The organism is Ornithinimicrobium murale, from assembly GCF_003352835.1.
GTDB lineage: Bacteria > Actinomycetota > Actinomycetes > Actinomycetales > Dermatophilaceae > Ornithinicoccus > Ornithinicoccus muralis.
Window position 1 is genome coordinate 1 of sequence record NZ_QLVD01000005.1, and the last position, 94,582, is coordinate 94,582.

Annotated in this window: 81 protein-coding genes, 1 rRNA gene, 2 pseudogenes and 1 riboswitch; of the genes and pseudogenes, 46 read left to right on the forward strand and 38 right to left on the reverse strand. The window is 69.3% G+C overall.

Annotated elements, in window-relative coordinates; translation table 11 throughout:
• The first annotated feature begins 1 nt into the window (after position 1).
• Positions 2-118, forward strand: a 5S ribosomal RNA gene (gene rrf / locus DPQ65_RS02055).
• Positions 119-285: 167 nt separating this feature from the next.
• On the opposite strand, the gene DPQ65_RS16255 is transcribed toward rrf, so the two are convergent.
• Positions 286-408: a hypothetical protein gene (locus DPQ65_RS16255; RefSeq protein ID WP_272947624.1), complete on the reverse strand. Its 123-nt coding sequence runs from the start codon at positions 406-408 to the stop codon at positions 286-288.
• A 23-nt stretch (positions 409-431) separates the two neighbouring features.
• Here DPQ65_RS16255 and dnaE point away from each other — a divergent pair, with 23 nt between their 5' ends.
• Complete coding sequence (dnaE, locus tag DPQ65_RS02065; protein ID WP_238146624.1) at positions 432-5,636, forward strand: DNA polymerase III subunit alpha; 5,205 nt, start codon at positions 432-434, stop codon at positions 5,634-5,636.
• Between the two features lie 254 nt (positions 5,637-5,890).
• On the opposite strand, the gene DPQ65_RS15450 is transcribed toward dnaE, so the two are convergent.
• Positions 5,891-7,258, reverse strand: coding sequence for an alpha/beta fold hydrolase (locus DPQ65_RS15450; RefSeq protein WP_162801966.1), 1,368 nt, complete (start codon positions 7,256-7,258; stop codon positions 5,891-5,893).
• A gap of 132 nt (positions 7,259-7,390) precedes the next feature.
• Here DPQ65_RS15450 and DPQ65_RS02080 point away from each other — a divergent pair, with 132 nt between their 5' ends.
• The 5 genes from DPQ65_RS02080 (at position 7,391) to DPQ65_RS02100 (ending at position 15,156) form a co-directional block, all read left to right on the forward strand.
• Entirely contained in the window at positions 7,391-8,338 is a 948-nt protein-coding gene (locus DPQ65_RS02080) for a DUF808 domain-containing protein (protein WP_114905736.1), read from the forward strand.
• A 61-nt stretch (positions 8,339-8,399) separates the two neighbouring features.
• Positions 8,400-10,508, forward strand: coding sequence for a S9 family peptidase (locus DPQ65_RS02085; protein ID WP_114905798.1), 2,109 nt, complete (start codon positions 8,400-8,402; stop codon positions 10,506-10,508).
• A gap of 96 nt (positions 10,509-10,604) precedes the next feature.
• The gene (locus tag DPQ65_RS02090) at positions 10,605-11,741 is read left to right on the forward strand and encodes a baeRF3 domain-containing protein (RefSeq protein ID WP_114905737.1); all 1,137 of its coding nucleotides are present in this window, start codon (positions 10,605-10,607) and stop codon (positions 11,739-11,741) included.
• Between the two features lie 158 nt (positions 11,742-11,899).
• Positions 11,900-12,988: a class I SAM-dependent methyltransferase gene (locus DPQ65_RS02095; RefSeq protein WP_114905738.1), complete on the forward strand. Its 1,089-nt coding sequence runs from the start codon at positions 11,900-11,902 to the stop codon at positions 12,986-12,988.
• Positions 12,985-15,156 carry an alpha/beta hydrolase gene (locus tag DPQ65_RS02100; protein WP_202862973.1) on the forward strand — a complete coding sequence of 724 codons (2,172 nt, stop codon included), beginning with the start codon at positions 12,985-12,987 and terminating at the stop codon, positions 15,154-15,156. The genes DPQ65_RS02095 and DPQ65_RS02100 overlap by 4 nt, the downstream gene beginning before the upstream one ends.
• 70 nt (positions 15,157-15,226) lie before the next feature.
• Here the strand turns inward: DPQ65_RS02100 and DPQ65_RS02105 are convergent, their stop codons facing one another.
• Positions 15,227-17,953: a helix-turn-helix transcriptional regulator gene (locus tag DPQ65_RS02105; RefSeq protein WP_114905739.1), complete on the reverse strand. Its 2,727-nt coding sequence runs from the start codon at positions 17,951-17,953 to the stop codon at positions 15,227-15,229.
• A gap of 55 nt (positions 17,954-18,008) precedes the next feature.
• On the opposite strand from DPQ65_RS02105, the gene DPQ65_RS02110 reads away from it, so the two are divergent.
• The 3 genes from DPQ65_RS02110 to DPQ65_RS02120 all read left to right on the forward strand — a co-directional run bounded on the left by DPQ65_RS02110 (position 18,009) and on the right by DPQ65_RS02120 (position 20,412).
• Positions 18,009-18,449 carry an HIT family protein gene (locus DPQ65_RS02110; protein WP_114905740.1) on the forward strand — a complete coding sequence of 147 codons (441 nt, stop codon included), beginning with the start codon at positions 18,009-18,011 and terminating at the stop codon, positions 18,447-18,449.
• A complete protein-coding gene (locus DPQ65_RS02115) occupies positions 18,446-19,420 on the forward strand; it encodes an endonuclease/exonuclease/phosphatase family protein (RefSeq protein WP_238146625.1) in 975 nt (324 codons plus the stop codon). The genes DPQ65_RS02110 and DPQ65_RS02115 overlap by 4 nt, the downstream gene beginning before the upstream one ends.
• A 164-nt stretch (positions 19,421-19,584) precedes the next feature.
• Positions 19,585-20,412: a lipoate--protein ligase family protein gene (locus tag DPQ65_RS02120; protein ID WP_202862974.1), complete on the forward strand. Its 828-nt coding sequence runs from the start codon at positions 19,585-19,587 to the stop codon at positions 20,410-20,412.
• Here DPQ65_RS02120 and DPQ65_RS02125 read toward each other — a convergent pair.
• Both DPQ65_RS02125 and DPQ65_RS02130 read right to left on the reverse strand, forming a co-directional pair.
• Positions 20,326-21,780 (reverse strand): P1 family peptidase, encoded by a 1,455-nt coding sequence (locus DPQ65_RS02125; protein ID WP_202862975.1) that lies wholly within the window; start codon positions 21,778-21,780, stop codon positions 20,326-20,328. The two genes, DPQ65_RS02120 and DPQ65_RS02125, sit on opposite strands and share 87 nt — an antisense overlap.
• 188 nt (positions 21,781-21,968) lie before the next feature.
• On the reverse strand, positions 21,969-22,841 hold the full coding sequence (locus DPQ65_RS02130) for a DUF1684 domain-containing protein (protein WP_114905742.1): 873 nt from the start codon (positions 22,839-22,841) through the stop codon (positions 21,969-21,971).
• A gap of 155 nt (positions 22,842-22,996) precedes the next feature.
• Between DPQ65_RS02130 and DPQ65_RS02135 the strand changes: the two genes are divergently transcribed.
• The 3 genes from DPQ65_RS02135 to DPQ65_RS16425 all read left to right on the forward strand — a co-directional run bounded on the left by DPQ65_RS02135 (position 22,997) and on the right by DPQ65_RS16425 (position 26,640).
• Positions 22,997-23,917: a LysR family transcriptional regulator gene (locus DPQ65_RS02135; protein ID WP_114905743.1), complete on the forward strand. Its 921-nt coding sequence runs from the start codon at positions 22,997-22,999 to the stop codon at positions 23,915-23,917.
• Positions 23,918-24,096: 179 nt separating this feature from the next.
• Positions 24,097-25,632 (forward strand): hypothetical protein, encoded by a 1,536-nt coding sequence (locus DPQ65_RS02140; protein ID WP_114905744.1) that lies wholly within the window; start codon positions 24,097-24,099, stop codon positions 25,630-25,632.
• Between the two features lie 93 nt (positions 25,633-25,725).
• Complete coding sequence (locus DPQ65_RS16425) at positions 25,726-26,640, forward strand: Ldh family oxidoreductase (protein WP_420330063.1); 915 nt, start codon at positions 25,726-25,728, stop codon at positions 26,638-26,640.
• Positions 26,641-26,827: 187 nt separating this feature from the next.
• Here the strand turns inward: DPQ65_RS16425 and DPQ65_RS02150 are convergent, their stop codons facing one another.
• Positions 26,828-27,586: a GNAT family N-acetyltransferase gene (locus DPQ65_RS02150; protein WP_114905746.1), complete on the reverse strand. Its 759-nt coding sequence runs from the start codon at positions 27,584-27,586 to the stop codon at positions 26,828-26,830.
• A gap of 90 nt (positions 27,587-27,676) precedes the next feature.
• Between DPQ65_RS02150 and DPQ65_RS02155 the strand changes: the two genes are divergently transcribed.
• On the forward strand, positions 27,677-28,201 hold the full coding sequence (locus DPQ65_RS02155; RefSeq protein WP_114905747.1) for a YbhB/YbcL family Raf kinase inhibitor-like protein: 525 nt from the start codon (positions 27,677-27,679) through the stop codon (positions 28,199-28,201).
• 1 nt (position 28,202) lies between these two features.
• Here DPQ65_RS02155 and DPQ65_RS02160 read toward each other — a convergent pair whose 3' ends face one another.
• Positions 28,203-29,663, reverse strand: coding sequence for a DUF1731 domain-containing protein (locus DPQ65_RS02160; protein ID WP_114905748.1), 1,461 nt, complete (start codon positions 29,661-29,663; stop codon positions 28,203-28,205).
• Between the two features lie 68 nt (positions 29,664-29,731).
• Between DPQ65_RS02160 and DPQ65_RS02165 the strand changes: the two genes are divergently transcribed.
• Positions 29,732-30,004 carry a hypothetical protein gene (locus DPQ65_RS02165; protein ID WP_114905749.1) on the forward strand — a complete coding sequence of 91 codons (273 nt, stop codon included), beginning with the start codon at positions 29,732-29,734 and terminating at the stop codon, positions 30,002-30,004.
• Positions 30,005-30,013: 9 nt separating this feature from the next.
• On the opposite strand, the gene DPQ65_RS02170 is transcribed toward DPQ65_RS02165, so the two are convergent.
• The 4 genes from DPQ65_RS02170 to poxB form a co-directional block, all read right to left on the reverse strand.
• Positions 30,014-30,958: a methylenetetrahydrofolate reductase gene (locus DPQ65_RS02170; RefSeq protein ID WP_238146626.1), complete on the reverse strand. Its 945-nt coding sequence runs from the start codon at positions 30,956-30,958 to the stop codon at positions 30,014-30,016.
• A gap of 17 nt (positions 30,959-30,975) precedes the next feature.
• Positions 30,976-32,172, reverse strand: coding sequence for a cystathionine gamma-synthase (gene metB / locus DPQ65_RS02175; protein ID WP_114905801.1), 1,197 nt, complete (start codon positions 32,170-32,172; stop codon positions 30,976-30,978).
• A 113-nt stretch (positions 32,173-32,285) separates the two neighbouring features.
• Positions 32,286-32,404: riboswitch (SAM riboswitch) on the reverse strand.
• Between the two features lie 103 nt (positions 32,405-32,507).
• Complete coding sequence (locus tag DPQ65_RS02180) at positions 32,508-32,966, reverse strand: hypothetical protein (protein ID WP_114905750.1); 459 nt, start codon at positions 32,964-32,966, stop codon at positions 32,508-32,510.
• A gap of 55 nt (positions 32,967-33,021) precedes the next feature.
• On the reverse strand, positions 33,022-34,749 hold the full coding sequence (gene poxB / locus DPQ65_RS02185; protein ID WP_272947625.1) for a ubiquinone-dependent pyruvate dehydrogenase: 1,728 nt from the start codon (positions 34,747-34,749) through the stop codon (positions 33,022-33,024).
• 162 nt (positions 34,750-34,911) lie between these two features.
• On the opposite strand from poxB, the gene DPQ65_RS02190 reads away from it, so the two are divergent.
• On the forward strand, positions 34,912-35,556 hold the full coding sequence (locus tag DPQ65_RS02190) for an NAD(P)-dependent oxidoreductase (RefSeq protein WP_202862976.1): 645 nt from the start codon (positions 34,912-34,914) through the stop codon (positions 35,554-35,556).
• A gap of 275 nt (positions 35,557-35,831) precedes the next feature.
• Here DPQ65_RS02190 and glnA read toward each other — a convergent pair whose 3' ends face one another.
• On the reverse strand, positions 35,832-37,256 hold the full coding sequence (gene glnA / locus DPQ65_RS02195) for a type I glutamate--ammonia ligase (protein WP_114905752.1): 1,425 nt from the start codon (positions 37,254-37,256) through the stop codon (positions 35,832-35,834).
• Positions 37,257-37,372: 116 nt separating this feature from the next.
• Here glnA and DPQ65_RS02200 point away from each other — a divergent pair, with 116 nt between their 5' ends.
• Together DPQ65_RS02200 and DPQ65_RS02205 are read left to right on the forward strand one after the other, a co-directional pair.
• Positions 37,373-37,807: an RDD family protein gene (locus DPQ65_RS02200; protein ID WP_114905753.1), complete on the forward strand. Its 435-nt coding sequence runs from the start codon at positions 37,373-37,375 to the stop codon at positions 37,805-37,807.
• Between the two features lie 6 nt (positions 37,808-37,813).
• On the forward strand, positions 37,814-39,532 hold the full coding sequence (locus tag DPQ65_RS02205; RefSeq protein ID WP_114905754.1) for an LTA synthase family protein: 1,719 nt from the start codon (positions 37,814-37,816) through the stop codon (positions 39,530-39,532).
• 313 nt (positions 39,533-39,845) lie between these two features.
• On the opposite strand, the gene DPQ65_RS02210 is transcribed toward DPQ65_RS02205, so the two are convergent.
• The 3 genes from DPQ65_RS02210 to DPQ65_RS02220 all read right to left on the reverse strand — a co-directional run bounded on the left by DPQ65_RS02210 (position 39,846) and on the right by DPQ65_RS02220 (position 43,064).
• Positions 39,846-40,631: a DUF4191 domain-containing protein gene (locus tag DPQ65_RS02210; RefSeq protein ID WP_114905755.1), complete on the reverse strand. Its 786-nt coding sequence runs from the start codon at positions 40,629-40,631 to the stop codon at positions 39,846-39,848.
• A gap of 5 nt (positions 40,632-40,636) precedes the next feature.
• Positions 40,637-41,662, reverse strand: coding sequence for a lipoyl synthase (gene lipA / locus DPQ65_RS02215; protein ID WP_114905756.1), 1,026 nt, complete (start codon positions 41,660-41,662; stop codon positions 40,637-40,639).
• 241 nt (positions 41,663-41,903) lie between these two features.
• Positions 41,904-43,064 carry a M14 family zinc carboxypeptidase gene (locus DPQ65_RS02220; RefSeq protein ID WP_114905757.1) on the reverse strand — a complete coding sequence of 387 codons (1,161 nt, stop codon included), beginning with the start codon at positions 43,062-43,064 and terminating at the stop codon, positions 41,904-41,906.
• Positions 43,065-43,256: 192 nt separating this feature from the next.
• Between DPQ65_RS02220 and DPQ65_RS02225 the strand changes: the two genes are divergently transcribed.
• The 3 genes from DPQ65_RS02225 (at position 43,257) to DPQ65_RS02235 (ending at position 45,338) form a co-directional block, all read left to right on the forward strand.
• A complete protein-coding gene (locus DPQ65_RS02225; protein ID WP_114905758.1) occupies positions 43,257-43,607 on the forward strand; it encodes a GntR family transcriptional regulator in 351 nt (116 codons plus the stop codon).
• A complete protein-coding gene (locus DPQ65_RS02230) occupies positions 43,607-44,584 on the forward strand; it encodes a DUF1648 domain-containing protein (protein WP_114905759.1) in 978 nt (325 codons plus the stop codon). The genes DPQ65_RS02225 and DPQ65_RS02230 overlap by 1 nt, the downstream gene beginning before the upstream one ends.
• A 94-nt stretch (positions 44,585-44,678) precedes the next feature.
• On the forward strand, positions 44,679-45,338 hold the full coding sequence (locus DPQ65_RS02235) for an NAD(P)H-binding protein (protein WP_114905760.1): 660 nt from the start codon (positions 44,679-44,681) through the stop codon (positions 45,336-45,338).
• A gap of 27 nt (positions 45,339-45,365) precedes the next feature.
• Here the strand turns inward: DPQ65_RS02235 and DPQ65_RS02240 are convergent, their stop codons facing one another.
• The 4 genes from DPQ65_RS02240 to lipB are packed head-to-tail and all read right to left on the reverse strand — an operon-like array spanning position 45,366 to position 48,714.
• The gene (locus tag DPQ65_RS02240) at positions 45,366-45,974 is read right to left on the reverse strand and encodes an ATP-binding protein (protein WP_114905761.1); all 609 of its coding nucleotides are present in this window, start codon (positions 45,972-45,974) and stop codon (positions 45,366-45,368) included.
• 13 nt (positions 45,975-45,987) lie between these two features.
• Positions 45,988-46,989, reverse strand: coding sequence for an ABC transporter permease subunit (locus DPQ65_RS02245; protein ID WP_114905762.1), 1,002 nt, complete (start codon positions 46,987-46,989; stop codon positions 45,988-45,990).
• A complete protein-coding gene (locus DPQ65_RS02250; protein WP_238146627.1) occupies positions 46,986-48,044 on the reverse strand; it encodes an ABC transporter ATP-binding protein in 1,059 nt (352 codons plus the stop codon). The genes DPQ65_RS02245 and DPQ65_RS02250 overlap by 4 nt, the downstream gene beginning before the upstream one ends.
• A 16-nt stretch (positions 48,045-48,060) precedes the next feature.
• Positions 48,061-48,714: a lipoyl(octanoyl) transferase LipB gene (lipB, locus tag DPQ65_RS02255; protein ID WP_114905763.1), complete on the reverse strand. Its 654-nt coding sequence runs from the start codon at positions 48,712-48,714 to the stop codon at positions 48,061-48,063.
• Positions 48,715-48,865: 151 nt separating this feature from the next.
• On the opposite strand from lipB, the gene DPQ65_RS02260 reads away from it, so the two are divergent.
• Positions 48,866-50,638: a serine/threonine-protein kinase gene (locus DPQ65_RS02260; protein WP_162801967.1), complete on the forward strand. Its 1,773-nt coding sequence runs from the start codon at positions 48,866-48,868 to the stop codon at positions 50,636-50,638.
• On the opposite strand, the gene DPQ65_RS02265 is transcribed toward DPQ65_RS02260, so the two are convergent.
• The 5 genes from DPQ65_RS02265 to lpdA all read right to left on the reverse strand — a co-directional run bounded on the left by DPQ65_RS02265 (position 50,614) and on the right by lpdA (position 57,650).
• The gene (locus DPQ65_RS02265; RefSeq protein WP_114905765.1) at positions 50,614-51,474 is read right to left on the reverse strand and encodes a hypothetical protein; all 861 of its coding nucleotides are present in this window, start codon (positions 51,472-51,474) and stop codon (positions 50,614-50,616) included. The genes DPQ65_RS02260 and DPQ65_RS02265 overlap by 25 nt on opposite strands.
• A 199-nt stretch (positions 51,475-51,673) precedes the next feature.
• Positions 51,674-52,858, reverse strand: a complete 1,185-nt coding sequence (gene tuf, locus DPQ65_RS02270; protein ID WP_114905766.1) for an elongation factor Tu — start codon at positions 52,856-52,858, stop codon at positions 51,674-51,676.
• 359 nt (positions 52,859-53,217) lie between these two features.
• The gene (locus DPQ65_RS02275; protein WP_114905767.1) at positions 53,218-54,156 is read right to left on the reverse strand and encodes a TIGR01777 family oxidoreductase; all 939 of its coding nucleotides are present in this window, start codon (positions 54,154-54,156) and stop codon (positions 53,218-53,220) included.
• A gap of 63 nt (positions 54,157-54,219) precedes the next feature.
• Positions 54,220-56,184, reverse strand: coding sequence for a 2-oxoglutarate dehydrogenase, E2 component, dihydrolipoamide succinyltransferase (sucB, locus tag DPQ65_RS02280; RefSeq protein ID WP_114905768.1), 1,965 nt, complete (start codon positions 56,182-56,184; stop codon positions 54,220-54,222).
• 77 nt (positions 56,185-56,261) lie between these two features.
• Positions 56,262-57,650 carry a dihydrolipoyl dehydrogenase gene (gene lpdA / locus DPQ65_RS02285; protein ID WP_114905769.1) on the reverse strand — a complete coding sequence of 463 codons (1,389 nt, stop codon included), beginning with the start codon at positions 57,648-57,650 and terminating at the stop codon, positions 56,262-56,264.
• A 99-nt stretch (positions 57,651-57,749) separates the two neighbouring features.
• Between lpdA and DPQ65_RS02290 the strand changes: the two genes are divergently transcribed.
• Both DPQ65_RS02290 and DPQ65_RS02295 read left to right on the forward strand, forming a co-directional pair.
• Positions 57,750-58,103 carry a hypothetical protein gene (locus DPQ65_RS02290; protein ID WP_114905770.1) on the forward strand — a complete coding sequence of 118 codons (354 nt, stop codon included), beginning with the start codon at positions 57,750-57,752 and terminating at the stop codon, positions 58,101-58,103.
• A 101-nt stretch (positions 58,104-58,204) separates the two neighbouring features.
• Positions 58,205-58,414: a DUF5302 domain-containing protein gene (locus DPQ65_RS02295; RefSeq protein ID WP_114905771.1), complete on the forward strand. Its 210-nt coding sequence runs from the start codon at positions 58,205-58,207 to the stop codon at positions 58,412-58,414.
• 92 nt (positions 58,415-58,506) lie between these two features.
• On the opposite strand, the gene DPQ65_RS02300 is transcribed toward DPQ65_RS02295, so the two are convergent.
• Positions 58,507-60,006 (reverse strand): leucyl aminopeptidase, encoded by a 1,500-nt coding sequence (locus DPQ65_RS02300; protein WP_114905772.1) that lies wholly within the window; start codon positions 60,004-60,006, stop codon positions 58,507-58,509.
• A 79-nt stretch (positions 60,007-60,085) separates the two neighbouring features.
• Between DPQ65_RS02300 and gcvT the strand changes: the two genes are divergently transcribed.
• Positions 60,086-61,186 carry a glycine cleavage system aminomethyltransferase GcvT gene (gcvT, locus tag DPQ65_RS02305; protein WP_114905773.1) on the forward strand — a complete coding sequence of 367 codons (1,101 nt, stop codon included), beginning with the start codon at positions 60,086-60,088 and terminating at the stop codon, positions 61,184-61,186.
• 6 nt (positions 61,187-61,192) lie between these two features.
• Here the strand turns inward: gcvT and DPQ65_RS02310 are convergent, their stop codons facing one another.
• The 5 genes from DPQ65_RS02310 to DPQ65_RS15830 all read right to left on the reverse strand — a co-directional run bounded on the left by DPQ65_RS02310 (position 61,193) and on the right by DPQ65_RS15830 (position 65,732).
• Positions 61,193-62,344, reverse strand: coding sequence for a glycerate kinase (locus DPQ65_RS02310; protein WP_114905774.1), 1,152 nt, complete (start codon positions 62,342-62,344; stop codon positions 61,193-61,195).
• 28 nt (positions 62,345-62,372) lie between these two features.
• Positions 62,373-63,539, reverse strand: a complete 1,167-nt coding sequence (locus tag DPQ65_RS02315) for a mandelate racemase/muconate lactonizing enzyme family protein (protein ID WP_114905804.1) — start codon at positions 63,537-63,539, stop codon at positions 62,373-62,375.
• A 102-nt stretch (positions 63,540-63,641) separates the two neighbouring features.
• Positions 63,642-64,523: a LysR family transcriptional regulator gene (locus DPQ65_RS02320; RefSeq protein ID WP_114905775.1), complete on the reverse strand. Its 882-nt coding sequence runs from the start codon at positions 64,521-64,523 to the stop codon at positions 63,642-63,644.
• Between the two features lie 16 nt (positions 64,524-64,539).
• The gene (locus DPQ65_RS02325) at positions 64,540-65,475 is read right to left on the reverse strand and encodes an RNA polymerase sigma-70 factor (protein WP_238146628.1); all 936 of its coding nucleotides are present in this window, start codon (positions 65,473-65,475) and stop codon (positions 64,540-64,542) included.
• On the reverse strand, positions 65,472-65,732 hold the full coding sequence (locus tag DPQ65_RS15830; protein ID WP_202862977.1) for a carboxymuconolactone decarboxylase family protein: 261 nt from the start codon (positions 65,730-65,732) through the stop codon (positions 65,472-65,474). Before DPQ65_RS15830 ends, DPQ65_RS02325 begins: the two co-directional genes overlap by 4 nt.
• Before the next feature lie 707 nt (positions 65,733-66,439).
• On the opposite strand from DPQ65_RS15830, the gene DPQ65_RS02335 reads away from it, so the two are divergent.
• The 3 genes from DPQ65_RS02335 to DPQ65_RS02345 are packed head-to-tail and all read left to right on the forward strand — an operon-like array spanning position 66,440 to position 69,691.
• Positions 66,440-66,979 carry a PadR family transcriptional regulator gene (locus DPQ65_RS02335; RefSeq protein WP_114905776.1) on the forward strand — a complete coding sequence of 180 codons (540 nt, stop codon included), beginning with the start codon at positions 66,440-66,442 and terminating at the stop codon, positions 66,977-66,979.
• The gene (locus tag DPQ65_RS02340) at positions 66,976-67,686 is read left to right on the forward strand and encodes an ABC transporter ATP-binding protein (RefSeq protein WP_238146629.1); all 711 of its coding nucleotides are present in this window, start codon (positions 66,976-66,978) and stop codon (positions 67,684-67,686) included. The genes DPQ65_RS02335 and DPQ65_RS02340 overlap by 4 nt, the downstream gene beginning before the upstream one ends.
• 25 nt (positions 67,687-67,711) lie before the next feature.
• On the forward strand, positions 67,712-69,691 hold the full coding sequence (locus tag DPQ65_RS02345) for an FtsX-like permease family protein (protein ID WP_162801968.1): 1,980 nt from the start codon (positions 67,712-67,714) through the stop codon (positions 69,689-69,691).
• Positions 69,692-70,313: 622 nt separating this feature from the next.
• Here DPQ65_RS02345 and DPQ65_RS02350 read toward each other — a convergent pair.
• From DPQ65_RS02350 to DPQ65_RS02360, 3 genes are all read right to left on the reverse strand, one after another.
• Positions 70,314-70,883 carry a bifunctional adenosylcobinamide kinase/adenosylcobinamide-phosphate guanylyltransferase gene (locus DPQ65_RS02350; protein ID WP_114905778.1) on the reverse strand — a complete coding sequence of 190 codons (570 nt, stop codon included), beginning with the start codon at positions 70,881-70,883 and terminating at the stop codon, positions 70,314-70,316.
• Between the two features lie 78 nt (positions 70,884-70,961).
• On the reverse strand, positions 70,962-71,996 hold the full coding sequence (locus DPQ65_RS02355) for an SCO2322 family protein (protein WP_114905779.1): 1,035 nt from the start codon (positions 71,994-71,996) through the stop codon (positions 70,962-70,964).
• A gap of 26 nt (positions 71,997-72,022) precedes the next feature.
• Complete coding sequence (locus DPQ65_RS02360) at positions 72,023-72,610, reverse strand: DUF937 domain-containing protein (protein ID WP_114905807.1); 588 nt, start codon at positions 72,608-72,610, stop codon at positions 72,023-72,025.
• A gap of 91 nt (positions 72,611-72,701) precedes the next feature.
• Between DPQ65_RS02360 and DPQ65_RS02365 the strand changes: the two genes are divergently transcribed.
• On the forward strand, positions 72,702-72,923 hold the full coding sequence (locus tag DPQ65_RS02365; RefSeq protein WP_114905780.1) for a hypothetical protein: 222 nt from the start codon (positions 72,702-72,704) through the stop codon (positions 72,921-72,923).
• 73 nt (positions 72,924-72,996) lie between these two features.
• Here the strand turns inward: DPQ65_RS02365 and DPQ65_RS02370 are convergent, their stop codons facing one another.
• Complete coding sequence (locus tag DPQ65_RS02370; RefSeq protein ID WP_238146630.1) at positions 72,997-73,587, reverse strand: DUF3043 domain-containing protein; 591 nt, start codon at positions 73,585-73,587, stop codon at positions 72,997-72,999.
• 132 nt (positions 73,588-73,719) lie between these two features.
• Here DPQ65_RS02370 and DPQ65_RS02375 point away from each other — a divergent pair, with 132 nt between their 5' ends.
• From DPQ65_RS02375 to DPQ65_RS02385, 3 genes are read left to right on the forward strand one after another with little or no spacing between them, the layout of a single operon-like run.
• Positions 73,720-75,018, forward strand: a complete 1,299-nt coding sequence (locus DPQ65_RS02375) for a dipeptidase (RefSeq protein WP_238146634.1) — start codon at positions 73,720-73,722, stop codon at positions 75,016-75,018.
• Positions 75,011-76,009 (forward strand): glutathione S-transferase family protein, encoded by a 999-nt coding sequence (locus DPQ65_RS02380; protein ID WP_114905781.1) that lies wholly within the window; start codon positions 75,011-75,013, stop codon positions 76,007-76,009. Before DPQ65_RS02375 ends, DPQ65_RS02380 begins: the two co-directional genes overlap by 8 nt.
• Positions 76,006-76,941, forward strand: coding sequence for a DMT family transporter (locus tag DPQ65_RS02385; protein WP_238146631.1), 936 nt, complete (start codon positions 76,006-76,008; stop codon positions 76,939-76,941). Before DPQ65_RS02380 ends, DPQ65_RS02385 begins: the two co-directional genes overlap by 4 nt.
• A 36-nt stretch (positions 76,942-76,977) precedes the next feature.
• Here DPQ65_RS02385 and DPQ65_RS02390 read toward each other — a convergent pair whose 3' ends face one another.
• Complete coding sequence (locus DPQ65_RS02390; RefSeq protein WP_114905782.1) at positions 76,978-78,276, reverse strand: hypothetical protein; 1,299 nt, start codon at positions 78,274-78,276, stop codon at positions 76,978-76,980.
• A gap of 418 nt (positions 78,277-78,694) precedes the next feature.
• On the opposite strand from DPQ65_RS02390, the gene trpS reads away from it, so the two are divergent.
• From trpS to DPQ65_RS02435, 8 genes are all read left to right on the forward strand, one after another.
• Complete coding sequence (gene trpS, locus DPQ65_RS02395; protein WP_238146632.1) at positions 78,695-79,849, forward strand: tryptophan--tRNA ligase; 1,155 nt, start codon at positions 78,695-78,697, stop codon at positions 79,847-79,849.
• A 4-nt stretch (positions 79,850-79,853) separates the two neighbouring features.
• Positions 79,854-80,933 carry a glycerate kinase gene (locus DPQ65_RS02400; protein ID WP_162801969.1) on the forward strand — a complete coding sequence of 360 codons (1,080 nt, stop codon included), beginning with the start codon at positions 79,854-79,856 and terminating at the stop codon, positions 80,931-80,933.
• Between the two features lie 205 nt (positions 80,934-81,138).
• On the forward strand, positions 81,139-81,507 hold the full coding sequence (locus tag DPQ65_RS02405; protein WP_114905784.1) for a HesB/IscA family protein: 369 nt from the start codon (positions 81,139-81,141) through the stop codon (positions 81,505-81,507).
• A gap of 498 nt (positions 81,508-82,005) precedes the next feature.
• Positions 82,006-82,980 carry a carbohydrate kinase family protein gene (locus DPQ65_RS02415; protein WP_114905786.1) on the forward strand — a complete coding sequence of 325 codons (975 nt, stop codon included), beginning with the start codon at positions 82,006-82,008 and terminating at the stop codon, positions 82,978-82,980.
• A 15-nt stretch (positions 82,981-82,995) separates the two neighbouring features.
• The gene (gene aat / locus DPQ65_RS02420; protein WP_114905787.1) at positions 82,996-83,673 is read left to right on the forward strand and encodes a leucyl/phenylalanyl-tRNA--protein transferase; all 678 of its coding nucleotides are present in this window, start codon (positions 82,996-82,998) and stop codon (positions 83,671-83,673) included.
• Between the two features lie 192 nt (positions 83,674-83,865).
• On the forward strand, positions 83,866-84,720 hold the full coding sequence (gene ctaC, locus DPQ65_RS02425; protein ID WP_238146633.1) for an aa3-type cytochrome oxidase subunit II: 855 nt from the start codon (positions 83,866-83,868) through the stop codon (positions 84,718-84,720).
• Positions 84,720-86,522: an aa3-type cytochrome oxidase subunit I gene (ctaD, locus tag DPQ65_RS02430; protein ID WP_114905789.1), complete on the forward strand. Its 1,803-nt coding sequence runs from the start codon at positions 84,720-84,722 to the stop codon at positions 86,520-86,522. The genes ctaC and ctaD overlap by 1 nt, the downstream gene beginning before the upstream one ends.
• Positions 86,519-86,920, forward strand: a complete 402-nt coding sequence (locus tag DPQ65_RS02435) for a cytochrome c oxidase subunit 4 (RefSeq protein ID WP_114905790.1) — start codon at positions 86,519-86,521, stop codon at positions 86,918-86,920. The genes ctaD and DPQ65_RS02435 overlap by 4 nt, the downstream gene beginning before the upstream one ends.
• 157 nt (positions 86,921-87,077) lie before the next feature.
• Here DPQ65_RS02435 and DPQ65_RS15455 read toward each other — a convergent pair whose 3' ends face one another.
• Positions 87,078-87,371, reverse strand: a complete 294-nt coding sequence (locus tag DPQ65_RS15455; protein ID WP_162801970.1) for a hypothetical protein — start codon at positions 87,369-87,371, stop codon at positions 87,078-87,080.
• A gap of 342 nt (positions 87,372-87,713) precedes the next feature.
• On the opposite strand from DPQ65_RS15455, the gene DPQ65_RS15835 reads away from it, so the two are divergent.
• From DPQ65_RS15835 to DPQ65_RS02470, 5 genes are all read left to right on the forward strand, one after another.
• The gene (locus DPQ65_RS15835) at positions 87,714-88,004 is read left to right on the forward strand and encodes a HAMP domain-containing protein (protein WP_202862978.1); all 291 of its coding nucleotides are present in this window, start codon (positions 87,714-87,716) and stop codon (positions 88,002-88,004) included.
• Entirely contained in the window at positions 87,989-89,236 is a 1,248-nt protein-coding gene (locus DPQ65_RS02450) for an ABC transporter ATP-binding protein (RefSeq protein WP_114905791.1), read from the forward strand. The genes DPQ65_RS15835 and DPQ65_RS02450 overlap by 16 nt, the downstream gene beginning before the upstream one ends.
• Entirely contained in the window at positions 89,152-89,529 is a 378-nt protein-coding gene (locus DPQ65_RS15970; RefSeq protein ID WP_114905792.1) for a protein kinase domain-containing protein, read from the forward strand. Before DPQ65_RS02450 ends, DPQ65_RS15970 begins: the two co-directional genes overlap by 85 nt.
• Before the next feature lie 1,548 nt (positions 89,530-91,077).
• Positions 91,078-91,947 carry an ABC transporter ATP-binding protein gene (locus DPQ65_RS02465; RefSeq protein ID WP_272947626.1) on the forward strand — a complete coding sequence of 290 codons (870 nt, stop codon included), beginning with the start codon at positions 91,078-91,080 and terminating at the stop codon, positions 91,945-91,947.
• Positions 91,944-92,822: a hypothetical protein gene (locus DPQ65_RS02470; protein WP_114905794.1), complete on the forward strand. Its 879-nt coding sequence runs from the start codon at positions 91,944-91,946 to the stop codon at positions 92,820-92,822. The genes DPQ65_RS02465 and DPQ65_RS02470 overlap by 4 nt, the downstream gene beginning before the upstream one ends.
• Positions 92,823-92,962: 140 nt before the next feature.
• Here DPQ65_RS02470 and DPQ65_RS02475 read toward each other — a convergent pair.
• Positions 92,963-93,139, reverse strand: a pseudogene (locus tag DPQ65_RS02475) (IS3 family transposase); the annotation flags it as partial.
• A 60-nt stretch (positions 93,140-93,199) separates the two neighbouring features.
• On the opposite strand from DPQ65_RS02475, the gene DPQ65_RS02480 reads away from it, so the two are divergent.
• Positions 93,200-94,393, forward strand: coding sequence for an integrase catalytic domain-containing protein (locus DPQ65_RS02480; RefSeq protein ID WP_114905795.1), 1,194 nt, complete (start codon positions 93,200-93,202; stop codon positions 94,391-94,393).
• Positions 94,394-94,465: 72 nt separating this feature from the next.
• On the opposite strand, the pseudogene DPQ65_RS15975 reads toward DPQ65_RS02480, so the two are convergent.
• A pseudogene (locus tag DPQ65_RS15975) lies at positions 94,466-94,582 on the reverse strand (IS3-like element ISDds1 family transposase); the annotation flags it as partial.

The following is a 94,582-nucleotide window of genomic DNA, read 5'->3' on the forward strand; positions in this document are numbered from 1 at the left end:
TTACGGCGGCCATAGCGAGAGGGAAACGCCCGGACACATACCGAACCCGGAAGCTAAGCCTCTCAGCGCCGATGGTACTGCACTGGAGACGGTGTGGGAGAGTAGGACACCGCCGGACGAACATTCCTAGTAGCCCCGTCCTGACTTCGGTCAGGGCGGGGCTACTGGCATGTCCGGACGAGGCCGTCGACCGCGGCCTGGACCGTCTGCCGCGGTCTGGACGTCGACCACGGCCTGGACCGGCGGCGGTCTGGACCGTCGACCACGGTGACGGACTGGGCTCCGTCAGCTGTCGGCATACCTGATGCAGGTGGGCCCGGAGGGGTCCCTGGGACGCGGGTGACCGCTGTTGTCGCAGGTCATCGAGACGCGTGCGTCGAGCACGGTGAGCCGGGTCAGGACTGTCACCGCGGCGACCTAGAATCAACACGATGTCCACCTCAGCCAGCGCCCCCAGCTTCGTCCACCTGCACAACCACACTGAGTACTCGATGCTCGACGGGGCTGCCCGGATCACCGACATGTTCGATCGGGCGGCGGAGTTGGAGATGCCGGCGATCGCGACCACCGACCACGGCTATATCTTCGGTGCGCACGAGTTCTGGAGCGCGGGGCAGAAGGCCGGTGTGAAGCCGATCATCGGCCTGGAGGCCTACGTCACGCCCGGGACGCACCGCACGGACCGCACGCGCGTGAAGTACGGCGACGGCGGGCGCGACGACGTGTCAGGCTCGGGTGCCTACACGCACATGACGATGTGGGCGCGGAACAACAACGGGCTGCACAACCTGTTCCGGATGGCCTCCCTCGCGTCCCTGGAGGGCTACTACTTCAAGCCACGGATGGACCGCGAGCTGCTGGAGACCTACGGTCAGGGGATCATCGCGACCACGGGTTGCCCCTCGGGTGAGGTGCAGACCCGGCTCCGGTTCGGGCAGTATGCCGAGGCGCGCCAGTATGCCGCCGACATGCAGGACATCTTCGGCAAGGAGAACTACTTCCTGGAGCTGATGGACCACGGGATCGACATCGAGCGGCGCACCCGGCAGGACCTGCTCAAGCTGGCCAAGGACCTTGACCTGCCGCTGGTGGCCACCAACGACCTGCACTACACGAACAAGGAGGATGCCAAGGCGCACAGCGCGCTGCTGTGCATCCAGACCGCAGCGACCCTGCAGGACCCGAACCGGTTCCAGTTCCAGGGTGATGGCTACTACCTGAAGTCCGCCGAGGAGATGCGGGACATCTGGCGCGAGCTCCCGGAGGCGTGCGACAACACCCTGCTGATCGCGGAGCGCTGCGAGGTCTCCTTCACCGAGGGCGAGGGCCGGTTCATGCCGCGCTTCCCGGTCCCGGAGGGTGAGGACGAGACGTCCTGGTTCGTGAAGGAGGTCGAGGCCGGGCTGCACCGGCGGTTCCCCGAGGGTGTGCCGGATTACGCGCGCAAGCAGGCCGAGTACGAGTCAGACATCATTACTGGCAAGGGCTATTGCTTCCCCGGCGACACCCCCGTCCTCATGGCCGATGGGACGTGGAAGGCCATTGAGGATGTCTCCAAGGGTGAGGAGATCACCTCCGTCAGCACCTGGGACTATCGTTCCCAGACCGCAGTCGTCGACAACGTGCTGACGCGCCAGGTCGACGAGGAACTTCACGACATCCACCCGTTTGGACAGTCTTCACCAATCAGTGCCACGGCTGAGCACCCGTTCCTCGTGAGCGGGAAGGGATGGGTGAAGGCAGAGGACGTCCGGGCGGGTGACGAAGTCTTGTTGGCTCAACCCGTGGCGCAGCCCTATCAACCATTCGACATGGGCGTCTTGATGCACGAGGCAGGATGGGAGGTTGTTCCCCAGGAGGGTGGCCGCCTCGCTCGGCTAGGCGGCGGAGAGCACCGTGTTGCTCGGCTGAACGCTGGGACCATGCCGGCGAAGGTCGAGTGGTCCGAGGACTTGATGTGGCTTCTGGGTTTGTGGGTCGCGGAAGGGCACCTCTATGACCCCAATGGCTCCACGAACCCCGGACAGATCGGATGGACTCTCCACAAGGACGAACCAGCAGTCGCTCGACTGTGTGGTCTGATCGACCAGCTTGGACTCGGCTCCTCGCGGGTCTATTCGAAAGCCACCGCGTGTCAGCCTGACCACCAAGGCGTGGTCGTCATGCTCACCAACCACCCCTTGGCCCTCTTCCTGAAGCACGTGTTCGGTTCCGGCGTGCATTCGAAGCGCATCGGACCGTGGGTTCAGTCTGTCCCAGAGAAAGGCGTGCGGGCCTTTATCGCTGGATGGCATGAGGGCGATGGTTACGTGGACACGCGTGGTCACCACATGGTCACGACGGTGAACCCGCAACTCGGGCGGCAACTGCGCGCCATGCTCCTGGCTTTGGGTCAGTGGGCAACCTTGATCAAGAGCCCTAGCCAACGGACGTGGAAGGTGAAGTGGATCCCAGCTCGCACCAAGTCGCCCTACAACGCCCGTTGCGTGGATGGTCGGTGGTGGGTTCGGGTCCGCGCGGTGGGCCGTCGGCCGCATGCCGGGACCGTCTTCAACCTCACAGTCTCCGGTGACCATACCTACGTGGCCGACGGTGTCACTGTGCACAACTGTGGCTACTTCTTGGTCGTCGCCGACTTCATCAACTGGGCCAAGAGCCAGAAGATCCGGGTGGGACCGGGCCGTGGCTCCGGAGCCGGCTCGATGTGCGCCTACGCGATGGGCATCACCGACCTCGACCCCATCCCGCACGGGCTGATCTTCGAGCGGTTCCTCAACCCCGAGCGCATGTCGATGCCCGACTTCGACGTCGACTTCGATGACCGGCGCCGCTCCGAGGTCATCCAGTACGTCACCGAGAAGTATGGCGATGAGCGCGTCGCCATGATCGCGACCTACGGCACCCTGAAGGCGAAGGCAGCGCTCAAGGACGCTTCGCGCGTCATGGGCTTCCCGTTCGCGATGGGGGAGCGGCTCACCAAGGCCATGCCGCCGTCCGTGATGGGCAAGGACATCCCGCTGTCGGGGATCTATGACACCGAGCACCCGCGCTATGGCGAGGCGGGGGAGTTCCGGGAGCTGCTGCAGAACGACCAGGAAGCCGCCCAGGTCTTCGAGACGGCCACCGGTCTCGAGGGCCTGAAGCGCCAGTGGGGTGTGCACGCGGCCGGCGTCATCATGTCCAGCGAGCCGCTGCTCGACGTGATCCCGATCATGCGCCGTGAGCAGGACGGTCAGGTCATCACACAGTTCGACTACCCGACGTGTGAGCGTCTCGGGCTGGTCAAGATGGACTTCCTGGGGCTACGCAACCTGACGATCCTGGACGATGCCATCGCCAACGTGAAGCTGAACCGTGGCGAGGACATCGACCTCGACGCGCTGTCCAAGGACATGACCGACCCGAAGGCTTATGAGCTGCTCGGCCGCGGAGACACCCTGGGCGTCTTCCAGCTCGATGGCTCGGGCATGCGCCAACTGCTGCGGCTGATGCAGCCGGACAACTTCGAGGACATCTCCGCAGCCCTCGCGCTCTATCGTCCCGGCCCGATGGGGGTCAACGCGCACACCAACTTCGCCCTGCGCAAGAACGACAAGCAGGAGGTCGTGCCGCTTGACCCCCAGCTGAAGGGGAAGCTCCAGCCGGAGATGGTGGAGGCGCTCGAACCGATCCTGGGCACGACCTATGGCTTGTGCGTCGCGGGCGACACCCTGATCACCGACGCCGACACCGGCGAGCGGGTGCGGATCGATGAGCTTTCCGAGCGGGTGACTTCCGGCTTCTTCACCTTTGGTGTGGACGCCGAAGGCCAGGTCGTGCGGCGAAGGGTGAGTCACTGGTGGGAGATGCCGGCCAAGCCGGTTCTCACCGTGCGGACCGTCTCCGGTCAAGAGCTCCGGCTCTCTGCTGACCACAAGGTGCTGACCGACCGGGGCTGGATCCCCGCTGGCGACCTCCTGGTTGGTCTCGACCAGATCGCGGCCCCCCAACAGTCGGTGGACGCTGCCCTGCTGGTGCGCGAGCCCGCCATGGCTGGCGGTGCAACGTCGGTGACCTCGCAGGCACACCCGACTGACGGCATACGGCCTCCCCACAGTGCGATGGACTGGACCCAGGTCACCGAGATCACCGTCGGTGCATCCGAGCCGGTCTACGACATCACGGTCGAGGACGTCCACAACTTCATCTCCAGCGGCCTGGTGCTCTCGAACTGCATCTACCAGGAGCAGGTCATGGAGATCGCGCAGAAGCTCGCGGGCTACACGTTGGGCAACGCCGACCTGCTCCGCCGGGCTATGGGCAAGAAGAAGAAGGAGGTGCTCGACGCCGAGTACATCCCCTTCTCCGACGGCATGAAGGCCAATGGTTACAACGAGGCGTCGGTGGCTGCCCTCTGGGGCGTGCTGGTGCCGTTCTCGGACTATGCCTTCAACAAGGCGCACACCGCGGCCTATGGCGTCATCTCCTACTGGACCGCCTACCTGAAGGCCAACTACCCGGCCGAGTACATGGCCGCCCTGCTCACCAGCGTCCGCGACGACAAGGACAAGACCGCCCTCTATCTCAACGAGTGCCGCCGGATGGGCATCGCGGTGCTGCCGCCGGACGTCAACGAGTCGATCGCGAACTTCGCCGCTGTCGGCAAGGACATCCGTTTCGGTCTGGCGGCGATCCGCAACGTCGGCACCAACGTCGTCGACGCGATCGTGGCCACCCGCACGGAGAAGGGCAAGTTCAGCTCGTTCGAGGACTTCCTGCGCAAGTGCCCCGCCGTGGTCTGCCAGAAGCGCACCATCGAGTCCCTCATCAAGGGCGGCGCCTTCGATGACCTGCAGCACCCCCGGCAGGGGCTGGTGACTGTGCACGAGCGCTACGTGGACGCCCTCGCCGAGGAGAAGAAGCAGGAGGCGATCGGGCAGGACAGTCTGTTCGGCGGCTTCGGCGGCGAGGAGCCCGACGTGCAGATCGTCACGTTGCCCCCAGTGCCGGATATCGAGTGGGAGAAGCAGATCAAGCTCGCCTTCGAGCGGGAGTATCTCGGCCTCTACGTCTCCGACCACCCGCTCAACGGCATCGAGCACATCCTGACCGCCAACGCCACGGCCACGATCGGCCAGGTCGTCAGCGAGGACGGACCGCAGGACGGCGAGTTCATCACGGTGGCCGGGCTGATGACGTCGGTGCAGCTCAAGCGCACCAAGAACGGTGACCCGTATGCCCGGGTCCAGCTCGAGGATCTGGTCGGCTCGATCGAGTGCGTCTTCTTCCCGAAGTCCTACATGACGGTCTCCACGATGCTGGCGCCGGACACCGTGGCGGTCATTCGCGGCCGGTTCAAGCGCACCGAGGACACCACCGAGATCCTGGCGCAGGACCTGACGATCCCGGAGATCAAGGAGGGGCCGCGCGGGCCGGTGCTGCTGACCATGCCGCTGACCCGGGCGACGGACGGGCTGGCCAACAAGCTGCGCAATGTGCTCTCCCAACACCCCGGCTCCACCGAGGTGCACGTCAAGCTCACCCAGCCCGGCCGTCAGGTGCTGCTGCGGCTGGACCCGACGTTGCGCGTCACCGCCTCACCGGAGTTCTTCGGAGACATCAAGGCCCTGCTCGGTCCGGCGGCGGTCGGCAGCTGAGGTATGCGGAGTGCTCGCCCCCGCGAAGACCGGTCGGTGAGTGCTCGGGTCCAGCGCCTGTCCCGGTGAGGTCAGGTCCGGTGAGGTCAGGTCCGGTGAGGTCAGGTCCGTCGAGGTCGGGGCCGGTGAGGTCGGGGGACACAGGGCCGAGCGGGCGAAGACATTGGCGTAGGCCAGCGACCGCCGCTCGAGCCCGCGGCCTCACCATGCCGCCCAGCCACGGCTGTCTCCTCCGGCCGGTCTGGTGGCATCCCTCAGGATTTCAACTCGCGGAAGGTGGGGGCGCTCACCAGACTCACCAGCCCGTGCCAGATGGCCAGCGCTTCCTGCTCGTCGGGGACCGCCTCGAGCACCGGACCGAAGAACGCCCGCTGCGTGCCGCTGGGTGCGGTCAGGCGCAGGATCGGGGTGCCGACCTCGGCGTCGACCAGACCCACACCCGCTAGGTGCGAGGCCCGCAGCGCCTCGTCGTGCTCAGCGGAGGTGCCAGCCTCGGCCAGGCTGCCCGGCAGGCCGCACCGCTCCAGTGCGTCGTGGAAGGCGGCGAGCCAGTCGTGCCCCGTGGCCTCCTGCTCAGTCTGCCCCGCCTGCTCGGCAACCTCCTGGTCTGTGTCTTCACTCGAGCGCTCTCTGCCCTCGGGCGTGGTCCACAGGGCGTCGTAGAACGCGCCGAGGGCCGCACTTCCGTGGGTGGTCTGCACGGCTGCGGCGATCCGGGCGGGGATCCACAGATACCCCTCGCTGTCGCCCTCGGGGTCCTCCGCACGGTGCTCGTTCAGCACCGCCAGGCTCATCACGTGCCAGCGGATCTCCAGTGGCACCTGCCGGTCGACCAGGGCGAGCCAGCGGGCCGTGTGTCGGGTGAGTGGGCAGCTCGGGTCGAGCCAGAAGTCGACCTGCCACCTCTGGCGTCCCGTGTCCGAGAGCGCCTCCCGAAGCACCTCGGCCAGCTGTTCCGGGTGCGTCATGGGGAGCAGATGGGTCGCCCGGGGCACCGTGGTGACCCGGGTGTCGTGGCCGGCCTCCACATAGCGCCGCACGTGCACCCGCATCTGGTCGAACTGACCGTTGACCAGGAAGACCGGGCACTCGACCTTCTCCAGCAGGCTGGCCCGGCACTCCTCGAAGACCATCTCCCAGGCGGCCGGGAGCGCGGCGTAGCCTTCGGCCCCGGGCAGAGCCTGGTCTCCGGCCCCGAGTCGGCGCATCACCGCGTTGGAGGCCCGCGCCATCCGCTCGGCCCCGACCCGGGGGAGCAGGTCGGCGAAGCGCCGGTAGACGCCCGCCAGCGGTCCGACCGGTTCGGCACTCGCCCCCACGAGGACCAGGGCGTCCAGAGCGCTCGGGTGCCTGTCGGCATACAGCATGGCCAGATAGCCGCCCAGGCTGTGCCCGGCCAGCACCACCCGCTGACCGGGGGAGCGGCCGTCCACGGCCGCCCGGATCGTCTCCAGCGCGGAGTCGGCGCTGAACTCCTCCGTGTGCCGCGAGCCGTGACCGGGCAGGTCGACCGGCACGAGCTCGGCATCGGGCAGCAGGGCGGGGTAGGCCTGCCACACGGAGGCGTCCATGCGGGTTCCGTGGACCAGCACGAGCCGGGGTGGGATGGCGGCGTCACTCACCCTGTCAGCCTATGTGCCGTGACACGGCCCGTTCGGCGCGGGAAATCTCGACTTGGCCGTAACCTTGGTGCTTGTGTCAACGACAACGCGCCGTGCCGCTGCCCTGTCCGCTCTCGCGACGGCGGCCCGCTGATGGCCGGCGGTCTGGTTGCGCTGCTGGATGACATCGCGGCGATCGCGCGCATCGCCGCCGCCTCGGTCGATGACGTGGCCGCGGCCGCGGGCCGGGCGGGCAGCAAGTCCCTCGGCGTGGTGATCGACGACGCGGCGGTCACTCCGCGCTATGTCACGGGCGCCAAGGCGGCCCGGGAGCTGCCGATCATCAAGAGGATCGCGATCGGCTCGATCCGCAACAAGCTGCTCTTCATCCTCCCGGCGATCATGCTGCTCAGCCAGTTCGTGCCGTGGACGCTGACCCCGATCCTGATGCTCGGGGGGACCTATCTGTCCTTCGAGGGGGCGGAGAAGGTCTATGAGCTGATCACCGGACACCACAAGGGGGACCCGGACACCCCTGCCGTTGAGCAGGGGCCCGAGCAGGAGGACAAGATGGTGCGCGGCGCCATCACGACCGACTTCATCCTGTCCGCGGAGATCATGGTCATCGCGCTCAACGAGGTGACCGACGAGCCATTCGTCAGCCGGTTGATCATCCTGATCGTCGTGGCCCTGGGCATCACGGCACTGGTCTATGGTGCGGTGGCGCTGATCATCAAGATGGACGACATCGGGCTGCGGCTGGCCGAGAACGAGAGCGAGTTCTCCACCAGGGTCGGGACGGGCCTGGTCAAGGCCATGCCGATCGTGCTCAGCGTGCTCTCGAGCGTCGGCATCGTGGCCATGCTCTGGGTCGGTGGCCACATCATCCTGGTGGGCATGAACGACCTGGGCTTCTCGCCGATCTATGACTGGGTCCACCACCTCGAGGAGATCGTCGGCGGCTGGATCCCGGCCATCGGCGGCGCGCTGTCCTGGCTGACCAACACCTTCTTCTCCGCCGTTCTCGGCCTGCTCTGGGGCGCGGTCATCGTGGTCGTGATGCACTTCCTGCCGTTCGGCCGCAAGGACCCCGTCCACTGAGCTGACACCGTGCGCCGGAACCCGTTGGGACCGGAGGCCGGGGACCGATAGCCTCGTGCGGGTGAGTCAACTTCCCACCCCGCCCGTTGCCGCCACGATCGAGCACCTGCGGGAGCACCACGGCGAGACCGTCAACGACCCCTACGAGTGGCTGCGCGACAAGGAGGACCCCAGGGTCATCGCGCACCTGGAGGCGGAGAACGCCTACACGGAGGCGCGGACCAGTCACCTGAGCGGCCTCACCGAGTCGGTCTTCACCGAGATCAAGACCCGCACCCAGCAGACCGACCTGTCGGTGCCGGTGCGGCACGCGGACTGGTGGTACTACTCCCGCACCGTGGAGGGGCAGCAGTATGCGATCCACTCCCGGATCGCGCTGAGCGACAGTCCGCAGCGTCCCGAGCTCAGCGGGGAAGACGCCCCGGCCCACGAGCAGATCCTGCTGGACGGCAACGTCGAGGCCGAGGGGGAGTCCTTCCTGGCCTTCGGTGCGTTCGAGGTCAGCCACGACGGGATGCAGCTGGCCTACTCCACCGACACCTCCGGCGACGAGCGCTTCACGGTCCGGATCAAGGACCTGGCCACCGGTGCGGTCACCGAGCCGGGCATCGAGGGCGTCGGCTACGGCCTGGCCTGGTCGGCCGACGGCAGCCACCTGTTCTACACCCGGGTCGACGACGCCTGGCGGCCGTTCCAGGTGTGGCGCCACGAGATCGGCGGGGGCGAGGACGTCCTGGTCTTCCAGGAGGAAGACGAGCGCTACTGGATGGGCCTGGACACCTCCCGGGACGAGACCCACCTCATCATCGGGCTCGGCACCAAGAACACCTCGGAGTACCGGATCCTGCCCACCACGGACCCCACCGGCGAGTTCCGCGTGGTCTCTCCCCGCGAGGAGGGCGTGGAGTATGCCGTGGAGGTCGCCGGCGAGGATCTCTGGATCGTGCACAACAAGCACCACCGCGACTCCGAGCTCGCCCGGACCCCGCTCACCTCGACCTCCTCCGCGGACTGGACGAGCGTCATACCGGGGCAGGACGGTCAGCGGATCGTCGGGGTCGACGCCTTCGCGACCCACCTGGCCGTCGCGCTGCGCCGGGACGCCCTGAGCCAGGTGCGGGTCCTGCCGCTGGACCCCGGCAGCGAGACCGGTGTCGGGGAGGGCTACCAGGTGCCGGTCGATGAGGTGGTCTACAGCATCGACACCGGCAACAACCCGGACCATGACACCTCGAGCCTGCAGGTGGTCATCGAGTCACTGGTCACGCCCCGCTCGGTCTATGACGTGGAGCTGGCCACCGGTGAGCTGACGCTGCTGAAGCGGCAGCCCGTCCTCGGCGGCTACGACCCCGCCGACTACCAGCAGCACCGGCTCTGGGCGACCGCCTCCGACGGCACCCGCGTGCCGATCTCGCTGGTGGCCCGCAAGGACGTGCTGGCGGACGGCACCGCGCCCGGGCTGCTCTACGGCTACGGCTCCTACGAGATCTCGGTCGACCCCTACTTCTCTGTGGCCCGCCTGTCCTACCTGGACCGCGGCGTCGTCTATGCCATCGCGCACATCCGCGGCGGCGGCGAGATGGGCCGCGGGTGGTACGAGAACGGCCGGATGGAGCACAAGAAGAACACCTTCACCGACTTCGTGGCCTGCGCCGACGAGCTGGTCTCCTCCGGCTGGGTCGCGCCCGACCGGTTGGCGGCAGCGGGCGGATCGGCTGGTGGGCTCCTCATGGGGGCCGTGCTCAACCTGGCTCCCGAGAAGTTCCGCGCGGTGCATGCCGCCGTGCCCTTCGTCGACGCGCTCACCACGATCCTCGACCCGAGCCTGCCGCTGACCGTCGGGGAGTGGGAGGAGTGGGGCAACCCGCTGGAGCACGCCGACGTCTATGAGTACATGCGCGACTACACCCCCTACGAGAACATCCGCGCCGTCGACTACCCGGCGATCCTGGCCACCACCGGCCTCAACGACACCCGGGTCTTCTTCGTCGAGCCGGCCAAGTGGGTCGCGCGCCTGCGGGAGACGGTCACCTCCGACCCGGGGGAGCGGCCGATCCTGCTCAAGACCGAGATGGTGGCCGGGCACGGCGGCAAGACCGGCCGGTATGACGCCTGGCGGGAGACCGCTTTCGAGGTTGCCTTCCTGCTGGACCAGTTGGGCGCCGCCTGAGGCCTTGGTTGGCCGGGGCATCCTCCGGTGAGTGGGTGCGAGAAGGGCGTCCCGCAGCGTAGCCTCGAAGGACGCCGACGCACAGGAGGATCTGCCATGGACCTGATGACCCGGGATGAGTTCGAGGAGCTCGTGGGCGAGGGTGAGGGGCCGCGGGTGTCGGCCTTCATCCCCACCCACCGGGCGAATCACGTCAGAGAGGGTGACGGGGACCGGCTGCGGTGGAAGAACCTGGTCATGGGCCTGGAGAGTGACCTCGTGGGCGGCGGTCACTCTCGGGAGCAGGTCAAGGACCTCCTGGCGCCCGCCTGGGCGTTGCACGAGGACGCGATGGCGTGGAGCTACATGGGCGACGGGCTCGCCATGTTCCTGCAGCCGGGCTGGCACGCGACCTACCGGGTCCCGCTCGACCTTCCCGAGCTGGCCACCGTCGGGTCCGACTTCGTGCTGACGCCGGTGTTGCCGCTGCTCAGCGACCGCAACTACGTCGTGCTCACCGTCAGCCAACGGAACGTGCGGGTGCTGCGCGGGAGCCGCGACCAGATCATGGAGCTCGAGGTGCCCACGGTGCCCAGGGCGTTCGAGGACGTCATGACGAGCGAGGGGCCGCAGTCCGACTCGGTGCCCCGCCCCAACGCCTCAGGACGGATGAGCCAGGGCGGAGCCGTCTACTACGGAGCAAGCTCTCTCGACAACGTGCACAAGGAGGACCTCGTGGAGTTCCTCCGCGAGGTGGCGCGAGGCGTCGAGGACCATCTGGCGGGGCGGACGATCCCGCTGATCCTGGCCGGCCTGCCCGAGTGGATCGCCATCTACCGCGACCTCAACTCCTACCCGCACCTGATCGACCCGGCGATCGAGCGCAATCCCGACGACCTGTCGGCCGAGCAGCTGCGCCAGGAGGCCTGGGGGCTGGTGGAGGATCGGCTCGCCGGGGAGAACGTCGCACTGCTGGACCGGCTCCACGAGCAGTTCGCTCGTGGCAGTGGCGTGGTCGGTGTCGAGGAGACCTGTCGGGCTGCGCTGGAGGGGCGCGTCGACACCCTGCTGCTCCCGCCCGAGACCTCCGCGGCCGCACCCCGCGGTGAACGCCCGGTCGTCGGGCTGGAAGACAGCGCCGACTATGCGCTCGTGGCCACCGCAGTGCGCGCGACGCTGCGCACCGGCGGTGCGATCCGGGTGGTCGAGGAGCTGCCGGGGGACGTCCCCGCCGCTGCCGTGGTGCGCTACTGAGGTCCCCGGAGGGGGCGGTCCGGGTGCCCGGCGGGGGGTCGCCGGGCGAAGACTAGGTGGGGCACCTGATGCGAGGACCGCGCGGCGGGAGGAAATCTGGTGGCACGGGCTGGCGGAGCACCGATCCGCAGGCCACACTGGATGCGAAGGATCCCCTCATGGCCATCACCACCGCCGCACCGGCGACCACCGAGCTCGACCACGACAAGCTGATGAGCTTTGTCTTCCGGGTCGTCGGCGAGGTCGGCGCCTCCCTGAACAGCGCCCTCGTCGTGATGGGTGACCAGCTCGGCTACTACGGGGCGCTGGCCGACCACGGTCCGTTCAACGCCTCACAGCTGGCCCGGGCCACCGACACCGACGAGCACTACGCCCGCGAGTGGCTCAACGCTCAGGCCGCCGGGGACTACCTCGACTACGACCCTGAGACCGAGCTCTTCAGCATCTCGCCCGAGCACGCTGCCGCTCTCACCGACCCCGCCTGTCCCGGCTACGTGCAGGGCCTCTTCCAGATCGCCCACGGCACGGTGCGCGACGCCCCACACATCCTGGCGGCAGCCCGCACCGGCGAGGGCTATGGCTGGGACGAGCACAACACCGACGTCCACCTCGGCTGCGAGCGGTTCTTCCGCCCCAGCTACCTCGCGCACCTCACCGCCGAGTGGCTGCCGGCCCTCGATGGTGTGGTGGCACGGCTCGAGCGTGGTGGTCGCGTCGCCGACATCGGGTGTGGCCACGGTGCCACGGCCGTGCTGCTGGCCCAGTCCTTCCCGCACAGCAGCGTCGTCGGCACCGACTACCACGCCGAGTCGATCGACGTGGCGCGACAGCGTGCCGCGGAGGCCGGGGTGGCGGACCGCGCCAGCTTCCAGGTCGCCAGCGGTGCCGCCCACCCGGGCACCGGCTATGACCTGGTGACGATGTTCGACTGCCTGCACGACATGGGCGACCCCGTGGGAGCGGCCCGGCACGTCAAGGAGATCCTGGCCCCCGACGGCACCTGGATGATCGTCGAGCCGATCGCCGGCGACCGGCCGGAGGAGAACTTCAACCCCGTGGGCCGTGCCTACTACGCCTTCTCCACGCTGCTGTGCACGCCATCATCGCTGGCTCAGGACGTCGGCACCGCCCTCGGCACGCAGGCCGGCCCCGCCCGGATCAAGGACGTCACCGCGGCTGCCGGGTTCACCCGGTTCCGCACGGTCGCCAGCACCCCGTTCAACAACGTCTTCGAAGTGCGGGCGTGAGTGCGGTGGCCGGCTCGAGCGAGACAGACACCGCGGTCGAGCCGGCCACGACAGGGGTCACGGTCCGCGACGGGGTCGAGCTGGCCTGGCGGACCTACGGGTCCGGTTCGCGGACCGTGCTGCTCCTGCCCACCTGGCAGATCATCGACTCCAGGTTCTGGAAGGCCCAGGTGGGCCACCTCTCCCGGCACTTCCGGGTGGTCACCTTCGATGGCCGGGGCACCGGCGCCTCCGGCCACCCGACCGGTGCCACGGCATACTCCAACGACGAGTGCGCCGCCGACGTGACCGCGGTGCTGGACGCCACCGGCACCGAGCGGGCGGTCCTGGTCGCGCTGTCCTGCGCGGCCACGTGGGCGATCCAGACCGCAGCGGACCACCCCGACCGGGTCGACGGGGTCCTCGCGCTCTCGCCCTCGTGCGGGGTCACGGTCAGCCAGCCCGGGCGGGAGGCCCACGCCTTCGACCAGCGGCTCGACGTGACGCACGGCTGGGCGAAGTACAACCAGCACTACTGGACCGAGGGTCACTTCGCCGACTTCCGCGACTTCTTCTTCCACCAGATGTTCTCCGAGCCGCACTCGACCAAGCAGTTGGAAGATGCCTTGCGCTGGTCGGAGCAGACCGATCCGCAGACGCTGGTCGACGCTACCCTCGGCCGGCTCGCCTGCGGGGGCGCGGTCTGCCGGTCCGTCGAGGACGCGTGCCGGCAGGTGACCTGCCCGGTGCTGGTCGTGCACGGCACCGACGACCGGGTCCGTTCTGAGGCCGTCGGGCGTCGCGTCGCCGAGCTGACCGGGGGACGCCTGGTGCTGGTCGAGGGCGGCGGCCACGGGTTGATGTCGCGTTCGCCGGTGAAGATCAACCGGCTGATCCACGAGTTCGTGACCACCGCCTGCGCGCCCGCCGTGCCCACCAGGGAGCAGTCGGGGGAGCCGACCACCTGGACCTTCGCGCCTACCCGGCGCCGACGGGTGCTCTATCTGTCCTCACCCATCGGCCTGGGGCACGCGGCCCGGGACCTGGCCGTCGTCCAGGAGCTGCGCCGGCTCGAGCCAGACGTCGAGGTCGACTGGCTGGCCCAGCACCCGGTCACCACCGTGCTGGAGGCTGCGGGGGAGCGGGTGCACCCGGCCTCCGGGTGGCTGAGCAGCGAGTCCAGCCACGTGGAGCACGAGTGCGGCGAGCACGACCTGCACGCCTTCCAGGCGATCCGGCGGATGGACGCGATCCTGGTGCACAACTTCATGGTCTTCCAGGACCTCGTGGCCGCCGAGCACTACGACCTGGTGGTGGGGGACGAGTCCTGGGACGTGGACTACTTCCTCCACGAGAACCCCGAGCTCAAGGCGTTCAACTTCGCCTGGATGACCGACTTCGTCGGCTGGCTGCCGATGCCGGACGGCGGGCCGGAGGAGGCCGCGCTGACGGCCGACTACAACGCCGAGATGATCGAGCAGCGCGCCCGCTTCGCCCGGGTGCGGGACCGTTCCATCTTCGTCGGCTCGCCCGAGGACGTGGTGCCCGCCTCGTTCGGCGACGGTCTGCCGCAGATCCCCGACTGGGTGGGCAAGAACTTCGACTTCGCCGGCTATGTGACCGGCTTCGACCCGGCGACGCTCCCCGAGCGTGACGAGTTGCGCCAACGACTCGGTATGCCGGAGCGCGAGCGGGTCTGCCTGGTCACCGTGGGCGGGACTGGAGTGGGCAGGCCGCTCCTGGAGCGGGTCCTGGAGACGATCCCGCTGGCCCGGCGCGCCGCCCCCGACCTGCGCTTCCTGGTGGTGACCGGACCGCGGATCGACCCTCGGTCGCTGCCGCGGCGCCGTGGCACGAGCATCCGCGGCTTCCTGCCCGGGTTGTACCAGCACCTCGCCGCCGCGGACCTGGCGCTGGTCCAGGGCGGTCTGACGTCCTGCATGGAGCTGACCGCCGCGCGGCGACCCTTCCTCTATGTGCCGCTGCGGCACCACTTCGAGCAGAACTTCCACGTGCGGCACCGGCTGGAACGCTACGGGGCCGGGCGGCACCTGCCCTACGAGCAGGCCGTCGACCCCGACGCGCTCGCCGCGGCGATCCTGGACGAGCTGGACCGCGAGGTCGACTACCGCCCGGTGGAGACCGATGGTGCGGCCCGGGCGGCCGCGATGCTGGCCGAGCTGTTGTGAGGCGCTGGTGCTCCCGACGACTGCGTCGGCGACGAGACCCTGTCAAGGCCCCCGGAGGGCCGAGACCCTGTCAAGGCCCCCGGAGGGCCTCGCTGAGCTCGCCGCGGGAGCGCACCGCGAGCTTGGTGTAGACGTGTCGTAGGTGGTACTCCACCGTCTTGGGACTCAGGAACAGCGCTGCCGCGGCCTGCCGGGTGGTCGCGCCGTCGCAGAGCAGCTCGGCGATCTGCCGCTCCTGTGCAGTCAGTGTCGTCAACCGGCTCGCTCCCCGCCGCTGCACCGTCTCGCCCGTGGCGGCCAGCTCGACGGCAGCCTGCTCGGCCCGCTGCTCGGCCCCGAGCTCCTCGAAGGCGGCCAGGGCGGCCCGGAGCGGCGCCCGTGCATCCCGGCGGCGTCGTCGCCGTCGCAGGGAGCTCCCGTGCGCCAGCTGGGTGCGGGCGGTCTCGAAGGTGTCGGGGGTGGTGGCATGCAGCTCCAGAGCCACGGCGAAGTGGTGGTCGGCCTCGTCCTCGGTGGCGAGTGCGCCGAGTGCCCGCTCGGCGCGGGCCAGGGCCCAGGCCTGTCCCTTGGCGGTGCTGAGCCGGTGGAACTGCGCGATCGCGTCTCGTGCTTCCTCGGCCCGGCCGAGCCGCAGCAGGCCCTCAGCCCGTTCGGGCGCCGGGTCGAGGTCCATGTCGTGCAGTCCGTGGACCTGCAGCGTGTGGTCCACCTCGTCGAGGTGGACCAGGGCCTGCTCGGGTCGCCCAGCCCCCAGCTCCAGCTCACCGAGGGCTAGCCCGCACCAGATGCGGCCGATGGTGATGTCGTTGGCCCGGCACAGGGCGAGCGACTCCTCGGCGTGCACCCGACAGTCCTGGTCCCGCCCCATCCGGGCCTCCAGCCACGCCAGCCCGGCCAGGGCGAGCGTCAGGTCGTTGGCGTGCCCCGCCGCGCGGGCGAGCTGGATGCTCTCGTGGTACTCGGAGTGCCCGCGTGACCAGTGATCGGTGGCGGCGTCGTCCAGCGCAACCAGGAACAGCAGCCGCGCCAGCTCTCCCAGAGCTGCCGCCTCCCGAGTCTCTGCGAGGGCGGCGCGCACCAGGGTGCGATATCGCCCCTCCTCCCGCAGGTAGAGCGGCCCGAGCACCAGCCACTCGGCGCGTAGGGGGTCGGCGCGCAGCGTGTCACCGGTGGCCAGCTGCTCCACCGCCCGCCTGATCAGGTCCGCCCCCGGCTGACCCACGAGCGTCAGCGCCATCCCACGGGCCAGGTCACCCAGCACCTGCCCCCGAGCGGAGGTCGCCCGTCGAGCCAGGGTGTCCAGGGCGTCCGCCGCCTCGTGCAGGAATCCGGTGTCCCCGCGGAAGAAGGCTGCGTTGACCCCGTCCGCCCACAGCTCCACGGCCGCCTCCGGCAGGGTGCGCTGCACTCGCAGGGCGGCCTCGCGAAAGACCTCCGTGGCCACCTGGATGGACCCGGTCCTGCTGAGGATCGTGCCCCGCAGATGCCCCGCCCGCGCCACGAGGTCGACGTCCACCGCGGGAGCCTCGAGCTGCCCGATCTCCGCGAGCAGGGCGAGGGCCCGCCCGCCCTGGCCACCGAGCCAGGCCGACTCCGCAGCGGCGACCAACCGGGCGGACCGCTCCTGCACCGACCCAGAGAGCCACCCCGCGCGGTGCAGCGCCGTGGCCGCGACGTCGTGGGCCGACCGGGACCGTGCTCGCTGCGCGACCGAGTCCAGAGCGGCCGCGACCGCAGGGTCGGGTCCGACGGCCGCGGCCGCCAGGTGCCAGGCACGTCCGTCCGGGTCGGGCGTGGCCCGCGCCAGGGCCGCGTGCACCTCCCGCAGCCGCTCCGGGGTGGCCGCCCCCAGCACCGCGGCCCGCACCAGGGGGTGCCCGAACCCCATGTCCGGCCCGGGGGTGAGGAGCTCGGCGTCCACGGCCTCGGTCAGGAGGGAGGGGTCGATGTCCAGGACGGCGCACGCGGATCGCACCACGAGCGGGTCTCCTCCGGAGCAGGCCGCCACCAGCAGCGCCGCCCGGGCCGGTGGGCTCAGCCGCTCGGTGCGGGTGAGGAAGGCGCGGGTCACGGCCGGACCCACCGCGATCGGGTCGTGTGGTCCGAGGCTGTGCAGACGGTCCGGGTCAGCGCCCAGCTCGAGCAGGGCCAGAGGGTTGCCGCCGGTGGCTCGCACCAGCCGCTCGACCTGTCCGGCAGGCACGTGCTGGCCGGTTCGTAGGGCCAGCAACTCCTGGGCGGCCAGGGTGTCCAGCCCGGCCAGCTCCCAGATCGGCAGGCCGGCCTGGAGCAACGGGCTGTCCTCACCGGCCCGCACCGCCGCGACCAGGAGCACTGGGTCGGCCAGCAGCCGGCGAGCGGCGAAGGTGATGGCCTCTGCCGAGGAGTGGTCCAGCAGGTGCGCGTCGTCGATCAACACAGCCAGTGCGCCCGACTCCGCGCGGTGGCTGAGCACCCCCAGCGTGCCCGCCCCGACAGCAAACCGGTCCACGTCGCTGCCGACCCGCAGGTTCAGCGCGACTTCCAGCGCCCGTGCCTGGGGCGTGGGCAGGTCGGTGAGGTCCGCGCCCGACCCGACCAGCTGGGAGAGCCCACCGAAACCCAGGTCGCGCTCGGCCTCAGACCCGACCACGCGGCATACCTGCATGTGTTGGAGGCTGCCGGAGGCCGCGTCGAGCAGCGCGCTCTTGCCACTCCCGGCCTCGCCGACCACGACGAGCACGCCGCTCTGCCCGACCCTGGCTCCGGCGGCCAGGGCCGCGATGGCCTGCTGCTCACGGTGGCGCCCGACGAGCATGTCTCCAGACTAGGGGAATCGCCCGCCCCGGTCGCTGCTCTGCCATGCTGGGACCGTGCCGGAGCGCCCTTGCCAGTTCTGCGCGATCGTCCGTGGTGAGCAGACCGCGGAGGTCGTGCTGGACACCCCTGAGGTGATCGCCTTCCTGGACCGGCGGCCGGTCTTCAAGGGGCACGTGCTGGTGTGTCCACGGGAGCACGTCGTCACACTCACCGACCTGCCCGATGAGCTGCTCCAGCCGGTGTTCGCGGGTGCGCGCCTGATGGCGGCGACGGTCAAGCAGGCGCTGGGCAGCACCGGGTCGTTCGTGGCGCTGAACAACACTGTCAGCCAGTCCGTGCCGCACCTGCACGTGCACGTCGTGCCGCGCACCAAGGGTGATGGTCTGCGGGGCTTCTTCTGGCCGCGCAGCACCTACGCAGACGGTGAGATGACCGAGTATGCCGACCGGTTGCGGGCGGCCATCGACCTCTCCAGCGGTGGTGCTGCCGGGTGAGAGACCCGCGACCGCCCGCACCGATGCCGGACCACGTCGCCGCCGACCTCGCCGGACTGCGGGCCGCGCTCGCCGACCAGGTCGTGCCGAAGACCGCGGACAACCTGCTGATCGGCACCTGGAACATCCGCGCGCTCAGCCGCTACACCGACAAGTGGACCTCGCAGGACAGCGACAGCCCGAAGCGCGACTGGCACGCGCTGGCCGCGATCGCCGAGGTCATCCGGTGCTTCGACGTGACGGCGATCCAGGAGACCAGGCGCGACACCTCCGCGCTCTTCGCGCTGTTGTCGCTGCTGGGGGAGGACTACCGCGTGATCGCCTCCGACGTCACCGAGGGTGACCAGGGCAATGACGAGCGCCTGGCCTATCTCTATGACAGCAGCCGGGTGCAGCCCTCCGGCCTGGTCGGCGAGATCGTGCTGCCGCCCCAGGCAGAGGGGGAGGTCAAGCAGTTCGCCCGCACGCCCTACGCGGCCGGCTTCGTGCGCAGCGGCGTCGAGTTCATCCTGACGACGGTGCACGTGCTCTGGGGCAAGAAGCCCGCAGACCGCCTGCCCGAGCTCACCGCCTTCGCCGAGTGGATGCGCAGCTGGGCGGACCGGCCCAAGGACTGGAACCGCAACCTCATGGTGCTCGGCGACTTCAACATCGACCGGCACGACGACCCGCTCTGGCAGGCGTTCTTCTCCACCGGCCTCTATCCGCCCGCCGTCCTGCACGACGTGCCGCGGACGATCTTCGACGACGACCGTGAGCACCACTTCTATGACCAGATCTCCTGGTTCACCCCGACCCTGTCGGACGGCCGGACCATCTCGCGCCTGGAGGGGATAGCGTTCGATCAGGTCGGCGGCAACGTCGACTTCGTGCCGCACGTGCTGACCGACGCTGACCTGACGCGCTCGCAGATGTCGTGGCGGATCAGTGACCACTACCCGCTGTGGTTGGAGTTCCACGTGGGCGGGTGAGCACGGTGCCTGCGGATCAGGTCCTTGCGACGGCGCCAGTGCGGGCAGGCCATCCTCTGTGTCATGCGGTTTTCGGGCTCGAGCCCAAAAACCGCATGACACAGCACCGGGCTCGTGGCACCTGCGGCGGGCGCGGCGTGCAGCGGTGTGGGTAGATTGCTCGCGTGGAACTGATCCGGGGACGGGTGGCCGCGGCTGACCCGGCGCTGGAGATGGCCGGCTCGCAGGCGCTGCTGCGTCGCGCCAGTCGCGGTGGGGCTGAGCACGACGCCCTCCGGATCTTCCGCCCCACGCCGATGGTCGCCTTCGGGCGCAGCGATGCCAACCGACCTGGTTTCGCTGCGGCAGCACAGGCATGCCGTGACGCGGGCTTCACACCCGTCATCCGGTCCGCCGGCGGACGCGCAGTGGCCTGCACGTCCGCCGCGCTGGTCCTGGACCACGTGCAGCACGACCCCAGCGCACAGGCAGGGATGACTGCTCGCTTCGAGGACTACGGCGCCATGCTTGCCGACGTGCTGCGCGACGTGGGCGTCGACGCCCACGTCGGCGAGGTGCCGGGGGAGTTCTGCCCAGGAGCACACTCGGTCAGTGCCCGCGGTGTGGTGAAGCTGGTCGGCACCGCCCAGCGCATCGTGCGCGATGCCTGGTTGTTCAGCTCGGTGCTGATCATCGACGACGCGCCTCTGCTCGCGCCCCTGCTGACCTCTGTGTATGACGCGTTGGGTCTCAGGTTCGACCCGGCATCGGTCGGGGCGGTCAGCGCCGAGGCACCAGAGGTCGCCGTCGACCTGCTGGAGGCGGCGCTGACCGCGGCCTATGACGAGCGCTTCGGTCTCGCGGACGTCGGGTGGGACCCAGCGGTCATCGCCGAGGCCCGCGAGAACGTCGCCGACCACCGCGCATCAGGAGAGCGCCACCGCCTCGGGTCGCCGCCGGCGCAGAGCGGCGAACGCGCCGAGCGCCAGGAGGGCACCGCCCGCGGTCAGTGAGCCGATCGCCAGCGTCGTGGGATCCGGTGACCCGACCAGGCCGCCACGGTCGCCGCCGCCGTCCACGACCGGGGCGGCCGCGGCGCTGTCGGAGGAGTCCTCGGTGTCAGACTCCTGGGCCGAGCGGCTGGCACCGGGACCGGGCACCGGCGTCTGCTTGAGCGCCCGGCTGGCCCGCTCGAACTCGGGGCGGGTCACATCGGGTGCCGCGCCAGCGGTGCGCCACTGCTCCAGCTGCGGCATGTCCGCGCAGGCCGACGGGTAGGTGTCGCAGTAGCTGAGCCGGCCGTCATGGCTCTCGGCCGACAGGACCGCCTTGGCGATCGCCCGGGAGAGCGTCGTGGACCCGGCGTTGAAGATGCTGTTCAGTTGGCGGGAGTCGGCCGGGTCGTTGATCTGCAGGGGCTCGCCCTCGCCGGTGGAGACGGCGAACACCGTGTCACCGTCGGAGAGCGTGTGGATCGGGTAGATCGCCCGCGCCATCCCGTCGTGGGCGTTGCCCGACATACGCTGGGCGGCCGCCTTCTCCAGCGGGGCGTTGGTCACCACGACGGCGATCGTGGTGTTCAGCGACTCCTCCGATGTCTGCTGCGCGGCCGCGGAGTCCTCGCTGTCACACTCCTGCGCCGAGGGGGCCTGATAGCCGTCGAACTCACCGCCGACGCCGTAGCGCACGCCATAGAGCGAGCAGTCGAGCGGGTCCACCGGCGAGCCCGCCGGGTTGACGATGACCATCGCTCCGACCCAGATCCCGTCTCCGAGATAGGTGCTCGCGGTCCCGACGCCGCTGCGCAGGCCGCCACCGCGGGCGCCCGTGCCCCCACCGACACTGCCCTGCCGCACCGGCCCGTCGACCGCTGCCTCGGCCGCCAGGTAGCCCCACTCCGCGGAGGTGCGCGCCTTCGGGTCGCCACCACGGTTGAGGTCATAGATGTCGGCTGCCGGGACGATCGGGGCCACACCGGCCGAGCCCAGTGGCACACCCTCGCCCCGGTCCTCAAGCCACCGGATGATCCCGTTGGTCGCCGACAGCCCATACATGCTGGAGCCGCCCAGCTGGATCGCGTTGACGCCCGGGTTGGAGTTGAGCGGGCTGAGCAGGTCCGTCTCCTTGGTGGCCGGTGCCCCGCCACGCTGGTCGACGCTGGCGACCGACATCTCGGGGGTGTAGATCACGGATGTGCCGGTCAGGAAGGGGGCGGTGTCCGACTGGACCTGACCGACGTGCACGCCGGGCACGTCAGTGATCGCGTTGTGCTCACCGGGCTGACCGACGACCTCCTCCGCAGAGGCGGCTGGGGCCAGCGACACCGCGCACAGGGACGAGGCGATCGCTGCCGTCAGCAGGGCAGGCAGGATGGGTCTCATGAATGGCTCTCCGATCCACGGGGCCGCCGCGGACCGGGGGAGCGCCGCGTGCTGGCCGGGCTGATGAGGTCACGGAGCCGGAAAGGCCGACGCCGTATGCCGTGAACCTACCCTTGGGGGAGGGAGGCGGGACAGGACTTTGACCGACTCCTTAGCCGGCCTTGGGCAGATCATGGAGCCAGGCTGCTTCACCGTGCATACGTCGCCACCCTGGCGACCACCTCAGCAGGTTTCTTCTCGCCTGCTGAGATTTCCACCGGGATGTGGTTCTCTGGCGGAGCGATGGGGCAGGTGACGAAATTGGTGAAAGCACAGGGCAGGGCTGCAAGATAGTTGAAATCGACGTAGTCGATACGGTCACGCGTCCCGCTGACAAACTCCAGATCAACAACCCGACCCGCGCCATATGTGCTCTTGCCGCTGCTCGCGTCTCGGATCTGCAGGACGGGTTGGATCCCCGAGGGGGTCTCCTTGCCGATGACCAGTGGCACAAACTGCTTCCCCTCGAGTTCGAAGCTCAGCCGTCCAATGACGGAGGTCGTCTCGCGGACACCGGTCTCGACCGTCGACGCCTCGACGTCAAGCGTTGCCAGAGGCTCATAGACTGCGGGCACTCTCCAGGCGGGGTCGTAGTCAAATGTGTCCAGAGACGATAAGTCCTTGCGTGCTGCCTCACGAGGGTCTCGGACGCGAACGGCGAAGATCTTGCTCCCGGCGTCGTTGGTGCGCACGACGGTGTCGACTTCGCACTCTCCAAAATAGACAGGCACGCTGTCGCCATTGCTGTAGACCATGTTCCGGCCAGGGACGATCTCGACCGGTGCCACTGGGTAGTGGCCATCCACCGACAGGTTGGCCCCCTCGGACGGCGGTGTGTAGATGACCCTGCTGTCACGAACCGACCACTGGCCAGGAAGACTTTCGAGTTCGACTCCGTCTTCTCCTTCCTCGAGCCAGTGCTGTGCGACCAGCGAAGCCCATCCATAGGGTCGTGTCAGGGTCGCGATCCGCTGGTGGCGCCACTCACGCCAGTGACCCTCAAGATGCTCCTTGGTCGTCATCGCTCAAAGCTCCTCACGGTAGGGATCCATCCGCCCCGGCAGGTGCCCGCGATGCAGGTCGGAGCGATCCGAACCACCATCCTGACAAGACTCCACCCTTGCAACAATGCCCATTGTCCTTGCTTGCCTATAGCGGTTACTTATAGCCTCTGCCAGTGTCCATTGAACTCAAGCATCTCCGGGTCCTCGCAGCGATCGAGCGAACGGGGACCATCTCTGCCGCGGCGAGGGAGCTCGGCTACTCGCAGCCCGCGGTCTCCCAGCAGATCACCCTCGCGGAGCGAAACCTCAAGACGCCACTCCTGCACCGCACGCGTTCTGGCGCAACCCTGACGGAGGCGGGCCAGATCCTCGCGGGGATCAGCACCGCGATCTTGCCGCAGGTCAGCCGGGCCCTGTCCGAGATCGATGCGATCGCGGGGCTGAGGAGTGGAACAGTCCGCATCGCCGCCTTTCCCAGTGCGGCGGCCGTCTTGATCCCGGATGCACTGTCGGCGGTCCGAGCCGAGCATCCCGGCCTGCAGTTCCTGGTCACCGAGCGTGAGCCGCACCAAGCCCTACACGCCCTACGCTCGGGGGACTGCGACATCGCCCTCGTTTACGAGTATGCCTCGAGCCTCACGCAGGAGGAGGCAATCGGCCTGCTGCCTGGTGAGACCAGTTTCGCGATAACCCAAGAGGCGATCAAGGTTGCTCTTCCACTGGGGCATCACCTCTCGTCTGAGCGGGTGATCGATCTGAGGGACCTCGCCAACGAGGCCTGGATCGCCAGTCGCTCCGAGGGCCGATCACATGTGGTCGAGCTGTGTGAAGCGGTCGGTTTCAGTCCGCACATTGCCTTCGAAACGCACAACCACGTTGCCGTCCAAAGGCTCGTCGCTGCGAACCTCGGAGTCGCGCTCCTCCCAGAACTCGTGGCGGTCGCTGGGACCACCACTCAGACGATCAAGCTTCTTCCCTGCTCGCCGTCATCGATTCGTGCCGCGCGAGCAGTCACGACTACAACGCTGTTGGCCGTGCCCGGCGTGCCGGTCACCATCAAGGCGCTGGGTGAGGCGGTCAGCTCACACCTGTGAGCAGGCGCCATGGGGCTCACTCTTGCCAGAGTGCCCTCGGAAGGGTGCCCGCGGAACGCAGCGCAGGCATAGCGTTTGCTTATATCGGGTCAAGGAAGAACGTCGTTGACCGCATATCGGTAGCGCTATACGTTCGACCACTAGCGTCGCTCCGCCGACGAAGTCACCAGGAGGTCACCATGTCCGCAGCGCACTGGGTCTACCTCGCCTGCGTCGTGATCATCATCGTGTTGTTGATCGCTCGTCAGAACATCGTCATTCCGGCCATCGCTGCAACGTTCGTCACCGTCCTCGTGTACACCGGATCCTTCCTTTCCGGCATCTCGTCCATCTTCACTGGAACCTTGACGGCTGGCGTCACGCTATTCGAAGTGTTCATCGTCGTGGCCTTCGTTCGTGCCCTTTATGAGGCTCTCAAGGATGCCCGTGCCCTGAATTCCATGGTGTCACCGTTTGTCTCCCTGATGCGTTCACACGCCACCACCTTTTGGGCGCTGGCGATAGCAGTCGGGATCTTCTCGCTTTTGTTTTGGGCCACAGCGACCGCCGCGCTAGTTGGTGCCGTCCTCGTCCCCGTCGCTCTACGGATGGGGCTTTCGACCAAGACCATCGGTGCCGTCATGCTCGTTGCCGGCGGCATCGGCACCTCCGATTACGTCCTGCAGGCACTGCCGGGCTTCACCTCCAGCGCAGCAGGAGTTCCTGCGCCAGCCATCGCTGAACGCGCCATGATTATTGTGCTGTTCATCGCGGTTCCTGGGCTCATACTTCTGCAACTCTTCGAGCGCCGTCGGACGAGACAGGAGGTCCTGGCGCTTGCGGGTGCGGCAGCGCGTGACTCCGAGCGGGCCTCTTCCGTGTTGCGGGGCAGCCCTGACGAAGCGCAGCATCTCGCTGCACCACAGAGCAACCAGCGTGAGCCCGTTGCCGCCAGTGACGGTCCTGCATCGTCGATCTCAGGGGCGGGGGCAGATGTAGGGCCTCACGGGAACAGTGACCTGACACGAACGGCGTCTCAGGAGCGGCGCAGCCGGGGCCTCGGGGTGCTCGTACTCATGGCGTTTGCGGGCCTAGCCGTCTACATGATTCTGCCGCGATTCACCGATTCCATCGCGATCCAGGCGAGCGGAACCGCCCTGGTGACTGGCTTGGCGCTCGTTCTGCTCGTGGTGGTCACTGCGGTGGATACTCCGCGCAACGTCCTCGAGCGGGCCGCGCAGCAATTTTCTGACGGCCTCACCTTCTCTTTCAAAGCGATGGGGCCAGTCCTGCCCATCGCTGGCTTCTTCCTCCTGGGAAATGCGGACTACTCGGGGCAGATCACGGGCACGGAGGATGCACCCGGGTTCTTCTTGGATGCGCTTGCTGAGTCCAGCAGCTTCATCCCCCAGAGCCCCTTCTTTGCCGCCTTTGCGGTCGTTATCATCGGTCTCATCGCAGGTCTTGACGGCTCTGCGATTGCCAACATCCCGATGGTTGCCTCGCTTGCAGCTGGCCTGGCCGAGGCCACTGGGGCAGATCCGGTGACCATGGCAGCACTGGCGCAGGTGTCCGCGGTGTGGTCCGGCGGTGGCATGCTGGTTCCCTGGTCGTCGTATGTGCTCGTGGTGGCCGCCATTCTGGGAGAAAGCCCAGTCACCCTCGTACGGAGAGTGTTGCTGCCCACGGCGATCGCTTTCGTGTTTGGCACAACAATGGCGATCTTGTTGTTTTAACCACGACCAGTGGAAGTTGACCCAAGGAGATGAAGTGCTGGCTGATGCACCCAAGGCGTCGGCAGACCGCATGGTCGCCAGGAGCGCCAGGTGATGGGGTTGAACGCTGAGGACTGCATCCCCTGGACGCGGCTGTGTGAGCACGTTCGGGCTGCTCTTGACGACGATGGTCCCGACGCCCAGCTGGCAAGTGAGGCACTCGTTGAAGCTGAAGCGCTCGGACAGTCACACTTTGGTATCGGCCTGCTCCAGCGGTGGCGGGCGGCTGAGGGCGAGACTCGCAAGCCGTCAGCGGAAAGCCAATCCGGTCAGCTGCACCACTGGGATGTCGAAGGGTTGTTCGGCCCGCTGGTCCTGGCGCGCGCCTCCCGGGTGGCGGCTCGTGAAGCCCGCGGGTCTGGGATGGCGGCTGTCGTTTTGCACGGGCTGGGTGGGTCTGGGCGGCTCGCGCCATTTGCTCAAGCAATCGCCACACAAGGATTGGTGGGGGCGGTCTTCGCCGCGTCGCCCCCGCTCGTCGCAGCACATGGGGGCAGCAAACCTCTCTGGGGCACGAACCCATTCGCGCTCGCAGTCCCTGGGCACAACACTCCACTGGTCGTGGATGCCAGCACCGCGTCACTCACGGCGGCCGCGCTTGCTGAGGCGCGATCCTCGGGTCATGACCTGCCTGAGGGGGCAGCGGTCACCACACGAGGCGAGCCGACGCGCGACCCCACCGACGTGGCTGCCCTGTTGCCGCGTGGTGGCTTGTTGGGGACGCTTGCGGCAGTCCTGGTGGAGTCTCTGACAAGCGGGTTGGCGGGCCAGAGCGCAACATCCGGCTGGCGCTCAGCAACCGTAATGGCCTGTGAAGCAAGGGCGCCCATCGCGGAAGTTATGCGGGATCGTATCGAGGCAGCCGACGCACGCGAGCCGGGAAGTGGCACGCGGGAGGCACTCATGCACGCACGGCGCCACGGGGTCCCGCTTTCGCCGGCTGTGGGATCGTTCCTGGGCCTCACCTGAGCCTGGACTTCCCAGGTCGCCAGGAACTCGGGGACAACAACGCTCAGGTCGATCCGCGACTCCGGAGGCCCGCAGAGTCCGTTGTGTCATGCAGTGCCAGGGTTCGAGCCCCCGCACTGCATGACATAGCACGCTCACGCGCACCGAAGCTGCACCCGCGCGAGCCAGGGTCGATGTCCTGTGGTGCCTACCCCTCGATGTAGACCGTCGTCTGGCTGCCGACCGGCTCATAGCCCAGCACCTGGGCCAGCCGGGTCGACGCCTCGTTGCCCCAGCGCGCCCGCCACTGCGGGATCAGCCCGGCATCGAGGGCGGCGTTGGTGCCGACAGCCGCAGCGAGCACGCCGTAACCCCGGCCGCGGGCCTGGGGGCTGGTGAGGACACCCATGTGCGCCAGCTTGTCGGCCCACACCACGTAGCCCGAGCCGGCCAGGGGGACCGGCGGCGCCTCCGCGGTGTCGCCGTCCTCGTTGGCAGAGACTTCAGGTTCAGACCCAGCACCAGACCCGGTCCCAGCGCTCCGGGAACGGTCCAGGATGACCCAGCGATGCGGCATACCGCCCAGTCCGACCTCGTCGACGTCGGCGGGGGAGCAGGCCTCCTCGAGGGTCGCGACCGCGTCCTCGTCCTGGGTGGTGGGCAGGTCCGCGTGCTCGACGCGGAGGTCGGTGTAGGAGAGCTCGGCCGCCCCGAGTGGCCGCGCACCGTGGTCGGAGGCCAGACGCATGAGGACCGGCAGCAGAGCCAGCTCGTCGTCCCGGAGGTGGCTGGCACGCTCCAGCGCCCACGACGGGCCGCTCAGCACACCCTGTCCCAGGATCCGCACGAAGGAGACCGTCTCGGCGGCCGGGTTGTGGTGCAGGACACGGTCCCCACCGTCCAGCCGCTCGACGTCGAGCAGGTCGGCCCATGCCTGGCGGATGGTCTGCTCGGTCTCTGGGCGCACGCGTTCAGCCTAGTGGGTCTCAGCGGAGGTGGTCCGGCGGGCCTGTGCCCCCACCCGGTCCCGGCGCAGGATTCTCGATAGCCTCGGAGCATGAGCCTTGATCGACCTGTCACCCCGAATCCCTACGACCTGCTGCCCGCCGTGCCCTCGTTCACGGTGACCAGCACCGACGTGACCGACGGCCAGCCGCTCGGCGACGCCCAGGTGGGCGCCAAGGGCAACAACGTCTCGCCGCAGCTGAGCTGGTCCGGCGCCCCGGAGGGCACGAAGTCCTATGTCGTCACCTGCTTCGACCCGGACGCGCCGACACCGTCCGGCTACTGGCACTGGGTCCTGGTCGACCTGCCCGCCGACGTGACCTCCCTGGACACCGACGCCGCCTCGAAGGCGTTGCCGGGCAAGGCATTCCACGTCCGCAACGACGGTGGGGAGCCGGGCTTCCAGGGCGCCGCGCCGCCGGAGGGGGACCAGGTGCACCGCTACTTCTTCGTGGTGCACGCCGTCGGTGAGGAGACCCTGGGCGTGACCGAGGACGTCAGCCCGGCCGTCGTCTCCTTCAACCTCGCCTTCAAGACCCTCGGCCGGGCCATCCTCACCGGCACCTACCAGCACTGAGTCAGCTGGTCAGGTCGATCAGCGCACCCTCCAGGGTCGGGTGGGCGAACTCGAAGCCCGCCTCCGTCGTCACCTCCGAGGTGACGTGCCGGCCGGTCAGCCCGAGTGCCGGGTCGGTGCGCAGCGCGATGCTGCCCATCCGGACGAGCGTGGACGGCGTCGGGGGAGCGGCGCGGCGGCGGAAGCGCCTCCGCAGGGTGGCCATGAGCTCGTGGTTGCGCACCGGGTGCGGCGCAGCAGCGATCAGTATCCCGTCGGGCAGGTCCACCTGCGGGTCCAGATCGAGGGTGGCTCGGACGAGCGCGAGCCAGTCGTCCTGATGGATCCAGCTGAACCACTGCCGACCCGAGCCGACCCGTCCGCCGAGGCCGGCGCGCGTCAGCTGGGTCAGGCGGTCCAGGGCCGGGGACCCGTTCTGCAGCACGATGCTGGTCCGCAGGATGGTCACGTGCTCGGCGTTGGCGCCCTCGGCGGCCTCCTCCCAGGGCTGCGCCACCCCGGTCATCTGCGGGAGGGCGTTGGGGCCGGCGGGTAGCGGACTGGACTCGGTCAGGCGCAGGTCGCCGGCGTCGGACCAGATCGCCGTCGTGGAGCCCTGGACCCAGCGGGCCAGCGGGGTCTCCAACTGCTGGCTGGCTGCCACGAGTGCCCGCGTCGGGTGGACCCGCGACTCGCGCAGGTCCCTGATGTTGTCCTCGGTCGGGCGCGCGTCGACCAGTTGCCCGGCCAGGTTGATCAGTGCCGTGCGGGCCGGGTCCTGTGCCAGCTCCTCGACCCACGGCCCCAGGCTCGCGCCGTCCCAGACGACCTGGCGGTGGGGGAGGTCCAGGTTGACCTGTCGGGTGAGCAGCGCGACCTCGTGCCCACGGGCGGTCAGGTCGGCCGCGATCGCGCGGCCCAGGCTGCCCGAGCCCCCGGCGATGACGACCTTCAGCAGGTCCGGGTCGGGCTGCGGCCGCAGCATCCGGTGCAGTCGGACGACAGCGAGCGGCCAGTCCGCGATCAGGTCGGCGCCGACGCTGGCGACGATGGCGGCAGTCATCGGTCCGCTGGCGTGGACCGTCTGCTCCAGGGTGGTGCCTCCCTCAGGGTGCTCGTGCAGCGACCACCTCACCCCGGAGCCGCCAAACGGTGCAGGTTGTCCGAAGGCCAGGGTCCGGCCCGGCTCCACCTCGGTGATCCGCAGCGGGCCAGCGGTCCGCCCGTGCAGGGCGGCCGCCCAGCCCCGTGCCGGCAGGTAGTGGCCCTGCTGACCCGGCGCCACCGGCGCGGCCTGCGCCCCGACCACCGCAGCGGCGTGGGAGACGTGCGCCTCGGCATACTCATGCGGCGGTCCCGGCTCCAGGGTGAAGGAGCGGATCGCACCGCTCCACGCCGGCCACCGGGTGGGGTCGCCGACGATCTCCCAGAGCTCGGCGGCGGGGAGGGCGAAGAAGTGGCGGAGCGTCCGCTGCCAGGTCATGGGGCCAGCCAACCACGCGCCGGTCCGATCTCCCCGACCGAGGCGCCGCACCGTGCGATTCTGGGGGCATGACCTTCGACAACGAGCCACAGGGCCCGGAGCAGGGACCGAGCCAGGTGCCGAGCGCGAGAGCGAACCGGGCAGCGCGCAACAAGCGACAGGCCTGGCTCTACATCGTCATCGGTGTGGTGCTGGGTGTCGTCGCGGTGCTCGGGCTCCTCGCCGACGACCGCGGGTTCCTGGACTGGGCCCTGCTGGTGCTGGCGATCGCCAACCTGGTGATGGGTGTCATGGCGGTGCGCAGCCCCGAGCCGCGGGTGCCCGAGCCCACCGACGACTGAGCGGGGCGCTCAGGACTCGAGCAGGTCGCGGATGGCACCGGCCAGACGCACCGAGGCCTCGATCTCGACCCTGCGGTTGGAGACGCTCTCCACGTTGAAGCCGAACGGCACGTCCAGCCGTCGGCAGAAGGTCGCGAGCTCAGCGGCCGCCGCGGCGCACTGCTCATAGGACTCGCTCAGCGGGTCGGGTGCGTGCTGCAGCTGGTTCTGCAGCCAGCGTGGGACGTGCACGCCGAGCCACTGCAGGAACTCCAGGGTCTTCAACGAGCCGCACACCGACAGGGTGAACACCAGGTGGGCCGGTTCGACCCCACGGCCCCGGCAGGCGTAGGCGTAGTCGGAGACCAGGTCCTTGGCCCAGGTCAGGTCATAGACCACCTGGGTGACGAAGAAGGAGGTGCCGGCCTCCTGCTTGCGCAGCATCCGGTCGTGCTCGTTGGTGTGCCGGGCGTGGCGCTCGGGGATGGCGACGCTGCCCAGCGAGAGCAGGCTCCCGGTGTCCTGCCACAGCGACTGCGCCTCAGCCAGCCTGGTCCGGACGGGGGCTGAGCTGGAGGAGGCGCCCACGAGCACGGTGGCGACGCGTTGCGGGTCCTGCTCGCCCAGCCAGGTCTTCAGGTCGGCGGGCTCATACTTGCCGACGGAGCGATAGATGATGACGGACCCACCCCAGCCGCTCAGGTAGTCGGCGTGGAAGGCCCCCGGGTCGAGGGTGCGCACAAAGGGGAACGGCCGCACGTCCGGGTTGCGGTCCGACTCGTCCTCGATGTCGTAGAGCACCAGGGCGTCCAGGCCCAAGGGCCGCAGCCGCTCGATCGTCACCTCGGCGATGCGGCTCAGGTCCTCCTGGGGCGTCGCCTCCCGCGGTGGGGTCAGGCTGAACAGCCGCAGGGGGCGGGCCAGGTCGGTGAGCCGGGTGCCGAACCCGACGGGCTCGGGGGTCTGTGCTGCCACGTGTGCCTCCTCCCGGGTCACGCTACGCCGCGGTATGCCGTGCTCGTCACCCTGTCGGCACGGTCCAGGGCCGCCGACAGGTCGGCGCGCAGGTCATCGACGTGCTCGATCCCGACGGAGACCCGCAACAGACCGTCCCGTATGCCGGCAGTCCGGCGGGCGTCCGCGCTCATCGAGGCGTGGGTCATGGTGGAGGGGTGGGCGATCAGGCTCTCGGTCCCGCCGAGGGACTCGGCGAGACTGAAACATCGGAGCCCGGTGACGAAGGAACGGACCGCCTCCTCACCGCCCTGCAGCTCGACGGAGAGCATCGCGCCGAAGCCGTCCTGCTGGCGGGCCGCGATCTCGTGCCCGGGGTGATCTGGCAGACCGGGATAGTGGACTGCCTCGACGGCGCGGTGGTCCAGGAGGAGGTCGACCAGGACCTCGGCGTTCTCCTGGTGGGCGCGCAGCCGGGTGTGCAGCGTGCGCAACCCGCGCAGGGTGAGATAAGAGTCGAACGGGCTCCCGGTGATCCCGAGCACGTTGGCCCAGTGGTCAAACTCCTCGTGGAGTTCTTGCGTCCGGGCGATCACGGCGCCGCCGACGACGTCGCTGTGGCCGTTGATGAACTTGGTCGTCGAGTGGACCACGGCGTCCACACCGAACTCGAAGGGCCGCTGCAGCACCGGGGAGAGGAAGGTGTTGTCCGCCACGACGAGGGCTCCCGCTGCGTGGGCCGCGTCGGTCACGGCAGCGATGTCGGTGATCCGCAGCAGCGGGTTGGACGGCGTCTCCAGCCAGACGACGCGCGGCGGGTTCGGGCCGGTCAGCGCTGCCTCGAGCGCGTGCGCGTCGGAATAGTCGATGCACTGGTAGTCGAACTGCCCTCGTCCCGCGAGGGAGTCGAACAGCCGCCAGGTGCCGCCGTAGCAGTCGTGCGGGATCAGGATCGTGTCGCCGGGGCGCAGCAGCGTGGAGACGCACAGCGTGATGGCCGCCATGCCGGTGGCGGTGATGGTGCCGGCGTGACCCCCCTCCAGCGTGGCCAGGGCCTCGGCCAGCAGGTCGCGGGTCGGGTTGCCGCTGCGGGTGTAGTCGTAGTCCCGCTTCTCACCGAACTCGGCGAAGCTGAAGTTTGAGGAGAGATACAGCGGCGGGACGATCGCTCCCTGTGCGGGGTCGGTGTCGATGCCGGTGCGCAGGCCGCGGGTCAGAGCGGAGATGTCGGTCATGACGGTGCCTTTCCCAGGTGTCAGGCCGCCAGACGCTGGGTCCGGGTGCCAGACCATGCGGTTGACCGGGAAATGGCTGCACTCCTCAGGCGACGTGCAACGTCGTCCGCGAAGCTCCATCTTCCGGTCTCCCCGAGGGGAACCGCAGGATGTGGCACCTTTTCCGCGGATTGCTCCCCGGAAGGCTGCCCCGGCTTCATCGGGCCTGTCCCTCTGCCGGTCGTGATGGATTTCGTTTGTGAACCTACCCCATGCGCCGAAGGAAGCCAAGGGGCGGGGTGACACTATCGAGGTGTGTCGGCAGAATCTGCGGTTGGGTGCAGGGTGCAGGACAGCTACGGAGTGCGCCGAGCCAGGGCCACGATCTCCTCGTGGCCGGGCTCCGGGATCCCCACCGACAGCAGGACGAAGCGCTGACGGGGATCGGTGGTGCGCCGGATGCGCTCTTCCTCCTGGACGGAGGCCACCACGATCATCGTGCCGGCCAGGGCAGAACGGATCGGCGGGGTGATCGCGCTGGCCGTCGGGCTGATCACCGCCAGGAGCTGTCCACGGCGGGAGACCGGCAGTCCCCACGCCCAGGCCGGCATCGACCGCGCCGCGTAGGCGTCCAACCGGCCGGGCGTGCTGAACATCTCCCGCGTGAGCGGCACCAGGGCCCGGCGACGGTTCCGGGCGCGGAGCACGTTGCGCGCCCGGTCGTAGGCCGCGTGGACGGCCAGCTCCCTGGCGGTCGCTCGCGCGACGGCTGCGTGCGCAGCGTCGACGACCTTGTCCGGGGAGCTCTGGGCCACCAGAGCACTCTGTCAGATGGCACCGACGAGGCCCCCGGACGACTCGCCCGCCGACTCAGAACAACTGCCGGAAGTTCGCTCGCGCCAGGTCGAGCAGTTCGTCGCCGCGCCCGGAGAAGACAGTGCGCAGGGCATATAGCGTGAATCCCTTGACCTGCTCGGCCTGGATCGCCGGCGGGATGGTCAGCTCCTCCCGCTCGGTCACCACGTCGAGCAGGGCCGGGCCGTCGTGGGCCAGAATCTCGCGCATCGCGTCCGGCAGGTCCTTGGACTTCTCGACCCGGAGCCCCTTCAGGCCCAGGGCGTTGGCCACCGCTGCCAGGTCGGGGTTCTCCAGGTCGGTCGCGTAGTTGACGTAGCCGGCCGCCTTCATCTCCAGCTCGACAAAGTTGAGCGAGGAGTTGTTCAGGACCACGATCTTGACGGGCAGCTCGTTCTGGGTGAGTGTGAGCAGTTCGCCCAGCAGCATGGTCACGCCGCCGTCCCCGGAGAGCGTCACGATCTGTCGCTCGGGATAGGCGGACTGGGCGCCGACGGCCTGCGGCACGGCATTGGCCATGCTGCCGTGGAGGAAGGACCCGATGATCCGGCGTCCACCACCGCTGGTGAAATAGCGGGCCGCGTAGACGACCGGTGAGCCGACGTCGGGGATGAGCACCGCGTCCGGGGCGGCGAGCTCGTCCATCAGACGCGCGACATACTGCGGATGGATCGGCCGCCCTCGCTTGCTGGGTGTGGCGAGGTCGTCGAGCTTCTCCCGGGTCTTGCGATAGTGCTTGAGCGAGTCCTGCAGGTGGCGGCGCTTCTTCTTGTGCTGCACCATCGGCTGCAGGGCTCGGACGGTGTCGCCGACATCCCCGACCAGCCCCAGGTCCAGCGGGACGCGGCGTCCCAGCTGCTCGCCGCGCAGATCGACCTGCACGATCTTCGCCTGAGGCGGATAGAACTGCTGGTAGGGGAAGTCCGTCCCGAGCATCAGCAGGACGTCGCTGTCCATCATCGCGCGATAGCCGGAGGCGAAGCCCAGCAGCCCCGTCATGCCGACATCGAAGGGGTTGTCGTGCTCGATGAACTGCTTGCCCCGCATGGCGTGCACGATGGGAGCACCGAGCGCGTCGGCGAGGGCGACGACCTCGTCGTGGGCACCCTCGACGCCTGCACCGGCCAGGATGGTGACCCGCTCGCCACCGTTGAGTAGCTCGGCGGCGGCCCGCAGCTCGTCCTCGGCAGGGGTCACCGTGGGCCGCGCCTGGGTGATGACGCTGACCCGGTCGTCCTCGATCTCCTGCAACGCGACGTCGCCGGGGATCACGATCACGGCCACCCCTCGCTTCTCGATGGCGGTGCGCATCGCGATCTCCATCACGCGCGGCATCTGGGAGGGGTGGGCGACGAGCTCGGTGTAGACGCTGCACTCCGCGAACAGCTGTTGCGGATGGGTCTCCTGGAAGTAGCCGCTGCCGATCTCGCTGCTCGGGATCTGCGCCGCGATCGCCACCACGGGCACCCGGTTGCGGTTGGCATCGAACAGTCCGTTGATCAGGTGCAGGTTGCCGGGGCCGCAACTGCCGACGCAGACCGCGAGCTCGCCCGTGAGCTCTGCGTCCGCTGCCGCGGCGAAGGCAGCGCCCTCCTCATGGCGGACGTGGACCCACCGCATGGTCCCGTCGGCACGCATGGCGTCGGTGAAACCGTTGAGCGAGTCGCCGGAGATGCCGTAGACCCGGCGGACTCCGTTCGCGACCAGTTGGGCAACCATGTTCTCGGCGATGTTCTGGGGCACGACAACCTCCGCAGGAGTAGGGGCTACCCCCACGACGCTACTGCGTGGTCCAGGTCCTGGGCGAGGTGGTCCGCTGGGGCTTCAGTTCGGCCGGACAAGGAATGGGACCGGGGAGTCTTGTGTTGTTGGTACAACTAACCGATTCTCAAGGAGCACACCCTGATGGCACAGATCGTGATTTTCGGCGGCACCGGCTACTCCGGCGGCAACATCGCCCGGGAGGCGGTGGGTCGCGGGCACAACGTCACGTCCTACACCCGCAACGCACCGGCCGAGCCCATCGACGGCGTGGACTACCGCCTCGGATCGATGGCCGACCCGGACGTCGTGAAGGCCGCGGCCCAGGGCGCGGACCAGCTCGTGGTGGCGCTCAAGGCCGAGGACGTTGACGGCGCGCCGATGGCCGCGCGGGTGCCGACGCTGATCGAGGCCGCCCGGACGCATGACGCCCGGCTGTCCTTCGTCGGCGGCGCCGGATCGTCCCTGGTCGCCGAGGGCGGACCCCGGCTGGTGGACGGCCCGGACTTCCACGAGGACTGGAAACCTGAGGCGCTGGCGCACGCCGACGTGCTCGAGCTGATGCAGCAGGCACCCGAGGACCTGGACTGGTTCTATGTCAGCCCGGCGGCTCTCTACGGCTCGTTTGCTCCCGGTGAGACGACCGGGTCCTACCGGACCGGTGGCGACGTGCTCGTGACCAAGGAGGACGGCTCGTCCGAGATCTCAGGCACGGACCTGGCCCGCGCCTATGTCGATGAGATCGAGTCGCGGGCTCACCCACGACAGCGGTTCACCGTCGGGCACTGACCCGACGCCCGCACACCCTGCGCGCGCACCTCAGCTCACCCACTCTGACCCGACGCCGCAGCCCCCAGCCGCGCACACCAACCGGAATCGTCGAGGGGCGCTGCGCATCGTGCCTGGTCACAGGCCTGCGGTGAGCGGGCACCGGTGACGATTCCGGTTGTCCTGCGCGACTAAGTCCCGAATGAGAGGCTCAAGGGCGCCAGAGACCACTGGGGCAGACGCCAACGGGGCGGGAGCGCGTGCAGCGCTCCCGCCCCGTCATGGGTGTCAGAGGATCAGATGTCGAAGTACATCTCGAACTCGTGCGGGTGCGGGCGCAGGCGGATCGGGTCGATCTCGAAGTTGCGCTTGTAGTCGATCCAGGCGGTGATCAGGTCCTCGGTGAAGACGTCGCCCTCGGTGAGGTAGTCGTGGTCCGCCTCGAGCGCCTCCAGCACCTCCGGCAGCGAGGTCGGCAGCTGCGCGATGCCCTCGAGCTCCTCCGGGGGCAGCTCGTAGAGGTCCTTGTCCACCGGCTCCGGCGGCTCGATCCGGTTGCGGATGCCGTCCAGGCCTGCCATGAGCTGGGCCGCGAAGGCCAGGTAGGGGTTGGCCGACGGGTCCGGCACGCGGTACTCCACCCGCTTGGCCTTGGGGGAGCTGCCGGTGATCGGGATCCGCACGCACGCCGAGCGGTTGCGGGCAGAGTAGACCAGGTTGATCGGGGCCTCGAAGCCAGGCACCAGCCGGTGGTAGGAGTTCATCGAGGGGTTGGTGAACGCCAGCAGCGAGGGGCCGTGGGAGAGCAGGCCACCGATGTACCAGCGGGCGATGTCGGACAGGCCGCCGTAGCCGCTCTCGTCGTAGAACAGCGGCTCGCCGTCCTTCCAGAGCGACTGGTGGGTGTGCATGCCCGACCCGTTGTCACCGAACAGCGGCTTGGGCATGAAGGTCGCGGTCTTGCCGGCGGCCCAGGCGCTGTTCTTGATGACGTACTTGAACTTCATCAGGTCATCGCCGGAGTGCAGCAGGGTGTTGAACCGGTAGTTGATCTCCTGCTGGCCGGCGGTGCCGACCTCGTGGTGGGAGCGCTCGACCTCCAGGCCGACCTGTGCCATCTCCAGGCACATCCGGTCGCGCATGTCCGCGAAGTGGTCGACCGGGGGGACGGGGAAGTAGCCGCCCTTGTAGCGCGTCTTGTAGCCGCGGTTGCCACCCTCCTCCGCGCGGCCGGTGTTCCACGCGGCCTCGATGGAGTCGATGTGGTAGTACCCACCGCTCGGCCCGGTCGAGAAGCGCACGTCGTCGAAGACGTAGAACTCGGCCTCGGCGCCGAAGAAGGCGGTGTCGGCGATGCCGGTGGAACGGAGGTACTCCTCGGCCTTCGCGGCGATCTGGCGGGGGTCGCGCTCGTAGGGCTCGTCGGTGAACGGGTCGACGATGGCGAAGTTCATGATGAGCGTCTTCTCGGCCCGGTAGGGGTCGAGGTAGGCGGTCTTCGGGTCCGGGATCAGCTTCATGTCGGACTCGTGGATGGACTTGAAGCCCCGGATGGAGGACCCGTCGAACATCTGCCCCGTCTGGAAGGCCTCCTCGTCGAAGGAGCTGGCCGGCACGTTGAAGTGCTGCATGACCCCGGGGAGGTCACAGAACCTGATGTCGATGAACTTGACGTCCTCGTCCTTGATGAAGGCGAGGACCTCCTCTGCGTTGGTGAACATCCATCCTCCTGATAGCCGCGCGGGTTGCGTCCCGCTCAGGAAAGACAGTAGTTGGCTCCGGTTTCCTGACCGTGACCCCAATGTTTCGCGCGTGTTTCGCGGGTTAACCTGCTGGGGTGACAGCCTCAGCCTATCCGGGTGCCGAGCTGGGCCTCCCGGAGCGCGGGCCCGGTTCGCTCGCCCCGTTCTCCCGTCGCCTCATCGCCGTCTTCATCGACTGGATGGCCTGCACCTTCATCGCCCTGGCCATCCTCGACGTCCCGTGGGGAGGTCTGGCAGGCACCGCCTCCCTGCTGCCACTGGGGGTCTTCGCGCTGGAGAACCTCCTGCTGGTGAGCACGGCCGGCATGACCCTCGGCCACGGGCTGCTGGGCATGCGGGTGCACCGGGTCGATGCACTCAGGCAGGGACGGGCCGGTATGCCGGGGCTCAGGTCAGGCCTGATCCGCGCCGCCCTCCTGTGCCTGCTGATCCCCGCCCTCATCACCGACCGGAACGGGCGGGGACTGCACGACCGGGCAGCCGGCACCCTGCTGCTGCGCAGCAGGTAGACCGCCGTGCGCCCGTTCGCCCTGGTGGCCACCGCCCTGGTGGCCAAGTCGGTCGCGGTCGCCGGCGCCGTCCTGGGCGCGGACCCGCGGATCGCCCTGGTGGTGCTCACGGCCCTCCCGCTGATCGCACTGGTGCTCTGCCCAGGGCTCCTGCTGCGCGGGAGGGGACGCACGGCATACCTGATCGGTGCCGACCTGCTGGTGACCGTCCTGCTCTTCGCCGACGTGCTCTATGCCCGGTCCTCGGGACGTCTGCTCAGCCTGCACCTGCTGAGCCAGCCGAGCGGGTTCGAGGGGATGGGGTCCTCCGTGCTGGCCATGATGCGGTGGTGGGACCTGCTGTTGTTCGTGGACCTGTTGCTCCTGGGGGTGCTCGCGCTCACGGCCCGGCTGCGGGGGTGGCGGCTGCACAACCCGCAGACCAAGGAGCGCGGTGTGCGGTGGCGCATCGGGCGGGTGCGGGTGGTCGCGCTGGTGGTGGCCGGCTCGGTCGTGGCGTTCCTGGTGCAGGTGATGACACTGACCTCTGACCCGGGGTTGCGGGTCTCCACCCTGTCGCCGTTGGGGACCCACGCCTACGAGGCCTACACCGAGCTGGTCGACTCCCACGGGGAGCTCACGCCCTCGGAGCGGGAGCGGGTCAGGGCCTGGTTCGAGGCCAACGCGGGCTTCCAGCAGGCCGCGCCCGAGCACGAGGACCTGGTCGGGATGCTCGAGGGCCGGGACCTCTACATCGTGCAGTTCGAGTCGCTCGAACAGGTGGTGATCGATGCCGCCCCCTACGGCGAGGAGGTGACCCCCACGATCAACAGCTGGCTCGATGAGAGCCTGGTCTTCGACCAGGTGCTGGCGCAGGTGCGCGACGGCAGCAGCTCTGACGGTGAGCTGCTGATGCTGGCCGGGGTCTATCCCGTGCAGTCGGGCGCTGCCTTCATGCGCTTCCCCGACCATGACGGCTACACCACCCTGCCGCGGCTGCTGGCCGACGAGGGGTACCGGTCGATCGCGCTGCACAACGACACCGAGACCTTCTGGAACCGGGACCGCGTCTATCCGCACCTGGGGTTCGAGCGGTTCATCGGTCAGGAGGGGTTCGACTCCGGCACGCCACTCGGCCTCGGGCTGGCCGACACCGACCTGTTCGACCAGGCACTGCGCGAGATCGACGGGCTGCCCGCACCCCGCTTCCTGCACCTGATCACCACGACCTCACACCTGCCGTGGGAGCTGCCCGAGGAGCTGCAGGACCTGGACCTGCCGGGCGAGGACGCGACGAGCGACTACCTGGAGACCGTGCACTACACGGACGCGGCGCTGGGGGAGTTCGCCGCCGGGCTGCAGGAGCGCGGCCTGCTGGAGCAGTCGGCGATCGTCGTGGTCGGCGACCACGAGGGGCCGCACCGCTATGCCCCCGAGGACGAGCGCTGGATGGACGGGAACGCCGGGCGGGTGCCCTTCATCGTCTATGTGCCCGGGATGGACGGGCGACGGATCTCCACCAGTGGGGGCCAGGTCGACGTGCTGCCGACCCTGGCGCAGCTGTTCGGGATCGACCCGGAGCAGTATGCCGAGGGCGTGATGGGGCGCACCCTGCTCGGCCCCGCGTCGGGCTCAGCAGTGACCCCGGACGGCCAGGTGCTGCCCGGGGCCTTTGGCGTCGAGCACCTGCGTGAGGCCTACGGGATCGCCGACCTGGCGATCAGCGGCGACTGGTTCGCAGAATAGGCCGCCCCCGTAGGCCGCCCCCAGGGGGTCGCGGGGGTGACTTCCGTGGTGGCCTTTGCTCGGGGCAGATCGTGGCCCGCGGGCACTGTCGTGCACGGCCGGTCGCCCCTGCCCGATCCTGCACGACACCCTGTCCCGAGGTTCGGCACTGTCGTGCACGGCCGGTCACCCCTGCCCGATCCTGCACGACACCCTGTCCCGAGGTTCGGCACTGTCGTGCACGGCCGGTCACCCCTGCCCGATCCTGCGCTCGGAGTTGTCGTGGGCGTAATTGACGGCGATCTGCCTCGCCAACGCCGCACCGCTGCTCGCGTCAGCGCCCGCGCAGAGCGCGGCGGTCCATCCGGGCCTTGCGCGGGTCGACACCGGCAGGCAGCGGCGGCTTGGCGCTGGCGCTGATCGCCTTGAGCCGCTTGTGCACGACCATGGCCTCCTGCTTGGTGATGCTCTTGTCCAGCTTCTTCATGGTCTTGACGAGTTTGGACAGTCGCACCTCGTCCTCGCCGTGGCCGACCCGCAGCGTGTGGACCGGCACCTCGGGTCCGACGATGCGACCGACCTTGCGGCGCTCGTTCTCGGAGATGCGCTTGGCGGCGGCCTGCGGGCCCTCGTTGATCAGCACCACACCGGGCAGGCCGACGGCACGGAAGACCATCGCCGCGTTGTGCAGGTCGCGCATGCCGCGGACCTTGCCGCCGGCTTCGGCAGCGACCGGCTCCTCGTCGTAGTACCAGGTGCGCTTCAGCGTGCCCAGCACCGCAGCGGTGGCGCCGGGCTGTCCCTCGATCTGGCTGAACGCCGCCTGTTCCGCCCGCCGCGCCAGGATGAAGACGGCGGCCAGGATCGCCAGCGGGAGGCTGATGATCATCACGTAGACGAGCATGTTGAGCCAGAGCCCGATCAGCAGGCCGACCAGCAGCACGGCCAGGGCGGCCAGGAGCATCCACCACATGGCAGCAGGGTCGTGCTTGCGGGTCATGCTCCAGACCTGCTTGAACTGCTGCCACCTCCCTGGGTTGTTGGGGTCCCTGGGCGGCTTGTTCTTGCGGCCGAACCGGCGCTTGCGCTTGGGCTCGGTCGAGTCGTTCGTGGTGGACATAGTGATCAGGATACTTTGGATGTGACCCGGGACAGCAGTGAGGAAGCCTCCTGCCGGGCGGGGTCATCGGCCGCCTCGCCCAGGTGGGACAGGTTCTCCGGGATCGGACGGCCCCAGGTGCGCATCGCCTGGGCGTAGAGACGCCCTGCGCGGTAGGAACTACGGACCAACGGCCCGGCCATGACGCCCTTGAACCCGATCTCCTCGGCCAGGTCGGACCAGTGCACGAACTCCTCGGGCTTGACCCACCGGTCGATCGGGTGGTGCAGCTTGGAGGGCCGCAGATACTGCGTGATCGTCAGGATGTCGCAGCCGGCGTCGTGCAGGTCGTGCAGGGCCGACTCGATCTCGTGGTCCTCCTCGCCCATGCCCAGGATCAGGTTGGACTTGGTGACCAGGTCGGCCTCGCGGGCCATGGTCAGCACCCGCAGCGACTTGTCGTAGGTGAAGGCCGGGCGGATCCGCTTGAAGATCCGCGGGACCGTCTCCAGGTTGTGCGCGAAGACCTCGGGGCGGGCGTCGAAGACCTGGCCGACCAGCTCGGGCACGGCACCGAAGTCGGGAGGGAGGATCTCCACACCGGTGTTGGGGTTGAGCGCGTGGATCTGCCGGATGGTCTCGGCATACAGGCTGGCCGCGCCGTCGGGCTGGTCGTCGCGGGCGACGCCGGTGACGGTGGAGTAGCGCAGACCCATCTGCTGCACGGACTCGGCCACGCGGCGGGGCTCGTCCAGGTCGAGCGCCCGGGGCCGGCCGGTGGCGATGTCGCAGAAGTCGCAGCGGCGGGTGCAGATGTCGCCACCGATGAGGAAGGTCGCCTCGCGGTCCTCCCAACACTCGAAGATGTTGGGGCAGCCGGCCTCCTGACAGACCGTGTGCAGGCCGCCGGACTTCACCATGCTGTGGAGCTCTTGGTACTCCGGCCCCATCTTGGCGGTGGTCCGGATCCACTCGGGCTTGCGCTCGATCGGGGTCTCCGCGTTGCGGGCCTCGACACGGAGCATGCGACGACCCTCGGGTGCGACAGTCACTCGTTCCACTTCCTTGCAGACGAATTGGTCCTGCCAGCCTAATGCCGCAGCCGATCCCGAGCGCGATCGCCCCCCGGCCAGCCGGCGCAACGGGGTGCGGCCCCGCACCCACCGGATTGCTCGAGTGGGTGCGGGGCCGCAGGCCAACTACCAGACCGAGGTATGCCGTGGCTCACCCGGGGTGGGTGGCCGTCGGTCCTCGGTGGCCCGGGAAGGTCAGCCGGTCAGGTGACCGGGACGGTCAGTTGGAGGGGAAGGCGCGGTTGGGGATGTCCTCGTAGGCCTCCGGGTCGAGGGTGTTGATGCTGTCGTCGGCGACCGCGTCAACCAGGCCGTCCAGCCCGATCTCGACCTGCTTGGTCAGCTTGCCGTTGCCCTTCGAGCCGTCGTACTGGGTCTGGCTGGAGGTCTCGAACAGGACGGTGGCGCTGCCGCGCAGGGCGAAGGAGCCCAGGGCGGTGCCCGGCAGGTTGGTGTTCTGCGGGTAGAGGGTCAGGTCGCCGAAGCCGGAGTTGCCCTTGCCCTGGAGCGCGTCGTAGACGGCGACGTTCGCGCGGCGCGAGGCGTCGTAGTCGAACTTCGGCCAGTCACCGAACTCCGTGGGGTCGGCGATGAACCGGCCCGAGATGGACAGCGGCGAGTAGTCGCCGGTGCCCTCGACCACGTAGCAGTTCCACTGGTTGTGCAGGTCCACGAAGTAGTCGACGGTCTCGAACTCGGACTCGAGGTCGCGGTAGATCTCGCGCACGGTCTGGGCCTCGGGCGTGAGGTACCACCCGGTGCCGGCGCTGCTGCCGGGGAAGTCCTCCGGGACGGGCACGTAGTCCAGGTCGGGGTTGAAGTCACGGTTGGTGTCAAAGCCCGGCACCGACGCGCGGTAGTTCCACGCCGGCTCCGCATCGGCCAGCTGGGGGAAGTCCTCGACGACCTCGTCCCAGGACATCGCGTTCTGGCGGTGGTCCGCCTCGCCGCCGTCCACGTTGAGCCGCGGGATCGCCACGATGGTGACCTCCTCGCGCAGCGCCTGGGCCGCGGGGGAGTTCCCGCCCCACTGGGGGAGCAGGTTGAGCAGGGCTTCGGTCCCGTGGTTCTCGTTGCCGTGGATCTGGGACTGGACGAGCAGCACGGTGTCACCGTGGCCGACGCGGGCCTGGTAGATCTCGCGGCCCTGATTGCTGTAGCCAGCGACCTCGACGTCGACGGTGCCGCCGGTGGTCTGCTCGATCTTCTCCAGCTTGTTGGTGAGCTGGGCGTGGTTGACGAAGGCATCGTTGTTGTTGCCGGCCTCGTCGCCGCAGTGCGCGTTGCCGGGGATGGCCTGGGCAGGGGCAGACAGGAGCAGGGAGCCGGCCAGGAGCGCTGCGCCGCCGGCGGCCAGTGTCTTGGTGGGAGACAGGGACATGGGTGATCAACCTCGCTGTTGGGGTCAGGGGCTGTCCACTCTGGCAGTGCCTGCTCGCACCTACCAGGGGTGCGAGGTAAATCCTTCGTCTGCGTTGTCCCAGAGACTGATTGGTAACCCTCAATCACCTCTGGCGGGGGCGAACAAGAGAGGTGAGTTGTTATAGAGCAACTATAACTATATGCTCAAGGTGTGCTGATCCGGATCGACCCCCAGGCCAGTGAGCCGATCTATACCCAGATCGAGCTCGAGGTCCGGCGCGCGATCGCCCGGGGTGAGATCACCACGGGCGACCGGTTGCCGGCCGCCCGGGACCTGGCCGCCTCCCTGGAGGTCAACATGCACACGGTCCTGCGGGCCTACACCGAGCTGCGCGACGCCGGTGTGATCGACCTGCGCCGGGGGCGCGGAGCCGTCGTGCTCGCGCAGGAGCCGACCGCCCCCGAGATGGACCAGGCGGTGGAGCACCTGCTCGAGGTCGCCCGCCGTCACGGCATTCCCCTGTCCCAGCTGCACCAGGCACTTGATGAAGGAGCCACGTGATGACCCATCCGACCCCAGCCGAGCAGCGCGTTCGGCGCGCCCACCTCAGCGCGACGATCCTGGTGACGGCTCTCAGTTGGCTGGCCCTGGTGGCCATCCTCCTTCTCGTCGCCGGGGAGCTGCCGGACCGCGTGGCCACGCACTTCGACCTGTCCGGCACGGCCGATGACGACATGGCTCGCGGCGTGGCGCTGACGATGTTCGGCCTCGTGGCGATCGTGCTCCCGGCCGTGCTCCTCGGCGTCTTCGCGGCCACCCGGTGGTGGCGCGGGGAGTGGGCCCGGACGTTCGCTGGCTTCCTGGCCGGTCTGCCCGTCGGCCTGAGCGCGGTCTTCGCCGTGGTCGTGCTCGCCAACCGCGGCGCGGCCTCCCCCCAGGAGGTGACGCTCAGCCCGTGGCTGATGCTCGTCGGCCTGGGGCTGGCTGCCCTGGTCGGGGTGCTGGTCGCGCTGGTCCTGCCCAGGGGAGTGGCGCGTCCGAGCACCGCGGTGGTGACGCCGGTCGAGCTCGCCCCGAGCGAGCGGGCCTCCTGGTTCGGCCGCGTGGAGACCGGGCGACCGGCGCTGCTGGCGATGGTCGCTGCGGTGCTGGTCCTGGTGCTGGCCACGCTCGCCAGCGGCCTCTGGTGGCTATGGCCGGTCACGGCCCTCGTCGGGCTGTTGCTCGTGGCGGTCACCAGCTTCGTGGTCACCGTCGATGCCTCCGGGGTCACCTGGCGCTCCACGGTCGGGCTGCCCCGCGGTCACATCCCGCTGGAGCAGATCACCGACGCCGGAGTCATCGACGTCTCGCCGGCTGACTTCGGCGGGTTCGGGCTGCGGATGACGCCCGGTGGTCTGGGTCTGGTCTCCCGGCAGGGCAGTGCGCTGCAGGTCAGTCACGGTGGGCGCCGCTTCGTGGCCACGGTGGATGACGCGACGACCGGTGCGGGCCTGCTCCTGGGCTACCTGCGTCACGGCGAGCACGCCCGCCGCTAGCCCGCTGACCAGCACCGGCATGACGTGGGGGAACAGGCCCCGGCGCGATCTGGTTGAGCGCTGTGAACACTCACCGACGTGATGGAGGTTGACCATGAGCAGGATCGCAGTCATCGGAGGCCACGGCAAGGTCGCGCTGCACCTGGCCCAGCAGCTCACCGAACGCGGCGATGAGGTGACCTCGATCATCCGCAATCCCGACCACGGCGCCGACGTCGCACAGACCGGTGCGCGTCCGGTCGTGCTCGACATCGAGCAGACGGACGTCAGCTCCCTGGCGCAGGTGCTCGCGGGGCACGACGCGGTCGTGTGGACGGCCGGTGCCGGCGGCGGCGATCCGGACCGGACGAAAGCCGTCGACCGGGACGCCGCGATCGCCTCGATGGGCGCCGCGGCCGAGGCCGGGGTCTTCCGCTACGTGATGGTGTCCTACCGCGGGGCCGGCAAGGACCAGATCCCGGCAGACAACCCCTTCAGCACGTATGCCGAGGCCAAGGCCGCCGCGGACGCTCACCTGCGCTCCTCCGGGCTGCAGTGGACGATCGTGGCGCCGGGCCGGCTGGACCTGGAGCCCGGTGGCGGCACCATCCACCTGGACCGGGACTACGACCGTGCCCACGATGCGACCAGCGTCTCCCGCCAGGACGTCGCCGCCGTCGTGGCAGCGGTCCTCGCGGACGAGACGACCATCGGCAGCACCTACGAGTTCGTCGGCGGAGACACCCCGATCAGCGAGGCACTCAGCTCGAGCTGACCGCGGCCGGGGCGCCCAGCCACCAACCTACGAGGTGCCCTGGGTCTGCGTGACCGTGAGCCACGGGAAACCTTGGAGATCAGTGTCGGTCAGGTCTGCGGGTCCGCTGAGCTGCGCGGTGAACGTGACGCTGGTGCCGGACGTGGCGCGCGGGTCGATGGCAGCAAGCTCGTCATCGGGTATCCCGTATCGGTAGGTCTGGGACCACGAGCCGCGGTGCCGATGGTTCTGGTGGGTCAGCTCGCGGCTGAGCGCTGCGACCGTGGACATGCCGCGGCGGGGCAGTCCGTCCGGAAGGACAGGCGCCGTTGCCTCATCCCGGAACCGGACGTCCGCCGTGGCCATCACGGGTTTGCGGATCACCCGCCCCTTCGAGTCCGTCCGGGTGTCGGTGCCTCGCCCGTCGTCGGCGACGGTGACGCCTCCGTCCGGGTGATAGGTGACCGTCGTGGTCCCCACGCGGCCCAGGTGCTCGGCCTCCTCGTTGGCATAGGCGAGCACCTCCAGGATGAGGTGGCGCCTGCCGCCGGCAGAGTCACCGTGACTCAGGAGCTCGCGGACGGCGCCGAGGTGCTCCAGGTCAACATCCGTGCCCCAGTCGTGTGTCGTGACCTGCCAGGAGGAGCGCTCGTTCATCGAGCGACCTGGGTCAGGGCACATCGCGGCGCCGGAAGGCCAGCCAGGACACCACGATCACGACCACCGACACCAGCCCGAGCACCAGGGCGCCCTGCTCCAGCGAGACGCGGGTGATGACCTCCCGACACTGGCCGTCGAACCCGTCCTCGCAGACCCAGCTGCGGATCTCGGTGCCGTCATTGACCCAGGCGGTGAGGTTCTCGCTGAGCAGATAGCGGACCCGGTCGGGGAACAGGCCTCGCACCATGTTCTCGACGACCAGCAGGTAGCCGATCGCGACGCCCAGCACGGCGCCGGTGTGCCGCAGCAGCAGCCCGGCGGCCGCGCCGACCATGCCGAGGACGACCGCGAGCAGCGCGACCCGGGCGCTCATCCAGCCCAGGTCCGTCCACTGCGCGGCCGTCACCGCGTCATCGACCCCGCGGATCCGATAGAGCAGCGGGATCCCACCCAGGATCAGTGCGAGGAGGACGGCGGTGATCGGCAGCGCCGCCAGCCCGGAGGCGAGCACCTTGCTGCCGAAGACCCGGTCCCGTCGCGGCTCGAAGGTCAGCCAGGTCCCCATCGTGCGGTGGGCCAGCTCGGCGGCCGTGGCGGTCGAGCCGCCGAGCAGTGCCAGGAAGAAGACCAGGACGCCGGTCTGCAGCAGCTGGGTGCGGTAGAGCTCGACCATCGAGGGCGGTGCATAACCGGCCAGCATCTCCTCCAGGGTCGGCTCGGGCCACTCGCAGCCGAAGTCGATGGTGTCATCGCCCGACCGCTCGCGCTCCAGGGCCTGGTCCTGCAGGCACTGCTCGACGAAGCCCTCGTTCGTGTCCTGCTGCGCCTCCCAGTGGGCGTGCACCTGCTCGAACTGCTGCCGGGCCTCCTCCTCGAAGGCGCTCTGCGGCTGGACGGACTGCCACAGCCCCCAGAAGGTCATCGCCATGACGGCCACGATCGCCAGCACCGACAGGTGGACGATCTTGCGGGAGAAGATGCGACGCAGCTCCACGCGGGTCAACCGGGTCATCGTCCCGCCTCCCCGGTGCTCGGGTCGGCAGGGCCGGCGGTATGCCGTGGGTCGGGTGGACCAGGATCCGCACCTGCCGGTGCGGGCTGGGCTCCGAGCTGGTCGTCCTGGGTGAGCTGCAGGAAGACCGACTCCAGGTCGCGGCGCACCGGGAGCAGCCGACTGACGTAGAGCCCCTGTGCCGCCAGGGCGCGGGTGACGTCGGCTGGGCGGTCCGCCCCGGTGACCCGCAGACCGTCTGCGGTCAGCTCGGCGCTCATGCCGACCCGGCGCAGCACGGTGACCGCGGCCTCGGGGCTGTCGATGCCGACGTCCACGCCGCCCGCACCGGCCTGCTCGTTGATCAGGCCGGCCACCGAGCCCTGCGCCACGACCCGGCCCCGGCCGATGATCGAGACGGTGTCGGCGATCTGCTCGATCTCGGACAGGATGTGGCTGCTGACCAGCACGGTGCGACCGTGCGTGCCCAGGTTGCGCATGGTCTCGCGGATCTCGCGGATGCCCGCCGGGTCCAGACCGTTGGTCGGCTCGTCGAAGATCAGCAGGTCCGGGGACTTCAACAGGGTGGCCGCGATGGCCAGCCGCTGCCGCATGCCGAGGGAGTAGGCCGAGAACCGGTCGCCACCGCGGTCGCGCAGCCCGACCTCCTCGAGCACCTCATCGACCCGTCGCCGCTCGGTGCCGATCGCGTCGGCCAGCAGGCTCAGGCTCTTGCGGCCGCTGAAGCTCGGATAGAACTTCGGGCTCTCCACGATCGCGCCGACCCGGCCGATGACCTGCGGGAGGCGTTGCGGAACCGGTTGTCCGAAGATGTGCATGGTGCCGGAGTCGGCCCGCAGCAGGCCGAGCAGCATCCGGATCGTCGTGGTCTTGCCGGACCCGTTGGGGCCGAGGAACCCGTGCACCCCACCGGCGGGCACGTCCAGGTCCAGGCCGTGGATGGCCACCCGGCGGCCGCGCACCCCGGCGAAGCTCTTGCGCAACCCTCGCGTCGCGACGGCGAGACCCTCATCGGCAACCAGCTCCACGGCATACCCCCACACAGAGCCGGCCACACGGGAACGGGCCGGATCAGGCCATTGTGGTGGCCGGCACCTCTGCCGTGATGCTCGACACGCGGGCCTCGATCAGCGGCACCACGTCCTGGACGGTGACGGGGCGCCCCAGCTCGGCGGTCAGTGAGGTGACGCCCGCGTCGGGGATGCCGCACGGGATGCAGGCGTCGGCCCAGGACAGGTCACAGTCGGCGTTGAACGAGAAGCCGTGCATCGTCACGTCGTGGCTCACCCGGATGCCGATGGCGCCGATCTTGCGGTCCGGGCCGCGCTCGTCGGCCAGCACCCAGACGCCGCTGCGGCCCTCGACGCGGGTGGTCTCCACGCCGAGCTCGGTGCACACATCCATGAGCAGCTGCTCCAGGCGCCGCACATGGGCGACGACGTCGACGGGGGAGGGCAGTCGCAGGATCGGATACCCCACCAGCTGACCGGGACCGTGCCAGGTGATCTTGCCGCCGCGGTCGACGTCGATGACCGGCGTGCCGTCGGTGGGTCGCTCGTGGTCCTCGGTGCGCTTGCCCGCGGTGTAGACCGCCGCGTGCTCCAGCAGCAGCAGCGTGTCCGGCAGCTCGCCGCTGACGACCTGCCCGTGCACCTGCCGCTGGTGGTCCCACGCCTGCTGGTAGTCGACGTAGTCCGGGGCGAAACCGACGTGCTCGATGCGCATGGCGACCACTCTACGCCGGGGGCATCTTCGGGCTGTGCCTGCTCGGGCGCGGCCGGCCGTCCGTCCGCGGGACCTTCCCGCCACGTGCACCGGGCGTCAGGGCTGTGGACAACTTCTGCGCCGGAGGTGGTGGCTGCGGCAGGCTGCCGGGATGGACGTCCCCAGCATCCCCGGCTATGACGTGCTGAGCCGGATCGGCACCGGCGGCAGCGCGCAGGTCTGGCGTGCCCGCCGTGCGGCCGACGATCTGCACGTCGCCCTCAAGGTGGTGCCGACCGGGCCCGACCGGGTCTCGCCGGCGCTGCGGGAGGCGGGCATCCTCGCCCGGGTGCGTCATCAGCACGTCATCCATCTGTATGACGTGGTGCCGGTCCCGGGTCCGGATCGCCGTCCCGCGGGGGTCGCCCTGGCGATGGAGCTGGCGGAGGGCGGCTCGCTGGCCGAGGTGCTGGGTGCCCGGGACCACCTGACACCTGGCGAGCTGGTCACCGTCTGCTCGCCGCTGGCGACTGCCCTGGCGGAGCTGCACCGGGCCGGGGTCGTGCACGGTGACCTCGCGCCGGGCAACGTGCTCTTCCACGCCGACGGCATGCCGCTGCTGGCCGATCTCGGTGTCTCCCGGATCGCCGGCGAGCGCCGGACCGAGCTGCACGGCACCGACGGGATGGTCGCGCCCGAGGTGATCGAGGGGTTTGAGCCCACGTCCGAGTCTGATGTCTATGGGCTGGGCGCACTGTCCTGGCGGTGCCTGGTGGGGGAGCCACCGGGCTGGGTCGGGACCCGGCCCGAGCTGTCCGAGCTGCGACCGGAGCTGCCCACGGAGCTGGTGACGCTGGTGACCTCGTGCCTGTCCGGTGAGCCCGCGGACCGTCCGGAGGCCGAGGAGGTCGCGGTGGCGCTGTTCGCCGCGGCCCGCCCCGAGCCGGTCGCCCTCGCCCCCGGCGCCGACCCGGCGGCCGGACTGACGCAACGCATCCGGGCCGATCTGCGTGGCACGCGGGACGACGAGAGCACCGACGACGCTCCGCAGCGCGTGCGCCCCGGTCGCCGGCTCCGGGTGCCGCACCCGCGGGCCCTGCTGCGCGCCTCGGACCGGCGGCTCCGGGTGCCGCACCCGCGTGCCCTGCTGCGTCGCTCGGACCGGCGCCCGCTGCCCCGCTGGGTCGGTCCACTGGCCGCCGGTGGCGTCGCCGTGGCGGTGATCGCGCTCCTGGTGAGCACCTGGCTCGGGTCCGTGGTGGGTGGCCACCCAGCGGAGGCAGGGGCTGAGGGCGATCGAGCGGCGGCCACCGTCGCCCCCGACTCCCAGGCGGCGCCTCCGCACGCCACGCCGGTGCCCACGTCCGGCTCGGCAGATGCTGCGCCGGAGACCGCGGTGCCCGCGGTGCCCGACCCCAATGACCGGCCGTCAGGTGCCGTCCTGCCACCTGAACCACCAGTTGCTGGGTCACCAACTGCTGGGCCACCTGAATCACCAGGTGCTGAGCCACCAGCTGCTGGGCCGACCGGTGACAGCCGGGCGAGGGACGACCTGCAGGACGCCGCACAGCGCCTGCTCGACGCCCGGGCCGCTGCCTGGCGCTCAGGTGACCCCCGCAACCTGGACGCGGTCCACCAGGCCGGCTCCCCGGCATACGAGCAGGAGCAGAAGTCCCTCACCGCCGCCCACGACCTGGACATCCGCTATGCCGGGCTCGAGTTCACCGTGCGGGAGGTGCAGGTGCTGGCCTCCGGTCCGGAGCGCGCGGTCCTGGAGGTCGAGGTGGAGCGGTCCAGCTATCAGGAGGTGACGCCGACCGGCGAGACGACCCACGAGCAGCGCGAGGACGTGGTCGAGCTGGAGCTGCGGCGCGCCGACGGGACGTGGCGCATCTGGGGCTGGGGCAGCGCGGTCGGGGCTCAGGCAGGTGCTGCGACAGGATAGGGCGGCAGGGCCTCGACCAGGGCGAACATCCGCTGCCAGGTGGCGACGTCGAGCGGGTCCGGCGCCTCGGGCTGGTAGGCAAGGAACCAGGGGCCAGCCACCTCGGCCTCCCACGGCGCGGTGGGGACGGCCAGCAGTGCCTGCACCTGCGGGGTGAGGACGACAGCTGCGACCTCGCCCGCGCCGGGCTGCGTCGGCACCGTTCGCCCACCCCGGAACTCCAGGGGCTGGAGATCTTCGGCTGCCAGCAGCACGGCGAGATACCGGCAGCTGCCGTGATCCTCCGGGAGACCACCATCGGGCGGGTTCCCGGAGTGCCAGGACTCGGTCGCCACGTGGCACGACCGGCCGCCCTGGGTCCAGGCGACCACGTCGTGGCGCACCCGGTTGCCGGCCAGTCCCCGGCCGAAGATCCGGCCCGGCAGATCACCGCCCTCGGCCACCGGTGCGGCGTCGAAACCGTTGTCGTTGGCGAAGGCCATGAGTTGGTAGTGCTCCTCCCAGCCGCTCGCGACGGCCGTGACCCGCCAGCGCAGCACGACCAGCAGCACGACGGCGACGGCGGCAGCGAGGCCGATGGTGACCAGCAGACCGACCCAGCCGCTGTCGTCCCCGGTGAGCAGCATCCCGAGGGCGGTGCCGGCGAAGAGCAGACACAGCAGTGCGGCCCCGATCGCGAGCATGGGGACCCAGACCGGTGCCGCGAGCCGTGGCCCCTCAGAAGCGGGGCCGTGCCGCTCGGCCCACCGGTCCTCCCGGCGCACGCACTCCCGCCACGCGGCGACCGCCCGTGCCGGAGGCGGCTTCACCAGTGAGCTGAAGTTGATGTCCGTCATGGGCACAACCTAACGGCCGACAGGTCACCGGTGACGAGGCCGATCGGGGCCGGAGATGAGGGGGTCGGGGATGAGGCGGACAGGCGGGATGAGGCCGACAGCAAGAAGGCCGTCGTGCACCTGCGACTGGGCGTCTCGCGACAGAGTCAAGACACGCATCCGGCCCGGCACCCGAGGTGCCGGGCCGGAGGGGGACCGTTCAGACCAGGGCGGTCACTGCCCCCGCAGCCACGGTCCGGCCGCCCTCACGGACGGCGAACCCGAGCCCCGGCTCCAGGGCGATCGGCTTGTCCAGGTGGACGGTCACCTCGACGGTGTCACCGGGCAGCACCAGGTCGACCTCGCCGAGGTCCAGCCGACCGGGGACATCCGTGGTGCGGAAGTAGAACTGCGGTCGGTAGTCGCCGGCGAAGGCGGTGTGCCGCCCACCCTCCTCGGCGGACAGCGTGTGTAGCGTCGCGGTGAAGGACTGGTGGGGCTGCACCGACCCGGGCAGGGCCAGCACCTGGCCCCGCCGGACGTCCTCGCGGCGGACACCGCGCAGCAGCACGGCGGCGTTGTCACCGGCCTCGACGGAGTCCAGCGTCTTGCCGAACGTCTCCAAGCCGATCGCCACCGAGGTGACCGTCTCACCCAGCCCGATGACCTGCACGCTGTCACCGACCCGCAGGGAGCCGCGCTCGACGGCACCGGTCACCACGGTGCCCCGGCCACTGATGGTCAGGGCGCCCTCGACCGGCATCAGGAACGGGCCGTCCACCTCACGGACGGGCAGGGGCACGTAGTCGTCGATCGCCTGCAGGAGCGCGGTGACCGACTGGCTCCAGCGCGGGTCGCCCTCGAGGGCACCCAGCGCCGAGACCGGCACGACCGGCACCTCGTCGCCGGGGAAGCCGTAGTCGCTCAGCAGTTCGCGCACCTCGAGCTCGACGAGGTCGAGCAGCTCGGGATCCTGCACCGTGTCGGCCTTGTTCATCGCCACGACCAGGTAGGGCACACCCACGCGCTGCGCGAGCAGCACGTGCTCGCGGGTCTGGGGCATGGCACCGTCCTGGGCGGACACGACGAGGATCGCCGCGTCCACCTGGGCGGCTCCGGTGATCATGTTCTTCACGAAGTCGGCGTGACCCGGCATGTCCACGTGGGCGTAGTGCCGGGTGGCCGTCTCGTACTCCACGTGCGAGATGTTGATGGTGATGCCGCGCTGGGTCTCCTCGGGAGTCCGGTCGATCCCCTCGAAGGCCACGAAGGCGTTGGCCTCCGGAGCGGACTCGGCGAGGACCTTGGTGATCGCCGCGGTGAGCGTGGTCTTGCCGTGGTCGACGTGGCCCATCGTGCCGATGTTGAGGTGGGGCTTGGACCGGATGAACTGGCTCTTGGCCATGGTGGTCTGCTTTCTGTGCTGTGCGTATGCCGGAAGGCTGGCTCGCGCGGGCGGGTGCCGGGGACCGCAAGACCCCTGATCGAGTGGGGATTCCGCGCCAGGACCGCGGGACCCGGGACGCTCAGCTGCCGGATGGCAGGGTTCCCGGGGTAGGTGACCGACCCTCCTCCGTGGGTCCTGCTGGAGCAGGAGGAGGGTCAGACTTCAGCGCCGTCGCGCAGGAAGTCCACGGCCAGGGCGCAGCGCTCATCGCCCGAGCGGCGGATGCCGGTCAGGGGAGCGAAGCCGAAGGCGGTGGACATGTTCATCACAGTAGCCAGGTAACGGCCTCGAACGCCTCCGATATTCCGGAGCCCCGGCTAGGCCTCCGCCGAGGTGACCCAGGCGGCGGCACTCGCGAGGTCGGGGTGGCTGAACTCGAACCCGTGCTCCTGCAGGACAGTCGGCAGCACCCGCTGACTGCCCAGCACCTCCCCAGCCATCTCCCCGAGGGCCAGCCGCAGCGCGATCGTCGGCGCCGGCACGAGCGAGGGTCGGTGCAGCACGGAGGCCAGAGCCTCCACCACGGCACGCTGCCGCTCCGGCTCCGGGGCCGTGAGGTTCACCGGTCCCGTGACGTCAGGGTGGTCCAGCAGCCAGAGCATGGCGGCGACGTGGTCGGGCAGGGAGATCCAGGACCAGAACTGCGTGCCGTCGCCCATCGGACCGGCCAGGCCGAAGCGCACCAGCGGCAGCAGCCGCGCGAGGGCGCCGCCGCTGCGGCTGAGCACGATCCCGGTGCGCAGGTGGGCCACCGGCAGCCCACCCTCCTCCGCGGCCCAGGTGGCGTGCTCCCAGTCGCGGGCGAGGTCAGCGACGAACCCCTCGCCCAGTGAGCTCTGCTCGGTCAGCACGGCGTCACCGCGGCTCCCGTAGACGCCGATCGCCGACCCGGACAACAGCCGCGGTCGGTGGGGGAGGGTGAGCAGTGCCTGGCACAGCATCGTGGTGGTGGTGATCCGGGAGTGGACCAGCATCTCCTTGTAGCGATCGGTCCACCGGCGGTCGCCCAGTCCGGCTCCGGCGAGGTTGACCGCGGCGGTGACTCCCTCGAGGGCTCCCGGGTCGGACAGCCCCTGGGCGGGATCCCACCGGACCTCGCGCACCCCGTCGGGGACGTCCTGGCTGGGGGCACGGCGCACCAGGTGGATGACCTCGTCACCCCGGGCGCGCAGGGCCTGGGACAGCGCAGAGCCGAGCAGTCCGCTCGAGCCGGTGATGGCGACGAGATGGTGCGGACTGCTCGGCTCTGACGTCACTGTCGTGCCTGCCTTTCGGTGGCGTCGTGGTCCGCCCGGGGGCCGGACCACGAAGTTCCCGGCTCAGACCTCGAAGGATCCCTCCTCGAGGCGCTCCTTGACCGTGCCGAGGAAGCGGGCGGCGTCGGCGCCGTCCACGATCCGGTGGTCGTAGGTCAGGGCCAGGTAGACCATCGAGCGGATCGCGATCGTCTCGCCGCCGTCCTCGTCGATCACCACGACCGGTCGCTTCACGACCGAGCCGGTGCCCAGGATGGCCACCTGCGGCTGGTTGATGATCGGCGTGTCGAACAGCGCCCCACGGCTGCCGGTGTTGGTGATCGTGAAGGTGCCACCGCCCAGCTCGTCCGGCATCACCTTGTTGGTGCGTGTCCGCTCCGCCAGGTCGGCGACCTTGCGGGAGATCCCGGCGATGTTGAGGTCGCCGGCGTCCTTGATGACCGGGACGATCAGACCCTTGTCGGTGTCCACCGCGATGCCGACGTTCTCGGTCGGGTGGTAGATGACCTGGTCCTCCTCGACGCTGGCGTTCACGTTGGGGTGCACCTTCAACGCCTCGACCGCAGCCAGGACGAAGAACGGCATGAACGAGAGCTTGACGCCCTCGCGTGCCAGGAAGTCGTCCTTGGTCTTGTTGCGCAGCCTGGCGACCTTGGTGAGGTCCACCTCGATGACCGTGGTGAGCTGCGCGCTGGTCTGCAGCGACTCGACCATCCGGTTGGCGATGAGCTTGCGCAGGCGGGACATCTTCTCGGTGGTGCCGCGCTTGGGCGAGGCGTCCACCGCAGCAGCCGGTGCACCGCTGGAGCGCGGCGCGGCCGGCGCCTGACCCGCAGGGGCCGCGGCCGGGGCCGACGGGGCAGCGGCCGACGGTGCCGACTGTGCGGCCTCCTCGGCCTTGCGGGCGGCATCGAGCACATCCTGCTTACGGATGCGCCCACCCACGCCGGTGCCGCTGAGCGTGTTGAGGTCGACCTTGTGCTGGGCCGCGAGCTTGCGGACCAGGGGGGTCACATACGCGCTGACGTCGCCGCCGGACTGCTCCGGGGTGCCGACACCGCTGGCCCGGCCGGGGGAGTCGCCCGAGGGGGCGGCCGCCTGCTGGCCACCGTCCTGCTCGGACTCCTGGGCCGCCTGCTCGTGCAGCTCGGCGTCCTCGGCCAGGTCCGGAGCCGACTCGGTCGCCTGGGCCTGCTGCTCGTCAGCCTGCTCGGCCGGCTTCTCAGCCGGTGCCTCCTCGGCCTTCGGCTCGTCCGCCTTCGGCTCTTCGGCCTTGGGCTCCTCGGCGGGAGTCTCCTGCGCCGGGGCAGCGCCGCCACCCGAGCCACCCACGATGGCCAGCTCACCGCCCACCTCGACGGTCTCGTCCTCCTGGGCCAGGATCTTGGTCAGCTTGCCAGCGACGGGCGAGGGGATCTCGGTGTCCACCTTGTCGGTGGAGACCTCCAGCAGGGGCTCATCGACCTCGACGTCGTCGCCCTCCGCCTTGAGCCAGCGGGTCACGGTGCCCTCGGTGACCGACTCGCCCAGTGCCGGCATGGTGACGGTCTCTCCGCCCCCACCGCCATCGCCTGACCCACCATCGCCAGAACCACCATCGTCGGAGCCGCCACCGCCGGAACCGCCGCCCTGGGCGGACTCCTCCTGCGCTGCGGGCTCCTCGGCAGGCTCCTCGGCGGGGGCCTCCTGGGCTGCCGGCTCCTCGGCAGGCTCCTCAGCGGGGGCCTCCTGCTCGGCGGGCTCCTCGGCCTGCGCCGCAGTGTCGCCACCGGAGGAGTCGCCGCCCTCGGACCCGTCACCGATCACCGCGAGGTCGCCGCCGACCTCGACGGTGTCGTCCTCCTCGGCCAGGATCTCCTGCAGCACGCCAGCGATCGGGGAGGGGATCTCGGTGTCCACCTTGTCGGTCGACACCTCCAGCAGGGGCTCGTCGACCTCGACGGTGTCACCCACGTTCTTGAGCCAGCGGGTCACGGTGCCCTCGGTGACGGACTCACCCAGGGCCGGCATGGTCACGCGTTCAGACATTCGAGATCTCCTCGTCCGGGGCCTTGCAGTCTACGGATTCTCCTGCCATCTGGCAGGACGTGTGTGGTGGTGTTGGCTCAGGCATGGGCATGCAGCGGCTTGCCGGCGAGCGCCAGGTGGGCCTCGCCCAGTGCCTCGTTCTGCGTGGGGTGCGCGTGGATCAACTGTGCCACCTCATCGGGCAGAGCCTCCCAGTTGTAGATCAGTTGTGCCTCGCCGACCTGCTCACCCATCCTGGCACCCACCATATGGACACCGACGACGGCCCCGCCCTCGGCCCGGACCAGCTTCACGAAGCCGGTGGTGCCGAGAATCTGGGACTTGCCGTTCCCGCCCAGGTTGTACTCGTAGGTGGCGACCTCGCCGTGCTTCTCCCGGGCCTGGGCCTCGGTGAGGCCGACCGAGGCGATCTCGGGGTCGCAGTAGGTCACGCGGGGGATGCCGGCCTCGTCGATCGGGGTCGGGTCCAGGCCGGCGATCTCCTCGGCGACAAAGATGCCCTGCGCAAAGCCGCGGTGCGCCAACTGGAGCCCGGGCACGATGTCTCCCACGGCATACAGGCCATCCACACCCGTCCGGCAGCGCTCATCGGTGGTGACGAACCCGCGGTCCAGCGTGACGCCGGCCTCCTCGTAGCCGAGTCCGTCGGTGACCGGGCCCCGCCCGACCGCCACCAGCAACAGGTCTGCCTCGATCGGGTCGCCGGACTCGAGCGAGACCTGCACCCCGCTCTCGCCCTGGGTGGCGCCGGTGAACTTCACCCCAGTCTTGACGGTGATCTTGCGCTTGCGGAAGGCACGCTCCAGGGTCTTGGACACGGCCTCGTCCTCGGCGGCGACGAGGCGGGGGAGTGCCTCGACCACCGTCACCTCGGAGCCGAACGAGGCGAACACCGAGGCGAACTCGACACCGATCACCCCGCCGCCGAGCACCACGACCCGCTGCGGCAGCTCGGACAGCGACAGCGCCTGGTCGCTGGTCATGATCCGGCCCCCGATCTCCAGACCCGGGATCGAGCGGGCGTAGGAACCCGTGGCCAGCACGACGTTCCGGCCGGTGAGGGTGCGGTCCCCGACCTGCACGGTGGTGGGGGAGGTCAGCTGCCCGTGCCCCTCGACATACTCGATGGTGGCCGAGCTGACCAGGCCCTGCAGGCCCTTGTAGAGCCGGCCGACGACGCCGTCCTTGTAGGAGTGGACCGTGGTGATGTCAATGGAGTCGAGGGTGGCGTTGACACCGAACTTGGCACCCTCCCGCGTGGAGTCGGCCACCTCGGCGGCGTGGAGCAGCGCCTTGGTCGGGATGCAGCCGCGGTGCAGGCAGGTGCCGCCGAGCTTGTCCTTCTCGACCAGCGCGACCCGCAGACCGAGCTGAGCAGCGCGCAGGGCGCACGAGTAGCCACCGCTGCCACCACCCAGAATCACGACGTCGAAAGTGCTCTCATCATCGGGTGGGGTCTGTGCCATGTGAGCATCTTGTCAAACGCCCGGCCGCGCGACCACCGAGGGGGCGCAGTTGACGCCACGACACCGGAATCGGAGGGCACGCGCGGTAATCTCCCACCTATGGCGTGGTGGAGGCGACGGAAGAACAGTGGTGAGTCCGGGGGCTCCTGGACCCCCAGGGGACGCAAGGACGGCCCCGAGATGGCGATCGACCACAAGGCGGTCCGGGCCCACATGGAGGGCTGGGTCGCCAGCCACAAGGGCGTCGAGGCCTATGTCGAGCCGGCCACCAACGTGAGCACCACGACCCTGATCCTGATCGCCACCGACGGGGAGTGGACCCGCCGTGCCGTCGGCACACCCAGGGCCGGCTTCGAGCTCGGGCGGCTGCTGCAGATCCCGGTCTATGACGTGAACCAGACCGGTTATCCCGCGCGGATGCGGGAATGGAACCGGCGGAACAAGAAGTCCTGACCTGCTGCGGGACGGCCACAGAGAGCCGCACACCCAAATGGGTCGTGCCGAGGCCCCGGACGTGGCAGGCTGACCGCACGGACCGACCACGGGAGGTGGCCATGACGGAAGACAAGTCCGCAGCGGACCAGACCAGCCAGAACGAGCACGTCGAGGACGACGTCAAGCGCAAGTTCCGGGAGGCACTGGACAAGAAGCACGCACACGGCGGCAAGGACGTCTCGGAGAACACGGAGCACGGCAAGGTCGGGCACGCCTCGCGCGCGAAGACCTCCGGCGCCCAGCAAATGTTCCGCCGCAAGAGCGGCTGAGCCACCGTCTGCCACGCACACCACGAACGCCCCGGACCGATATGGTCCGGGGCGTTCGTTGTGGGCCCTTGGCCCTGGTCAGGCCGGCGGGGTCAGGCGTAGGAGCGGGCCAGCTCGATCAGGGCGCGGACACCCGAGCCGGTGCCACCGGTCGGGGTGTAGCCCCAGGCCGACTTCTCGTTGAAGGCCGGGCCGGCGATGTCGACGTGCGACCACTTGAGTGCCTCTCCGGCGGCGTCCTTGCCCACGAACTCCTCGAGGAACTTGGCGGCCACCATCATGCCGCCGGCGCGGTCACCGGTGTGCTTGAGATCGGCCACGGGGGAGTCCATCGAGCCGCGGATCTCCTCCGGCAGCGGCATGGCCCACGCGGCCTCGCCCGCGCCGTTGGCGGCTGCTGTCACCCGCTCGCGCAGGTCGTCGTCGTTGGCCATGACGCCCATGGTCCGGTTGCCGAGGGCGATGACGCAGGCACCGGTCAGCGTGGCGATGTCGACGATCGCGTCGGGCTGCTGCTCGGAGGCCAGGGCGATGCCATCGGCCATCACCAGGCGACCCTCGGCGTCGGTGTTGATGATCTCGACCGTGCGGCCGCCGCGCATCGTGACGACGTCGCCCGGACGCTGGGCCAGGTCACCGGTCATGTTCTCGGCCAGACAGAGGTAGCCGGTCACCGCGACCGGCACCTTGAGCTCGGCGAGCGCGAGGATGGAGGCGGCCACGGCAGCGGCGCCGGCCATGTCGCACTTCATGGTGACCATGCCGGTGCCGGGCTTGATGCACAGGCCGCCGGAGTCGAAGGTGATGCCCTTGCCGACGAAGGCCAGGTGCGCCTTGGCGCCGCGGGGCTTGTAGGTCATGGTGACCAGGCGTGGCGGACGGCCGGACCCCTGACCGACGCCGAGGATGCCACCGCAGCCCTCGGCCTGCAGCCTGTCGGTGTCCCAGACATCGATCGTGACCTTGGTGCCGTCGGCGTGCTGGCTCACGGAGTGCGCAAAGCTCTCCGGGAAGAGCACGTTGGGCGGGGTGTTGACCAGGTCGCGGGCGTAGCGCACGGCGTCGGCGACCGTGGCGGACTGCCCGGCGATGTCCTCCTTGTGGCGGCCCTTCACGTAGACCTGGGCACTGGCCAGGGGAGCCTTGGCGCTGGCGGACTTGCCCTCGCCCAGGAAGGTCTGGAAGGCGTAGCCGCCCAGGAGCACGCCCTCAGCCACGGCCCGGGCCTCCTCGACACCGCCACCGAGAGCGAACACTGCGCTGTCCTTGCCGGCCAGCGCGCGGGTGGCCGCCCCGGCGGCCCGGCGGTAGCGCTCGAGCGCATCCGGCACCGCGGCGCCCGGCTTGCCGGTGCCCACGACCACCACGAGCTTCGCGGTGACGCCCGGCACGCCCGCCAGCTTGACGACCTCGTCCGCCTTGCCGGTGGCCCCGGTCGCGGACAGGTTCTGGTTGAGAAACGCCACGGCGTTCTTCGGCAGGTCGGTTCCCTCGGCCAGCACGGCGGTGTCCTCGCCGGTGGTGGAGGCCAGCACGAGCGCGTCCACCTTGGCGCTCGCGATCTTGCTGTCAGTCAGCGTGAGATTGGTCATCGTTGTCCGTTTCAGTCGTCGTCGACAGTGCGTTGGGGCCGCGTTGAGCCTAACTGCACCGCGGGCTACCGTGTGAGCCATGCCTGCCGAGTCGCTGAAGACCTCCCCCGTCCACGACCGCCACGTCGCCCTCGGCGCCAAGATGGCCGACTTCAGTGGGTGGCAGATGCCCATCGAGTATGCGGGGGTGAAGGCCGAGCACACCGCCGTGCGTGAGCGGGTGGGCGTCTTTGACGTGAGTCACCTCGGCAAGGCGGTGGTGCGAGGGCCCGGTGCCAAGGACTTCGTCAACAGCTGCTTCACCAACGACCTGAACCGGATCGAGCCCGGCAAGGCGCAGTACACCATGTGCTGCAACGAGTCCGGTGGCGTCGTCGATGACCTGATCGCCTACCTCCGCTCCGACGACGAGATCTTCCTGATCCCCAACGCGGCCAACAACGCCGAGGTGATCCGGATGCTCACCGCGGCCGCGCCCGAGGGCATCGAGGTGATCGACCAGCACACCGACTACGGCGTGCTGGCGGTGCAGGGCACCAAGAGCGACGAGGTGCTGACCGCCCTGGGGCTGCCGGTCGGGCACGACTACATGAGCTTTGTCGAGGCGACCTGGGAGGGGCAGCCGGTCATCGTCTGCCGCACCGGCTACACCGGCGAGCGCGGCTATGAGCTGCTGCCGGCATGGGGTGGCACCGGTGACCTCTGGGACGCCCTGCTGATCGCGATGAAACCGTATGACGGGGCACCCGCCGGTCTCGGGGCGCGGGACACGCTGCGCACCGAGATGGGCTATGCCCTGCACGGCAACGAGCTCTCGACCGAGATCACCCCGGTCATGGCCCGGTCCGGCTGGGCCGTGGGCTGGAAGAAGGACACCTTCTGGGGCAAGGCCGCGCTCGAGGCCGAGCGGGAGGCCAAGAACACCCGGATCTCCTGGGGCCTGGATGTGACCGGCCGCGGCATCCCGCGCCCCGGGTGTGAGGTGAGGTCGGGTGAGGGCACCGTGATCGGCACCGTCACCTCCGGGACGTTCTCCCCGACGTTGGGCAAGGGCGTGGCCCTGGCGCTGCTGGACCGCACCGCCGCCGAGGGCGACGACGTCGTGATCGACGTCCGCGGTCGTGACCTCACGGCGCAGGTGAAGAAGCCACCGTTCGTCGAGGTCGGCGTCCGCGAGTGACCGTGCTCAGGCCGCGAGCCACTGGCGGATCGCCCGGGCGGTGACCTCGGTCAGTCCGGCGGCCGTGTCGTTCAGGGCGATGTCGGCGCCGACCTCCTCAACCAGCGACCACACGGCAGCAAAGCCGGTGTCCTCGCGACCCTCGGGGTCCACCGTGCCCGCCACCGCGACCGTCGGCACCCCGCGATCGGCGGCACGGGCAGCCAAGGCGACCGGTCCCTTACCGTAGCGGCTCTGCGCGTCCAGCTTCCCCTCTCCGGTGAGCACCAGGGAGGCGCGGGTCAGAGCAGCAGGAAGACCGATCAGGTCCATCACAAGGTCGCCCCCGGCCTGGATCCTTGCGTCCAGGAACGTCACCAGTCCCCATCCCAGGCCACCGGCCGCCCCGGCACCCGGCAGGTCGCGCACGCCGGTGCCCAGGTCCGTCTCGACGACGTCGGCGACGGTGCGCAGGCCGCGGTCCAGCAGCTCCACCTGGTCCGGTCCGGCGCCCTTCTGCGGTCCATAGACGGCGGCGGCGCCGGAGGGCCCGAGGAGCGGGTTGGTCACATCGGTGGCGGCCACGAAGGTGGTGCGGGAGACGCGCGGGTCGAGCCCGTCCACCCGCACCCGGGTCACGCGGTGGAGCTCGCCCGGCCCGACCTCGGCGCCGTCGGCGTCCAGGAACTCTGCGCCGAGTTCGGCGGCCAGGCCGACCCCGCCGTCGGTGCAGGCGACACCACCGAGCCCGAGGATCACCCGGGTGGCACCAGCTGCCCAGGCCTCGCGGACGAGGAGGCCGACGCCCGCGCTGCTGGACCGCAGCGCGGTGTCTGGCGTCGGGTCCAGGAGCTGCAGCCCACAGGCCTGGGCCACCTCGATGACCGCGGTCGCTCCCCGCAGGGCCAGGTGCGCCTCGACCGGGTCGCCGAGCGGCCCGGGGACGGTGCAGGTGCGGCGCCGCACCCCGGCACCGGTGGCGAGGACGGCCTCGACCGTGCCCTCGCCACCGTCACCCAGGGGGAGTTGCTCGACGACAGCGTCGGGCAGGACGGCGCGCACACCAGCGGCCATCGCGGCCGCCGCCTCCGGTCCCGTGAGGGTGCCCTTGAACTTGTCGGGTGCGATCAGCACCCGCAGTGCTGACGTCCCCTCACTCGCGCCTGACCGCTGACCCATAGTGCTCTCCCTGCCGACCGACTCCTGTTCAGGAGAGCAGACTGGCACAGACCTCGGCCAGGTCCGACTTGCCCTCGAAACCGATGCCCGGGAGCTGCGGCATACGGATGTAGCCGTCCTCGACGGTGCACCCGTCGGGGAAGCCGCCAAACGGCTGGAAGAGGTCGGGATAGGACTCGTTGCCGCCCAGCCCCAGACCCGCGGCGATGTTGAGCGACATCTGGTGCCCGCCGTGGGGGATGAACCGCTCGGGTGCCCACCCGAGCTCGCCGAGTGCCTCCAGGGTGCGCAGGTACTCGACGAGGCCGTAGCTGAGCGCGCAGTCGAACTGCAGGAAGTCGCGCGTGCTGTCCATGCCACCGTAGAGGCCCAGGTTGCGGGCGTCCCAGTGGGAGAACAGGTTCTCCCCGGTGGCCACGGGCAGCGTGCCGGCACGCTCGGCAACCTGTCGGGTCCCCACATAGTCGAGCGGGTCGACCGGCTCCTCGTACCAGTAGAGGCCGTAGTCCTTGATCGCCTCGAGACACTCCACCGCCTCCGGGCCGGTGAACCTGCCGTTGGCGTCCACCATCAGCCGCTGGCCCTCGCCGAGGATGCTCAGGGCCGCCTCGATCCGGGTCAGGTCCTCGGCGAGGCTGGCGCCGGCGATCTTCATCTTCACGACGGTGTAGCCGCGGTCCAGGTAGCTGGTCAGCTCGTCCTTGAGGCCCTGCAGGCCCTTGCCCGGGTGGTAGTAGCCGCCTGCCGCGTAGACGAAGACGCGCGGGTCCGGTGTCCCGCTGCCGTAGCGCTCGGCAAGGAGGTCGAACAGGGGACGCTCCTCGAGCTTGGCACGCGCGTCCCACAGCGCCATGTCCAGGACCCCGACGGCCACCGAGCGCTCGCCGTGACCACCGGGCTTCTCGTTGGTCATCATGGTGTCCCACGCACGGTGGGGGTCGAGCAGGCCGGTCTCGTCCAGCAGCGACTCGGGGTCCGCCTCGAGCAGCCGTGGCGCGAACCGCTCCTTCATCAGGGCACCCTGGCCGTAGCGACCGTTGGAGTTGAACCCGAAGCCGACGACCGGCTTGCCGTCCCGCACCTCGTCGGTCACGACGGCGACCAGGCTCAGGGTCATCTTCGAGAAGTCGATGAAGGAGTTCCGGATCTGGCTGGAGATCGGGAAGGTGCGCTCCCGGATGTCGACGATCTTCATGCGCTGACCGTAGGCCGCTGCCGTCGTGCCTGTCCAAGACCGATCGTGGATGCCGGCCATCCAGTGGGCTTATCGTCGCTGGTCAGTGCTGGTCAGTGCTGGTCAGTGCTGGTCCGGCTCGAGGGCGAGGTCCAGGAAGGCCTGGGCCGCCGGCGTGAGATGGGTCTGCCGATGGACCAGGTCGACCTGCACGCGCAGGGGCGAGCTGAGTCGGCAGATCGTCGCTCCGGAGCGAGCGGCCAGGTCCGCCCAGGCGGAGGACAGCACGGCGACGCCCACCCCGGCCAGCACAAGCGGCAGGATCGCCGAGCGGTGCTCGACCTCGATGGCGATCGTCATCGTCGACTCGGCGCAGAGCAGGGCGGCCATCTCCCGCATGACACTGCCCGGAGGCGAGGCGATCAGCCGCTGGCCGTCCAGGTCGTCCGGCGTGAGTGGTCGGTCGTCGGGCAGGGGCGTGTTCGGCGGCGCGAGCAGCACCATCTCCTGCTGCCCCAGGGTGTGGGCGACGACGGAGCGCGGATAGGGCGCTGGGCGGGCACCGACCAGCCCGAGCTCACAGGCGCCACTGAGGACCAGGGCCAGCGCCTCCTCCCGCCCGAAGGCGGCGCGGGCGTTGAGCGTGATCCCGGGATGGCGATCGGTGAGCCGACGGGTCAGCCCGGTGAACGGCTCGATGCTCTGCGAGGGCATGAGTGCCAGGTCGACCTGCCCGGTGCGGTCGGTCCCGACCGAGCGGGTGGCAGTGCGGGCGGCCTCCAGGTCGCGCAGCACCTGCCGCGCCATGGGGACCAGGACGGCCCCGGCGTCGGTGACGCGGACCCCGCTGGGCACCCGGTGCAGCAGTGCGACACCGAGGTCCTTCTCCAGGGAGGCCACCGCCTGGGACAGGGCCGGCTGGCTCACGTGCAGGTGGGTCGCCGCCCTGCCGAAGCCGCCATGGGTCACGACTCCGAGGAAGTAGCTGAGCTGGCGGGTGTCCATGGCGGGACCAGCGTAGTCACCGGGACAGGGGAGCCGCCTCTCCCTCGGCCCGGGACAGCTTCTCCGGGTTGCGCACCAGATAGAGCGCGGTCACCAGGCCACCCTCGACCCGGAGCGTGGCGACGACGTCCAGGACACCGTCGCCAAACAGGCGCAGCGCCGGCTGACCGTTGAGGGTCACCAGGTCGTAGGTGAGCTCGCCCGGGAATCGGGAGAACACGCCGATCATCCAGCGCACCACCTTGTCCGGTCCGTGGATCGGCCGCAGCGCGGCCTGCTTCAGGCCGCCGCCGTCGGAGAACATCACGACATCCGGTGCCATCAGGTCCATCAGCGGGCGCAGGTCTCCGCTCGAGGTGGCCTCCAGGAAGCGCTGCAGCACCTGCTCGGTCTCGCCGGTCGGCACCGGTTCGGGCCGCTGCGCACGCACCGCACGACCGGCTCGGCTCGCCACCTGACGCACCGCCGCCGGTGACTTGTCCACCGCCGCCGCGATCTCCGCATACTCGAATCCGAACACCTCGCGGAGGAGGAAGACGGCCCGCTCGGTGGGGGAGAGGGTCTCCAGCACCATGAGCATCGCCGTCGACACCGAGTCAGCGAGCTCGACGTCCTCGGCCACGTCGGGCGCGGTGAGCAGCGGCTCGGGCAGCCAGGGCCCGACATAGGTCTCGCGCCGTCGCTGGAGGGTGCGGATCCGGTTGAGCGCCTGGCGGGTCACGATCCGGACCAGGTAGGCGCGAGCGTCGCGGACGCCCGCCTGGTCGACCTGCGCCCACCGGAGCCAGGTCTCCTGGACCACGTCCTCGGCGTCGGCGGCCGAGGAGAGCATCTCGTAGGCCACCGTGAACAGCAGGTTGCGGTGCTCCAGGAAGGGGTCGCTCACGCGATCACTGCCGTATGCCGCTGGGTCGCCGGCTCGCTCGGTCGCCGGGTCATCGTGGTGGCTCACTGGGCCAACGGTGCCAGGTCGCAGGACTCGGCGAAACCCTGCGAGGCCAGGCCCATGGCGGCGTTCGTGCGTGAGCGCAGGTTCTCCAGCGAGATCATCTCGGTGAGCTCGACCAGGGCGGCGCTGCCGAGGCGCTCGTGCAGACTGGCCACCATCTCGTCGGTGACCTCCAGCGGCGTCACCGACATGGCCTCGGCGTAGGCCATCACGTCGCGCTCGAGCGGGGTGAAGACGTCGCTGTCCCGCCACGCCGGCACCTGGCGGACCTTCGCCTCGTCCAGCCCTTCGGTGTGCCAGGTAGTAGCCGAAGTCCATGCACCAGGTGCAGCCGATGGTGGCCGCGGAGGCCATCGTGGCGTAGGCCTTCAGGTGCGGGTCGCACGCCGTCAGCTTGCCCATCTTGCGCTCGAAACCGAACACGGCTCGGGTCAGCGGCTGATGATGCAGAACGACGTAGGCAACGTCGGGAATCTCGCCGTAGGTCCGCTTGGCGTAGGCGCTCATCAGACGCCCGAACCAGCCGCTCAGGTCGGCCTTGGGGATCCGGAAACTGCTGGGCATGGCGTGCTCCTCATCGCATCGGGCGGCCCCTGGTGGGCCGGTTGACCATGAAGACACCGGCGGAGCGGATCTGTGACAGACGTGCCCTCCTTCACCTGACACTGGAGGCGGTGCAGGGCCGTCGTTCCCCAATTTTGGGGAGGTTCGGACCGCCCGCGCACCAATTTTGGGGAGGTTCGGACCGCCCGTTCACCAACTGTGGGGAGGTTCGGACCGCCTGCTCGTGTGTCATGCGGTCTCGGTGTGACGGTTGTCGGGCTCTGGCCCGATTTCTGCAGGACCGAGATCGCATGACAGACCACAAGACGGTTCAGGTGGCGGCGCGGCTAGTGGGCTCGTACTGGTACGCGGCCCGTTGCCTTGGTACACACCCCATCTATACACAAGGTGTATAGTCGCGCCCATGAGCACCGCACACGCCCTCCTCGGGCTCCTCGAGCAAGGGCCGGCCTATGGCTACACGCTCAAACGGGACTACGACGAGCGGTTCGGCCACGACAAGCCTCTCGCGTACGGCCAGGTCTACGCCTCGCTGGCCCGCTTTGAGAAGCGCGGCTGGGCCGAGGAGCTCGAGGTGGAGTCGGGCGACGGCCCGGACCGCAAGCGCTACCGGATCACCCCGGACGGCGTCGGGGTGGTCGACGGCTGGGTCTACGAGCCGCAGCCGCCCGGGGTATTCGCCAGCTCGACCCTGTTCGCCCGGGTGTCCGTCGCCCTTCTCTCGGGCCGTGATGCAGCGCGGGTCCTGGCCGACCAGCGCATCAGTCACCTGGCTCGCATGCGTGAACTCAACCGCGACCGGCAGGGCACCCCACCAGCAACTCAACTGGCGCTCACCTACGAGCTCAGCCATCTCGACGCGGATCTTCGGTGGATCGAAGAGGCAGGGGTTCAACTGGACCTCCTCCGCTGTGGTGACGCTGGCGAGGGGAGCACGCGGTGACTGCCACGGACCGACTGCCGGTGAGTGGACGGCATACGACGTCCGGTGCTCAGGTCCGCGCCAGGGAAGTGAGCTTCTCGTATGCCGACACCCCGGCCCTGCGCTCGGCTCACCTCGCCGTGGCCCCGGGAGAGAGCCTGGCGCTGATGGGTCCGTCCGGGTCGGGCAAGTCGACACTGCTGCACTGCCTGGCGGGCATCCTGGCCCCGGAAGCGGGTGAGGTCTGGCTGGGTGACGTGCGGGTCGACGAGCTGAGCGAGCGGCATCGGAGCAGGCTGCGGTTGGAGCGCATGGGGGTGGTCTTCCAGCACGGGGACCTGGTGCCCGAGTTGACCCTCGCGGAGAATGTCGCGCTGCCCGCCCAGTTGCTCGGACGCAGGTCAGCGGCCCGGACGGGGGCCATGGAGATGCTGGCGGCCCTCGGGGTGGACGCGGTCGCGCACCGTCGGGCAGGGGAGGTCTCCGGGGGCCAGGCACAGCGCGCTGCGGTGGCGCGCGCCCTCGCGCACCGTCCCGACGTCGTGCTGGCCGATGAGCCGACCGGATCGCTCGACACCGCGAACGGCGATGCGGTGATGCAGGCGCTCACGGCTCAGGTGGCTGAACTGGGGTCGGTGCTCATCGTGGTCACCCACGACCATCGCGTGGCCAGCCACCTGGATCGGCACGTGTCGATGGTGGACGGTCGCACCACGGAGGGCGCGTGAGCACCGCCGGCGCAGGGGGTCGGCGGTGACACAGGCTCTGCGGCTCGGGCTACGCCTGGCCTGGAGCGCGACCGGAACGGCGCGGCTGCGGTCGTTGGCGATGTCCCTCGTGGCGTTCCTCGCCACGGTGCTGCTGCTCGCGACCGCGGCGCTCACCCGTGCGGCGTGGGCGCGGCAGCATGCGGACACCTTCTATCGACTGCGGCTGGACGATGTCCTCACCACGGTCCTGGTGGCCGTGGCGGTTGCCCTGTCGGTCGGCGCCGTGGTGGCGACCGTCAGCCAGCTGTCAATGCGCCTGCGCGAGCACCGCCTCACCAATCTGCGCCTGCTCGGCATGGCACCCGGGCAGACCCGAATGGTGGCGGTCAGCGAGGTCGGGGCCTTTGCCGTCCTGGGCTGGATCGCGGGGGAGGCCGTCTTCCCACTGGTGCGCCCCCTCCTGGGCAGGATCTCCCTCGGCGGACAGCCGTATGCCGTGGAACACCTTGTCCCTCAGGTCCTGGACCATCTCAGCGTTGCCCTCGTCGTCCCCGGGCTGGTGATCGCCCGAGGTGTTCTGCGCCGTGACAGGCCGGGCCGCGTGCTCGTCCAGGGCGGACGGCGAGGCACCGATCGCCGCCCCGGTTGGTGGCGGACGGTGCCGCTGGTCGTCGGCGCCGGACTCTGCCTGCTGCTCATCTCGGTAGCCGAGGCCGCGCGGGAGGCCGACGAGGCGCTGGTTGTCGGCACCCGCACGATGGTCCTGCTGGCCGTCGCTCTCACCTTGACCGCCGTCGGCATGTTGCTCGTGGTGCCGGTCTTCGTCCGTCTGATCGCGGACCTGTTAACCCGGGCAGGCGGACGGCCCACGCTGCTGGTGGCCGGGCGGCGCCTCCAGGCACAGCCGGTTGCGATGACCCGAGTCGTCAGCGCGCTGCTGATCGGACTGTTCCTGGCGAGCTCGGCGCTCGCGGTCGTGGCGGCCTATCGCGCCACCCCTCAGTTCGAACGGATGCACCGGATGGTCACGGTGGAGCAGGCGACCAAGATCTCTGCCGAGCCGGGAGAGGTGACGGCGGTGGTGGCGGCCGCCGAGGCCGTGGACGGTGTGCGCAGGGCCACCCCGGTCCATGTGGCACGCGCCGACTGCGTGGCGGGCGAGGATGCAACCTGCTGGACTACCGCCCTGATCGGGACCTGTGCAGACCGGCGTGCGGCTGTGCCCGAGGTCACCGGGTGCCGTGGTGACCGGGTCCAAGAGGTTGGCTATGGCCGATGGCTCCCACCCTCAGCCCCTGTGCCGGCCGAACTGACTCTGTGGGCCAGTGGCTTTGACTTCCTGCCAGCCGAGGGCTCCGACGAGGAGAAGGTGATCCCACCGGGTGGCCCCTCAGCCGTCGTGCCCCTGCCGTCAGGGGCGTTGATTGAGGCACCAGAGTGGGCGGCCGGCTTCTTCGGTGGAGCTGTCTTCGTGCCGACCACGCTGCCCGGAGTCGACGAGCTGCTGTCGGCCACCCCGGCGGAGATCCGTGTCGTGGCTGACCCCGGGCGCGACCTCTTCGACGGCCTGGCGGCGGCCGGCCTGGAACCCGGCAGCTGGGAGGACTTCAGCGAGTATGACCGTGTCATCCGGATGGGCCAGCTGGTGACCGCCCTGAGCACGCTGTTTGTCGGGCTCGGCATCCTGTCCTTCGGGCTGTCCGCAGTGGACCGCGCCATCGAGCGTCGCCGCGAGGTGATCTCACTCCAGCTGGTGGGGGCGCCCAGTCGTTTTCTGCGCGCCGGCCAGTGGATCGAGGTGGCCCTGCCGCTGCTGCTCGGATGCACGCTCGCCATCTGGCTCGGGCTGCTGGTCGGCAAGGCGTTCCTGGGCCTGACCGTCCCTGAGCAGCTGGCCACGGTCGAGATCACCCAGATGTGGCCAGCGCTGACGGCGGCCGTCGTCGGGTCCCTGCTGGTGGGGTTGGTGACCTCCGCAGCTGCCAACCCACGGATCCGACCCGAGTTGATTCGGAGCGAGTGAGCTCACCTCACGAGGTGGTGCAGGACCGTCCCTCAAAAGGCGTAGGAGGCTGTGCAGGACCGTCCGTTCACCAACTGTGGGGAGGTTCGGACCGCCTGCTCGTGTGTCATGCGGTCTCGGTGTGACGGTTGTCGGGCTCTGGCCCGATTTCTGCAGGACCGAGATCGCATGACAGACCACAAGACGGTTCAGGTGACGGCGCGGCTAGTGGGCTCTTCATGGTGCGCGGCGGCCAGTGGGTTCTGCCGTGAGCGTGCGACGACGACCCCAGCGCTCTGCATCTTGCGCGGCACGGCCACTGGGTTCTGCATCTGGTGTCATATGGCGCATCAAGTGCAGAGCGCAATGGTGGGGAAGCACCGAATGCAGAGCCCACGCTCAGCCCGGGCGGGATTTCGCCACATGGTGCGCCCAGTGGGGTCCAGCTCTAGGGCCGGTGCGCCCAGTGGGGTCCAGCACCGCGTGTCGGTGCGCCCAGTGGGTCCAGCACCGGGGGCCGGTGCGCCCACTGGGTCCAGCTCCGGGGGCCAGTGCGCCCGGGGGGTCCAACGCCGCGAGCCACCGCGCAACGAGAGCGGTCCGAACCTCCCTCAAAAGGCGCGGGAGGCGGTCCAAACCTCCCTTAAAAAGGGGTGGTGGCGCGCAGGAGGGAGGGGGTCGCGCTGAGGTCGACGACCCGGCCGCCGACAAGCAGGTGCACCCGGTCACTGACGGCGCTGAACCGGTGGTTGACGTGCGAGAGCACCTCGTGGTGCGTCCGCTCCTGGTCGGTGGTGGCCGGCAGGCCCCAACCGACCTCGTCGGAGATCGCCACGACGTCGTGCGGCAGGGAGGTGAAAGCCACCAGCAGCTCGTCCAGCAACGGGTCGATGGTCTCGATCGCCCGAGCCGGCGCGTCCCACAGGTCGTGCTCGTCCAGGACCCGCCAGAGCCAGTGCGACAGGGTGTCGATGATCACCGGGTGCCGGGAGAAGATGAGGGCCTGCGACAGCGCGGTCGTCTCGATGGTCTTCCAGTCCTCGGGACGGATGGCACGCGACTTCTCGACCCGCTCGAGCCACACGGGGTCGACGGCGTCCGGGAGCCCCCGACCGGTGGCCAGGTAGGTCACCCGGTCGTGCCCGCTCAGCAGGGACACCGCGTAGGCGGACTTGCCGTTGCGTGCCGCGCCGAGCACGAGTGACGTGGTCATCCCAGAACCCCCAGGTCGAGTGGATTGCCCACATCCTAGTCGACTCCGCAGCCCCGTCGTGGTGTGATTTCGCTCGCCTCAGCGACCGTCCCCGGACCCTGGCGGCGCGTCACCGGGGCCGTCGCGGAACAGGTCATCGGGGCCATCGCCGGCCCGGTCGTCGTAGGGCTCGCGCTGGGCCGCGTCGAGGCGCCGGTTCCGTGCCGAGGTGGCCGCGAACGCGAGGATGCCGAGCAGCGCCAGGATGCCGACGGCCCAGGCCCAGGGCGGTATGCCGACGCTCGAGTCCTCGTCCGGGTCCGCCTCATCGGGGGTCTCCGAGGGCGGTGCCTCGGTGGTCTCCTCGGCCTCGTCGGTGGAGTCCTCGGTCGCGGTTGCGGTGGGTCCTGCGGTGGTCTCGCCCGTCGGTGCCGCGGTGTCTTCGGTGGTCGCGTCGTCGGTCGGTGCCTCGGACGTCGGCGCGGCGGTGTCCTCCTCGGTCGGCTCGTCCGTGGCGCCCGTAGTCGGCTCCTGCGTGGGCTGGTCGGTCGGAGGGGCGAGGACCGGTTGCCCGATCGGGATGACGGGGATCTGGATCGGCTCATCGGCAGCCAGCTGCTCCGGGCTCGGCTCAGCGATCTCCTCGCTGCACCCCGACTCCGGGAAGCCGGCCAGGCCGCACACCATGGTGTTCTCGTCGGTGCGAACGTCGGGAACCACCTGGCGCACCAGGTCCAGGGTGGTCGCGTCGGGCTCGGCGAGGACGCACTGGGCGCCCGGAGCCGGCGGGGTCTGGCCCTCGGGGGCGTCGACGTCCCGTCCCGGGTCGATGACCAGCGCGATCCGCTTGCTGCCATCCTCCGCGGGCACGTCGGCGCACACCTCATCGAACTCCAGCACATCGCGGGGTGCCCGGATCTCGTCGCCGGAGGACACCGCGAACCGCAGTCCCTGCACCGTCCCGTCGTCGGGCACGGTGGTGCCCGCGCCCTCGACCGCGAAGGCCCACTCGCCGTCCACCAGCTGGTAGTAACCCCAGAACTGGTAGCCCGCGGCGTGCGCCGGCAACGCGGCGGCCAGCAGGGCGACCGAGGCGGCCGCGAGCGCGGCGGTCGTGCGGTGCAGACGACTCATCCCCCCACCGTAGCGAGGGGGGTCGCTCAGTTCCTGCCGCCGAGCAGCCCACCGAGCAGGTCGTCCAGGCCGAAGCCGCCGGACCCGCCAGAGGACTTGCCCAGTGCACCGCCGAGCAGGTCGCCCAGGAGGTCGCCGACGCCACCCTGGCCGGTGGGCTGGCCCTGCTTCGGGCTGTCGCCACCGAGGGCGTCACCGACTGCGCCGCCGAGACCGCCGCTGCCGCTGAGCCTGCGGGCCAGCCAGGACAGCACGATGGGGGCCAGGATGGGGAGCAGCTTCTTGATCAGGCCGCTGCTGGCGCCGCCGCCGAGCCCGCCCAGCTGGTTGACGACGTCCTCGCTCTGGTTGCCGAAGATGTGGTGCACGATCTTGGCGCCGTCGTCGGTGTCGATGCTCGACGGGTCACTCACCGGATCGCGATCGGTGTGGTCGCCGAGTGCGCCGGTCAGGGCTGCAGCGCCCTCGGGCTGCTGCGCGTTGGCGCTCAGGCCACCCACCAGGGCTGGCAGGGCCTGGCGGACGGCCTGCTCGACCTCAGCCTCGTCGGCTCCCACCTGCTGCGCGAGCCGGGAGATCGGGATCTCGGACAGCAACTCGTCGTACTGGCTCATCGGGTCCACCCTTCGGGTCCTCGGTCCCCGCCGGACCGATCGGTGGCACGAGAGTAGAGCACAGCGGGGGATCTGTGCCTAGGGTGGAGTTATGAGTGATGTGTTCACGTGGCGATACGGCGACGAGACCGGGGCGACGATCCCCGACCTGGGGCTCACCGGGGTGGCCTTCCCCACCCAGGCCGACGCGGAGGCCTGGCTCTCCGACGAGTGGCACACGCTGGCCGATGCCGGCGTGAAGTCGGTGACCCTGCTCAACGGGGACCACGAGGTCTACGGCCCGATGAGCCTGAGCCCGGCGGACATCGAGTAGTCGAGCAACCGGGTCGAGTAGTTGAGCAACCGCTCGGGTGAGGTGCCGGCGGACCGGCACCTCGGCATACCGGTCAGCGGCGGTGCACGACCACCGGCTCGCCGCGCTTGATCTGCGGGCGGGGGACGCGCGACATCCGCATCTGCAGGGAGCGGAGCGCGACATACCAGGCGATGCCACGGGTGTGCGCCTCGCCGAACTCCGCGGTCACCCGCTTCTTGGCGCGTCGGCCCAGCCACCAGGCGTCCAGGACGCCGATCGCCATCACGCCGTAGACCAGCGGCAGGATCAGCAGCTGCGCCTGCGGGTTCTGCCCGCCCAGCAGCATGGCCGCGAGCACCACGAGCATCAGCGGCAGCAGGAACTCGCCGATGTTCCACCGGGTGTCCACCATGTCGCGCAACAGGCGCTTGACCGGGCCACGGTCGCGCGGCGGGAGGAACTTCTCCTCGCCGCGCATCATGCCCTGCCGGGCCACCTCGCGCTCGGCCCGTTGCCGGGCCTTCTGGTCGGCCTTGGCCGCCTTGCTGTTGCCGACGAGGGGACGCCGGTTGGCCGCCTCCTGATCCTTGCGCTTGGGGGTCGGGCGGTTCTTGGCGCCGGCGCGCTCCTCGGTGACGGGGGCAGGCTCGGGCTCGGCGGCGGGCTTCTTGCGGGACAACACCCCTCCACTGTATGCCGTGGGGCGGCTATCGTCGGCCACGTGACTTCTCCGAACCCCACCGCCCAGAACAGCGCCTCCCCGGACGGACAGCAGGAGCGCTCCGAGGCCCTGGCGTCCCGGATCTCCGAGTTGATGCCCGGGGTCCGCAGCGACCTGGAGGCCCTGACCCGCATCCCGTCGGTGTCCCTGGACTCCTTCGACCAGCAGCACGTGGACGACTCGGCGCAGGCCGTGGCCGACCTGCTCAGCGCCGAGGGCATGGATGTGCGGATCGTCCGCGAGGGCGGCCGTCCGGCAGTCATCGGGCACCTGCCGGGGCCCGAGGGGGCGCCGACCGTGCTGCTCTACGCCCATCACGACGTGCAGCCTCCCGGAGACCAGGCTGACTGGGACACACCGATCTTCGAGCCGACCGAGGTCGCCGGGCGGCTCTATGCGCGTGGCGTCGCCGACGACAAGGCCGGCGTGCTGGCCCACGTCGCCGCCCTGCGCGCGCACGGTGGCAAGCCGCCGGTGAGCGTCACCGTCTTCGTGGAGGGTGAGGAGGAGATCGCCTCCGAGTCGCTGCCGGCGATCCTGGAGAAGCACGGGGACAGCCTCCGGGCCGATGCGATCGTGCTCGCGGACAGCCAGAACTGGGAGATCGGCGTCCCGGCACTGACCACCACGCTGCGCGGCCTGGTCCGTGTCGTCGTCGAGGTCCGGGCACTGGACCACGGCGTGCACTCCGGGATGTTCGGCGGGCCGGTGCCGGACGGGCTGACCGCCCTGGCCCGGCTGCTGGCCACGCTGCACGACGAGGCGGGTGACGTCGCCATCGCGGGCCTGAAGAGCTCGGAGGCGGCCGACCTGGACTACCCGGAGTCCAAGCTGCGTGCCGAGTCGGGCCTGTCCGAGGGGGTCCAGCCGATCGGCACCGGCTCGATCCTGTCGCGGATGTGGACCAAGCCGTCGATGACCGTGATCGGCATCGACGCGCCGAGCGTCGCGACCGCTGCCAACCTGCTCACCCCGGTCGGCCGCGCCAAGCTGTCCATGCGGATCCACCCCGCGGAGGTGCCGGGCGCCGCCTACGAGTTGTTGAAGAAGCACCTGGAGGACAACGCGCCGTGGGGGTGCCAGGTCACGGTCACCCTGGACGATGAGGGTCCCGGGTTCGCAGCGGACGCGCAGGGCCCCGTCTACGACGCGGCCCGCAGCGCCTTCCAGGAGGCCTGGGACGGCACCGAGCCGGTCGACATCGGCGTGGGCGGCTCCATCCCGTTCGTGGCCTCCTTCGCCGAGCGGTTCCCGGACGCCGCGATCCTGGTGACCGGCGTGGAGGACCCGGACACCCGGGCCCACGCCGCCAACGAGAGCCTGCACCTGGCCGAGTTCGAACGCGTCTGCCTCGCCGAGGCACTCCTACTAGAGAGGTTGGGCAATGGCTGACCAGGGAAAGTACGTCGAGAAGTCCTACCAGCGCGACACCCGCTACATCCCGACGCGGATCACCGCCGACGGGCGGGACGGGTTCCCGGTCGAGGCGGGTCGCTACCGCCTGGCCGTCAGTCGGGCGTGCCCGTGGGCGCACCGCACGATCATCGTGCGCCGGCTGCTCGGGCTCGAGCCGGTGCTCTCGATGGCGGTCGCCGGCCCGACCCACGACGCCGACAGCTGGACCTTCGACCTGGACCCCGGTGGGGTCGACCCGGTGCTGGGCATCCCGCGCCTGAAGGATGCCTACGAGGCCCGGCCGGACGGCTACAAGCCGGGCGTGACGGTGCCGGCCATCGTGGACACCACGACCGGCCAGGTCGTCACCAACAACTTCCCGCAGATCACCCTCGACTTCTCCACGCAGTGGTCACAGTTCCACCGTGAGGGGGCGCCGGACCTCTACCCCGAGGCGCTGCGCGCAGAGATCGACGAGGTCGCCGAGCTGGTCTATCGGGACGTCAACAACGGCGTCTACCGGTGCGGGTTCGCCGGCGAGCAGGAGTCCTACGAGCAGGCCTACGACCGGCTGTTCTCCCGCCTGGACTGGCTCAGCGAGCGCCTGGCCGGTCAGCGCTACCTGGTCGGGGACACCATCACCGAGGCCGACATCCGGCTGTTCACGACCCTGGTGCGCTTCGACGCCGTCTATCACGGCCACTTCAAGTGCAACCGCTCCAAGCTGAGCGAGATGCCGGTGCTGTGGGGCTATGCCCGGGACCTGTTCCAGACGCCCGGCTTCGGCGACACGGTCAACTTCGACCACATCAAGAGCCATTACTACGAGGTGCACCTGGACATCAACCCGACCGGCATCGTGCCCAAGGGGCCGGACCCCTCGGGGTGGCTCTCCGACCACGGGCGCGAGGCGCTGGGCGGGTCGCCCTTCGGTGCGGGCACGGCGCCCGGCCCGGTGGCCGCGGGTGAGGAGGTCCCGTCGCTGTGACCACCACCTCTGGCGGCACCCGGGACCTGACCTGGGTGGTCGCGCTCGCCGCCTGTTTCTGGGGCACCTCTGCGCTGATGCGCGACCCGCTGGCCCAGGCGCTGGACGCGGCCACCATCGTGATGTGGGAGCACCTCGTCCTGGTGCTCGTGCTGTCCCCGTGGCTGCTGCCTGCCCTGCGCCGTTGGGCGCAGGCGCCGCCGCGCGTGCGGGTGGGCGCCGTCGTCATCGGTGCCGGGTCCTCGGCCCTGGCCACGACGCTGTTCACGGCCGCCTTCCGGCTGGGTGACCCGGTCACCCCGCAGATCCTGCAGAAGCTGCAGCCCCTGATCGCGATCCTGCTCGCCGCGCTGATCCTGGGGGAGCGCCTGCGACCGCGCTTCTGGTGGTTCGCCGTGCCGGCGCTGGTGGGCACCTGGCTGATGACCTTCGCCGACCCGTTCGCGGTGAGCATCGGCAGTGCCGAGGCGGCGCTGCTGGCCCTGGGCGCGGCGACTCTCTGGGGCGCCGGCACCGTGCTGGGGCGCCTGGTCGACGGACATCTCGGCCCTCGGGACACCCTGGCCCTGCGCTTCGGCTTCGGCCTGCCCGCGGCCGCGGTGATCGTGCTGCTGACCGGCTCCGGATGGGCCATGCCGCTGGGGCAGGTGCCGATGCTGCTGCTCCTGGCACTGGTGCCGGGAGCGTTGGCGCTGGGCCTCTACTACGTGGGTCTGCGGCGCACGGCGGCCGCCCGCGCGACGCTGGCCGAGCTGATGTTCCCGGTCACGTCGGTGCTGGTGGGCGTGACCCTGCTCGACGCGACGTTGACCTGGAGCCGTTGGCTCGGGGTGCTGATCGTGGTCGTCTCGGTCACTGGCCTGGTGCTGCACGAGGCACGTGCCCGCCGCACCGGAGTGGTGCAGGCCCCGTCGGTGGCGTCCGTGCCGTGATGGTGATGGCCTCACGTGAGGTGATGCCTGGCCAGGTCAGCTCGGTGACGGAGCGCTGAAACCGTTGGCCAGGTCCTCGGCCTGTCCAGCCTTGCGGAGCTCCTGCACGGTCCCGGGCACTGAGGCCGCGTAGAGCAGGACCAGGGACACGGCCGCGCTGGTGGCGACGGCCAGGATCGGACCGGTGAGCACCTGCATGCCCCAGGAGCCGGTGATGAAGAACGGGAAGATGACGAGTGTGACCACCGCGGACCCGAGCGCGGTCCACGACCACGCCAGCCACAGCCCATCGCGTCGCCGGCCCAGGCGCCACCAGTCGAAGAGCGTCCACACCTGACCGATCACTCCGGCCATGGCGCAGAGCAGCGCCATGGTGACCAAGGTGTCGCCACTGAACCCGTCGGACTCCATCACCGAGCGCATGCCGCCCCCGGTCCCGCTGATGCCCGGGTTGCCGATGGGCAGCAGCATCATCCCGAACGGGGCGACCAGGGCAACCGCCTTGAGGCACCGCAGCGCCATGTTCGAGTTGGCGAGGCTGCTCGCCGGGCAGCGTCGGGCAGTCCCGCCCGGGGTGTCCCCGTGGGCCGGCCGACGCGGCTCGTCCACGTCGAGGACCCACCAGTCCCCGAGGGGGAGGGAGGCAGCCTGATCTGCGGTGGCCCGATCGAGGAGCTGGCGCGTGAGCAGAACCTCGAGGACCTCGTGACGCTCTGCAAGCAGGGACTGCTGCTCCTCCGGTGGGAGCACGCGCATCAGCCCTCCACGGGCCTGGGCGCGGGCCTCCTGCAACGTGCCGGGTCGTGAGGCGAACAGTTGCGCGCCGACGGACACGGCGGCGAGGACGACCGTGGCGAGCACTGGGGCCTTCACCACGTCGGGGAGCACGCCTCCGATCGAGGGTGATGGCGCCAGCCACACGAGCCAGAGAACCCCGACGAGGAGCGCGACCACCGAGGAGGTGAACCCGGCCAGGTCACGGTGGCGCCCCAGGTGCCACCAGGTGAGCAGCGTCCATGTCTGGCCGCTGAGGGCCAGCACGAAGCAGACGAGCGCGAGCCACTCGAGGGATTCGCCGTAGACCATCCACGGCACCAGGCCCGGCCGCGCAATCCCGAGGGGACCCGGCGTCCCGAGGGGAGCCAGCGCAGCAAGGACGGGGGCGGCGTGCGTGATGAGTCGCACGGCTCGCACGACCCGCTCACCGCGTGCTCGGCCCCGCACGGACGGGACGTCACGCCCCAGCCGGGCCTCAAGGTCCCCGAAGGACACGCCCTTCTCGGAGGTCGCCCCGGTCGCCAGCTGCACCGCATCGCTCCGCAGGGACTCAGGCATCGTCCAACGTCCGCCGAGTCATGTCGATCCGCTCGTCCACGCCCTCGCTCCGTTCAGTCAGGTGGCCTCACCCTGGTCACGTGAGTCTGGCACCTGCGACGCGCTGACGTGGCCGATCGGTTCCCAGCACTCGGCCCACGGCGCCCCAGCCGATGACGGCCCCCGGCTTTCGGGTCGCCGGCTCGTGACGGCATACGGATGATCCGGGGTGCCGCATCCGTCCCGGATCTCGTGGGTGCAGTCATCCTGCTGTCGTCACGAGGTGATCAATGTTGGGTAGAGTGGTCGGCATGACATGCGTGCGCTCCTGGTGGCCCTCGACCTGACGGCCCTGACGCACTCCTGCACTCACCAAGGCCGTCCAGTGGACGGCCTTGACCCATGTCCGGGCCCGTCCGCGGGGCGGCGGAAAGGCACCATGATGACCACCGAGACCGACCCGACCGGCGTGCAACCCACCGACTCTGCTGAGGACGCTGCCGTCGGCGACGCGCTCGCCGCCTCGACCTCCGACGCCTCGCTGGCCCGGACGATCCTGCGCTCCGCCGAGATCGAGCGCGAGATCGACCGGGACGCGAGCCGGTTCCGGGTGCTGACCGGCGACCGGCCGACCGGCAACCTGCACCTGGGCCACTACTTCGGCACGCTGCGCAACCGGGTGCTGCTGCAGCAGCGCGGGGTGGAGACCTTCATCCTGATCGCGGATTACCAGGTGATCGCCGACCGCGACGGCGTCGGCCCGATCCGCGAGCGGGTCTACTCGCTGCTCGCCGACTATCTCGCCGCCGGCCTGGACCCGGAGACAACGACGATCTTCACCCACTCCAGCGTCCCCGCGCTCAACCAGCTGATGCTGCCCTTCCTGTCCCTGGTCACCGACTCCGAGCTGCGGCGCAACCCGACGGTCAAGGCCGAGTTCGAGGCCACCGGCGGCCGACCGATGTCCGGGCTGCTGCTGACCTATCCGGTGCACCAGGCCGCAGACATCCTGTTCTGCAAGGCCAACCTGGTGCCGGTCGGCAAGGACCAGGTGCCGCACCTGGAGCAGGCCCGGGTCATCGCCCGCCGGTTCGATGAACGCTATGGACGGGTCGAGGCTGCCCAGCCGGTGTTCCCGCCGCCGGAGCCGCTGCTGTCCGAGGCCGCCAGCCTGCTGGGCACCGACGGCACCAAGATGTCCAAGTCCAAGGGCAACACCATCGAGCTGGGCATGGACGCCGACACCACCGCCAAGGTCCTGAAGAAGGCCGTGACCGACGCCGACCGCACCATCACCTACGACCCGGTGAACCGTCCGGAGGTCTCCAACCTCGTGCTGCTGGCCGCGCTGGCCAGCGACCGTGACCCCCACGAGATCGCGGCCGAGATCGGAGACGGTGGTGGCGGCACGCTCAAGAGGGTGGTCACCGAGGCGGTGAACGAGCACTTCGCGCCGATTCGCGCGCGTCGGGCCGAGGCGGCGGCCGACCAGGGATACCTCGAGCAGATCCTGGCCCGCGGCAACGCCCGCGCCAACGAGATCGCCACGGCGACGCTCGATGAGGTCCGTTCCGCCATGCAGATGACCTACTGAGATCGTGCGCGTCGTCCTCGCCACCGGGCCGTATGCCGACACGCCCGGCCCCCTCGCCGCTGCGGTGAGGCTGGCCGAGGGGTGGGCGCGCCACGCCCCTGGTGACCAGGTCATCGTGGCGCCTGTCTCCGACGGTGGGTCCGGCTTCGTCGAGGTGCTTGCGCACGCCCTGGACGTGCAGCCGACGCCGGTGGTCGTCACCGGTCCCACCGGCGCCGAGGTGCCGGCACAGCTCCTGGTCCGGGCGGACACCGCCTACCTGGAGGCGGGTCAGGCCGCGGGTCGCCACCTCGCCGACGCCGATGTGGTGTCCGGGGCCGACGCGCTGACCGGGCTCACCAGCCGGGGTGTCGGCGAGCTGATCGCGGCCGCCCTGGAGGCGGGCGCCACACGGATCGTGCTCGGTTGTGGCGACCTCGCCAGCCACGACGGCGGTGTCGGGATGTTGCAGGCGCTGGGGGCGGGGGAGGACCTTGCGGAGCTGCCGGTCGTCCGGGACCGGCTGCGGGGCACCACGCTGGTGCTGGCGCATGCCACCCCGCTGCCACTCACCGGGTTCCACGGGGCCAGCGCGGCGCTGGGCACCGAGCACGGCGTCCCGGCCGAGGTCACGCAGCGACTCGAGGAGGAGATGGGCCTGCTCACCGAGCGGGTCAACCGTCTCCTCCCACCGCGCAAGGACCTGCTGACGGGCAAGCAGCTGCGGCCCGAGCGCGCCGAGGGCGCGGGAGTCGGCGGGGGAGTCGGCTATGCCGCGATCCTGCTCGGTGCCACCCCGGTCGTGGGTGCCAGCTTCGTCATCGAGGAGGTCGGGCTCGCCGGCGTGCTCCCCGGGGCGCTGGTCGTGACCGGCGGCGCGGCCTATGACTACCGCACGGTGCACGACGGGGTGATCCCCGAGGTGGCCCGAGCGGCGCTGGAGGTCGGGGCGCCGAGCATCGTGTTGGCCGAGCGGATCGAGGTCGGCCGGCGCGAGGGGATGTCGCTGGGCGTGTCCGGTGCCTACGAGCCGCGCGCGGGCGAGGACCTCGCTGCCCTGGCCGAGCGGGTGGCACGCACCTGGTCCCCGCAGCGCCGAGCCTGACGGCTGCCCGCCGCCCACGGCATAGAGCCAGTCCGGCAACGGGACGCTCGGACGGGTGGGGTGCGCTGGTGGGCGGCGCTCGGCGTGTGTCGGCGGGGTGGTGATGTTCTTTTGCGGCATCGGTCGTACGCTGGGGGCAGGGAACAAACCCCGCGCAGCCCATGTTGCGCCCGACAAGCGTTTCCCGAGAGGACAGGACGGACTGATGAGCGTGCCCCAGACACAGACCACGACCGAGACCACGGCGGAGCACGGCGTCGTCCTGACATCCGTTGCCGCCGAGAAGGTCAAGTCCCTGCTCGAGCAGGAGGGTCGTGACGACCTGCGCCTGCGCATCGGCGTGCAGCCCGGTGGCTGCTCCGGCCTGATCTACCAGCTCTACTTCGACGAGCGCACCCTCGACGGCGACCTGACCTCTGACTTCGACGGTGTCGCGGTCGTCGTGGACCGGATGAGCGCCCCCTACCTGGACGGCGCGTCGATCGACTTCGCCGACACCATCGAGAAGCAGGGCTTCACCATCGACAACCCCAACGCGGGCAGCTCCTGCGCCTGCGGCGACTCCTTCGGCTGAGTCGAGTCACTTGAGCGCGAGCGCCGCGCTGCAGAACGCCCGAACGGCCGGTTCCCCACGAGGGGGCCGGCCGTTCGCGTTGCGGTGCTTGACGCGCGACACGGCGGAGCCGAAGGTGGCACTGCGCGCGACACGCCGGAGCCGAAGATGGCACCGTGCGCGACACGCCGGGGACGGAACCCGATGAGGAGCGTAGAGGTCTAGGCGATCATCGAGGCCCCGACGGACCGGATCGAGTGTCATGCGCTCTCGGTGTTGCAGAACTCGGGTCCGGACCCGAATCCTGCAACACCGGAACCGCATGACATCCACGGCGGTGGGGACCGCCGGCAACCGCATGACATCCACGGCGGTGGGGACCGCCGGCAACCGCATGACATCCACGGCGGTGGGGACCGCCGGCAACCGCATGACATCCACGGCGGTGGGGACCGCCGGCAACCGCATGACATCCACGGCGGTGGGGACCGCCGGCGGACTCCGCGGTAGGTTGCGGCTGTGAAGATCGCTGTCTGTGGGTCCATCGCGACCGACCACCTGATGACCTACCAGGGCCGGTTCACCGACTCCCTGGTGCCCGACCAGCTGTCCAAGCTCTCGTTGTCCTTCCTGGTGGACGACCTGCAGGTGCGACGAGGCGGCATCGGCGCCAACATCAGCTTCGGGATGGCCCGGCTCGGGCACCACCCGGTGCTGGTCGGAGCAGTGGGGGAGGACTTCGCGTCCTACCGCTCGTGGCTGGAGCGGCACGGGGTGAACTGCGACCACATCCACGTCTCAGAGGTGCGGCACACAGCCCGGTTCGTGTGCACCACCGATGAGGACATGGCCCAGATCGCCACGTTCTATGCCGGCGCGATGAGCGAGGCCCGCACCATCGAGCTCGGCCCGATCATGAACCTGATGGACGGGATCGACCTCGTCATGGTCAGCCCGGACGACCCCGAGGCGATGCTGCGCCACTCGGCCGAGTGCCGCACCCGCCGGATCCCATTCGCGTCCGACCCCAGTCAGCAGCTCGCGTTCATGGACGGGGCCTCGATCCGGTCACTGATCGACGGGGCGACCTACCTGTTCACCAACGAGTACGAAGCCGCGATGACCGAGCAGAAGACCGGCTGGTCCGCCGAGGAGATCCTGGACCGGGTCGGCACCCGGATCATCACCCGCGGCAAGGACGGTGCCACGGTCCTGCGGCTCGGCGAGGAGCCCATCGACGTGCCGATCGCCACGGTCGTCGAGCGAGTGGACCCCACCGGCATCGGGGACGCCTTCCGCGCAGGCTTCCTGGCGGGCCTGGCCTGGGATCTCTCCCTGGAGCGCTGTGCTCAGCTCGGCTCCACGCTGGCCAGCTACGTCCTCGAGACGGTGGGCACGCAGGAGTACACCTTCGACAACGCGCACTTCGTCCACCGGTTCGGCCAGGCCTACGGGGCCGTGGCGGCCGCCGAGGTCGCCACCCACCTGGGCTGAGGCAGAGCGAGCCGTATGCCGATCGAGCCGCCACCCACGCAGTGGCACCTTGATCTGGGCCAGGCCCGACCAGGTGATGACCTGGTGGGTGTCGGAGCCGACCTGGAGCCGGGGACCCTGCTGGCGGCCTACCGTTCCGGCATCTTCCCGATGGGCCTGGGGGTGCGGGGCGGGGGCACACTCGGCTGGTGGTCGCCGGACCCGCGCGGGCTGCTGCACCCCCGTGACCTGCGGGTCAGTCGGTCATTGCGGAGAGCGCACGCGCGTTTCGACTACCGCGTGGACTCGGCGTTCGACCGGGTCGTGGCGGAGTGTGCGGCACCGGGCCGGCAGGGCCGCTGGATCACGCCGGCCATCGCCGGTGCCTACGGCGAGCTGCACCGCCTCGGGTGGGCTCACTCGGTGGAGACCTGGCAGGGCGGTGAGCTGGTCGGTGGCCTCTACGGCGTCGCCATCGGGGGACTGTTCGCCGGAGAGTCCATGTTCCACCGGGCCACCGACGCCTCCAAGGCGGCCCTGGTGCACCTGGTGTCCCTGGTGTCCGCCGATCATGGCCTCATCGACGTCCAGTGGCGGACCGAGCACCTGGCCAGTCTCGGCGTGACAGAGGTGAGGCGCACGGCATACCTCGGGTTGTTGGCCGACGCCCTGGCCCAGCCACTCCCACCCGCCTTCGCCGGGGTTCCACGCTGAGTCACACGGGCACCACGGGACCCGGCCGCGGGGGTGCGCGACGCGCGACATCCGAGTCCGACCCTGCTGCCTGCGCGCACGCGCGAGGGGGTAGGCTCTGACACGGTTAACCATGGCTCGATAGTGAGGTGCGCATTGCAACGGCAGACTGCCCCGGCCCGTCGCCGCAGAAGGATCGGTGGACTCGGTCTTTTGGCTGCCCTCGCCCTGGTCCTGAGCGGCTGCGGCGCGGAGTTCCAGCGCGGATACCTCCCGGAGCCGGTGACCGAGATCGGGCCGAAGGTCATCAACTTCTGGAACTGGACCTGGATCGCGGCGCTGGCCATCGGCGTCCTGGTGTGGGGCCTGATCCTCTGGTGCGTCGTGGCCTACCGTCGCAAGAAGGACGAGAAGGGCCTCCCGGTCCAGCTGCGCTACAACGTGCCGCTGGAGATCCTCTACACGATCGTGCCCGTGCTCATGGTTGCCGTGCTCTTCGGCAAGACCGTCGAGCTGCAGCACGAGATGGTCGACACCACCCAGGAAGCTGACGTCACGGTCAACGCGATCGGCAAGAAGTGGTCCTGGGACTTCAACTACGTCGAGGCCGACGCGCACATCATCGGCACCCAGGCCAGCGACCTGAACAAGGGCGAGGAGGGGCTGCCCGAGACGCTGCCCACCCTGGTCCTGCCGGTCGACAGCCGCATCGAGTTCGTCCTGACCTCACGCGATGTCATCCACTCCTTCTGGGTGCCGCAGTTCCTGACCAAGCTCGACATGGTGCCCGGCCGGGTCAACGTCTTCCAGGCGGTGACGACCGAGGAGGGCACCTTCCAGGGCAAGTGCGCCGAGCTGTGCGGCGCCTACCACTCCGAGATGCTCTTCCAGGTCCAGGTCGTCTCCCAGGAGGAGTACGACGCGTTCATCGAGGACCTCAAGGCCTCCGGCGGCGACGGCCTCGTCGGCAACGAGTACAACCTCTACGGCCTCCACGAGGGGCAGCCGGCCAAGTTGCCACCGGCGCTTCTCGAGGACTACAACGCCTCGCAGGAGGAGGAGAACTGATGGCCATCACCACGACGCGGCCGCCTGGTGAGATCGTCCCCGCCAGCGGGCCGGAGCAGCCACGCAAGAGCCTGGGCAAGCTCATCGTCAACTGGATGACCACGACCGACCACAAGGTCATCGGCAACCTGTACTTCATCACCAGCGTCGCCTTCTTCATGCTCGGTGGCCTGCTCGCCCTGATCATCCGCGCTGAGCTGTGGGCTCCTGGTCTCGGGGTCGTGGACAACCCCGAGCAGTTCAACCAGATGTTCACCATGCACGGCACGATCATGCTGCTGTTGTTTGCGACGCCGCTGTTCGCCGGCTTCGCCAACGCGCTGATGCCCCTGCAGATCGGTGCGCCCGACGTCGCCTTCCCGCGACTCAACATGTTCGCCTACTGGCTGTTCACCTTCGGTGGTCTGATCACGGTCGGTGGGTTCATCACCCCCGGTGGTGCCGCGTCCTTCGGATGGTTCGCGTATCAGCCCCTCGCCGGCCCGACGCACAGCCCCGGCCTCGGCGGCGACCTGTGGGTGATGGGCCTGGCCCTGGCCGGTTTCGGCACGATCCTGGGTGGCGTCAACTTCATCACCACCATCGTGTGCATGCGCGCCCCCGGCATGACGATGTTCCGGATGCCGATGTTCACCTGGACCGTGTTGGTGACCTCGATCCTGGTGCTCATGGTCTTCCCGGTGCTGGCCGCCGCGATGTTCGGCATGGCCGCGGACCGCATCGCCGGTGCCCATATCTATGATCCGGAACACGGCGGAGCCATGCTCTGGCAACACCTGTTCTGGTTCTTCGGCCACCCCGAGGTCTACATCATCGCGCTGCCGTTCTTCGGGCTGATCTCCGAGATCATCCCGGCGTTCAGCCGCAAGCCGCTGTTCGGCTACAAGACGATGGTCTTTGCCACCGTGTCCATCGCAGCCCTCTCGGTGAGTGTGTGGGCCCACCACATGTACGCCACCGGCGCGGTCCTGCTGGAGTTCTTCGCGATCATGACGATGCTGATCGCGGTCCCGACCGGTCTGAAGTTCTTCAACTGGGTCGGCACGATGTGGGGCGGGCACCTGACTTTCGAGACCCCCATGCTGTGGTCCCTAGGCTTCCTGGTGACCTTCTTGTTCGGTGGGCTCACCGGCGTCATCCTGGCCAGCCCCGTGCTGGACTTCCACGTGACGGACTCCTACTTCGTGGTGGCGCACTTCCACTACGTGGTGTTCGGCACCGTGGTGTTCGCGATGTTCGCCGGCTTCTATTTCTGGTGGCCGAAGTTCACCGGTCACATGTTGAGCGAGGGCTGGGGCAAGCTGCACTTCTGGATGCTCTTCTTCGGCTTCCACGGCACCTTCCTGATCCAGCACTGGCTGGGTGCCATGGGGATGCCGCGTCGCTACCCGGACTACATGCCAGAGGACGGGTTCACCTGGATGAACCAGCTCTCGACCGTCTCGGCCTTCCTGCTCGGCGCCTCGATGCTGCCCTTCCTGTATGCCGTGTGGAAGAGCTTCAAGACCGAGAAGGTCACCGTGGACGACCCCTGGGGCTGGGGTGGCTCCCTGGAGTGGGCCACCTCGTGCCCGCCGCCGCGACACAACTTCAACTCACTGCCGCGGATCCGGTCCGAGCGTCCGGCCTTCGACCTGCACCATGCGGACGTGGCCACCATGGAGTCCGCCGAGCCTGACAAGGGCGTCCTGGAGACCCTGTTGGGTGGACCGGACACCGACCCGGCCGGCCAGACGGGCACGGTCAATGGCGGGTCCAAGGGTCGTGGCGACGAGGACGAGAAGAATGGAGATGCCCGATGAAGGTTGAGGCAAAGCTCTTCTACTGGCTCATCGGCTTCTTCTTCATCGTCGGAGCCATCTACACCTACTTCACCAACTTCGAGGAGCCCGTGGGGGCCGTCGGCCTGGTGCTGACGGGCATGATGTGCGCGATGGTCGCCTGGTACCTCGCCAAGAGCGGTCGCACCGTCGATCTGCGCCCTGAGGACCACGAGATGGGGGAGATCGCCGACCAGGCGGGCCCGTATGGCCACTTCGCGCCGCACTCCTGGTGGCCGCTGTGGGTCGGGCTCTCGGGAGCCATGGTCTTCCTCGGTATCGCCATCGGCTGGTGGATGGTCCTCATCGCCTCGCCGTTCCTGGCTATCGCAACGGTCGGCTGGGTCTTCGAGTACTTCCGGGGCGAGCACGCCATCTGAGCCTCTGCCTGACGACAACAACGGCCGCCGCACCATCGGGTGCGGCGGCCGTTGTGTGCGTGGCACTCCTGGGTGTCGTGCCAGTCGGGAGTTGCGGCTCAGGTCCGTTCGTCGTCGACGCAATCGTCGTGCTCGATATTTTCCTGGCCCGGTGGGGTCACGGGCAGCGGGAGATGCTCCACCAGCCGCTGCCCAGTGCCCGTTCCCACTCTGCTTCAGTGGGCGCCAACAGTCCGGGGTAGCGGCCATCCTCGAGGTGGTCAAAGCCGAACATAGTGCTGATGGGTTCGTCCTCCAAGCCAATGAACTGCACGATGCAGTGATTGACACCCGGACCGTAGATCGCCCGGATCACCCCAGGGTGACGGTGTCTCAGAAGGCAGCCGGCCTGAACGAACTCGGGATCCAGGACGTGGGATGCGTCGTCCTCCCCGGCGTAGAGAACGCTCACGCCCACCCTGGCCTCGTCCGCCTGCAAGAAGCGCATGTTCTCGCCGCCGGCGGGGTGGCACTCTTGACCGGTCCACGTGCGCGTCACGGGACAGTGAGTGATGAGCTCCTCGCAAAGCCGCCTCGGCAGGGTCCTCGCCAGGCTTGATGGTGCCAGCGGGAACCTGAACTCCAACGTGAGCCAGCGGGAGGTCGCGATGAGTGAAGACTAGGAGGTGACCACCCGAGACTGGCGCGTAGCGTGAGTTGGTACCGGTAGTCCAGCGATCTGGTACTGGCGTTCTGGGGAGGTGGTACCGGCTCCGAGTTGGTGCTCGGGGCGTGTTCGTGGCGGAGTCTGCGCATGTCGATCTGGCCGGCTGGCGAGCTCGACGCCCGGGTCCGGCCCTCGGGGCCAGGCGAGGTCCGGGCGATCGGAGGAGCGCTCAACCATCTCGCGACACGGATCGGCGAACTACTGGCTGCGGAGCGTGAATCGGTGGCCGACCTGTCCCATCGACTGCGCACCCCGTTGACCGCAACGGTGGCCGAGGAGAGCCTCGGCAACGCGCCCCTGGTCAGGCCTACCAACGCCAGCACAGCGAAATCGCCCGCTTCCACCACCACGGCGAGCACCGGATGGCCGCAAAGCTGACCGGGGCACGACTCAACGCGGCGTTCGGGCCGCTGGTGGACGCCGTGGAGCTGGTCGGAGTCCTGGTCGTTGTCGGTCTGGGCACCTGGCAGATGGCCCAGGGCCGACTCACCCTCGGCGGCCTGTTGGCCTTCGTCGCGTATCTGTCGCAGGTCTACGGTCCGGTGCGCTCGCTGTCGCGGTTGACCAACACCATCTACTCCGCATCGGCCGGAGCGGAAAGGATCAGCGAACTGCTCACCAGCACGACCTCGGTCCCGGAGCACGCCGACGCGACGGATCTCGGTCGGGCACACGGAGTGGTGCAGCTGGACCACGTGAGCTTCACCTACCCCGACGCCACCGGTCCCACCCTGCACGACGTCTGTCTCACCGCCAGTCCAGGCGAGGTGCTCGCCCTGGTCGGTCCCAGCGGGGCCGGGAAGTCGACCGTGGCCAGGCTGATCCTGCGGATGTACGACCCCGACGCCGGAGCCGTCCGCCTCGACGGCCACGACGTGCGAGCCCTGAGGCTCGGCGCGCTTCGCGGCAACATCGCCCTGCTGCTGCAGGAGACCCTGATCTTCCACGGCACCGTCGGCGAGAACATCGCCTACGGCCGCAACGGAGCCAGCCCCGAGGAGTTGCGACGGGCGACACGGCTGGCCGACGTGGACGGGTTCGCGCAACGTCTGGCTGACGGCTACGACACAGTGATCGGCGAACGGGGGCGCTTGGTGGGCACGTTCTCGTTGTTGATGCCACCGTGCGGGGGCTCTCCGGCGGACAGCGCCAGCGGATCGCGATCGCCCGGGCCCTGGTGTGAGACGCCCCGGTGCTCATCCTGGACGAGCCGGCGACCGGACTCGACGAAGAGACACGGCCCGCGTCGCCGAGCCGCTGCGCCGGCTCATGACGGGCCGTACGACGATCGTCATCGCACACGACCCCCGCACCATCGCGATGGCCGACCAAGTGCTCACGCTGAACGGCGACTGCCTCGCCGACAGGCCCGACACCCACGTCGCGAACAAGGATTCGGTGCCCACATGAGCGTGACCCTGCAACGGTCCCAACCACACCAGCTCCTCGCGGGCCAGGAGGTCGCGCCCGGCTACCTGGTCGTGGAGCACCTCAGCCGCGGCAACGAGCTGGACGTCTACGCCGCATGGAGCCAGGAACGCGACGCTCCTGCATCGTCAAGCTGCTACGACCCGACCGGCTCCACAAGACCCAGAGTCGAGACCGCCTGATCCGTGAAGGGACACTGCTCACCCAGCTGTGCCACCCGCACCTGGACCTCAAGCCCTCCAACATCGTGGCCCAGGCAGGCAAGGCGACACTGCTCGACCTCAGCCTCGCCCAGGCACCCGGACCCTGTCCCGCGGGGATGGGGACCACAGAGTACATGGCACCCGAACAGGTGGCCGGCGACCGGGTCGACACCCCGACAGACGTGTGGGGCCTAGCCGGAGTGCTCTACCGGGCCGCAACCGGCCGCCGCCCCTTCCCCGCATCCGAGCACGGCCGGTGGACGACCGGATAGACCCAGAACCATTACACCGCCCCGGACAGCACCCGGTGCTCAGCGACCTGGTGGTCGCGGGCTTCGCGCCAGAGCCAGCACACCGGCCCACCCTGACCCGACCTACGCCAGAGACTGCTGACCGCTCTGCCCGAGGGTATGGCCTCACTCCTCGGGGTCGGTTGACAACAGGGAACCCTTCTGGCTGGTCGACTGCCCAAGTCAGGTCCAAGCACTGGGCGACGGCCACGTCATCGACGTGCAGCTCGAACCCGCCGGTCCACGGAACAGCCCGCACCTGGTAACCGGTGCTGATCGCCAAGCACCTCGCGTGCGGTCAGCGGATGGGCCATGACTCCAGTCTCCCAGTCACGAACGCGATGCCCTGCACGACCATGGTGCAGCGGGTGATCCGTCCACTGAGCCCACGTGGGACACGCCTCGGCGCGGCGGCGTGCGCAGTCAGGTGCGGTCACGACCCCACTCCCTGGTGACGGCACTGAGCCCGACCATCGGCTGATCGTGTGCGTCGCTGTCAGCGCCGAGCGATTTTGAGATTCACCAACGAGTATGAAACTACGTGAGACAGAGGTTCCCCTCCGCAACGGACTCTGAGACTCCAGCGGCAGAGTCTGAGACGCGAGGACCAGCGGGAGTTCCAGTTGAGGACCTCTACGCGCACTTTTAATGATTCAACTAATATTTCAACGCGGGCGGTTGACACATCGACACGTCCCCGCTACCCTCGGACGACGCCCGCGAGGGCGACGGTGCCCTCGGGGATGATTCGGTAAGGGGATCTGCGATGAAGCGGAAACTGGCGTCAGTGTCAATCGCCTCACTCATTGCTGTTACTGGAGGCGTCGCGCTTCCAGGCGCGGCGCATGCAAGCACCGCATGCGACGGCTATGCAATCACGATCAACGGGAATCCAGGGCGCGGAGCCCCCATCGAGAGCGACCGGCCACACTCACCGTACCGGAAATCATTACGTCCGATACATCTACAGCAATGGAGTCTGGGAGTGGTGGGCCGATAACAACGGCGGCTCAAACGGGGACACCGTAGACACATACTACGGATCGAGGCAGTGCTGAAGGCCCAAAGCCTCGGTTGGCTTATAGGCGGGCAGGTTCTGGTGCTTGGGCTCTTGGGATGTAGTCAGAGTTCGGAACCTGCCCGCACAAGCTCCGTCAGTGGGTTGCCGCAGGTGACCGTCGTCGGTACAGCACAGTTTAGCGAAGTGAATGTAGGCGACTGCCTGGCCAACTCTCAGGTAGTAGAGGACACGGTGAACGTCGCTGACTGCGTTCCAGGTGCCTTCGAGGTGGTCGGTGTTGCCATACTTGACGCAGGGGCAATCCCTGAAGAATCCCAACCGGATTCGCCTCGGGCGGAAGGCCCCGCATGTGACCCGTTCTTCAGCGAGGTCTCGCCGGACAGAGTGCCGTGGATGGTGCTAGCACCAGAATCACCTGGGTCTATCGCAAGTATCCCGGTGCTATGTGCCGCACCAGTGATTTCTGAGCGCTAGGCCAATCGTTGGAGGCGCGATTCGATCATGTCACCGTGCGTCGGCGCGGTCGGACGATCTTGGATGGTGTCACTTTCGATGTGCACACGCGCGCAGTGCATGCCCTGCTAGGGCACAACGGTGCCGGCAAGACGACTCTGCTGCGGGCGCTCGTTGGTTTGATCGACCTGTCCTCGGGGCATTGTGAGGCCAAGTCCACAGTGGCTGTGGTTTTCACGGGGCGAAGCCTCCCTGGGGACATCTCGGTGGCCACTGCGGTGGAGTTCCGTCGTCGGCTCTTGGGAACACCTGTTTCCACGGCGTTCTTGGCAGCCATGGGTGTCGATGAGTTTCTGGACCGTCGGGTTGGTGATCTGTCTACCGGGATGGCGCAACGAGTGGAGATTGCCCTTGCGCTCTTATCGGGTGCCCAGACCCTGGTCCTGGACGAACCCACGACCGGACTTGACCCCCAGGGAGTCAGCGACCTGCTAGCCCTGCTGCGCACGATCCATGAGCAAGGGCGCACTATTATCCTGTGCTCACATGACCTGTCCCAGCTGGAGTTGATCTGTGACACGGTGACCTGTCTTCGAGGGGGAAGGGTGACGGCGCATGGCTCCGTGGAGGAGCTTGCGCTCCGTGTCCCGGGCACGGGGCACATCCTGCGTACCGCTGATGACACGGCTGCTCTGGACGTCCTAGAGGGTCATGGAATTGAGGCCACTCGCGAGGTTCGCGGGGTCTTGGTCCCGTCAGGTGCCGCGCTCAGCTCGGTGGTCTCGCTGTTAGATGACCGGTCAGTCAACGTTCGGGAGGTGCATACCGAGCGAGGCTTGTTCCACCGCATCTACCAGGAGTTCGCGAGTGCACCAGCACCGGAGACAGGCGGTCAGGACCGGGCGCACGCGGAGGGGAAGGCGTGAGAGCGACGATCTTCCTTTTGGTGCGGCGTCGCGCAACCGTGCTGACCGCAGTCCTAGCCGTCCTTGTCACTGTGAGCCTCATCATGTGGAGGCTCGTCACGAGCTCCTCTGATGTCGAGGCTGCCGTTGATGACGCACAGAGGCAAGCAGAGCAGACCGGCCAGCAATTCGGCCAGCAACTGCCGGTGGAGAACTTCTTCGTCGATCCCAGGTACATCCTTGCGGAGGGCCTCCCGATGGATCTAGGGCTCTTGGCTGTTGGTCTCGCCCTCGTAGGCCTGGTCGGTGGTGCCTCAATCGCCGGAAGCGACTGGAGGACGGGAACGGTGAGATTCCTGCTTCCCAGCTTGACGGCCCGGGCGGCCGGGACCCTACGAACTCTCGGGGCGTGGGCTGTGCTCAGCGTTCTTGGTGCTTTCGTCCTCGTTCTTCTCGCCGTTGGCGGCCTCTATGCCGTGGCAGCCATCAACGGGCACGTCAGTGGAATCGCGGGACTCACCATCGTCAGCACGGCCCTGCGGGCCGTCTTGGTCGTGGCCGCATCCAGCGTTGCAGGCGCTTCCCTGGCCATCGCCACACGCCATGAACTCCCTGTGATCATCGCGGTCCTGGCCTATGTGGTTGTTGCCGAGGGTGTCCTCGAAGCCGCGATGGGCCAGTTCGGCTACACCGCGCCCAGCCAACGCGTTCACGAGTTCATCATGTCCCGTGACATCAGTTCCGAACGAACCCTGCAATGTGGCGACGTGCCGCTGTGTCCCTTGATCTACGACAGCGGGCCAGGCAACCCCATGGGGTACGTGGTACTCGCTCTAACAGTTGGCGCATGCGTGCTGGCAGCCCTACTCATCGCCCGCCGACCCATCTGGCGTTAGTTGGCCGCGGCATTCCCCGCGACGCGGCATGGTCGACGTGTAGAAACACCGGAGCTGCGCAAGCTTGTCGAGATGCCGACTTCGTGCGGTTCCACCAATGTGGTCTGAGGGGCTCTGGGCGGACAGCAGCTTTGCTTGCCTTATGAGGCGATTGCGTAGGTTTGGTTGTACTCGTTGGTGAACTCCAACGGACTTTTGTAGCCCAACGCTGAGTGCAGCCTGGTCCGATTATAGAACACCTCGATGTATTCCGCAATAGCCCGACGAGACTCACCTAAAGTGCTCGCGAAACGGGTCGCGTGCCTCAGATGGGTTTTGCTCGCGAAACGGTGGGGTCTCTTCCGTGGTGGGCTGGCCGGATGGGTTCAGGATTGTCGATGGCTACCAGGCACGAGATCACCAAGAAGTATGCCCGCGAGTACGCGTCGGCCTCGAAGCTCCGCAAGGGCGAGTTGCTCGATGAGCTGATCGGCGTGACGGGCTGGTCGCGGGCCAACGCACGCCGGCAGATCCGTGCCGCGGCCCAGCGCCGCGGGCCGGCCCGGGCGCAGGTGCGTAAGCCACGAGGCCGCGGTTACTCCTACGACGCGTTGAGGGTACTGATCGCAGTGTGGACGCTGGTCGGAGAGCCGTGCGGGAAGTACCTGGTCGTGATCATGGAAGAGAGCCTGGAATCGCTGGCCGCCCATGACGAACTGGGTGAGGTCGCTGACCGCCTCACCGTGCAGGTCCGCGCCGAGCTGGTGTCGATGTCGGCGGCGACGATCGACCGGTACCTGGCACCGACCAAGACAGCTCGCTACCCCGTGGCCAAGGCAGCGACCCGCCCGTTGAACACGTTGCGCAGCGAGCTGGCCGTGCGCCAAGCGATGGACGAGATGGAAGCTAGGCCTGGGTTCTTCGAAATCGATCTGGTCGCCCACTGCGGGCACACCCTGGCTGGCGAGCACGCCTGGACCCTGACCGTGACCGACGTATTCACCGGGTGGACCTCCAACGTGGCCATCAAGAACCGCGCCCACCGACACGTGGTAGCCGCCATCGAGCTGGCCGCCGACACCCTGCCCTACCCGATGGCCGGCCTGGACTGCGACAACGGAGGAGAGTTCATCAACCACCAGCTCGTGGCCTGGTGCGCCCAGCGGACGGTCTTCATGACCCGCTCGCGTCCGCACACCTCCAACGACAACGCCCACGTGGAGCAGAAGAACGGCGACATCGTGCGCAAGAGCGCGTTCCGCTACCGCTACGACACCCCGACCGAACTGGACCTTCTCAACGAGCTGTGGGAGCTGGTCAACCTGCGCAAGAACTTCCTGCTGCCCACCAAGAAGGCCACCGGCTGGCGTCAGACCCAGGCAGGTCGACACGTACGCGTCTACGACGCTCCGCGCACGCCCTACCACCGCGTCCTGGACTCCGGCGCCCTCACCGACGAGCAAGCCGAGGTGCTGACCGCTGTGCGGGCCGAGCTGAACCCGGCCGAGCTGACCCGGCGCATCAACCACATCCAGAACCAGCTCATAGACTCCGCCAAGGACAAGACCCTCGCCCGACGCAACGCCTCCTGACCCGTTTCGCGAGCAAACTCACCTGAGGCACGCGGTCACATCTCGCGAGCACCTTGACATGAGGCACCACGTAGCCCGACGTGCTTTGTTTCGGGTCGGGAACACGGTACGGTAGACGAGTTCGATCTTGAGCGAGGCGAAGAACGATTCGGCCATTGCATTATCCCAGCACACGCCAGTGTGGCCCAT

Coding starts and splice junctions, on each gene's coding strand:
- dnaE (WP_238146624.1), top strand. CDS start 432: ATGTCCACCTCAGCCAGCGCCCCCAGCTTCGTCCACCTGCACAACCAC.
- DPQ65_RS02080 (WP_114905736.1), top strand. CDS start 7,391: ATGGCCGGCGGTCTGGTTGCGCTGCTGGATGACATCGCGGCGATCGCG.
- DPQ65_RS02090 (WP_114905737.1), top strand. CDS start 10,605: ATGGACCTGATGACCCGGGATGAGTTCGAGGAGCTCGTGGGCGAGGGT.
- DPQ65_RS02095 (WP_114905738.1), top strand. CDS start 11,900: ATGGCCATCACCACCGCCGCACCGGCGACCACCGAGCTCGACCACGAC.
- DPQ65_RS02105 (WP_114905739.1), bottom strand. CDS start 17,953: ATGCTCGTCGGGCGCCACCGTGAGCAGCAGGCCATCGCGGCCCTGGCC.
- DPQ65_RS02125 (WP_202862975.1), bottom strand. CDS start 21,780: ATGAGACCCATCCTGCCTGCCCTGCTGACGGCAGCGATCGCCTCGTCC.
- DPQ65_RS02130 (WP_114905742.1), bottom strand. CDS start 22,841: ATGACGACCAAGGAGCATCTTGAGGGTCACTGGCGTGAGTGGCGCCAC.
- DPQ65_RS02140 (WP_114905744.1), top strand. CDS start 24,097: ATGTCCGCAGCGCACTGGGTCTACCTCGCCTGCGTCGTGATCATCATC.
- DPQ65_RS16425 (WP_420330063.1), top strand. CDS start 25,726: ATGGGGTTGAACGCTGAGGACTGCATCCCCTGGACGCGGCTGTGTGAG.
- DPQ65_RS02155 (WP_114905747.1), top strand. CDS start 27,677: ATGAGCCTTGATCGACCTGTCACCCCGAATCCCTACGACCTGCTGCCC.
- DPQ65_RS02160 (WP_114905748.1), bottom strand. CDS start 29,663: ATGACCTGGCAGCGGACGCTCCGCCACTTCTTCGCCCTCCCCGCCGCC.
- DPQ65_RS02165 (WP_114905749.1), top strand. CDS start 29,732: ATGACCTTCGACAACGAGCCACAGGGCCCGGAGCAGGGACCGAGCCAG.
- metB (WP_114905801.1), bottom strand. CDS start 32,172: ATGACCGACATCTCCGCTCTGACCCGCGGCCTGCGCACCGGCATCGAC.
- DPQ65_RS02190 (WP_202862976.1), top strand. CDS start 34,912: ATGGCACAGATCGTGATTTTCGGCGGCACCGGCTACTCCGGCGGCAAC.
- glnA (WP_114905752.1), bottom strand. CDS start 37,256: ATGTTCACCAACGCAGAGGAGGTCCTCGCCTTCATCAAGGACGAGGAC.
- DPQ65_RS02210 (WP_114905755.1), bottom strand. CDS start 40,631: ATGTCCACCACGAACGACTCGACCGAGCCCAAGCGCAAGCGCCGGTTC.
- DPQ65_RS02220 (WP_114905757.1), bottom strand. CDS start 43,064: ATGTCCCTGTCTCCCACCAAGACACTGGCCGCCGGCGGCGCAGCGCTC.
- DPQ65_RS02230 (WP_114905759.1), top strand. CDS start 43,607: ATGACCCATCCGACCCCAGCCGAGCAGCGCGTTCGGCGCGCCCACCTC.
- DPQ65_RS02235 (WP_114905760.1), top strand. CDS start 44,679: ATGAGCAGGATCGCAGTCATCGGAGGCCACGGCAAGGTCGCGCTGCAC.
- DPQ65_RS02240 (WP_114905761.1), bottom strand. CDS start 45,974: ATGAACGAGCGCTCCTCCTGGCAGGTCACGACACACGACTGGGGCACG.
- DPQ65_RS02245 (WP_114905762.1), bottom strand. CDS start 46,989: ATGACCCGGTTGACCCGCGTGGAGCTGCGTCGCATCTTCTCCCGCAAG.
- lipB (WP_114905763.1), bottom strand. CDS start 48,714: ATGCGCATCGAGCACGTCGGTTTCGCCCCGGACTACGTCGACTACCAG.
- DPQ65_RS02260 (WP_162801967.1), top strand. CDS start 48,866: ATGGACGTCCCCAGCATCCCCGGCTATGACGTGCTGAGCCGGATCGGC.
- DPQ65_RS02265 (WP_114905765.1), bottom strand. CDS start 51,474: ATGACGGACATCAACTTCAGCTCACTGGTGAAGCCGCCTCCGGCACGG.
- tuf (WP_114905766.1), bottom strand. CDS start 52,858: ATGGCCAAGAGCCAGTTCATCCGGTCCAAGCCCCACCTCAACATCGGC.
- sucB (WP_114905768.1), bottom strand. CDS start 56,184: ATGTCTGAACGCGTGACCATGCCGGCCCTGGGTGAGTCCGTCACCGAG.
- lpdA (WP_114905769.1), bottom strand. CDS start 57,650: ATGGCACAGACCCCACCCGATGATGAGAGCACTTTCGACGTCGTGATT.
- DPQ65_RS02290 (WP_114905770.1), top strand. CDS start 57,750: ATGGCGTGGTGGAGGCGACGGAAGAACAGTGGTGAGTCCGGGGGCTCC.
- DPQ65_RS02295 (WP_114905771.1), top strand. CDS start 58,205: ATGACGGAAGACAAGTCCGCAGCGGACCAGACCAGCCAGAACGAGCAC.
- DPQ65_RS02300 (WP_114905772.1), bottom strand. CDS start 60,006: ATGACCAATCTCACGCTGACTGACAGCAAGATCGCGAGCGCCAAGGTG.
- gcvT (WP_114905773.1), top strand. CDS start 60,086: ATGCCTGCCGAGTCGCTGAAGACCTCCCCCGTCCACGACCGCCACGTC.
- DPQ65_RS02310 (WP_114905774.1), bottom strand. CDS start 62,344: ATGGGTCAGCGGTCAGGCGCGAGTGAGGGGACGTCAGCACTGCGGGTG.
- DPQ65_RS02315 (WP_114905804.1), bottom strand. CDS start 63,539: ATGAAGATCGTCGACATCCGGGAGCGCACCTTCCCGATCTCCAGCCAG.
- DPQ65_RS02320 (WP_114905775.1), bottom strand. CDS start 64,523: ATGGACACCCGCCAGCTCAGCTACTTCCTCGGAGTCGTGACCCATGGC.
- DPQ65_RS02335 (WP_114905776.1), top strand. CDS start 66,440: ATGAGCACCGCACACGCCCTCCTCGGGCTCCTCGAGCAAGGGCCGGCC.
- DPQ65_RS02350 (WP_114905778.1), bottom strand. CDS start 70,883: ATGACCACGTCACTCGTGCTCGGCGCGGCACGCAACGGCAAGTCCGCC.
- DPQ65_RS02355 (WP_114905779.1), bottom strand. CDS start 71,996: ATGAGTCGTCTGCACCGCACGACCGCCGCGCTCGCGGCCGCCTCGGTC.
- DPQ65_RS02360 (WP_114905807.1), bottom strand. CDS start 72,610: ATGAGCCAGTACGACGAGTTGCTGTCCGAGATCCCGATCTCCCGGCTC.
- DPQ65_RS02365 (WP_114905780.1), top strand. CDS start 72,702: ATGAGTGATGTGTTCACGTGGCGATACGGCGACGAGACCGGGGCGACG.
- DPQ65_RS02375 (WP_238146634.1), top strand. CDS start 73,720: ATGCCCGGGGTCCGCAGCGACCTGGAGGCCCTGACCCGCATCCCGTCG.
- DPQ65_RS02380 (WP_114905781.1), top strand. CDS start 75,011: ATGGCTGACCAGGGAAAGTACGTCGAGAAGTCCTACCAGCGCGACACC.
- DPQ65_RS02390 (WP_114905782.1), bottom strand. CDS start 78,276: ATGCCTGAGTCCCTGCGGAGCGATGCGGTGCAGCTGGCGACCGGGGCG.
- trpS (WP_238146632.1), top strand. CDS start 78,695: ATGATGACCACCGAGACCGACCCGACCGGCGTGCAACCCACCGACTCT.
- DPQ65_RS02405 (WP_114905784.1), top strand. CDS start 81,139: ATGAGCGTGCCCCAGACACAGACCACGACCGAGACCACGGCGGAGCAC.
- aat (WP_114905787.1), top strand. CDS start 82,996: ATGCCGATCGAGCCGCCACCCACGCAGTGGCACCTTGATCTGGGCCAG.
- ctaD (WP_114905789.1), top strand. CDS start 84,720: ATGGCCATCACCACGACGCGGCCGCCTGGTGAGATCGTCCCCGCCAGC.
- DPQ65_RS02435 (WP_114905790.1), top strand. CDS start 86,519: ATGAAGGTTGAGGCAAAGCTCTTCTACTGGCTCATCGGCTTCTTCTTC.
- DPQ65_RS15835 (WP_202862978.1), top strand. CDS start 87,714: ATGTCGATCTGGCCGGCTGGCGAGCTCGACGCCCGGGTCCGGCCCTCG.
- DPQ65_RS02450 (WP_114905791.1), top strand. CDS start 87,989: ATGGCCGCAAAGCTGACCGGGGCACGACTCAACGCGGCGTTCGGGCCG.
- DPQ65_RS15970 (WP_114905792.1), top strand. CDS start 89,152: ATGGAGCCAGGAACGCGACGCTCCTGCATCGTCAAGCTGCTACGACCC.
- DPQ65_RS02480 (WP_114905795.1), top strand. CDS start 93,200: ATGGCTACCAGGCACGAGATCACCAAGAAGTATGCCCGCGAGTACGCG.